This window comes from Paraburkholderia fungorum (assembly GCF_902833645.1).
In the GTDB taxonomy this organism is placed as follows: domain Bacteria; phylum Pseudomonadota; class Gammaproteobacteria; order Burkholderiales; family Burkholderiaceae; genus Paraburkholderia; species Paraburkholderia fungorum.
This window is the reverse complement of the sequence record NZ_CADFGE010000002.1, coordinates 345350-459535: the sequence shown is the minus strand read 5'-3', so window position 1 is coordinate 459535 and position 114186 is coordinate 345350. Positions and strand designations below refer to the sequence as shown.

Below are 114186 nucleotides of genomic sequence, written 5' to 3'. Positions count from 1 at the left end.
CACTCGGATCGGCAGTTTTTGAGCGGTGTGTTCAACGGCATCCTTGAGAGGCATCTTCAGGCTGCCCCTCAGAGCGCCGGCGCCGGCAGTGCGCCGAGCAGTTGCTCGACCGCGACGCCAATTGCCAGCAACCGCCGATCCTCGCCGAGCGGGCCATCCAGCTCCAGGCCGACCGGCAGGCCGGCGGCGCTCAGCCCGGCCGCCAGCGACAAGCCCGGAATCCCGGACGTGCTGGCCGGATCGGTATTGCGCAGGAACGCTTCCATCGTATCGATCGGCGCGGCGCCGTCGATCGAGACGCTCGACGAACCGTTCAGGTCGTCGATGCGCGCCGCGGTGAGGCGCGTGGTCGGGAACAGCAGCGCATCGAGACGCTCATCGGCGAAAGTCGCTGCGATGTACTGCTGCAAACGCGGCCGCCACTGCAGCAGTGCCGCGTCGTAACGGTCGCCGAGCACGTCGGCGAGTACGTCGTCGTAGATCGCGCGCACATCCGGGCTCGCAATGCGGGCCGCCAGTTCAGCCACGGTCTTGACCGGCGCATCGTTGGCGACGAGCCAGGCGCGCACGTCCTCACGTGCCTCGTGGACTGCGATCGGACCGCCGACCAGGCCGTTCAGGGTTTCCAGTTCGCTCATCGCGATAGGCACGAAGGTGACGCCCGCTGCTTCGAGACGGCGCAACGCGGCGCGTGCGACATCTTCCACCTGTTTTTCGAGCCCGTCCCAGAGCGGCGCGGGCAAACCGATGCGCAAACCATTCAAGGCAAGCACGGGCAACGGCCCGGCCCCCGTGATTACGCCGTCGAGCAGAGCGACATCGGCAACCGTGCGGGCCATCGGTCCTACCGTATCGCGCGTATGGCTGATCGGCACGACGGCATTCGGGTCGTGATAGCGCCGCTCGGCGCCACCGTTGCCGACCGATGGGCGAAACCCCACGGTGCCCGTCAACGCCGCCGGAATGCGGGTCGAGCCGCCGGTGTCGGTACCGAGACCCGCGGGCACAATGCGCGCGGCGATCGCGGCGGCCGTGCCGCCCGACGAGCCGCCGGGGATCAGGGTGGGGTTGTACGGATTGCGCACCGGCCCGGCGTGCGTGGCGAGATTCGTGCTGGTGATGCCGAACGCGAGTTCGTGCATATTGGCTTTGCCGAGCACGATCGCACCGGCATCGAGAAGCCGCTGTACCGAAGGCGCGTTCGTCTTCGGGACGAAACCCTCCAGAGCGGGCGTGCCCGCCGAGGTCTGCAGGCCGGCCGTGTTGATGTTGTCTTTCACGACGATGGGCAAACCGGCGAGCGGCAACTGCGCTTTTGCTTCGGGCGGCAATGCATCGATGCGCTGCGCGGCGGCCAGTGCACCATCGAGGTCGAGTGTGGTGAGCGCATTGAGGCTCGACAGCGATGCCGCGCGCGCGAGCAGCGTCGCTATATAGTCTGCGGCTTTGAGGCGCCCGGACTGGATCGCGGCGATTGCTTCGGTTGCGGTTAAAGCTAACTGTTGATCGACGGTCCACGTCATTGCAGGCGACTCCTTGAACTCAGGTGTCGTCTATTCTGGCACAGCCGTTTCAAAACCGACGTCAGGTGTCGCAATGAGCAATAGGCAATAAGGACTGTGCTGAAGGCCTGCGTTTGCCGCTTTGCCGGTTTGTTTAGCGGCTTATTTCCGGCTGTCGATCCACATGCGTCCCCAGCGGAACGCATAGGCGAGCGCATGTTCTTCGTCGAAGAAGTAGTCGAGCGCGTCGAACGAATAGGCCTGACCCCGGCTTGCGGTGGTTTTCTCGATAGTCAGATTAGCAGCGAACAGGCCATTAGGCAGTTGTTGCGCAGCCGGTGCGACTTCGTAGCCTTTGTAGCGGATATGTGAATTCATGGTCGTGGCAGTGAGTGTGCCCGCGTGTGTTGCCAGGGAGCCGGCAGGCGGGACGCAACCCTGTGCGTCAGGCAACCGGTGAGTCAGCGGGCAGGATCAAGCGTAGGCCGCGCCGCGCAGCGGGTGAACCAATCTTTCCTCGTAAGCAAATCAGCGACGTTCTGGAACGGTCTTCAGGAGGCTCGATCGGTCCATAGTCGCCAAGCGTAAAGACACTATCCAGCCTTGTTCGCGGATGGTCTGTTATGTGGCGCACGGTTTGGAACGGAGCGGGCGCGGCGGGTCGAGAAAATCGGCCGCCGACGGGAGTTCGGAGGATTTTTGCAGAATTCGTGGACCGCGAGGCGCGGGCCACGAGGTCACACGAGGTGCGCTTAAACCGCGTGCAGCAAACGGGCGGGTTGTGCTTCCCTGGCGGCCTGGCCGAGCGGCGCGGCCGTCGGCGTGCGATGCGCGTTGAAGGCCAGCGCGAATTGCGCGGCCTGCTGGCCGACCGTGGCGAGCTGATCGACGACCTTGGCGTCCGAACAGGTGTCGACGGTGTCGAAACGCGTTTCGAGCGTGTTGATTCCCGCGCCGAACGGCGTGGGCCAGCCACGCAACGCGTGGACGATCGAGCGCAGCGAGGTCAGCACCGAGCCGGCGGCCTGCCAGCCATACGCGGTGACGATACAGCCGACCGCGCGGCCATCCAGATACGGCCGCTCGTCGGCGCGCAGCTCCTCGAGCGTGTCCAGCGCGTTCTTGACGAGACCCGAGACGCCGCCGTGATAGCCGGGCGTCGCGATGATCAGCGCGTCCGCATGGCGCACGGCCTCGATCAGTTCGAGCTGTTCGTCGGTGCGTTGGGGGTTTTCCGGGGCGTAGTGGGGCAGGCTATGCAGGAAGGTGCCGCCGAACAGCCGGGTATTCGCGCCCGCGGCTTGTGCGCCACGCAGCGCAAAGCCGAGTGCGCGCTCGGTCGACGACGCCGCGCGTGTCGTGCCGCCGATGCCGATGACAAGTGGGCGGCGCTGATGATCGAAACTGGTCAACGAAATACTCCTTCGGTAGCGGCTCACGGGACGCTGGCGCGGGGCTGCGCGCAGACGAACCGGGGCGAACCGGACTTTGAAGCGTTATCTTAATGAGCGCGGCGAGCCGGGCGAAGCGACTTTTTGTTCTAACGATATAACCGGGCGGGGTAACTGGCGGCTCGGCGGCCTGTTTGACGAAGGCCTCGAAGGCGGCTTCGAACCCGCTCAGGGACCCGCTCAGGGACCCGCTCGGAACCCGCTGCGCCATCCTGTGCAATGCAGTTGAAGCCGCACGGGATAAGCATATGGCGAACCATTGTTTGGGGGTGCGATGACGCACGGCTATGATTGAGCCGTCTCCTCCATGACATCTCCTTGACATGGGATTTGGCCTCGCTGCGTCAGTAGCGGGGCCTTTTTTTGTCTGCAGGTTCGGTGACAGAAGCGCCGGCTGCTTCACGATAAAGCCGTTTTTCGCATGCTACGATGGTCCGCGAAGCGAATCCCCGCGAGGTCGAGCAAGCAATGGCAACCCTCTATGACATGCTCGGTGTGCCCATGCACGCCACCGGCGAAGAAATCAAACAGGCCTACCGCAAGGCCGCGATGAAATGGCATCCGGATCGCAACAGCGGCGCCGAGGAAGTTGCGCGCGCCACCTTCCAGGAAATCAAGGACGCGTACGCGATCCTCTCCGACGCCGCGCAGCGCAAGGTGTATGACACGGTCTATGCCGAGCAGATGCGCGGCTGGGAAGCGCAGCGCGCACGCCAGCAGAAGGCGCAGGCCGAGCGCGAGACGGCGGCGCGGGCCGCGGACGAAGCGGCCTATGCCGAGATGGTGTCGCTTGCCATGCGTTTCGCCGACGAGGGCCACAATCGCGACGTGCTGTTCGGTGTGCTACTGGGGCGTCGATGCGAGGCGTTGCGTGCCGCGCAGATCGCCGACAGCGTGTCGGCTTTGCAGGCGTCGCGCCGTGAGGCGCAGAGGGCGCAAGCTGCCGCCGAGGCAGCAGCAAACGCAGCGGAGGCTCCCGACGTTGCAGCTACGGCTCAGCCACAAGCCACGGATGATGCAGCCGTCAGGCGAGGCACGCCGTCTGACCCCGCCAACCACGGCACGTCCCGCAAGCGCGAAGAAAACGCCGGTGACGCCCACCCTGCCGGGGTGCTGGGCGGACTCTGGTTCCAGTTCCTGAACGGCTTGCGGTTCTGAAGAAAACAGTTATCGCGAGCGCCGCCGGATTGGCGCGCGGTTGACAGCATACTGAAAGCATTCTTGCCGTGCGACAAACCAAGTCATGGAAGTGTCACCAACGCGCAAGACTGCTGCGGCAGAATCCGACAGAGAGAAAAAGAACACAGGTACGGGGTGAGCGTGACCAGAAAATACAAGGTGCTGTTTCTCTGTCGAGAGAATTCAGCACGCAGCATCATTGCCGAAGCTTTACTGCGCGAACTGGCGGGACACCGGTTCGACGTATTCAGCGCGGGGCCAGAGCCGGCCGCGCGAGTTCACCCGACTGCGATCGCGCAATTGCGGCCGGGAATTTCGGACCTCGGCGTGCTCAGCCCGAAAAGCTGGCTGGAGTTCACCGGCGAGTGGGCGCCGCGAATGGACATCGTCATCGCCATGGACGAATGCGTCGCCGGTCACCATGCGCCGCTCTTTCCGGGTGAGCCCTCGTTGAGTCGCTGGATCTTTGCCGATCCGCTTGCCAACGGCTTGTCTGAGCCGGAGCAGGTCCGCGTATTTGAAAAGGTGTTCTGGCAAATCGTGCGGCAGGTCAGCGCATTCATCGAGTCGCCGCGGTTCGCGGCGGCGCGGGAGACTGCCGCGAACACGGAGGCGCCGGCTTGCGTGAGCGGTACGATCTGACGGCTTAGCGGTTGGTCTGGCGCGCAAGCGGGCTGCCGGCGAACGGGTCGTTTACCCAATCCACCTGTTTTCTCGGCTGCGGGGCAGGTGCCGGCGTGGCCGATAATTCGAAGTGGTCAATTGATTGACCTGCGCTAATTGCCTGTTTAAGCCATTGAGGCATTTCTCCCTGGCCATCCCAGCTATCTCCGGTTGCGCTGCGGTAACGCGCGGCGGCTTGCCTCTTCGGTTCGGCCGCCAGCACGGCGGCGAGGTCTTCTGGTTTGATACCAAACTCTTCCATGCGATGGCGGAGATACGCAATCATGCTATCTCTCTTCCTTTCGTCCATAAGATATTCGTCCTTCTAAAGCGTGTGGCGTTCTGTCAGTTGCAGATTGCAAGGGGGAGCCGCGACAGCATTGAGCCCATGTAAATGGGGTCCGCCCGCGGTAAGGTTATTGATCGAAGGAAATCCTGCTGGCAGCGTAAAAACGGTGCCTCATAAATTGCGTTACTGCCTATGCCCAGCGAGCCCGCCTATACGGCTGGCCGCGCCAATCAGTCAATATTCAAGCGCTGCGCCGCGCGGCAGGTACGGCTGGGTAAGCCTTGCGGCCGCGATGGAAAAAACGGTGATGACGATACATTGATTGCGAATCGCCTGTCTCACGCCCGCACTCCGCCTTTCGCCGGTGTTTCGCGTGGGCTGCTGATTTGTGCGTTATTCCATCATCATAACGCACTGTTCGGGTAAATCACGCGCCAGCCCGATTGATTTTGTTGTCGCATGTTGTTGATCGGGGTGCGAACAGGTCGCCGCGCCGGGTTTGAAATCCGCAGTGGCCGACCTATAACGGAACTGCAGAACCACAATCTGCGTTTCCAGCCTGGCGGCGACCGATTCCGGCAAGCCACACGTGCCGCTCGCGTACTCCGGCGCACTCCGGCACGCCCGGACCCGTCGCAGGTTTGGCAATTACTTACTCGTTTAGTTCGGTGACTCGCCGCAGCAGTCCCGCATAGGCATTCGCCCGTCCGTCAGGTCGATCTGGCGATAGGACGTTTTTTCGCGGATCAATTCTTTTTGAAGGGGATGACAGTTGCTGCGCCGGATTCGAGGAGTCTGGACATGAAACTACGTTTATTGATGGCATTGGCAAGCGCCGCTCTCTTTCTGGCACCGAATACGGCCGGTGCCTCGGGCAGCCAGCAGGATGAAATCGCGCCGAACCGGGTGTTGATGCAGAACGCAAACGAATCAGTGCAAGACACCACCGACATGTCGTTCGGTGAAACCACGTTGCCGGCCGCCCAGCCGGTGCAGAACGTCTCCTATGGCGGCGTGGCCGCGGGCACGGCTCAAGCGGGAGGCCGGCAGGGGCGGCCGTGCTCGTCCGGGTCGCTATGCAGGGTCTATTTCGGCCAGTAGTCGGGCCAGTAGTCGGCCGATAATCGCCGATAGCGCGACGGCCGTTCAGGAGGCGGTGGGAAGCAGCACACCGCCTCTGTTTCCGATTCGCGCTGCCTCGCTCCGATCGAAATACCCACACGGCCGACTGCAATTTTCCGGGGTCGTCAGCGAGCGATTTAATACGATGTTAAGGTGTGCGCTATTCAGGGTTTCACCCGCTGTCTTTCCAATTGCAATCATCGGCAGGCCAATATCGCCTGCTTTTTATTCATGATTTGCCGTTCGGGAATTGATTAGTCCGGTGCAACTGCTCTAATCCCACCGTTGTTTAGTTACCCGCAAACAATACTATGTTGATGGAAGATAATCTGCCGGCGAGCACGGCCTCGCCGGACGATGGGGCGTCGTCGTCCCTGCGCTCCTGGCTTGCTGTCGTGGCCGTTGCAATCGGTGCTTTTGCCTTCGTGACCACGGAGTTTTTACCCGTTGGGCTGCTGCCGCGCATCGCGGCGGATCTGGGCGTGATGCCCGGCACCGCCGGATTGATGGTCACGGTGCCGGGTGTCATTGCTGCCATCTCCGCGCCCGGTTTGATGCTGGTGGCCGGACGGATGGATCGCCGGCGGGTATTTCTATTGCTCACGGCCTTGCTGCTGGCGTCGAATCTGATTTCCGCATTTGCGCCGGACTTTCTATTCATGCTGGTCGGACGCGCGCTGCTCGGCGCCGCGTTGGGCGGATTCTGGACCTTGGCGACGGCAGCGTCGGCGCGTCTTGTTCGGCCGAAGGATTCGGCCAGAGCGATGGCGACGATTCTCACCGGCGTGACCTGCGCAACGGTGATCGGGGTGCCGCTCGGCACGTTCATCGCCAGCTTCGCGTCGTGGCGCGCGTCGTTCATGGCGACGGGCGGACTGGTCGCGGTCGCGCTCGTCGCCCAGTTTTTCTTCGTGCCGTCCCTGCCGTCGAATGCCGCCTTGCGACTGCACGATCTGGTGGCGCTATTGCGCCGGCCGCATCCCCGTAGAAGCATGCTGATGGTGGGGCTCGTGTTCGGCGCGCACTTTTCCTCGTACACGTACATCACGCCGTTCCTGCTGCGCAATGCAAGTTTTACGATGTCGACGATCACGTGGCTGCTGCTCGGCTTCGGCATTATCGGCTTCTTCTCGAACTTCGCCGTTTCGTCGACGGTGACGCGCAACCTGAAACTATCGGTTGGCGCGATGGTGTCCCTGCTCATGTTCGCGCTGCTGGCAATGCCGCTCCTGCAGCAATCGCAGCCGGGGGTCGCCGCGCTCGTTCTCGCGTGGGGTGTTTCGTTCGGGGCGCTGCCGCTGTGCTTCAGCATCTGGATTCAACGCGCCACGCCGGACTCGCCGGAAGCGGGCTCGGCGCTGTTTGTCAGCATCATTCAGGTTGCCATTGCGCTGGGATCGCTGATTGGCGGCGTCGTGGTCGACCACGTCGGCATCTCCGCCGACTTTCTGTTCGGCAGCACGCTGGCGCTACTGGGGCTCGCCGCGCTGGTGAGTTTTGGGCGGAGCGAACAGCCGGCCGCGGCGAAAGCGATCGCGTGTCCGGCGTGCACGGATTAGTGAACGCCCGTCGAACCCGGATCGCTCCCGTGATGACCGCTTCCGCGTCGCCCGGCGCGCAGTATCTGAAGGATCATCCGCAACGCCATGTACGAATCGAGCGAAACACAAGCGTAGTGATTGGAAAAGACGGGCAGGGCGACGCGTGATCGTCCTCGTGCGTGGCGTCTGAAGAGCGCATCTGATCGGCGCGCGTGCGATTAAAGGCCTTGCATGGGCTCGATCCGGCGTGGCTGCAAATAAGCAACTGTTTGCAGGTCCGAATCCTCAAGTTGGGCAACCGATTTGCGTAGCCAGGTCGTTCAAATCCGTCGCGATGAAGTCCCAGGCCTGCTCGGCATGCAGGTCGCTCTTTTGCGCGGGACCATGCTCGGTCGGCCGCAAGACAAACGCCGTTTTGAGGCCGCATTGGCGTGCCGCTGCCAGATCGCCATTGTGAGCGGCGACCATGCATACCTCCGAAGGCTCGAGGCCAAGGATCTCGGCTGTTTCAAGGTAGACCTGCGGCGAAGGCTTGTACGCGCGAACGACTTCCGCTCCGAGAATCGCGTCCCAAGGGAGTGCGGCGCGTTTTGCCATGTCGAGTATGAGCCTGATATTGCCGTTCGAAAGCGGCGCGATCATGAAGCGACGCTTGAGCCGCAAGAGACCCTCGACGGAATCGGGCCACGGGTCGAGGCGGTGCCAACTGTGGTTCAGGGCGTCGAGTTCATCCGCGGGAATCGAACCGACGTCGATGCCGTAGTCGGCTAACACCTTGAGCAGGTTTTCCCGGTGCAGTACGTCGAGCCGGACAAACGGCCGGCGGCCACTGCGTATCTCGCCCATTGCGGGCACATACTGACGCCGCCATGCATCCGCGAACTCATACGCGTCAATGTGTGCTGCGTGCCGCCCGAGGAAAGGGCGCAGGTCGCGCGCGACCCCGCTGCGCCAGTCGACGACTGTTCCGAATACATCAAACAGAAGCGCTTTGATTTCTGAGCTGTCGGTCACGTCGCAAACCTCGTCGCAAGTTGGGCTGAAAGCAAGTCTAACCGGAGGCTGGGATGACGCCTACGAACCGACGCCAAACATGAAGACGCCCACTCTCCGATTCGCTTTTGTTATCACCTCCTTCAATACACGGATTGTTGGCGTATCGCACCGCTCGTATATTGACTGAACGAAAGCAAACGCAGCACGAACAGCAGAAATACAACAACTGAAAGGCAAGCCTCGCAGGCATGCCGCAGGAGCACAGCAATGAACCGAATCGATCTGGAGGGGCGTGTTGTCGTCATTACCGGCGGCGCGCGCGGCATTGGCTACGCGGTGGCTCAACGAGCGCTGAAGTCGGGTGCATCGGTCGCCTTGTGGGACATCGACGCCGAGCGGCTCGCGCGCAGTCAGCAGGAACTCAGCGAACTGGGCAAGGTAACGGCCGTCACGGTCGAACTCACCCAGGAGGCATCGGTCGCTCAGGCAGTGGCGCAAACACTCGCGGCGCATGGTGCGATCGACGTGCTGATCAACTGCGCCGGCATCACCGGCGGCAACGGCACGACGTGGGAGTTGGACCCCGAGGTCTGGCGCCGCGTGATCGACGTGAATCTGATCGGCCCGTATCTCACCTGCCGCGCGGTCGTGCCGCAGATGCTCAAGCAAGGCTACGGGCGGATCGTCAATATCGCCTCGGTGGCCGGTAAAGAGGGCAACCCGAACGCCTCGCACTACAGCGCGTCCAAAGCCGGACTCATCGGTTTGACCAAATCGCTCGGCAAAGAACTGGCGACGAAGAACATCCTCGTCAATGCGGTCACGCCGGCCGCGGCCAAAACAGAGATCTTCGATTCGATGTCGCAACAGCATATCGACTACATGCTCTCGAAGATTCCAATGAACCGGTTTCTGTTGCCGGAAGAAGCGGCGTCGCTGATTCTCTGGCTCTCCTCCGAGGACTGCGCGTTCAGCACCGGTTCGGTATTCGATCTGTCCGGCGGCCGCGCCACTTACTGAGCTATCGCCGGGTGACCTGAGCGGCGGCCGTGGTAGTGCAAGAGTAAAAAACGCAGAGCGCGACCCGCATGCTCTGCGAAGGAGACGACATGAATCCGCATTCGCCCGCTTCGCTGGAGGCGATCAACAGCAAGGTAATGCGCCGGCTGTTGCCGTTTCTGTTGCTGATGTATGTGCTGGCGTTTCTCGATCGCGCCAATATCGGCTTCGCGCAGAAGGCGTTGCAGCATGATACGGGTTTGTCCAATGCGGCTTTTGCGTTCGGCGCGGGCGTGTTCTTCGTGGGCTATGCCCTGTTCGAAGTACCGAGCAATCTTCTGCTGCACCGGGTCGGCGCGCGCGCCTGGATGTGCCGGATCATGGTGACCTGGGGGCTTGTCTCGGCGGCCATGTGTCTCGCGCATACGCCGACTGCTTTCTACTCGCTGCGTTTCCTGCTGGGTGTCGCCGAAGCAGGCTTCTTCCCCGGCGTGATCTATTACCTGACACACTGGTTTCCGCAAACGGCGCGTGCGCGAGCGGTCGGCGTGTTTTATTTCGGCGCGCCGCTGGCGTTTATCTTCGGCAGTCCGTTGTCGGGCTCATTGCTCGACCTGCATGGCATGCTGGGTCTGGCCGGCTGGCAGTGGCTGTTTCTGATCGAGGGGGCATTGGCTTCCATGGTCGGCGTATGGGCGTTCTGGTATCTCGACAATCGCCCCGAAGATGCGGGTTGGCTCGACGCGCAAGAGCGCAGCACCTTGCGCGCCGCGCTCGACGACGATGCGCGCGCCGCATCCGCGCATGGGCCGCATCATATTCTCGCCGCGCTGCTGGATCGCCGGGTGTTGCTGCTCTCGGCGATCTATCTGCTGATCCAGATGAGCGTCTACGGGGTGATCTTCTATTTGCCGCAACAGGTGGCCGCTTTGCTCGGTACCACGGTCGGCTTGCGCGTGGGCCTCGTTGCCGCGTTGCCGTGGCTGTGTGCATTGGCCGTGACGTGGTACGTGCCGCGTCGTGCCGACCGTACCGGCGGGCACCGGCGCTGGGCGGTCGCGCTGCTGGTACTCGCGGGCCTCGGCATCGGTGCTTCGGGACTCGCGCATAGCCCGTTGGTCGGCCTGATCGCGCTGTGCTTCGCGGCCAGCGGCTTTATCGCGGCGCAACCGCTGTTCTGGACCTTCCCGACGCGCTACCTGACGGGCGCCGCGGCGGCGGGTGGCATCGCGCTAATCAATTCGCTCGGCGGCCTTGGCGGATTCATTGCGCCCAGCCTGCGCACCGCCGCGGAACGGACCTTTTCCTCAACCTCGGCCGGGCTGATCGTATTGGGCGTGTCGAGCCTGCTCGCGGCGCTCATGATCGGCACGCTATTGCGACGTGACGGCGTTCATTCATCCGGGTCGTTCCAGCACTTGCTGCACCGCGCCCGCTAGGCGCATTTTCGGCTGCGCGTCAGACGCACCAACAACGGAGCCCTCTTCATGGCCATGCCTACTATCCGGCACGTGCGTGCCTTCATCGTCCGCGGCGGCGGCGCGGATTATCACGATCAACCCGACGGACACTGGATCGACGATCACATTGCCACACCGATGGCGCGTTACCCCGAGTATCGTCAGAGCCGCCAGTCGTTCGGTATCAATGTGCTCGGCACGCTGGTCGTCGAGATCGAAGCGAGCGACGGCACGGTCGGTTTCGCGGTCACAACGGGCGGTGAGATCGGCGCCTTCATCGTCGAAAAACATCTCGCACGTTTTCTTGAAGGCCAGCTTGTTACCGACATCGAGAAAATGTGGGATCAGATGTATTTCTCAACGCTGTACTACGGCCGCAAAGGCGTGGTGCTGAATACGATTTCGGGTGTCGATCTCGCGTTGTGGGATCTGCTCGCGAAGGTCCGCAAGGAGCCGGTGTACCAGCTATTGGGCGGCCCCGTGCGTGACGAACTCGTGTTTTACGCCACCGGCGCGCGTCCCGATCTCGCGAAGGAGATGGGTTTCATCGGCGGGAAATTGCCGTTGCAGCATGGTCCCGCGGAAGGCGAGGAGGGTCTCCGAAAGAATCTGGAGAAACTCGCCGAGATGCGTAGCCGGGTTGGCGACGACTTCTGGCTGATGTACGACTGCTGGATGAGTCTCGACGTCCCGTATGCAACGCGCCTCGCGCAGACGGCGCATGAGTACGGTCTGAAATGGATCGAGGAGTGCCTGCCGCCGGACGACTACTGGGGTTACGCCGAACTGCGCCGCAACGTGCCGCGCGGCATGATGGTGTCGACCGGCGAGCATGAAGCGACGCGTTGGGGCTTTCGCATGCTGCTGGAAATGCAGTGCTGCGATCTGATCCAGCCGGACGTGGGCTGGTGCGGTGGCATCACCGAACTCATCAAGATTTCCGCGCTTGCCGATGCCCACAATGTGATGGTGGTGCCGCATGGTTCGTCGGTCTATAGCTATCACTTCGTCGTGACGCGGCACAACTCGCCGTTCGCCGAGTTTCTGATGATGGCGCCGAAAGCGGATGAAGTGGTGCCGATGTTTACGCCGCTGCTGCTCGATGAACCGGTGCCGGTGAATGGGCGAATGAAAGTGCCGGACACGCCGGGTTTCGGCGTGCGGCTCAATCCGGAATGCGCGCTGGTGCGGCCCTATCCACGCTGAACGCGTTGGATGCGCGAGAAAGGCGATGCCGCCTCGATTTCGATCTGCACGACATCGTACTGATTCAGCCAACAGGAGAGGAACGTGTTGCTCAAGGACAAGGTCGTGATCGTCACCGGCGGTTCGCGGGGCATTGGCCGCGCGATAGCGGTTGCATGCGCCGCCGAAGGCGCGGATGTGGCGATCAACTACTGGGGCGATAACGACGCATCGTACGGACGCCGCTCGGCCGTCGCGGAAGTGATCGGTGAAATCGAAGCACTGGGACGGCGCGTGATCGCGGTCGAAGGCAATGTCGCCGCGCGCGAAACCGGTCAGGAACTCGTGCGCCGAACGGTCGAAGCGTTTGGCCGGGTCGACGTGCTCGCGAGCAATGCCGGCATCTGCCCATTCCATGCCTTTCTCGACATACCGCCCGACATTCTGGAGTCGACGGTGGCCGTCAATCTGAACGGAGCGTTCTACGTCACGCAGGCCGCCGCGCAGCAGATGAAAACGCAGGGCACGGGCGGCGCGATCGTCTCGACCAGTTCGATCAGCGCCCTGGTGGGCGGCGGCATGCAAACGCATTACACGCCGACCAAAGCGGGCGTGCATTCGCTGATGCAGTCCTGCGCGGTAGCGTTGGGGCCGTACGGCATTCGCTGCAACTCGGTCATGCCGGGCACGATCGCAACCGATCTGAACGCGGAGGATCTCGCCGACGAAGCGAAAAAAGCCTACTTCGAGAAGCGCATTCCGCTGGGCCGCCTGGGCCGTCCCGAGGATGTCGCCGATTGCGTGGTATTTCTCGCCTCCGACCGCGCGCGCTACGTCACAGGCGCCGCGCTGCTGGTGGACGGCGGACTGTTCGTCAACTTGCAGTGAAGCGCGACAGCGACGCGACGATGCCGACTTCAGCTAACCGGCGCGGATGCGGTCCCAGGTTCGGTGATCGCAGTGCTGGAATCGTCGCGTTTCAGCTTGCGCGAGAAGCCACGCAGCAGTTCGATAAAGCGCAGTGCCGGATCGGCGAGGGCTTCCTCCTTGCGCGTGAGAATGCCGAACCCCGCGAGGCTCTTGCCGATTTCAAGGGGCAGCGCGACCAGCAGCTTGCCGCGCACATGATCGCGCACGACCGACTCGGGCAGCATGGCCACGGCGTCGTAGTTTTCGAGCAATTGCAGCGTGGCGAAAATCGACGCGCACTCGGTCAGATTGACCGGCGTCGCAAGGCCGGCGCGTGCGAGTTCCTCTTCGAACAGCACGCGTGCCGGACTGGTGACCGGTTGCGCGACCCACGGCCAGTCGATCAGCTCCCGCAAGCTAATGCGCGAGCGCTGCGCCAGCGGATGCACCGAACGGACCACCAGCAGCAAGGTCTCGCGGGCGAGCGGCTCGAAACTGAAGTCGTTGTGCTGCAGTGGACTGGTCAGGCGCCCGAGCGCCAGGTCGACTTCGCGGCGATGCAGCAATTGCACGACCTGGTCGCTGGTTTCGCCCAGAATGCGCACGTTCAGCAAGGGGCTTTCGGTTTTCAGCGCGGCGACCGCCATGGCCAGCAGGTCGGGCGCGGCGCCCATGATGGCGCCGACGGTCAACTGCCCATGTCCGCCGCGCCGTTTGACGTCGAGGTCTTCGGCAAACCGGGTCAGCTCGGCGAGTGCCCGGCGCGCGTAGGCCAGCGTGACGACACCGAGCGGCGTGGGCGTCATGCCGCGTGCGTTGCGTTCGAACAGCAGGAAGCCAAACGCTTCCTCGATGTCGCCGAGCATGCGGCTCGCGCTGGGTTGCGCGACGTTGATCGCCTCGGCGGCCTGATGGAGATTGCGCGCGTCGTCGAGCGCGACGAGCAGCGCGAGGTGCTTGAACTTGAGCCGATTGACGAGTGCGATGGCAGCTGAGTGTTGGCTCATGGTTCCGGTGCGATTCGGTTTGTGGATCGCCCAATCCCAACAACGGATTGAGATGCTATCGACGCAGGAATTATAGTCGTATCAGACGCTTCCACGCTCCTCAGGGAAAGCGCCGGATACGACGGGAGACAGGCCGCAATGGAAACAATCGCTTTCCGGATGGTGCTCAACCCCGGCATGCGGGAAGAATACGAGCGACGTCATGCGCAGATCTGGCCTGAACTGGTTGATGCATTGCACAACGCCGGCGTGCACGACTATCGGATTTTCTTCGACGCCGAATCGAACCACCTATTCGCTGTTCTGACGCGCACCACGAATCACACGATGAATGCGCTGCCGCAACTCGACGTGATGCGCAAATGGTGGGATTACATGGCCGACATCATGCACACGGCCTCCGACCATACGCCGCTTCAGCAACCGCTCGAACCGGTCTTTCATTTGAGTTCACTTAGCTGATTTTGCCTGGACCCTGGCGTGGAGGATGTTGCATGCAGGTTGTCGATTCGCATATCCATTTGTGGGACCTGAAGACGCATCGTTATCCGTGGCTGGAAAACCCGGGCGTGTCGTTCGTGGGAGACGCGCGCGCGCTGAAGCACGACTATCTGCTCGACGATCTGCTTGGCGAGGCGGGCGATATCGAGGTGTTGAAACTGGTGCACGTGGAAGCGAATCACGACCCCGCCGATCCCGTCGAGGAAACCCGCTGGCTGCAAGCCATTGCGGAGCGTCCGGGCTCGCGTGGCATGCCGAATGCGATTGTCGCCGCAGTGGATCTGTCCGCGGCGAATGCAGCGGAACGACTCGAGGCGCATGCGTCGTTCGGCAATACGCGTGGCATCAGGCAGATCCTGAACGTGCACGAGAACAAGCTGTTCGATTACGTGGGACGTCATTTCATGCGCGAGCCGCAGTGGCGTGAACATTTTGCGTTGCTGCGCCGCTACGACCTGTCGTTCGATCTGCAACTGTATCCGTCGCAGATGGAAGCGGCGGCGGAGCTGGCACGCACCCATGCCGATACGGCTTTTATCGTCAACCATGCGGGCATGTTCGTGGATCGCAGCAGTGTCGCCGGTTATCGCGCGTGGCGCGACGGCATGCGCTTGCTCGCCGGGTGCAGGAATGTCGCGGTGAAGATCAGCGGGCTTGCCATGTTCGATCATCAGTGGACGGTTGAGAGTTTGCGGCCGTATGTGCTCGAAACGATCGATACGTTCGGTGTCGAGCGCGCCATGTTCGCGTCGAATTTCCCGGTCGACCGGTTGTTCGGCTCTTACCAGGATTTGTGGCACGCGTATGCGTCGATCGTCGACGGTGCGAGCGATGCTGAAAAAGCAGCACTGTTTTACCGCAACGCGGAGCGTATCTATCGTATTTGACGTACCGGGCGCGTCCGACGCATTCCCGCAAGCAAAAAAGAAGGAGACACGTAGTGCAGCCATCCCCATCCGCTGTGCCCAGGCTCGAACTACGGCACGCGAGCAAATCGTTCGGCCGGGTCCGCGCGTTATCCGACGGCGACCTCGCACTGTGGCCGGGTGAAGTGCATGCATTGCTCGGCGAAAACGGCGCGGGCAAATCGACGCTCGTGAAGATTCTGGCGGGCGTGCATCAGCCGGATACCGGCGAGTTGCGCGTCGACGGCGTGGCGCGCCGCTTCGCGACGCCTGCCGAAGCACGCGATGCGGGTCTGGCGGTGATCTATCAGGAGCCGACGCTGTTCTTCGATCTGTCGATTGCGGAGAACATCTTCATGGGACGGCAGCCGGTCGACCGGATCGGCCGCATTCGGTACGACGCCATGCGGCGCGAAGTGGACGGCTTGCTGGCCTCGCTCGGGGTCGATCTGCGGGCGGATCAACTGGTGCGTGGCCTGTCGATTGCCGATCAGCAGGTGATCGAGATCGCGAAGGCGTTGTCGTTGAACGCGAACGTGCTGATCATGGACGAACCGACCGCCGCCTTGTCGCTGCCTGAAGTGGAGCGGCTCTTTGCCATCGTGCGCAAGCTGCGCGAACGCGATGTCGCGATTCTATTCATCACACACCGCTTGGACGAAGTGTTCACGCTGACGCAACGGGTCACGATCATGCGTGACGGCGCGAAGGTGTTCGACGGCCTGACCGCCGATCTCACCACCGAAGCCATTGTCGCGAAGATGGTGGGCCGCGATCTGGAAACGTTCTATCCGAAGGCCGAGCGCCCGCCGGGCGAAGTGCGCCTGTCCGTGCGTGGACTCACGCGCGTGGGCGTGTTCAAGGACATTTCCTTCGAGGTCCGCGCCGGCGAGATCGTCGCGCTGGCAGGGCTCGTTGGCGCGGGCCGCAGCGAGGTGGCGCGCGCGATCTTCGGCATCGATCCGCTCGACTCGGGCGAGATCTCGATCGGCGGGCAGCGGCTCGCCGCGGGCAGTCCGGCGGCGGCAGTACGCGCGGGTCTTGCGCTCGTGCCGGAGGACCGTCGCCAGCAAGGGCTGGCGCTGGAACTGAGCATCGCACGCAATGCCTCGATGACGGTGCTCGGACGTCTCGTCAAACATGGCCTGATTTCCACCCGCAGCGAAACACAGTTGGCCGATAAGTGGGGCACGCGCTTGCGTCTCAAGGCGGGCGACCCCAATGCGCCGGTCGGCACGCTTTCCGGCGGCAACCAGCAGAAGGTCGTGCTCGGCAAGTGGCTGGCCACTCATCCCAAGGTGCTTATCATCGACGAACCCACGCGCGGCATCGACGTCGGCGCCAAAGCCGAGGTGTACAGCGCGCTGGCCGAACTGGTGCGCGACGGCATGGCGGTGCTGATGATTTCGAGCGAGTTGCCGGAAGTGCTCGGCATGGCCGATCGCGTACTGGTCATGCACGAGGGCCGTATCAGCGCCGATATCGCGCGGGCCGAAGCCGACGAAGAGCGCATCATGGGCGCCGCGCTCGGTCAGCCGCTTCCTCCGTTGGGGCACGCGGCATAATGTGCCACTCTTCCACCCATCCCGCACCCGTTCAGGCGCCGGCTCCGAGGCGCAGCGGCAGCGCGCCCGGCGGTTTTATCGCGGGCCTCGCGAAGAGCCGCGAGACCACGCTGTTTGTCGTGCTGATCCTGCTGATTGTCGGGACCGGGCTCGCGAAGCCGCAGTTTCTGAACCTGCAGAATCTGCGTGACGTGCTGCTGAATGTGTCGATTATCAGCTTGCTCACAGCCGGCATGACGGTGGTGATCCTGATGCGGCATATCGATCTGTCGGTCGGCTCGACGGTCGGCATCAGCGCCTATGCGGTCGGCAGTCTGTACGTTGCCTTTCCGCAGATGCCGGTGATCGTTGCGTTGCTGGCCGGACTCGCGATCGGTCTGGTGGCGGGCAGTATCAATGCGTTGCTCGTTGCGGTGGGGCGGGTGCCCTCGCTGGTGGCGACGCTCTCCACGCTCTACATTTTTCGCGGCGCGGACTATGCATGGGTACACGGCGGCCAGATCAACGCGACCAGTTTGCCCGATGGGTTTTCCCGTCTCGCTACCGGCACCTTCTTCGGCATACCGACGCTCGCGCTGATCGCGCTCGTCGTGCTTGCCGGTCTGGCTGTTTACCTGAAACAGTTTCGCGGCGGACGGGAGCATTACGCGATCGGCTCGAACCCGGAGGCGGCGCGGCTTGCCGGCGTGAACGTCGAGCGTCGCGTAATGGCGGGTTTTCTGCTGTCGGGCGCAATTGCGGGTTTTGCGGGCGCGTTATGGCTCGCGCGCTTCGGCACCGTCGACGCAAGCACTGCGAAGGGCATCGAATTGCAGGTGGTTGCCGCCGCCGTGGTGGGCAGCGTCGCGATCACCGGCGGTGTGGGCACTATTCTCGGCGCCACGCTCGGCGCGCTCGTGCTGGGTGTGATCAGTATCGCGCTGGTCGTGCTGCACGTCTCGCCATTCTGGGAGCAGGCCATTCAGGGCGCGCTGATCGTCGCCGCGATTACCGCCGATACCTTGCTGGCCCGTTCCGTCGCCAAACGCATGATGAGGAAACGCGATCATGGCTAAACCCGATTCCGCGCTGCTCACGCGCAAACGCGAAACGCCGTTGCAATGGGAAGTGCTGCTGGTTGTCGTGCTGGCTTTGTCGCTTGCGCTCGGGCGATGGTTGTCGCCGGTGTTTCTCACTGGTGCGAATGTCAGCAATATTCTCGCCGATCTGACCGAGATCGCATTGATGGCGCTGCCCATGACGCTGATTATCGTGGCTGCTGAAATCGATCTGTCAGTGGCATCGGTGCTAGGCGCCTCCAGTGCGCTGATGGGGGTGCTGTGGCACATGGGCCTGCCGATGCCGGTGGTGATCGTGCTCGTTCTGATCGCCGGCGCGCTGGCGGGTCTACTGAACGGTCTGGTGATCGTCAGGCTCAATCTGCCCTCGCTCGCGGTCACGATCGGCACGCTGGCGCTGTTCCGTGGCCTTGCCTACGTGTTGCTCGGCGATCAGGCCGTGGCGGATTTTCCGCCGGCCTATACGGCGTTCGGCATGAATACGGTCGGCCCGACCTTCATTCCGTTGCCCTTTGCGATCGTGATTGTCGGCGCGGTGCTGTTTACCGTGCTGCTGCAGTCCACCGCGTTCGGCCGCAGCCTCTACGCAATCGGCGCGAATTCGACCGCCGCGGCTTTCTCCGGTATCGAAGTCGCGAAGATCAGGCTGCGTCTATTCGTGCTGTCCGGCGCGATGAGTGCGCTGGCTGGCGTGGTCTACACGCTGCGCTTCACCAGCGCACGCGGCGATAACGGCGAAGGTTTCGAATTGTCGGTGATCGCGGCGGTGCTGTTCGGCGGCGTGAGTATTTTCGGTGGACGCGGCTCGATGTTCGGCGTGCTGTTGTCGCTGCTGATTATCGGCGTGCTGAAAAACGCGCTGACGCTCGACGACGTGTCGAGCGAAACGCTGACGATCGTGACCGGCGTGCTGTTGCTGGCCTCCGTGCTGATTCCCAACCTGGTTGCCCGCTGGCGGGCGGCGCGTGACCGGCGTTTTATCGCGAAGTCCGCTGCATCCTCATAACGTTTTCCTGAACCGGCTCCAGAAGAAATACCGAATACCAAATACCGACAACCCGGACAGCCATTCGTCCAACAACAAAGCAGGAGACGCCTCATGTTCAATCCTCTACGTCACACCGGCAAGGCCGCGCTCTGCGTCGCTCTCGTCGCGATCAGTTGCGCGGCATCCGCTGCCGGTCTGAAAAGCGGCCTGAAGATTGCCTTCGTGCCGAAGCAGATCAACAACCCGTATGAAGTGATTGCCGACGACGGCGGCATGGCCGCGATCAAGGAATTCGGCGGCGTGGGCAAGGTAGTGGGGCCGTCGGATGCGGGCGCATCGTCGCAGGTGCAATACATCAACACGTTGATTACGCAGCGGCAGGACGCGATCGTGATCGCGGCCAACGACGCGAATGCGGTCGTGCCCTATCTGAAGAAAGCGATGTCGCAAGGCATCAAGGTCGTGACCTTCGACTCCGATACGGCGCCTGAGGGCCGTCAGCTATTCGTCAATCAGGCGAACGCGGAGGGCATCGGTCGAGGCCAGATCCAGTTGGTCGCGAAGCTGATGGGCGGCGAGGGCGAATTCGCCGTGCTGTCGGCCACGCCGAACGCGACCAATCAGAACACGTGGATCAAGTGGATGCAGGAGGAGTTGAAGAAGCCCGAATATTCGAAGATCAAGCTCGTGAAGATCGCATACGGCAACGACGACGACCAGAAGTCGTTCGTCGAAACGCAGGGCTTGCTGCAGGCGTATCCGAATCTGAAGGCGATCGTCGCGCCGACTACGGTGGGCATTGCGGCGGCGGCGCGTTATATCTCGTCGTCGTCGAGCAAAGGCAAGGTGCAGGTGACCGGGCTGGGCACGCCGAACCAGATGCGGGCGTTCGTGAAGAACGGAACGGTCAAGGCGTTCCAGTTGTGGGACCCGAATCAATTGGGTTATCTGGCGGCCTATGCGGCGGCCGCGCTGTGCTCGGGAACGATCACCGGCAAGGAAGGCGAATCGTTCGATGCCGGCAAGCTCGGCAAGCGCACAATTGGACCGCAGGGCGAAATCATTCTCGGACCGCCGACCACGTTCGATGCGAGCAATATCGATAACTTCAATTTCTGATTAGCGAGCCGGGGCGCCACCATGCCGCGCATTGGCGCCCGGTTCGTCAGACAGCGCGCGCTCCGTTTGGTACGGGATATGCAGGCCGGCCGATCGATCGAAACCGAAAGCCGCTTTGAAGCTGTACAAGCGGCTTCAGCGTGAACTTTGAGACCTATACTATGAATCGGTGATCCGGGCGTGGGCGTCGTGCGCTCGAACTGCTATCGTACTTGCGAACAAATCCCTGCCTGGAGGTGCATGATGAGCGATATGACCTGGCTTGTGGTGGCTGACGGCGGTCGCGCGCGGGTTTTCCAGACGCCAGGATTGACGCTCGCTCTGCAGGAGAAAGAAGATCTCATCAACACCGCATACACCGGCACGATGCTCACGGAAAAAGACCGTGAGAAATTCGCAAAGCGCGTTTCCGATTATCTGGAAGCCGGTCGGCTTCACCAGCTTTACAATCGGCTGAGGCTTGCCATCGAGCCCAAATTCCTCGGCATGGTCAAGGCGAATCTCAGCGAGGACACACGCCGGCTGATATTCGAGCAGGTTAGCGAGGACCTGTCGACGCTCAATGCCAGGCAAATCGAAGCACATCTCGGGCGAAAGCACTGACCGGCGAGCCGTGGCGCGCCAAGCCAGGGCATTCACACGGCGCGGCCAGGATTGCCCTGGAGCCTGCCCCGTGGGCTCTACGTGTCACTCACGCGTGTTTCCGAGCCATCGGATTCCTCGGTATTACGGAACCAGTTTTCCGCATGCGAACGCTCGGCGACCCAGGAGCGAGACTGCGGCGTGTTGAATTCGCGATCGATATACCGGCGTCCCCATTCAACCCCGTCTCTCACGGCCTCCTCCTCGGTTAGCCATTCGGGCTGAACGGTCATGGGCACAACGTCGATGACAGTCTGACCGCCCCGGCTCACACTGACACTTGCGATCCACGCGCCGAGCTTGTTACGCTCAGGGTGCACGGTAATCTCAAACTCGCCGTACGAAACAGAGCCTGTTGGCATCGTTTTCTCCTTTGCCGTGTTCATGATCGTTAGCTGTCAGCAATCCGGCATGCATGCTTCTTCTTACGGACGCCGTGGCGTCATCATGCCGCAATTCCAGGCTTGTAACACGCAGATATCGCAACTCAGCGACAGACCGGCAGACCGCGTCGACCAATAGCTGGCATCGGAAAAAGCCATGTTCACAGGGTCATGAGTTGTTCATAGACTTCCGGTACGAAAGAATGGCAGGCCCTCATATCATCCAGTAGCAGGAGGTTGTATGGCGCAAAATGAATTCTCATATCGGCGGTTTCTCATTTCCGCAACGATCGCACCACTGCAAGCCAACCGGGGCGTCGTCACGGTCGATGTCACGACCGCCGACCCGGAACGCATTGCCGATCTGGGAACAGAACGTTTTATTCATGTGGAGCGCTGGGTCGAGAGAAATGATCCTGCGTTCCTTCAGGTCGTGGTGGACGAGTGCAAAGTCGTTATCGACCATTACGCGGACAACGTCGACGATAGTTGAGTCCGCCGACTCTCGCATGAGGTGTTGCAATGCAGGAATTCGATTTCTACCTCAACCTGAAGAAGCCGACACTCGGGCTCTATGTGCGCAAGGGCGCGGGACTGCCCGACCTGGTTGACACGAGCCAATGGCAATTCGACGGCCATGTGTGGGAGAGCGAGCTCGCGCCGGACATCCTGAAGGGGCTGGAGGCCAATGGGCACGCGTTTCAGGAACTGGGTGGGTGAGTTCGTCCGACGCGCGACCCCATGCCAGCGTCGAGATAGCAATTCGATCCTTGCAAATTAGTACTATCCTAGCCTTAGGCTGGATGAAAGCGCGCTGTCGCATGACAGTCTTTCGGTGGATGCAGGCAACGACCGGTCTTGTGCGAAGCCGCATGGGGTCAGGGAGAAAACCATGCCGCAGCAGCAGGTCAATTTGAGTGACGAGTTCATTGCGCAGCAGCGTCAACGTCTCGAGGCAATGCGCCGCGAATTGTTGGGCGGAGAGGAGAAGACGACCGCTGACGAACGCACCGCTCAGGAGCAGCATGGCGACGAGGCCGAAGAGTCGGAGGACGTAGCCCAAGGCATGGCGCAGAACGAAGTCAACCAGGCGCTGCACGACGTGAACGACCAGCGCATTGGCGATATTGAACGCGCGCTGCAGAAGATCGACGAGGGTACCTATGGTCTCTCCGATGAAAGTGGTGAGCCGATACCGAAAGCCCGTCTCGAAGTCGCCCCGGAAGCGATCCTGACCGTTGAAGAGCAAGGCCGCCGCGAGGCACGGCAATGACTTCCGCCGGCGCGCGGTAGTACCGGCTCCACGCTCAATAGCGATTCATAAAGTTCAGTAAAACCCGGCGCGCAGCGCGCCATGCCGCTGCAGCGCCGCTGCACGTCCGTGAATCGGACCATCCGGGTGAAACGCGTCGGGGCGGATGCCACCCAATGCCTATCATCGGAAAAGCCAATATTCCCTTCTGCATGAGCCGCTCATAGAATCCAGATACGGATTCCGAGTTTCGTCATGCTAATCATGCTTATGAATGTGGCATGACCGATCCGTACTTTTCAGACAGTGCTCGTCGAAAACGGACGGGATAAAGAATCTCAGGACATGCGGTGTCCGATGGGCCATCGCTATCACGGTTCCTCGCTTATTGAACAAAACAAACGGACCGTGGACGGCGGCTCCGGCGTGTTCGCAATTCACATCGACGCGTTCTATAACCTTTGACATAGCCGGATGTTTTAACCGAAAAGGTGAGTCTACGATGCCAGCCCTCTGCGAAATCTGTAACGCCCGTCCCGCTGTTGCCCGAGTGACCGTTGTGCAAAACGGCGAACGGAAGACCATGTCGATTTGCGACTACGATTACCGTCAATTGATGCGGCACCAAAGCATGCTCAACCCGTTCGACTCGTTGCTCGGGGGCGGCGGCCTGTCGCGCTTCTTCGGCGGCCTGGGCAGTGGCGCCGAACACGACGACGAAGATGCCGGATTCGCCGCCGAGGTGCCGCGCGAATCAGTCGATGCCACCGATGCTTTCAGTGAGCAAACGCTCGAATTATTGCAAGGCGCCGCCGAGAAAGCGCACGAGCTTCGTCGCAACGAACTCGATACCGAGCACCTGCTGTACGTGCTGGCGGATACCGACGTGGGCACCGCGCTTCTGAAGGAGCTCAAGCTCTCGCCGCAAGACATCAAGGGCTATATCGATCAGCACGCGCAAACGGGAACGGCGGACCCCGACGCACCGGTCGACAAGATGACCGTGTCGCCGCGTTTGAAAAAGGCCTTCCAGTATGCGTTCCAGGCATCGCGCGATCTGGGGCACTCGTATGTCGGCCCGGAGCATCTGCTTATCGGTCTGGCGGCCGTGCCCGATAGTATTGCGGGCACGCTGCTGAAGAAATACGGCGTGACGCCGGAGGCCTTGCGGCAGAAGGTCGTGAAGGTCGTGGGTAAGGGCGCGGAGGACGGCCGCGTCGATACGCCCACCGGCACACCCACGCTCGACAAGTTTGGGCGCGACCTCACAGCCATGGCGCGTCAGGGTAAGCTGGACCCGGTTCTTGGCCGTGCGCAGGAAATCGAAAGCACGATCGAAGTGCTGGCACGGCGCAAGAAGAACAATCCCGTGCTGATCGGCGAGCCGGGCGTCGGCAAGACGGCTATCGTCGAAGGGCTGGCGCAGCGCATCGTCAACGGCGACGTGCCTGAAGTCCTGCGCGGCAAACGTCTCGTCGAGGTCAACATCAACTCCATGGTGGCGGGCGCGAAATACCGTGGCGAGTTCGAGGAACGCGCGAAGCAGTTGATCGACGAAGTCACGGCGAAGCAGGACGAACTGATTCTGTTCATCGACGAACTGCACACGATCGTGGGTGCCGGGCAAGGCGGTGGAGAGGGCGGCCTCGACATCGCGAATGTGCTCAAGCCCGCGCTGGCGCGTGGCGAGCTGAGTCTGATCGGCGCCACGACACTCAATGAGTATCAGAAGTACATCGAAAAGGATGCCGCGCTCGAACGGCGCTTTCAGCCGGTGCTGGTGCCGGAACCGACGGTGGAGCAAACCATCGTCATCTTGCGCGGCCTTCGCGACAAGCTTGAAGCGCATCACCAGGTAACCTTTGCTGACGATGCGTTCGTTGCCGCAGCCGAACTTTCCGATCGCTATATTACGTCGCGTTTTTTGCCGGACAAGGCCATCGACCTGATTGACCAGGCGGCGGCACGTGTGCGCATCGGCGCGACCTCGCGGCCGGCGGCGATTCAGGAACTCGAAGCCGAGATTTCCCAACTGAAGCGTGAGCAGGACTATGCGTCCTCCCGCAAGCGCTTCGATGAAGCGAAAGATTTCGAGGCACGAATCGGCGAGAAGCAGACGAAGCTCGACGAGCAAATGGAGGCGTGGCAGCGCAAGACCGGCTCGGAAACACTCGAAGTGACAGTTGCCTCGATTGCTGAAGTGGTGTCGCGTCTCACCGGCATTCCGGTCACGGAGCTCACGCAGGAAGAGCGCCAGAAGCTGCTGGACATGGAGAAGAAGCTGCGCGAGCGCGTGGTCGGCCAGGAGGACGCGGTGCTTGCCGTGAGCGACGCGGTGCGCCTTTCGCGTGCGGGACTCGGCCAGCAGAACCGGCCCATTGCGACCTTCCTGTTCCTCGGACCCACCGGTGTCGGCAAGACCGAACTGGCGAAGGCGCTGGCGGAAACGGTATTCGGCGACGAGCAGGCGGTGATTCGTATCGACATGTCCGAATACATGGAGCGTCACGCGGTTGCGCGGCTGATCGGCGCGCCTCCGGGCTATGTGGGTTACGACGAGGGCGGGCAACTGACCGAGCGCGTGCGGCGGCGCCCGTATAGCGTGATTTTGCTCGACGAGATCGAGAAGGCCCACCCGGACGTGAACAACGTGCTGCTACAGGTATTCGACGACGGGCGGCTGACCGACGGCAAGGGTCGCGTGGTGGACTTCAGCAACACGATCATCATTGCGACCAGCAATCTCGGCGCGTCGATCATCATGGGCAACCTCGAGAAACCCGAAGCGGATCGTCAGACCGAGAAAGCGATTCGCGAGGAATTGATGGACGTACTCAAAGGTCATTTCCGCCCCGAGTTCCTGAACCGGATCGACGAGATCATCGTGTTCCACGGGCTCTCGCGCGACAACATCCGTTCGATCGTGCAGATCCAGCTCGAACGCGTGGTGCGCACCGCGGCCGCGCAGGACATTACCCTCAAGATAGACGACTCGGTTGTCGATCACCTCGCCGATGCCGGCTATCGGCCGGAGTTCGGCGCGCGGGAGTTGAAGCGTCAGATTCGCCAGGAACTGGAAACGCGGCTCGCCAAGCAGATTCTCGGCGGCGCCCTGAAGTCCGGCGACACCGTCGACGTCAGTTACGACAAGGACAGCGACGAAGTGAAGTTCAACAAGAGCGAGGCACCTGCTGCTCCTGCTGAATCGAAGACGGCGGCCGGCAAGGCGGCCAACGGACGTGCGAAGAAAAAGACGTCGAAAGAGGCCAGCAGCACGGAACCCACTGCGAGCGCCGAATCGAAGGAGTGAGGTGCATATCCGGCAGGGAGGCACCGCCGCGTTATTGTCGGCGGTGTGCCGGGTTGCCGGCCTGATCGAAGGCGGGGGCGGTGTTCATGTGCGTGAACTGTGCACGCCCGCTGCGGCTCGATCTGTATCTTTCGCGGCGCCTCAACGCAACTAGACTGAATTCCATTCAAGCCTTACGCCGTGACGCGGCGTAACCCCAAGTAAAGCTGCCCGCAGATTTCCTGCGGCGGCTCATGGAGTCTCATATGACCACGCGACGCGAAGTTCCGGGAATCCGGCCGTACGACGGGCCCGCTGGAGGTTGGGGGGCGCTGCGAGCTACTGCCCAGGCTGTCCGCACACAAATGGAAAACATCGAGGCGCCGATTACGTTGATGCGGACCAATCAGCCTGACGGCTTCGATTGTCCGGGTTGCGCGTGGCCCGACAAGGAGCACAAGTCCACCTTCCAGTTTTGCGAAAACGGCGCCAAAGCGGTGACGTGGGAAGCGACCACGAAGCGGGTGACGCCGGAGTTTTTCGCCGACAACACGGTGTCGTCGCTGCTGCAACGAACGGACTTCGAACTGGAGGATCTCGGCCGTCTGACCCATCCGCTCGTCTACGACCGCGCCATGGACAAATTCCGGCCAGTCGAATGGGAGGACGCATTTGCCCGCATCGGCGAGGTTCTGCGAGGCTTGTCTTCGCCCAATGAGGCCGAGTTCTATACATCGGGCAGGGCATCGAACGAGGCCGCGTACCTTTTTCAATTGTTCGCCCGGGAGTACGGCACCAACAATTTTCCCGACTGCTCGAACATGTGCCACGAGCCGACCAGCGTCGGCTTGCCCCAGTCGATCGGGATCGGCAAGGGCACGGTGTCGCTGGACGATTTCGACACGACCGAGCTCATTCTCTCGATTGGCCACAATCCCGGAACGAATCACCCCCGCATGATGGGCACGCTCCACGAATGCTCGCGGCGTAATGTGCCGATCATCGTGTTCAATCCGCTGCGCGAACGCGCGCTGGAGCGTTTCGCCGATCCGCAGAGCGTGGTCGAGATGGCGACTTTCGGCTCGACCCGAATCGCCTCGACCTATTTCCAGCTCGACGCGGGCGGCGACGCGGCCGCCCTCAAGGGCATCATGAAGGCGTTGTTGCAGATGGACGCGGAGCAGGGCAAGACGGTCCTCGACCATGAATTCATCGCGACGCATACTCAGGGCTTCGAAGCGTTTGCCGCCGATCTGGAAGCGACGTCATGGGACGATATCGAGAAGGCGAGCGGACTCACCCGTGAAGATCTCGACGAAGTGGCGCTCGCCTATGCAAAATCCAACGCGACGATTGTCACGTATGGAATGGGGATTACCCAGCATAACAAGGGAACCGCCAATGTCCGTCTGATCGCCGACCTGTTGCTGTTGCGCGGCAACATCGGCAAACCCGGCGCCGGTATCTGTCCTTTGCGCGGACACTCGAACGTGCAGGGAAACCGCACGGTAGGTATCACGGAAAAGCCGTCCGCGAGCTTTCTCAAACAGATCGAAGACGTATTCGGTTTCACGCCGCCCGCCGCGCACGGTCACGATGCGGTCCAGGCGATGCAGGCGATGATCGACGGCACGGCCAAGGCGCTGATTTGCCTGGGCGGAAACTTCGCGGTGGCGCTACCCGACTCCGGGCAGTCCTTTCCGGCCATGGGCAAACTCGATCTGAGCGTTCACCTCGGCACCAAGCTCAACCGTTCGCACCTGCTGGTGGCGAAGGAGACGTATGTGCTGCCGGTGGTGGGCCGTACGGAGCTCGATATCCAGGCGACCGGCCGGCAGTCCATTACGGTCGAGGATTCCATGTCGATGGTTCACGCTTCGTCTGGGAAGCTGAAGCCCGCGTCCGAACATCTGCTCTCCGAGCCGGCGATCATCGCCGGGATCGCCAGCGCCACCTTACCGGACAGCAAGGTGGCGTGGTCGAACCTGGTGGCGGACTACGACCGGATCCGGGACCTGATCGAGCGAACCGTGCCGGGGTTCGAGGCATTCAATGCGCGGATCAGAGTGCCGGGAGGATTCCGCATGCCGCTTCCTCCAACCGAACGCGTGTGGCCCACGCCATCCGGCAAGGCGATGTTCTCGGTGTATGGCGGCGTGAAAGAAGATGCCGACGTTCTCGGCGCTGAAAATGTGCTGCGCCTCATCACGATCCGCAGCCACGACCAGTACAACACCACCATCTACGCGCTCGACGATCGTTACCGGGGCGTATTCGGCCGGCGTGACGTGCTGTTCATGAACGAGGACGATATGGCGGCGCGCGGAATTGAACACGGCGATCTGGTCGACATCGAAACCGTTTCGGCAAACAGACAGCTCCGCCTGAACGGGATCACGGCGATCGCGTACAACATCGCGCCGGGTTCGGTGGCGGCCTATTATCCGGAGGCGAACGTGCTGGTGCCGCTCGACTTTATCGACAAGGAGAGCGGCACGCCTTCATACAAGTCGGTTCCCGTTCATGTTGTGCGTTCGGCAGAAGCCTGACATGGATATCTTCGACGCGTTTCACCTCGCCAGGCTGCAATTTGCGTTCACGGTTTCGTTTCATATCATTTTTCCGGCGATCAGCATCGGCATGGCGAGTTTTCTCGCCGTGCTGGAGTGGCGCTGGTTGCTGACCGGTGATGCGGCCTACAAGGACATGTTTCTGTTCTGGTCGAAGATCTTCGCGGTCGGCTTTGGCATGGGAGTGGTCTCGGGTGTGGTGATGGCTTACGAGTTCGGCACCAACTGGAGTGGGTTCTCCAGCGTTGCCGGCAACGTCACTGGGCCGCTGCTGACCTATGAAGTGCTGACGGCGTTCTTTCTCGAAGCCGGTTTTCTCGGCGTCATGCTGTTCGGCTGGCAACGCGTCAGTCCCCGCTCGCACTTCTTTGCCACGCTCATGGTGGCGGTGGGCACGCTCATTTCCACCTTCTGGATTCTCGCGTCGAATAGCTTTATGCAAACGCCGCAGGGTTTCGCGATCGAGAATGGCCGGATCGTGCCCGTCGACTGGTTCAAGGTGATTTTCAACCCGTCGTTTCCGTATCGCCTCGCGCATATGACGATCGCCGCTTTCATTGTCGCGGGCTTTATCGTGGCCGCGTGCGGCGCGTGGCATCTGTTGCAGGGCCGGCGCGACAAACCGGTCACACGCAGCTTTTCGATGGCATTGTGGATTCTGCTGTTCCTGACGCCGATACAGATCGTGGTTGGCGATGCGCACGGCCTCAATACGCGCGAGTACCAGCCGGCCAAGATCGCCGCGATCGAAGGGCTGTGGGAAACCGAGAAAGGCGGCACGGCGCTCAATCTGGTCGGCCTGCCCGACATGAATGCCGAGGTGACGCGATACGCGATCCAGATCCCGCATCTGGGCAGTGTCATCCTGACGCATAGCTGGAATGGAGAAATTCGCGGCCTCAAGGAGTTTCCTCCCGAAGATCGTCCGTATTCGCCGATCGTGTTCTGGACCTTCCGGGTCATGGCGGGTCTCGGCATGCTGATGCTGTTGACCGCGCTACTGGGCCTGCTGCTCAGAGTGCGTGGCCGCCTCTATGAGACGCGCTGGTTTCAGCGTTTCGTTTTGTGCATGGGGCCTTCCGGCATCGTGGCGCTGCTGGCGGGTTGGATCACGACCGAGGTCGGCCGCCAGCCCTGGACCGTGTACGGTGTGCTGCGCACCGCGGACTCCGTGTCGCCGATCGGTTCCCAGCAGGCAGGCGTTTCCTTGCTGATCTTTGTGCTGGTGTATTTCCTGGTGTTCGGCATGGGGTTCTACTACATGATGAAGATGATGAAGCGCGGACCGGAGGAGCATCTCGAGCGCAGCAAGTCACGCCGGCATCCGGTGCTGCGTAATCGCCCGCTCGACGCACTGGAAGGGGAGTGACGCCATGCAGATCGATCTTCCTGTTGTGTGGGCCGCGATCATCGGACTCGGTGTTTTCATCTACGTGATGCTGGACGGCTTCGATCTCGGCATTGGCCTGCTGTTTCCGTTTTTCGAGGGGAAGGGCGACCGGCAGGTGATGCTCAATACCATCGCACCGGTCTGGGACGGTAACGAGACCTTTCTTGTGCTGGGCGGCGCCGGGCTATACGGGGCGTTTCCGGTGGTTTATTCGACGCTGCTGCCGGCCAACTATCTGCCGCTGATCCTGATGGTGGTGGGTCTGATCTTTCGCGGAGCGGCCTTCGAATTGCGCGCCAAGGCCGTCAGGACCCAGCACGCGTGGGACCTCGCTTTCATTGGCGGTTCCGCGCTCGCGGGGCTCTGCCAGGGCATCGTGCTGGGCTCGCTGCTGCAAGGCATCAAGATCGTCGACGGCCGCTTCGCCGGTGAACCGTTCGACTGGCTCTCGCCGTTCAGCCTGTTCTGCGGAATCGGTGTGCTGACTACGTATGCGACGCTCGGCTGCGGCTGGCTCATCCTGAAGACGGACGGCGAATTGCAGCGCAAGATGCGCGAACTGATGCGGCCGCTCGTGAGCGTTCTGCTTGGCGCGATGATGATTGTGAGTCTCTGGACCGTGATTGGATTGCCGGCAGTTGCGCATCGCTGGTTCGGCAGCGGCAATCTCGGCTGGTTCCTGCCGGTGCCGATTCTTGTGATTGCCTGCGTGTGGGGCGTGTTCCGTTCGGTGCGTCTGAAGCACGAAGCCACCCCGTTTCTGCTCACCCTCGGGCTGTGCTTTCTCGGTTACAGCGGCTTGCTCATCAGCATCTGGCCCAACATCGTGCCGCCTTCGCTGACGATCTGGGAGGCCTCGTCGAGCCACTCGAGCCAGTTGTTCGCGCTGGTCGGCACGGTGATCGTGTTGCCGGTCATTCTCGTCTACAACGTCATGCAGTACCGCGTATTCCGGGGCAAGGTGCGCGAAGGGGACGCCGGCTACCACTGAGGGTGACGGCGCAGTCAGACTATTACAAGAGCACGTTATGATTGTGAGGCCAGGGCAAAACTGGTTCCGGCTGCTGTTTATCTGGAATGGTTCTGTATTGCAGTCGATTATTCCTCAACTGGTTTTTATGGGGGCAGTCAGCAGTCTTGCCGTGCTGACGCACGGGCGCATTTTCGGCGAGAAGATCCCGCTCAATACGGCACCGTTCACGTTATTTGGCCTCGCACTGGCGATTTTTCTCGCGTTCCGCAATAACGCAAGCTATGAGCGCTTCAACGAGGCGCGCCATCTCTGGGGCAGCACGCTGATCTCAGCGCGCTCGCTGACTTCACAGATGCTGTGCTACGTGCCGCGCGGCGAGCACAACGTGCAAATGGCCCATACCCTGATTGCGGCCGTGTACGCGTTGAAGCATCAATTGCGTGGGACCGATCCGACGCCGGACCTCGTTCGACTGCTCGGACGCACGCGAGCCGAGGCACTGCAGCACACCTGCTACAAACCGACTGCGCTGCTCAACGACGTTCGTCGCAATCTGGCCGATCTGCAGGTCCGCGGATTGATCTCGGACACGAAGCTCTGGATGCTGGACGCGCAGATCGACGAGTTGGGAAAGACGGTGGGTGGTTGTGAACGGATCGCATCCACGCCGATTCCGTTCGCCTACAGCGTGCTGCTGCACCGTACCGTCTACGCCTATTGCGTGTTGCTGCCGTTCGGTCTTGTGGATTCGACGGAGTTCTTCACGCCGCTGCTCTGCGTTTTCATTTCCTATACGCTGATTGCGCTGGAAGCGATCGCCAGCGAAGTCGCCGAGCCCTTTTCGCTTGCGCCGAATGCGCTGGCGCTTGATGCGATAACCCGCAATATCGAACGCTCGGTTCTCGAACTATGCGGCTGCGAACTGCCCGCCGAGGTGCAACCGCTGCGCTCGTACCAACTGACCTAGCGGCGCTCATCGACGCGCCCGTGCTAACGGGCGCACCTCGCAACCAGCTTGCCGACGGTAATCACCGCCTGTTCGATCTCGCTCGACCAGGCGCTGCTGTAATTGAGGCGGATGAAGTTCCGATAGGTCGTCTCCGAGACCGAGAACATGTAGCCCGGGCCGATGGTGATGCCTTCATCGAGCGCGAGCTTATAAAGCCGCATGGCGTCGACCTTGGGCGGCAGTTCGATCCACAGCACATATCCGCCGGCCGGGTTGGACATGCGCGTACCTTCGGGGAAGAAACGCGCGACGGTGGCCTTCATCAGATTGGCCTGCTGCGCATACGCTTTCCGGACTCGTCGCAGGTGATGCTCGTAGCCGTCGCGCTCGAGGAATTCCGCAATCGCCATTTGCGGGATCGACGGAGAAGTCAGGGTGTTCAGAAACTTGAGTTTCTCGACCTTATCGCGATACCGGCCCGGCAGCGCCCAACCAATCCGGTACGCTGCCGTGAGGGTCTTCGAGAACGAGCCGCAGTGCAGCACCAGCCCCTTCGTGTCGAAGGATTTCAACGTGCTCGGGTGCGTGCTGTCATAGTGCAATTCGTTGTAGACACCGTTCTCGATGACCGGAATGTCCCACTTCGTGAGGCGTTGCACGAGTTCGCGCTTGCGCTCGTCGGGCATCAGAAAGCCCAGCGGATTCTGGAAGTTCGGCATGATCATGCAGGCCGCGATGGTCTGCGATTCCACAATCGCGGCCAGTGCCTCGATATCGATGCCGTGTTCCGGATGCGTCGACACTTCAATCGCTTTCATGCCCATCCGTTCGATCGCGTGGAGCATCGCGTAGAACGTCGGTGACTCGACCGCGATCACGTCGCCGGGTTTCGCGACCGCCTGGAGGCACAGGTTGATCGCCTCAGTCGCGCCGACCGTGATGACGATCTCGTTCGGATCGACCGCCATGCCGTTCTCGAGGTAACGACGCGCGATCTGGCGCATGAGTGCCGCGTTGCCGGGCGGAAGTGCATCCGTCACGCCCCAGCGGGTCTTGCCCCGGCCCGCGTCGTAAGCGTAGCGGTTGAGCTTTTCGAATGGAAACAGCGTGGCATCGGGATAGGGCGAACCGAGCGGCACGGCGTCGTCGACACCGATCGAGCGCAAGGTGGACAGCACGAGGCGGCTCACATCGACCGGCGACGAAATCGGGATCGGTTTCGACGGCCGGAGCTCGAGCGCTTTCCGCTCGCCGCTGTTGCCCCGGAAGTTGACGAAATAGCCCGACTGGGGCCTCGCCGTTAGCAAACCACGGCTTTCGAGCAGCAGATAGGCGCGGATGACGGTCGTCACGCTCAGGCGATGCTGCTGGCTGGTCTGCCGTACCGACGGCAGCCGTTCGCCATGCCCGTACACGCCTTGCCGGATCAGTTTCTCGATATCGTCTGCAAGCTTCTCGTAGAGATTCATCGGACGATTCCCTTAGCGTTTTGCCGCCGCATCCGTGCCGGTCTCCGCGCCGGCTGATGCGCGCTTGCGTGGCTGTGCCGCACGGCTGGTGCCGAGATCGTAGCAGAACTGTACTGGCCGGAGCCGGTCCGATTTGTGCACTCTGCGAGCGACTGCCCGGCCTTACTCTGTTCTCCATCGAATACGCATTGCCAGGTCCCCACGCCGGGGCCTTGCGATGCGTAAGAACGGATTCGGATGATGCGAAATCGGTACACAGGGAGAATGGGCACCATGAATCTGCTAGAAGCCATGCGGATTTACGTCAGAGTGGTTGAACGGGAGAGTATTTCCGGCGCGGCGCGAGACCTCAATATCGGTCAGCCGGCCGTGAGCGAGCGCATCGAGCGGCTCGAGAAGTATCTGGGCTGCCGGCTTCTGCTGCGTAGCGCGCGGGCTTTCAATTGCACGCCTGAAGGGCTTACGTTCTACGAGCGTAGCAAGCGGATCCTGCATGCCGTGGAGCAGGCGGTCGCCGAGGTGTCGAACGACGGCGAGGAACTCAAGGGCACGATCCGTATCGCGGCGCCGCACTGCTTTGGCGAAACGATCGTGCCGGAGGTGTTGACGCGGGTGCGTGAGACCTATCCGCAACTGGAACTGGAACTGGTTCTGAACGACAGAATCGTCGATCTGGTGACGGAGGGCGTGGACATTTCATTTCGTCTTGGGCAACTGGGCGAAGGGGCTTTCATTGCCCGCCAGTTGGGTCAGGTTGGGCGCGTGCTGGTTGCCGCGCCGGGCTATCTGGGCCAGCACGGTCCGATTGCCGAGCCGTCTGAACTGGTGAAGCATCCATTCATCCGGGTGCAGGGCATGTTCGGCACGGATCAGTTGCCGCTCAGGCACGTCGCGACGGTGGTGGAGAGCATGCCGATTCGCACTGCGATCAGGACGAGTCATTGGCGGCCCATGTATGAAATGATCCTCGCGGGTGCGGGCATCGGCGTGCTGGAAGAACCGGCGTGCGTCGAGGCGCTCGCGGACGGGCGGCTGGTTCGCATCCTGCCGGAATTCGAAGTGCTGCCATTCGATCTGAATGTACTGACGCAGGCGCAACGTCCGGTGCCGCCACGGGTGCGGACGATGGTGACGACGTTGAGAAAGTACACGTCGGAAATTCTGGAAAGAGTGCACGTCGATTGCGGCGAAGTGACAAATCGCTTTGAAGTACTTCCCGACGATGAGGTGTCCGCGATTCTGAAACCGTCGTTGCGGGCCTGAGCCCTCGACGAGCGGGTCAGCTTCTGTTTACCCGGCGAAGTCACTCCGCTGGATTATCGAGCAACTTGCCAGGTGGAAACATCCTCCGCGCGCCGATTCTAAATATCGGCTCAGGCTGTTTCCAGTTCGGCTAGCGAGTGGGTTGGATAGGCGATTCCTCAACCGATAGCAGGAATCGGGAAGAACAAGTGGCAAGTTTGACGGGAAGGACTATCTTTCATAGGCAGCGCAATTCATTCACGCAGCTCGCCCATTTAGCTTCCGGCATTCGCTGCCTGTTTGCTCGATTCCGCAAAACGCGATGAGGTTTGACGATGGTTGAAGGCAAAATCGTGCAATGCATCGGCGCCGTTATCGACGTGGAGTTTCCGCCTGGGCACATTCCAAAGATCTACGACGCGCTGGTGCTGGAAGGCTCGGACCTCACACTCGAAGTCCAGCAGCAGTTGGGCGACGGCGTGGTCCGCACCATCTGTCTGGGCTCGTCGGATGGCTTGCGCCGGGGCCTGATGGTGAAGAATACCGGTCACCCGATTTCCGTGCCGGTCGGGAGGGCAACCCTCGGCCGCATCATGGATGTACTGGGGCGTCCGATCGATGAAGCTGGGCCGATCGATAGCGAGCACACGCGTTCGATTCACCAGAAGGCGCCGGCATTCGAGGAGTTGTCGCCGTCGACGGAACTGCTCGAAACCGGCATCAAGGTTATCGACCTGATCTGCCCGTTTGCGAAGGGCGGTAAGGTTGGCCTGTTCGGTGGCGCAGGCGTGGGCAAGACCGTGAACATGATGGAACTGATCAACAACATCGCTAAAGAACACGGTGGTTACTCCGTGTTCGCCGGTGTTGGCGAGCGGACCCGTGAAGGGAACGACTTCTATCACGAGATGAAGGATTCGAACGTTCTCGACAAGGTGACGCTCGTGTACGGCCAGATGAACGAGCCGCCGGGCAACCGTCTGCGTGTCGCGCTGACCGGTCTGACGATCGCTGAATACTTTCGTGACGAAGGCCTCGACGTACTGTTCTTCGTCGACAACATCTACCGTTTCACGCTGGCAGGCACGGAAGTGTCGGCACTGCTCGGCCGTATGCCGTCGGCCGTGGGCTATCAGCCTACGCTGGCTGAAGAAATGGGTAAGCTGCAGGAGCGTATTACGTCGACCAGGACCGGTTCGATTACATCGGTTCAGGCCGTGTACGTCCCTGCGGATGACTTGACCGACCCGTCGCCGGCTACGACCTTCGGCCACCTGGACGCAACCGTCGTGTTGTCGCGTGACATCGCTTCGCTGGGTATCTATCCGGCTGTGGACCCGCTCGATTCGACCTCGCGTCAGATCGACCCGAACGTGATCGGCGAAGAGCACTACTCGATCACGCGTGGCGTGCAGCAAACGCTGCAACGGTACAAGGAACTGCGCGACATTATCGCGATTCTGGGTATGGACGAACTGGCGCCGGAAGACAAACTCGCCGTGGCGCGTGCGCGGAAGATCCAGCGTTTCCTGTCGCAGCCGTTCCATGTCGCCGAAGTATTCACGGGGACACCGGGCAAATATGTATCGCTGAAGGAAACGATTCGTGGCTTCAAGATGATCGTCGACGGCGAATGCGACAGCCTGCCGGAGCAGGCGTTCTACATGGTCGGCACGATCGACGAGGCTTTCGAAAAGGCCCGGAAAATGAAGTAGATCCGGGCCTGGGCAGGCGCTTGTTCCTGCGGCCTTATTTGGCCTGCCTCATTCGGCCTGGGTCATTCGGCCTGGGTCAGCGACACCGATGCTTCACTCGTCAGCGCGAGGAAGGTCAGCGTCTCGCGCAGATAGAGGCGCACTACCGTGTCGGTATGGCTCGAATAACCGATCGACAGTTCTTCGCCGAGGTGCAGTTCGAAATCGCCGCCGCGTGTGGAGATCACGCTGCCGCCTGCCAGCGCGGGCGCCCAGATGACGTCGCCGCTCACAATCCGCTTGATGTGTTCGATGACCGGATAGCCTTGGTCGCGCGCCTCGGCGAGTGCCGTGTAGGCGTCGGCGCCAAGCAGCACCGAATAGGGGCCGTCGACACCGGCAAGCCGCAGTTCTTCGAGCGCGTTGCTGATCGTGTTCGGATAAGCGGCAATGTCGGCCGGTAGTGCGAGCGCCGGGTTCGACGAGCCTTCGCGCAGGCCGCCGATACCCGCGGCCTTGTAGCCGTCGAAAATCGCGCGATCTTCGGCATAGGCGAGTTCTTTTGCGGCTTCCTTCGCGGGCTGCCAGTCAGCATCTTTTGCGCCGCGCAAGACGCTGTCGATCGCTTCGCGCTGCAGTTCGAACGGCACGGTCAACTCGACAAGGCTCTTGACCTCGGACAGCTTCGCCACAACGCCCGGCTGCGGCGCGGCGATCGCGATCTGGTGCCCGGTGCCGACGCCGGATAGTTCGGTTCCGCCAGGGCCCTTGACGTCAACCACTCGACGGCCGGCAACACTGCGCTTGAAGGTGCGAGCCACTTCGTCTTCGATCTGCGACCAGGCGGCATGAGAGATGGGGGCAAGCTCGCGATGCAGATTATTCATGTTGAGAGATTCCCTTGAGAGAGCCAATATTCAGCGAGCCGTCATGACGCGGCCCTGCGGATGAAGAGGAGTCGGGCGCTGGCGCGACCACGGCGGCAGTTTGCGGATCGCGATCCGCGAGCGCCTCGAGCAAGCTGGCCGACGGCACGAAGAAGAGGTTGCCCGTGACCGCGCGGCTGTAATCGAGCAGCCGGTCGTAGTTGCCCGGCGGCCGCCCGACGAACATGTTTTCCATCATCTGCTCGATCGGTTCGGGCGAACGCGCATAGCCGATGAAGTAGGTGCCGAACTCGCCCATGCCGGGGCGCCCGAACGGCATGTTGTCGCGCAGGATCTTCACTTCCTCGCCGTTCTCGGTGATCGTGGTGAGCGAGCTGTGCGAACAGGTGGGTTTGACCGCTTCGTCGAGTTCGATATCGGACAGTTTCGTGCGGCCGATAATGCGCTCCTGAGTCTCGACCGAAAGCGCGTTCCAGCCGGTCATGTCGTGCAGGTACTTCTGCACGATGACGTAGCTGCCTGCCTCGAATTCCGGATCCTCGTCGCCGATAAGCGTGAAGTCCACGGCCTCGCGACCTTCCGGATTCTCGGTACCGTCGACGAAGCCCACCATGCTGCGCAGATCGAAGTTGCGAAATCCGTGCACTTCTTCGATCACCGTGACCGCATCGCCGAGCCGTCCCGCCAGTTGCGTGGCGAGTTCGAAGCAGAGATCCATCTGATCCGCGCGGATGTGCAGCAGGATATCCCCGGGCGTGCTCACGGCGCGGCGTTCACCCGAGCCGAATTCGCGAAACGGATGCAGGGCCGCCGGGCGTGGCGCGCCGAACAGCGTGTCCCACACGTCGGAGCCGAAGCCGACCACGCACGACAGGTTGCCGGACGGGACGCGCTTGCCCACCGAGCGCACCAGGGCGGCAACGTCGCCGCACCACGCACGCACCTGTTCAGCGGGGTCCTGACCATCCTTGAGGGTCGCGACGATGAAGATCGCGCTACGGGTAATGTTATTACATACGGCTTGCGGTTCTGGGATGTCGTCTTTAGGCATCGGATTGATTATGGATAAACCGTCACGGATTCCAGGAGTGGAGCGAATGCTTTCTGTTTGCTATACACCCGGGGATGTTATACCGCCGAGGCACTTTATGGAAAGTGCGTGAAGGTCTTCAACGAGTTCGCACGCGGCCTTGAGAAGGCCGAATGACGGTTCGATAGCGTTGCGCGGGCTGAGCCAGCCGGCGTTGTGCCAATGCGGTGTCGGGCGTGATTGGGCGCCGATATGTTTCGACATTATTCTGTCGTAATTCTCTGCGTCTGTTTCGATACTTCATATTGGGTCCGACAGTCTTTTATTCTCCTGTCATACCGTTACCATCCGAACAGGCTTCGCTATTGTGGCCCAGAAGGCGACGTCAATTAATTCGCATTGCGAATGGAGGTTGAGTACGGTGAACCTGCTCGAAGCCATGCGCATCTACGTCAGGATGGTTGAACGCGGGAGTATTTCCGGCGCGGCGCGAGACCTCAATATCGGTCAGCCGGCCGCGAGCGAGCGCATCGAGCGGCTCGAGAAGTATCTGGGCTGCCGGCTTCTGCTGCGTAGCGCGCGGGCTTTCAATTGCACGCCTGAAGGGCTTACGTTCTATGAGCGCAGCAAGCGGATCCTGCATGCCGTGGAGCAGGCGGTCGCCGAGGTGTCGAACGACGGCGAGGAGCTCAGGGGCACGATCCGTATCGCGGCGCCGCACTGCTTCGGCGAAACGATCGTGCCGGAGGTATTGACGCGGGTGCGTGAGACCTATCCGCAACTGGAGCTGGAACTGGTTCTGAACGACAGGATCGTCGATCTGGTGACGGAGGGCGTGGACATTTCATTTCGTCTTGGGCAACTGGGCGAAGGGGCTTTCATTGCCCGCCAGTTGGGTCAGGTTGGGCGCGTGCTGGTTGCCGCGCCGGGCTATCTGGGGCAGCACGGTCCGATTGCCGAGCCGTCTGAACTGGTGAAGCATCCGTTCATCCGGGTGCAGGGCATGTTCGGCACGGACCAGTTGCCGCTCAGGCACGTCGCGACGGTGGTGGAAAGCGTGCCGATCCGCACTGCGATCAGGACGAGTCATTGGCGGCCCATGTATGAAATGATCCTCGCGGGTGCGGGCATCGGCGTGCTGGAAGAACCGGCGTGTGTGGAGGCGCTTGCGGACGGGCGGTTGGTCCGCATCCTGCCGGGTGTCGACCTGCCGCCATTGGAATTGAATCTCCTGAGTCAGACACAGCGCGAGGTCTCCACGCGGGTACGGCTGATTGTGACGATGCTGAACAACTGCACGCCGGACATTCTCGGCAGAGTGCGCGCGGAGGTCGATGCTCACTTCGACCGATGCCATGCATCGGAAATAAACCGATGGCACGCGCTGCGAAAATCACTATCTTTGATAGACACCGTCAGCGATACGAGGAGCTATCAAATGGCACAGCAATTGATTGTTGCAGTTTTCGACAGCGTGGACGTTGCCGAAAGAGCGGGCCGGGATTTCAGGAATTTCGAGGAAAAAGACCTTGGTTTCAAAATCGAGAGCGGCGTACTGGTTCAAAAGGACGCTACAGGTAAGCTGATTTTGCTCGACAAGCAGACCCGGCCGTTTTGGGGCACAGTGATCGGTGCGTTAACTGGCGGTCTGATCGGAATGCTCGGGGGGCCGGTCGGGTCGATCCTTGGCTTCACGATCGGAGCGAGCGGTGGATTGGCTGAGCACGCAATCAAGGACGCGTTCGATGACGACCTGGTCGCCGCGATAACCAGCAAACTGAGTTCCGGCCATGTGGCATTTATCCTCGAAGCGCAGGAAGCGTCACCGTTTGAAGTCGACAATATCGTGCTCGGTTATGGCGGCACCATTTTCCGCAAACCGCTACCCTGATCGCGAGCACCATGCAATCTTCAGGAGTAACCGGACATGACTGTACCGACCGACGAAGCCGTCACCCGTGAAGCGATTGAAGGGCTCTATCGCGCCTTCGAGCAGAAAAGCGTCCCCTTGTTACGAAAGGTGGTGACCCCGGACTGGGAATATGTTCCCGAGCCCGTCGGCGTGTCGCCAGGACCCGACCAGATGGTTCCCATATTCGCGACCCTTGCCACAGCGTTGCCGGATATGAAAATCGCTATTCTCGACGTGCTGATTCATGGGGACCGGGTAGGCGTTCGTGCGGAGGTCAGCGGCACGCAAACCGGGGAGCTACTTGGCATTGCTGCCAGTTCCAGACACATCAGTTTCGCGATTCACTCTTTCCATCAGATGCGCGGAAGTCTGATCGCGAAGACGTGGCACCTGGAGGACTGGTTGTCGGTTTTCCGGCAGCTTGGGCAGTTGCCGCCCACGCTTGGACGGTCTTGAGTTGCGGCCGGTACGGACGCGCCAGCGCCGGGAAAAGTGTCAATGCGCGTGATGGATTGCTGCCGCGACCAGAAGATGAAACGGCAGCACGAGGAGCGCGGTGCCGCCGACGCCGAGTAGCCACAATGCAACGAACCATAGCAGACCGTGGCGCGGCGTTTCAGGGGTATCGCGGCGTGTCTGTGACATGGCATGACTCCTGTCGGCATGGGCGCGAATCTGATAACGAAGCGGGCGCTTGTTCAGTTTGCTCGATTTATTCTAGGCGATCGAATGGTATAGAGCTATCTAAAACCAGACGAGCGAGGCGCGCCGAAGGATTGACCTTCGACGCGCCTCGCTCTGCTTTACCCGCGTCAATGCATCAGAACCGGTGCTGAATCCCCGCCGTCACACCCGCTTGCGTATCCGCTGCGCCGGTCAGATCGCGCGACAGGCTGACCGCGTTGCCATGCTTGGCCATGGCATAACCGCCCGCCATATACAGCACGGTTCGTTTTGACAACGCGTACTGCCCGCGCAGGGAGATCAGCGTCGGATCGGCGTCGCTCGCATCCTTGATGTCCTGATGATAGACCGCGGCAAACAGCGAGAAGAACGGCGTCACGTCGTATTGACCGCCAAGCCAGTACATATCGCTGCGCAACGTCGGCGCGGCGGTGTGGAAGGTGCGCCGATAGTTGCGATAGCCGGCCATCGCCTTCACCGCGCCGAAGTCATAACTCAAGCCCGCGTGAATGCCCTGGATGTAGTTGGTGGTGTCCGCGGGCGTCACGCTGTCGTTGGCGCCGTTCTGCCGGTCGAACGTAGCGACCACGGCGAATGGACCATTCTCGTAGCCCAGCCCGAAGTCATATTTCGAGCTCGACTTCATGCTGCCCGGCACGTTGCCGAAGCCGTACATGGCGCCGAATTTGAAACCGGAGAATGTGCCGTCATAGCGCACGGAATTGGCCGAACGCGAGAACAAGCCGTCCTTGCGGCCACCCGTCGCCGTGGATGAGGTCGCCCACGAGTAGTTCGGCGCGTAACCCATTGGGTCGAACTGCAGCATGTAGTCATAGGTGGTCGTGAAATTGCGGCCGAGCGTGATTTGCCCGAAGCGGTTTTTCAGGCCGATCGTGGCGCGGCGGTCGAAAATCGCGCCGGGGCCGTCGTCGAACTGACCGTTCGCAATGTTGATGCCGCTCTCCAACTGAAAGACCGCCTTCAGGCCGCCGCCCAGATCCTCGACGCCACGCAGGCCCCAGCGCGAAGTGTTCTTGCCGCCGGACACGAGCCGCGCGGCGCCGCCGTCCTTGCTCGCGTGATTCACATACTCGACGCCCGCGTCGACGATGCCGTACAAGGTCACGCTCGATTGCGCATGCGCCGTTGCTGCAAATCCGGCGAGGCCGGCGCAGGTCATGCCAAGGGTTGCCTTCTTCATACTCCACTTCATCAACAGTCTCCTGTGCTTGGTTTTTGTACTTCGGTTGGGGATGCGGTGCTGCCAGGTCCATCGACACTTGTTAGCTCGCCTGCGCGAACGCCCAGCAGTCGTTGGCGGGAAATTCAATCCAGTGGCGGCCGGCCGCGCGCGGCACGTGGCCGAAGGCTCGCAAGCGCAGATCGCCGCAATGGAACAGGTATTCCCAGCGGTCGCCGAGATACATCGAGGTAATCAGGTCGGCCTCGAGGCGGTTCGCGCCCGGACCATCGGCGACCTGCACACGTTCAAGGCGAATCACGGCCTGTGCGTTTTGCCCGGCGCTGAGCGCTTCGCGCGCCTGAGCCTGCAATTGCCAGCCGTCGCCGGCCAGCGTCACGCGTTCGCCGTCGACCGCAGCCACGCGCGCGTCGATGCGGTTATTGCTGCCCATGAACTCGGCGGTATAGAGCGAGCGGGGCGCGCCATACAGTTCGGCCGGCGTGCCTTCCTGTTCGATGCGTCCGTTGCGCAGCAGCAGGATGCGATCGGACATCGCCATCGCCTCCGTCTGGTCGTGCGTAACGCACAACGCGGACAAACCCAGCGAAACGATCAGTTCGCGCAACCAGGCACGCGCTTCTTCACGCAGCTTGGCGTCGAGATTCGACAGCGGTTCGTCGAGCAGAATGACGGGCGGGTTGTAGACCAGCGCGCGCGCAATCGCCACACGCTGTTGCTGGCCGCCGGAAAGCTGATACGGATAACGCGCGGCGAGATGGCCGAGGCCGAGCTGGTCGAGCGCGGACTGCACGCGTTTTTTCTGCTCAGCGGCCGATACGCGTCGCAACTTCAAGCCATAGCCGACGTTGTCCGCCACGGTGCGATGCGGCCATAGCGCATACGACTGAAACACGAGACCGAGCGAGCGTTGTTCGACCGGCAGATTGACTTTAGCGGTGCCGTCGAAGAACACCTTGCCGTCCAGTTCGATACGGCCCGAGGAGGGCTGCTCGAGTCCCGCGACCGCGCGCAGCAGGGTGGTCTTGCCGCTGCCCGATGCGCCGAGCAGGCACACCACTTCGCCGGGGTTCAGGTCGAACGACACACCCTTCAGAATCGGGTTGTCGCCATAGCTGAGAAACAGGTTGTCGACCGAGAGCTTATCCATGCAATTTCACTCCGAAGCGCAGGGCGACGCCGAGTCCGACGCCGACCATCGCGATGTTGATGACAGAAAGCGCCGCGACCTGATCGACCGCGCCGGTCGCCCACAGCGACACCAGCAGTGCGCCGATCACTTCGGTGCCGGGCGAGAGCAGATAGACCGCGGTCGAGTATTCGCGCTCGAAAATCATGAAGATCAGCAGCCATGCCGCGAGCAGGCCGAAGCGCACGAGCGGCAGCGTCACGTCGAGACTGACGCGCGCGCGGGTGCCGCCGACGCTGCGGCCCGCTTCTTCGAGTTCGGGTCCGACTTGCAGCAGCGCGCTTTGAATCAGGCGCATGCCGTACGCGAGCCACACGACCGTGTAGGCAATCCAGATGCTCCACATGGAGTTCTTCAATTCCTTCAGGCCGGGCACGAAGAGGAAGATCCACAGGAAGGCGAGACCGGCGAGCAAGCCGGGCACCGCACGCGGCAGCAGCACGAGGTAATCGAGCAGGCGCGTGGCCCAGTCGTTGCGGCGATGGCCCGCAAAGGCGACCAGCGAATAGAAACCCACAGCCAGTGCGCCGCCGATCACCCCGATGCCGAGCGTGTTGAGAATCGCGCGAACCAGGTTGTCCTGTTCGAACAGTTCGGTGAAGTTTGCGAGCGTCAGCACGTCGGCGAGATTCACGCCTTCGCCCCAGTTGGTGACGAACGCGCGCAGCGTGATGCCGGAGAGCGGGACGAACACCGTGAGCAGCAGCCACAGCGCGACGATTGCCAATGCAACCCAACGCCATGCGCCGAGCGGCAACACGGTCTGACGTCCCGCTTTACCCTTGACCGTGACAAAGCGGTTCGCGCTCTTCAGCAAGCGTCGTTGCAACAGCACCAGCGGAAAAGTGATTGCGACGATGCAGACGGCGACCGCGGCCATCAGGTGATACGAAGGTACGCCGAGCTTGTTCGTGAGCTTGTACAGGTACGTCGCCAGCACGAGATGGCCTTCGGGGTCGCCGAGCACGAGCGGCAGGCCGAACACTTCGAAGCCGAGGAAGAACACCAGCACGCCCGCGAACAGCAGCGCGGGCAGCGTCATCGGCAGGCTGACGTCGAGCGCGACGCGGAACGGCCGTGCTCCGGCGACGCGCGCCGCCTCTTCGACATCCGAGCCGAGATTGCGCAGCGCCGCCGACGAATACAGGTACACGTGGGGCACATGCGTGAGCCCGACGATGATCGTGATCGCGAGAACCGAATACACGCTCCAGGGCGCTTCGGCGGCGCCGAACAATGCCTTCCACCAGACCGAATAGAAACCGACCGGGCCGGCCGCGACCACGTAGCCGAATGCAAGCACCATCGGCGAAACGAATACGGGGGTGAGCAGCAGCGGTTCGAGCCAGCGGCGTCCAGGCAAGTCGGTGCGCACCATCAGGAACGCCAGAATGCCGCCGAGCGGGATCGAGATGAACAGCATCCCGCCCGCGATGATGAAAGAGTTCTTCAGCGCGGACCAGAAGTCGGGATCGCTGAAAATGAATTCGAAACCGGCCAGACCGAATGTGCGTTTCGCGTCGAAGAACGGCGCGTTCAGCACGCTTTGCAGCAGAATGAAGCCGAGCGGCAGCGCCACCGCGACGGTCAGCACCGCGACGACGAGCCAGCGCAGCAAGCCCGCAAATGGCTGCAGACCGCCGCGCGGCAGCGCGCCTATCGTGCCGCCGTCGGCCGCGCGTGGTGAGGCATCGCGGTGTCCGGTTGCGCTAGTGGAAAGCATGAGTGTCCCCCTGCAGCGTAAAAGCCGCATATCGACAGGTAGTCAGGAAAGGTGGGGCGCCCGCGCGTTTCGGCGCGCGCGCCGTCAGGTCAGTCGAGGCTTAACGCTTGATCGACTGTTGCCATTGCTTGAGGAATTCAAGCCGCTTGGACTGGTCGAGATACACCAGCAGGCCGGCGCCGATCGGGATCGGCTTGAGCGAGTCGCCAAGCTGCTTCGTCAGACCGGCCATCGACGTTTCACCGTCTACGTCCGCACGAATCGAGAACAGGCTCGCCTGGTTTGCGAGCAAGGTCTGACCGCGTTGCGACAGCAGATAGTCGACCCACAGCTTCGCGGCATTAGGGCTTTGCGCCTTCTTCGAAATCGTCACGAGGCGGCTCACCACCAGCGTGTAGTCCTTCGGATAGACGTAGCCGATCGACGGGTCTTTCTTCGCTTTGGTGAGCGCGTACGAACCGAGAATGTTGTAGCCGATCAGGTTTTCACCCGACGAGATACGTTCCATCATCGCGCCGGTACTCGATTGCAGCTTCGGGCCGGTTGCGCCCATGGCTTTCACGAGATCCCAGGTGACTTGCGGATTGACGCGCGCGTCCTGCGTCAGATAGTTGAAGCCGACACCGGATTTTTCGATGTCGTACGTCGTGACCTTACCCTTGAACTGATCGGGCTTGTTTTGCAGCAGCTTGATCAGATCGGCGCGCGTTTGCGGCACTTCGCCGGCCGGCAGCAGGCGCTTGTTGTAGACGATCGCGAGCGGCTCGTAGGTGGTGCCGTATGCCTGCTTCTGATACTGCGCCCATTGCGGCAACTGCTTCGCTTCGGGCGATTCGTAGCTGGCCATCAGACCGTCGTTGACGAGCTTCACCTGCAGGTCCATCGCCGAGCTCCATAGCACGTCGGCGCTGGTGCTGCTGGCCGCGTTCTCGCTGATGTAGCGGTTGTACAGCTCGGTGCTGTTCATGTCGTTGTATTCGACCTTGATGCCGTACAAGCTTTCAAAATCCTTGATGAGCGGGCGCACGAGGGCGGTGTCCGTGACCGAATACACGATCAGCTTGCCTTCCTTCTTCGCTCCGTCGACGGTGGTCTGGTAGTCGCTGGGATAACCGGCCGGAAAGGCCGCCCACGCTGAGTTTGCGGCGAATGCAACCGCTACGGCGAGATACTTCAAAGAGATTTGCACGTCTTCCTCCAGAAAACATTGTGTTTGTTTTGTGTAGGCGAATGGTAAGAGAATCATGCTTTCTGAATGCTTTCAGTTTTCGAAAGAAATGCGTCACAATGGTCGAATCCGCCTCATGGATTTCCCTGGGATTCTGTTTATGCGTGTGCTGCTCGTTGAAGACAATCCGATCCTTTCCCGCTCGCTGACCGACGCGTTGACCAGCGCGAAACTCACCGTCGATTGCATGCACGATGGCGAATCCGCCGACCATGTTTTGCGCACGCAAGACTACGCACTCGTGATTCTCGATATCGGTCTGCCCAAGCTCGGCGGCCTCGAAGTGCTACGCCGTCTGCGCGCGCGGCGCAACGCGGTGCCCGTCTTGATGCTGACCGCGCATGGTTCGGTGGAAGAGCGCGTGCGCGGCCTCGATCTCGGCGCTGACGACTACCTCGCCAAGCCCTTCGCGCTCACTGAACTGGAAGCACGTGCGCGGGCCCTGTTGCGCCGCAGTCATGGTCAGGAGCCGTTGCACGCGCAGTGCGGCACGCTGCTTTACGACAGTGTCGATCGCGGCTTCACGCTCGACGGCGAGCCGCTCGCGTTGACGCCGCGCGAACGTTCGGTACTCGAGGTGCTGATCCTGCGCAACGGCCGCGCGATCAACAAGGACACACTCTCGGAGAAAATCTTCGGGCTCGACGAATCGGTGAATGCCGATGCTATCGAAATCTACGTGCACCGTTTGCGCAAGAAGCTCGAACGCAGTTCGGTCGGCATTGTGACGTTGCGCGGGCTCGGCTATCTGCTGGAAGCGAAAGACGTATGACGCGGCCGAATCTGCGCGTTCGTGTCGCGCTCTGGTTGTTGCTGCCCCTGCTTTTGCTACTCGCTTTCGATGCATGGCTCACGTATCAACGCGCAATGAACGCGGCGCACGCGGCCTTCGATCGCACGCTGGAGTTTTCGCTGCGCTCGATCCGCGACGGCATCCGTTTGCGCGACGCCCAGATCGAAGTCGATTTGCCGTATCTGGCGCTGGAGATGTTCGAATCGAACGGCGGCGGCAATATCTACTATCAGATTCGCGAGGAGGGTGGCCGGGTGGTGACCGGCTATCCGGACTTGCCGGCAGGCACGAAGGCGTCTGGCGATCTCTACAGCGTGCAGTTTTACGACGACATGTTTCGTGGCCGCCCGCTGCGCGTTGCGATGCTGCGGCTGCCGGTCCACGACGTGCCGAGCGCGCAAACGCGCGTGGTGCTGGTGCGGGTCGGCGAAACAATCGAACAGCGCCAGGCGCTGGCACGCGAAATTCTGATCGGCTCGTTGCAACAGGAATTCCTGCTGGTGGTGCTTGCGCTAGGCATTGTGTGGCTGGGGGTTGCGCGCGGCTTGCGGCCGCTGAACCGCCTGTCGGCCAAAGTCGCCGCGCGTGCCGAGAACGATCCGACGCCGCTCGATACGGTGGGCCTGCCGAGCGAAGTCGCGCCGCTGGTCGATTCGATCAATCAGTACATTGGCCGTACGCAGTTGATGCAGTTATCGCGCAGGCGATTTTTCAACGACGCCGCGCATCAGTTGAAGACGCCGCTTGCGATCATTCAGGCCGAGTCGGAGCTTGCGCTGCGCGATATCGAAGGCGGTGAAGAAGCCTCGATCGGCAGCCGGCGGCACGGCGTGCATTTGCGGCGGCTGAATCGCGCGGTGCAGCAGGCGGTGCGCATCGTGCAGCAACTGCTGTCGCTCTCGCGGCTCGATGCGGACAGCGGATATACCGTCAAGCATGCCCCTGTGCCGCTGCACAAGGTAGCGCGCAGCGTGACGCTCGACTGGTCGCCGGTCGCGCGCGCTCGCGGCATCGATCTCGGCTTCGAACAGGACATGCGTATCGAGGTGATGGGGCAGAGCGATCTGCTGGCGGAACTGGTCGGCAATCTGATCGATAACGCAATTCGTTATTCCGGCGATGGGGCAGTGATTACCGTACGCGTTGCATGTGAAGCCGGGCAGGCGCTGCTGCAGGTGATCGACAACGGACCGGGGATTGACGTCGGCGAACGCGACGCGGTGTTTGAGCGCTTCTATCGTAGTGAGGCGACGCAAGCGGTCGAGGGTAGCGGGCTGGGCTTGTCGATCGTGCGGGAAATTGCGCGCGTGCATGGCGCGTCGATCGCGTTGAGTGAGGCGCCGGGTGGTGGTCTCGTGGTCAGCGTGCGGTTTCCGATGTTAGAGGCCGCGCTCGCGTGATGACCACGCTGTAATCACTATGCGCGGATAGCGAAGCTCCTTGCGTACGCGGTGGCGACCGTCTCGCTACCCCACACCTTGCCGTCGATGAGCCGTGGGGCATGTTCATCGCCAGGCACGGCTACGCCAACGCGCGCGGCTGCTTCGCGATACAACTGCGTCTGATTGATTCGCGCCGCGATTTCCGCGTAATCCGCGCGCGCGTCGATCATGCCCCAGCGTTCGAACTGCGTGAGAAACCAGGCGCCCTCGGCGGCGCGCGGGTAGTTCACCGCGCCGTTGTCGAAGAACCGTACCGGCAGGCCATGCGGCGCCGATGCAGCGATCTCGTTGCCTAAGCGCTCTGCGATCAACGCTTCATCGATGCCGATGAATTCGGGCCGCGCAAGCCAGTGTGCGATCTCCTCGCGATGTCCGGCGCCGTCGAGCCAGCGGCATGCTTCAAGCATCGTCTGGACGAGGGCGCGCGCGGTATTCGGATTCGCCTCGACAAAATCGTGCCGGCATGCCAGCACTTTCTCGGGATGATCGGGCCACACCTCACTCGTATAAGTGACTGTTCTGCCGACACCGTTCGCTTCCGCCATTGCGTTCCATGGTTCGCCGACGCAGAGGCCGTCGAGCTTCTCTTCGGAAAGCGCGGCGACCATTTGCGGTGGGGGAATCACCACGCTCTCAATATCGCGCAATGGATGCACGCCTTGCGACGCGAGCCAGTACGACAGCCACATTGCGTGCGTGCCGGTGGGGAAGGTCTGCGCGAACACCGGCTTGCGGCCGAGCGTCGCCAATGCTTTCGGTAAGCTGCCGTGTTCGGCCAACGCATCGGCGAGGCGCGTTGACAGCGTAATCGCCTGGCCGTTGCGATTGAGCACCATCAGCACGGCCATATCCGTTTGCGGACCGCCGAGGCCGAGCTGCACACCGTAGACGAGACCATAGAGCACGTGGGCCGCATCGAGATCGCCGCTTAGAAGCTTGTCGCGCACGGCAGCCCATGACGGCTGTCGGCACAACTCCAGCGTCAGGCCATGGGCGTGGCCGAATTCGAGCAGCTTGGCGGCGATGAGCGGCGCCGCATCGGACAGTGCGACGAAACCGAGCCGAAGATGAGTTTTCTCGAGCGGTGCGGGCACGGACGAGGAGGAGGCGGAGGCGGCAGAGTTCATGAGCGGCGCTTCATTTGAGCGATTCCGCCGACGCGATAACAGCACGCGCGACTTCGGCGAGTTTGACGCCCTGGTTCATTGCGCGTTTGCGCAGGTTGGCGTACGCAGCGTGTTCGGTGATCTTCTGTTGATCCATCAGCAGGCGTTTGGCGCGATCGATCAGCTTGCGTTCGGTGAGTTCGCTTTCGACTTGCGCGAGCCGTTCGCGTAGCTGCGACTCCTGCGCAAAGCGTGCGAGCGCCACTTCGAGAATCGGCGCGAGCCGTTCCGTGGCGAGACCTTCGACGAGATAGGCGGTGACGCCCGCGCCCACCGCGTCGCGAATCAGTTGCTGGTTCGCGTCGTGGCTGAACATCAGCACCGGGCGGGGTGCGGTGGCATTCATCACCGCGAGCTGTTCGAGCGTATCGCGCGACGGCGATTCCGTATCGATGATGATGACGTCCGGCCGTTCGCTCTGCACCACGCGGTGCAGCGCTTGCGGCGTCGCCGTGCCGGCCAGCATCTCGTAGCCAAGTCGTGCGAGTGCGTCGCGCAGATCGCCTATCGGCTTGTCGGTATCGGTAACGAGAAGAACACGCAGCATGGGGGAGGGTTTATCGACGGCTGACAATCGATAAAGCAACCTGTATGCCAGTGCCGGCCAACCACGGCGAAGCTCACGCAATCACGGGCTTATCTGCGGTGCCGGCAAAGGCGGCTGCACTTGCGCGGTGCGTCCGTGGGGTGTGCACCGAAGCGGGGCGCCATATCACGCCACACCCGCACCGCAGCACGCACTCTTCATGCCGGCGGCCAGTTTTGCGATGACGCCCGACCGGGCAAAGCAGCGAAAGCGAACGCGTGCGCTGATCAATACCACCGCGCGTAACTGCGAGGCGAGAACAGGCAACTGACTGCAATCATGGCGGCTATGCTGACGGCGAGCATGATCCATGCAGCCCCAAACCCGCCGCTCCAGCCGCGAACGATGCCGGCAAAAACGGGCGCGACGGCGGCGACGATAAACCCGACACCCTGAGTGAACGCGACCAGCTTTCCCGCGACGCGATGATCGGCCGAATGATCCATGGCGGTCACGAGCGTCAACGAGAACGTCCCGCCAAGTCCGGCGCCGGCAACGCCGACCCAGACCAATGGCGCCGCATCGGGCCATAGGATCAATCCGAGCAAGCCGACGAATTGGGCGGACAAGCCCAGAACCAGCCACGGCCGCCGGTCCCGGAATGGCGCTGCGGCCAGCGGAAGCAATAAGGCTGCTGCTGCCTGAAACATCGTCATGCTGGCAAGCAACGAGCCGCTATCCGTGACACTCACGCCACGCTGCTGGTAAAACGCGGGCAACCACGCGACGAGCGTCGTGTAGCCACCGTTGACGATGCCGAAGTAGAGGCCAAGTGTCCACGCGCGCCGTTTGCGCCACAAAAGAGGCGCCACGGGACGCGTGACAGCGGACTGTGCTGCAACCCCGGCCGAAGACCGAAGATTCAGACCCAACCAGCAGATCAGTGCGATCAGCGCAGGAATAGCCCATACCGCGAGCCCTGCATGCCACGATCCCATCGCGTTGCTCACCCATGGACTCAGGCGCGCCCCCAGTCCGCCGCCACCCATGATCGATGCCGAGAAGACGCCCATCGCCAACGGCACCCGCGTATGGAAGCGCTGCTTCATGACCGCGGGCAGCAGGGCCTGAATCGCCGCGACACCGACGCCCGCCAGCGCAGCCGTGAACAACAGGCCGGCGCCGCTTGCGGCCGTCGCCCAGCGCGCGCCGCAAGCCAGGCCGATCGCCAGCAAACCGAGCGCGACACCGCGCGTCTCGCCGACCGTACGGGTCAGCGCGCCGGCACCGAACGCGCCGATGCCCATCGCGACAACCGGCAGGCTCGTCAGCAATGACGCGCCGTAGAAGCTCAGACCGGTTGCCGCACGGATCGTCGTCATCAATGGGCTGATCGACGTCAGCAAGGGCCGCAAATTGATGCCGATCACCACGATCACGCCCAGCCACAAGGCATCACGCCACGTCAGCGCGTGGGATGCAGGGGGGGCGTCGGCACGGGCTGAAGTGGCGCTGGAGTGCGAATTCACAATGGACCTGGAGGCGAGAGGTGGACGCTGCCGGTAAGCGCAAAAAAGCTGCGCGACTTTGGCGGCATGGCTGGAACAGCGTGTCGAAGAGAACGAAAAGTTCATCCGAGACCTATTTTGGTCAACAATAGTATCATTAAATGGTTAACCATTTTTTGTGATTCCTGGTATAGGCTGCCGTGTAGCCGCGCCGTGAACACATGGCGCTGGTCGTGCGCCATCGCTACAATGCCCGGCGACATCGCTCCATTTCCGTTACTGAATTCATGGCCCCACGTTCCCGAAGTGCATCGTCTGCCGCTACAGAAACGCCTCTTCACACCGTGATCGAAGACGACCCTGTCACGATCGAAGAGCGCATTTACGCGTCGATTACGGCGGCGCTGTTGCAAGGCCGTTTGCGGCCGGGCGCGCAACTGGTCGAGCGCGATCTCGCTGCCGCGTTTGGTTGCACGCGTGGCGCGTTGCGCAAGGTGCTCGCGCGGCTGGGTTTCGAGGGCAAGCTGGTGCTCGAGGCGAATCGCGGCGCGTTTGTGCCGTCGCCGTCGGAGGAAGATATTCGGCAGGTGTATCGCGCCCGGCAGATCGTCGAGGCCGGCATAGTCGCGGCTTTGTGCGGGAGTTTGAGTGCGGCTCACAAGCGCCGCCTGCGCGCGCATGTGCGTGGCGAGGAGAAGGCGTCACGAGCGGGCGCGGTCGACGCATCCGTGAGGCTCGCGGGCCAGTTTCATGTGTTGCTGACCGAGCTCGCGGGTGGTACGGAATTGCTTGGCCTGGTAGGTCAACTGGTCGCGAAGACCGAGCTTTACAAGGCGTTGTTCGATCCGTCGAAGGGCTCGACCTGCTCGGCGGACGAGCACAGGCAGATTATTGAAGCGCTCGATGCGGGAGACCTGCATGCGGCACTCGCGGCGATGCGGGAGCATCTGTCGGAACTGGAAGAGCGGGTGGTCGAGCAGGCGCGCAAGAGCGCCGCCGGAGAGGATCTCGTTGCGGTGTTCGGGGCGTAGGAAGGCACGGAAAGCGCAGGGAAGCGCAGATAAAGAGGGCGTGACGTGTGCGGCGCCGAGGCGCGCCGCTCAGGCTCGAGTCAATGATTCAAGCCGGAGAAGGCGCGCGAAAGGCTTCGCGAACAACCAGACAACAACAGTTCACCACGCGTTGACCGGTCACGAAGCAGATCGATGAACGGTCAGCGTGCCGCCAGTTTTAACGGCGACGGAATTGCGTATTGCGTGCGCCGCCGCCACCGGTGGCGCGCTCGTCTTTGTGACGGAAATTGATCCGGCCTTTGGTCAGATCGTAAACCGACAGTTCCAGCGTCACGCGGTCGCCCGCGAGAATACGGATGTGATTCTTGCGCATGCGCCCGGATGCGTAAGCGCCAACCACGACGCCGTTGTCGAGCGTCACGCGGTAACGACTATCCGGAAGTACTTCGTCGACGATACCGTCAAGTTCAAGCAGTTCTTCTTTCGCCATGCATAACTCCTGGTCGATGGGATAAGTGGGTGTTGGCCACGCGGTCAAGCCCGGCGCAACATCTGATACGGTTGACAGCTGGCTTTCGGGCCAACTGCTGCGGCACCAGCAGATTCGCTGATAGTACCGCTCAAAGATCGGCGACGGACTGGCCGTCTACGCGGCCGTCGATCAATTGCTCGGCGTGGGCCATGCACGCAATGCGCGCCTTGCCCGTGCCGTCGAACGGAAACAGGTACTGCAGACGGAACACACGCCCGTCGGCCGCCGGATTGGCGCCAACGCGGCAGATGCGCACCGACGCGTCGTAGCCTGCGTCCGGATTGCGGCTCGTTTGACCGTCCGCCGGGCGGCGCGGATAGACGAGCGGGTGAATTTCGTAACCCTTGTACGTCTTGATAGCTGAATTCATGAAGCACGTGTCCTGTATTACGTGGCCCCCGTGTCACGCGTGTTACGCGCGGCACAACAGGCCGGGCAGCGCTGCACCTTGGGGCGCGCCGCCATGGAAAAGGGTTGGCACAGGCCCAATGGCAAGGGCATGAGCGCGGCCGCGCAAAATCGCGGATTCGATGGAGAAGAAACACGCTGATGTCGCGCAGACATCGGGCGCGTAAATGAACTACTCAGCTGCACAACTCGCGACGGCGAATGCAGGCGGCGCATTGCCGGAGTGACGGGATCGCCGACAGGCGGCGGTCGAACAGTCGGGGGTGGTGCGGAGACGCCAATTGAAACTGTGCTTGATACTGCCGGTGTTACGGATGCGGAATACAGCCATTCCAATATGATGCACTAAATGGGGCTAATTGGATAGCAAAAAGTTCCGTGCGCGGGCAAACCGCCCAACTGGCGGGGCGTTGGGCGAGAAAAGGCTGCTGCGGACGGGGCGCCGGCAGCGGACCGGCGCGCCGCGCCCGAGACGGCGCCGGGAGGATAAAGGCGGGTCTCAGCGGGTCGTTTCGGCGACGCGCTTCTGCAACTCGCGTGAAGCGGCGAGCGGAATGCGTGCGTCATCCCAGCCGGCCAGCCATTCGACTTCCTTCGACGTAAAAATCTGCCCGTGATTGCGCAGCGTGTATTGCAGGGAATCGATGATGTGGTTGCGAATGATTTCCGGCGTGCCTTCATCATCGAGCACGGCGCGAAATGCTTCGAGCGTGGCCATCTGTTGCTCCGTGAAAGGGTAGATTCTTTTATCGCACGAAAAAAAAGCGCCCGCCACGCGGACAAAAATGCTTCGGTGCGGATGCAACAACGGGAACCCGAGGAAATCGTCTGGTTGAACGCCCATCAAAGCGCTGCGCGCGATGCGGCCCCGCAATAAAACCGCGCGGCGCAGTCCCTCATGCCGTGGCGGTCGCGGTCGTCGAGTGGGGTCGTTACAATGGCGCGTTATTGCATGTTATTGCGCCTCGCTGCCGGGCAGCGTTGTGCTTGCCGCGCCTGACGGCCATAACCCCGGCGCCTTGCCTGGCTCTTCGGAGCACAAGCGGCGCCGCATCCCTCGAACACTGCGATTCATCAATGCGCAAGACAACCGTCTCTCCCGTGAAAGATCTGCTGCTGGAGCGCTACGCATCCATCGCCGACGGTATCGCGGCGCTGTTCTACCCCTGTGCCGAAGTCGTGATTCACGACCTGCGCGACCAGACGATCGCGTATCTCGTGAACAACCTGTCGAAGCTCGAAGTCGGCGGCCCGTCGGTGCTCGATGAAGTCCACTATGCGGCGCGGGGCCGGACGATCGGGCCCTACGAGAAGCTGAACTGGGACGGCCGGCGTATGCGCTGCGTCAGCAATATCCTGTTCGACGACGAAGGCAAGCCGGCCGGCATGCTGTGCGTCAACTTCAACATCGCGGTGTTCGAAGATGTACGCTCCACGCTCGATCTGTTCATCAAGGGCGGCAATCTGAGCGCCGCGCCCGCGGAGGAACTGTTCCGCGACGACTGGCAGGACCGCATCAACACGTTCCTGCACACGTGGCTGCGCGAGCGGCAAATCGGCATCAATGCGCTCACGCGCGAGCACAAGCGGGAAATCGTCGAGGCGCTGCACGCGCAAGGCGCGTTTCGCGGCCGCAGTTCCGCGAACTATGTGGCCGCCGTGCTGACCATGGGGCGCGCCACCGTCTATAAGATTCTGAAGCAGATGAAAGAGGGCGGCTGAGCGTCACTGCATGGTCGTGTCGATCCGGGTGCCCCGTTTGATGAACAAGGTGACCGGCGTTTTCTCGCAGATCTCGGCGAGGCGGTTGCGCTGGCTATCGTCGAGCGGGCCCTCTACCGAGACGGTGCGCCGAATGAATTGACCGCCGTCGCGCTCGACGTGCAATTCCGTGTCGACCTTGATCCGGCCGCCCGGCCAGGCCTTTCTCTGCATGTACATCCGCAGCGTGGCGGCCGTGCATGCCGCGAGACCCGAGAGCACGAATTCGAACGGCGCCGGGCCGCTATCCTGGCCGCCTTCTCGCGGCCCTTCATCACCGAGCAGGCTGTGTGTGCCCGCATCGACTTTGACGACATAGTTGGGCGCGTCTGCGTCCGAGATGGCGCTTGCGATCGCGAGAGTCATTTTTGTCCTCACTGTTTATCCATGGACCATCTGGCTGAAACGCCCGGCGTTGAAATACGTGCTTGCCGGCCGGAATCTCGTCGGGCAGATCCATCACGAAGAGACCCCGCACCGGATGCAGGATATCAACGCGGCGTCGCGCGTGCACCCTCGCACCTCACGCTGCTTCCAATCGACGCCTGAAATCGACGCCGTGTGACGTGCTTCATCGTGCTCCCGGATGGTCCGGCGCGATACGACAGTTCTACTGTCTGCTTGCCATCGTGAAAAATAACTGCTATTTTTTCATGAAATTATTTGGCTAATTTTTCACGGGGCAGCGCAGATGTTCCATCAGTCCGCCGAGCACGTCGCGAGCTACTACGCGCGCACTTATCCTGGCCCGATTCCGCTGCGTCCGGCTCTTGAAGGGCGCCTGGACTGCGACGTGCTGATCGTCGGCGCAGGTTTCAGCGGCTTGCACACGGCGCTACGCCTCGCGCTGGCGGGCAAGCGTGTGATCTTGCTGGAGGCGAGCCGGGTGGCGTGGGCGGCTTCCGGGCGCAATGGCGGTCAGGCGCTGCTCGGCTGGTCATGCGATATGCCGCCGCTGGAAGCGGCACTGGGGCTGGAGCGTACCCGGCGGCTATGGGACAGCATGTGCTGGGCCGCCGCAGAAATACGGGCGTTGCCGCAGCGGCATGGCTTCGATGCGGACTATCGCGCCGGCAGTCTGTGGGCGGCGGTGCTGCCGCGCCGCGTTGCGCTGCTGCAGCAGGCGCAGCGGGAGGCCGAGGAGAAATGGGGCTACGACCGGATGCGCTTCATTCCTCGCGAGGAGATGCCGGCGTGGATTGCGAGCGAGCGCTACCAGGCGGCGCTCTACGATCCCGAGGCGGGCCACCTGAACCCGCTAAAGCTGGCCCAGGGTCTGGCGGCGGCGATCGAGCAGGCCGGTGGACGTATCTTTGAGCAGAGCCGCGTGCTGGATTACGGCGAGACGCCGGGCGGGCTCGGCGGCTATGTAGCGCGCACCGACAAGGGCGCGGTGCGTGCCGACGTACTGGTCCTCGCCTGCAACGCGTATATCGACCGCCTCGACCGGCAACTGGCGAGGCGCATGTTGCCGGTCGGCACTTACCAGGTGGCCACGGCGCCGTTACAAGCGGAGGTGGCCCGTTCGCTGCTGCCGCGCAACAGTTGCGTGATCGACAACCAGTTCGTTCCCGATTACTTTCGCCTCAGTCCTGACAACCGTCTGTTATTCGGTGGCGGCTGCACGTACGCGGGCGGCATTCCCAAGGATATTGCCGCGGCCACCCGGCCTTACCTCGAACGGGCGTTCCCGCAATTGCGTGGGGTGGAGCTGGAGTTTGCCTGGGGCGGACATATCGATATCAGCATGAAACGCACACCCGATATCGGCCGGCAAGGCGAGCGCTACTGGTTGCAAGGCTATTCGGGGCACGGCGTGCTTCCCACGCTCGCCGCGGCCCGGGCCGTCGCCGACGCGATCCTCGGCGACGATGATCTGCTGGATCTGTATCGGTCCATCGAGAATCCGCCGTTTCCCGGCGGCGCGTTGCTGGCGGCGCCGCTGGAGGTCATGGGTAAGACCTGGTACCGTCTGCGCGACAGAGTCTGAGAGAGCCTGAAGAGGGGATGGAAGGTGAACAAGCAGGAAGAAATCGAAGGTCTTGCGATACTGATTCGCGACCTGCGCAAGCATAAGAAAGTGACGTTGGGCGCATTGGCGGAAAAGATCGGCCGCTCAGTGGGTTTTCTCTCGCAAATCGAGCGTGGTCTTTCGCGTCCGACCGTTGGCGATCTGACCGCCATTGGTGAAGCGCTTGGCGTGCCTACCACGTATTTCTATAACCTGAGCAAGCCGCGAGCGCTGCCTTGGGTGACCCGACCCGATGAACGCCGCACCCTCTATTACGCCGAGGGCGTGACCGACGTGCTGGTGTCGCCGAACATGTCGGCGGGCTTTTCGATGCTGGAAAGCCACCTGGCGCCCGGCGCCAGCAGCGGCGACAAACCGTTGAACGACAGCGACGAGCAAGGTGGCTTCGTCCTCGAGGGCGAGTTGACCATCTGGCTGGACGACGAGGCGCAGCCCGTAACCCTGGGTCCTAACGACGGCTTCCAGGTGCCGGCGCACGCCCGGTTCCGCTACGCCAACCTCTCCGATCAACCGACACGGGTGCTTTGGGTGTTCACCTAGCATTGCGGCGGCCCGCTCGATCAAGCATCGGAGCTGATGCGGAACAAAAATATGGATTGCTAATTACTGACATCGTCAATGAACGTGATAAGCGACCACGGTGAATTTAACATCCCATCATGGCACTGACTTGCCGGCCCCGATCCATCGCAACTTTGCACTGAATCTCAACCCTCGCGCTTGCGCGTGAGAAGGACAACACCATGACGTCCCCCAGCGCTGATCTGCTTAGCGAAGTGAGAGCCTTCCGCGCGGCCTATCCCGAGGTGCGCTACGTCGACCTCATTTGCCTCGACATCCCCGGGCACTTTTACGGCAAGCGGTACCCCGTGGAGATGCTCGAGAAGGTCGCGGGAGGCAGTCTGCTGAAACTGCCGCAGAACTGCATTCTGCTGGGTGCGCAGGGCGGCCTGTACCCGATTGGCGACTATTGCTTTAACGACGGCGACCCGGATGCGGTGCGCCGCCTGATTGCCGGCACCCTCAAACCCGTGCGATGGGAAAGTCAGCTGTTGGGCCAGATGTTGATCAGCTCGGACGGCACCGCGGCGCCCATCGTGTTCGAACCGCGCGAGGTCCTCGCGCGCGTGCTGAAACGCTTCGAGCGGCGCGGCATCCGCCCGGTCGTGGCCTTCGAACTGGAGTTTTACCTGTTCGACGCCCGGCTCGCCGACGGTCTGCCGCAGTTCCCGCGCGATCCATTCTGTGACGACAGGGACGACCAGCCGAACATGCATATCGAGCGTCTGTCGCGCTTCTCCGGGGTGCTCGATGAAATGGTCGAAGTCACACGCGAGCAGGGCGTGGAAGCTACTGTAATCACGGCTGAACTGGGACCGGGGCAGTTCGAGATCAACTTTGCCCACAACGACGATGGCCTGCGCGCCGCAGACTGGGCCGCCCTGTTCTGCCGCAGCACGCGCGGCGTGGCGATGAAACATGGCTACCGCGCCAGTTTCATGAGCAAGCCTTATTTGCAGGCGCCGGGCAGCGGCATGCACGTGCACGTGAGTCTCTACGATGAGGCCGGCAACAACCTGCTGGCGGCGGACGGCCAGCGCCCATTACGCCACGCTGTGGCCGGGTGTCTCGCGCTGTTGCCGCATTGCATGCCGGTCTTTGCCGCCAATCACAACGCGTTTCGCCGCTACGGCTGGAAGGCGAATGCCGCGAGCCGGGGCAGTTGGGGTTTTGAAGACCGCGACGCCTGTATTCGCATTCCCGAATCGGACGATCGCAACCTGCGCATCGAACATCGTGTGGCGGGCGCCGATGCGAACCCGTACCTCGTGCTGGCCGCGATACTCACCAGCATGGAGCACGGCCTTGACACCGGCCGCGAGCCCATCGCGCCGCTCAATGAAGACCGAGCGAGCGGGATCGACTTCCCGAAGGACATGCTCACCGCGGTCGCGGCAATGCAGGATCATCCGGTGGTGCGCGCGGGGATGGGCGAGGAGTTCGTCATGGTCTACTGCGAGAACAAACGGCAGGACCACCTGGATTTTATGAACGAGGTGAGCGCGCGGGAATACCGCTGGTTCCTTTGAGCGCGCATCGAGACTGTAGATCGCTTGCCGCGCGAGTCTCAACGCGTGATTTTTCACGTCCCGACACGGGTTTAAAATAACGGCCGCAACAAGACCGCGTGCTCTGTTTCGGAGGGCGCCGGGTCGTCTACATACATTCCGTCGACCGGAACAGGAGCAGTTGGATGGTGCGTTATCGGCATTACAAAGGCGGCATTTACGAACTGATTTGCGAGGCCACGCTGGAGTCCGACCCAACGGTCACGATGATCGTGTACAAAGCCAGCAATGGTACGATCTGGACGCGTCCGGCTTCGGTATTTTTCGAGCTGGTCGAAATCGACGGCGCCAAGGTTCCGCGTTTCGCGCCGATCAACTAGACGGACTTGCTCAGGCGATCGCAAGCGCGATATTTGCCAAAGAGCGTGCGCCGCCGCCAGGTCATTACAAACAGGAAATCTGAATGCGTTTATTGCTTGCCATCATTCTGCCGTGGTTTCAGTTCTTCACGATTGGCCGGCCGTTTGCCGGCATCATCTGCCTGATCTTGCAGATCACGCTGATCGGCTGGATTCCGGCCGCGATCTGGTCGGTGTATGCGTTGAGCCAGTACAACACCGACAAGAAAATCGCCCGCGCAATGGGCAACGGCCGTTGAGGCCGGCTGCGAGCTTATTCGCCGCGCGCCTGTAACTCGACCGCATCCGGCACTTCGAGCACCACGTCGGTTTCCGCAATCGCCACGCACGGCAGGACGTAGCCTTCTGCTTTTTCTTCCCGGCTGAGGCCGGGCCACTCGATCGTGTAGCGCACGCGTCCTGCCGTCATTTTGCAAATGCAGGTGCGGCACGTGCCATTACGGCACGAGCGCGGCAGGCGGAGATTCGCAAAGCCAGCGGCTTCGAGGATCGTGAGCGAATCGGGCGCTTCGAAGCTTTGGCCGAGCGGCTCGACGCGAACGAGAGGCGGACGGGTGGAGTCGGACATCGTGTGAGCGGGTGACAGATTGCGCCACACTTTACACGCTACGCGCTTGCAGCACGCTGCCGGGCGTCCATGATCCGGCGGCGCCGGGTCAATGCGTCGTGTTCCCGCGCCGCAGATACCGATACACCGTATTTCGCGCCAGTCCCAACTCGCGCGCGGCAGCCGACACATTGCCGTCCAGCCGCTCGAGCGTTTGCGCGATCAAGGTGGCCTGCCAGTCTTCCATCCGGGCGGGTGATGCATGCACGGGTGCGGCCTGTCGTTCACGCCCATCACCCCCGTTAGCATTGCCTGAGTGGGTCGAGTGTGCCTCCAACGGCTGGGCGGCGAGGTCGGCCATCGAATCCCTGCAATCCTGCAGAAAATCCTCCGGCAAATCTTCCAGTTCGATCTGCTCCGCGCCTTCGGCCATGATGCTTGCGGTGCGCAGCACGTTAGCCAGTTGCCGCAGATTGCCGGGCCAGCGGCATTGCGCAAACCGTTCCAGAACCTCATCGGATACACGCCGCGGCAAACGCTCGCCATCCGCCTGCAAGGCCAGCATGCGCTCGACGAGCACGGCCAGATCGCTGCGCTCGCTCAGCGCCGGCAGCGTGACGACGAGGCCGTTGATCCGGTAATACAGGTCTTCGCGGAAGGTGCCGGCTTCAATCATCTCGCGCAGATTGCGGTGGGTTGCGCAGACGATGCGCAGATCGACCGGAATCGCCCGCGTGCCACCGAGCGGCACGACGGTGCGCTCCTGCAGGACACGCATCAGGCGCACTTGCTGGGCGAGCGGCATATCGCCGATTTCATCGAGAAAAAGCGTGCCGCCGTCGGCCTGCACGATCTTGCCGACGCTGCCGCGTTTCTTTGCGCCAGTGAACGCACCGTCCTCATAGCCGAACAATTCTGCTTCGATCAACGTATCGGGCAAGGATGCGCAATTCAACGCAACGAACGGCGCGGAGCGCCGCGGCGAATCGTGATGGATCGCGCGGGCGAGCCATTCCTTGCCGGTGCCGGTTTTGCCGAGCACGAGAATCGGAATGTCGCGGCCACGCAGCTTGGCGACTCGTCGCAGGATGGCGGAGACGTGTGGGTCGCCGGTATCGAGCGTTTCGAGTGTCGCGGGCGGTGTGGGTGGCGTTGCTTCGCACGGACGACCCGTCGCGCGCGCGCCATTGGACGCGGACGCACGCGCCGCGTCAGGCAGGGCTTCCGCCGAAGCCACATAGCGTGGCGCGGCAAATTCACCGCGTGCGACCACCCGCACGCCGCTTGGCAAGGTCAACTCGACGCTTTCGCCGGGCGCGCGCGCGATCTGTTGCAGCAGCCGGGCGAACGCGGTACCGAACAGCGCATCGAAGCGCTGTCTTTGCAGCTCGGCGAGTGGCTGGCCGAATTGAAACAGCGCGCTGCGATTCGCGGACAGGAACACGCCGTCTGGGGCAAAGGCGGCTAGTCCTTCGTACAGCGTACCGATGAATTCGGCGCGTGCGTGAAAGTGGACACGAATCGCGTCGGCGAACTGATTGGAGAACAGGTGATTTTCGATCATCTGCGCCGACATCCGCACGAGCGCCAGCGTGTGCTTGTGGAAGCCGCGCGTGTCGCCGCTGACATCGAGCGCGCCGATGGTGCGCCCGAACGGATCGGCGATCGGCGCGCATGAACAGGTCAGGATCCGGTTCGCGTGCAGGAAATGCTCGCCGGCGTGCACGACGGTTGGCTGCCCATCGACGAGCGCGGTGCCGATCGCGTTCGTGCCGCGATCCGCTTCGGCCCATGACACGCCCGGGCACAGCGCGACGCGATTGGCTTTTTCGATGAAGTCGCTGTCGCCGAGACTGTGGAGAATCACGCCGTGATTGTCGGTAAGCAGCACCATGCTTTGCGTGTCGACAATCTGCGCGTGCAAGGTCTCCATGACGGGAAGCGCGTGCGTATAGAGCGACTGATTGCGCTCGACCAGCTCACGCAGCGCGACGCGGCGCAGCGGCTGAAAGTCCGGCGTTTCCGACGCCCGCAAGCCGACTTCGAGCGAGCGGGCGTGAGCCTGCGCGATGACATCTGGACGACCGACGGCGGCCGGCGTGGCAGGACGATGAGTCAAAGCATGTCTCCGGTTATCGGACCCGGCAGGTGCGTTGCCCGCCATTGCGTTGCGCAGTGCAGCATACGGGGTGGATGCGTGCTTGCGGCTGAACACCGATATTACAGGACGAAACGGGAGCGGAGCGAAAGCCCCCGCAGCAGGAAAAACCAGTTCACGCGATGGGGGCGGTGCCTCAAAACAGCACGTCAGGCACCAAAATCAAGCAAACAAAAAGGAAAACTTGCGCAGCGCCCGAACTCGTCTACAGTGAATCCAATCACCTCCGCGAGGCGCGAAGTACGGCGCGCTCGCAACCGCGAGGTGACGGACCCGCACTACCGGCATCCGACCAGGGGGAAAAGCGCTGCAAGTGCGACCAGACTCAACCAGCGTGCGCAGTACCGACCGATTCATGCGCAGCACCCAACCTTTCAGGTGAATCCCATGCAGATCCTCTTCCCGAACGAAACCCCTGAATATTCAGGTCGCGAACTTACCTTGGCGTTTCCGGCAATGGTCGATGGGCAAAGGGTGGAATGCATGATCACGGCCGAGGCACTGGAAGACCACTTTGGCGCCGCCTCGCCGCGTCTGGAAGACATGGTCGGCGCATTCGACGCGCACCGGGCCCGGATCGAAGCAGCGACGAGACGTCTGCTGTCGGAAACACGGGCGCAATGTCTGGTGCTGAGAAGCGGTTACGTGCGCTTCTATGAAGCGAACTGGCGCAACTGAGCGCGTGCGCCAAAGACCCGGCGCCGGCTTAAACCATTCGCCGCAGCGTCTGGTCCTTGAACACGACATAGTGTGCAATCGCCGCCAGCGCGTGTAATCCGATCACCCAATAGAACGCGTTGCCGAGCCACACATGCGCGGTCTTGAGCAATGGCTTGGCGACCGGATCCGCGCCGATCAGCGTGTAGTTGACGTTGATCCAGGCGAGCGTGACCGGATGCCCACCGGCATTGATCATCAGGATGCCGAGCAGCGGCTGCGCGAAGATAAAAGCATATAGGGCGAGATGCGCGGCGCGCGCCAGAAACGCGAGCAGCCGGTTGCCGGTGAGTTCCGTGGGTGCGCCGGCCCAAAGCCGCCACAGCAGGCGCAGAACCGCCAACGCCAGCACCAGGGTGCCGGCCCACAGGTGCACGCTGCTCCACAAAGCCCGGCTGTCCGACCCTTTTGGCCCACGAATTTCGATTGCCAGATAGGCGAGCGCGACCAGCAGAAAAATCGCCCAATGAAAGAAGATCGCGGGCGTCGTATAACGGTCCGAGGCGCGGTGGTAGGACATGCAGGGAACTCCTGTGACCAGATCGTTGGTTTTTATCAATCATCGGATGATAAAGGGTGCCAGAGCTGAACGGACGCCTTCAGGGAAACGATTATTGATCCAGACCGAACCGTGGCCAAACACCGTGGCGCTATCGCCGTGCTCTCAGCCGGGAGCGGCATGGCATCGCATTGCGCATTGAGCGCTGCCCTGCCATGCCGCGTCTTGTTTTGTTTTGTCCCGAACCGGTTCCCGGCTTGCGTGCCAGAAGCCGTCGTGTTTATTCGCTGCCGAGGTAGAAATAGCGGAACAGGAAAATCGCCGCGATGATCCACACCACCAGCTTCACTTTGCGTGCTTGCCCGGTCAGCAGTTTCAGGCCGGCATACGAGATGAAACCGAACGCGACACCATTGGCGATCGAATAGGTGAACGGCATCAGTAGCGCGGTGAGCGCGGCCGGCACGACTTCGGTGGCGTCGTCCCACGGCAAGTCGAGCATTTCGCGCAGCATCAGGCACGACACGTACAGCAGGGCCGGCGCCGTCGCGTAGCCGGGCACCACGGCCGCGAGCGGTGCGAAAAACAGCGCCGCGAGGAACAGCACGGCGACGGTGATCGCCGTCACACCGGTGCGGCCGCCGGCCTGTACGCCCGACGCGCTTTCGATATACGCGGTGGTCGACGACGTGCCCAGCATCGAGCCGGCCAGAATCGCCGTGCTGTCGGCGAGCAGGGCGCGGTTCAGCCGGAACATCTTGCCTTCCACCAGCAGTCCGGCACGATTGGCCACGCCCATCAGGGTGCCGGTCGCATCAAACAGTTCGACGAGGAAGAACACCAGGATCACGTTCAGCACGCCGGTGGAGAGCGCGCCGCGAATGTCGAGCTGGAACAGTGTCGGCGAAATGGACGGCGGCGCGGAGACGATGCCGTGGAACTGGTTGCCGCCGAAGAAAAAGCTCAACACCGTCACGCCGACAATGCCGATCAGGATCGCGCCGCGCACCCGCAGAAAGTCGAGTGTGACGATCGCGAAGAAGCCGATCACCGCGAGGATCACATGCGGGTTGTGCAGATCGCCGAGCGTGACGAGGGTGGCCGGATTGCCGACCACCACGCCCGCCGTTTTCAGCGAAATGATCGCGAGAAACAGGCCGATACCGCCGGTGATGGCAATCCGTATCGAATGTGGAATGCCGTTGACGATCACTTCGCGCACGCGAAACAGCGTGACGATCAGGAACAGGCAGCCGGAGATGAACACCGCGCCGAGCGCGGCTTGCCAGGTGAAACCCATGCCTTTCACGACCGTGTACGCGAAGTACGCGTTCAGGCCCATGCCGGGCGCGAGCGCGATGGGGTAGTTCGCGTAGAGGCCCATGATCAGCGAGGCCAGCGCGGCGACGATGCAGGTCGCGACGAAAACGGCGTCCTTCGGCATGCCGGCGTCGCCGAGAATCGCCGGGTTGACGAAGATGATGTAGGCCATCGTCAGGAAGGTTGTCAGCCCTGCGAGCACTTCAGTGCGCAGGTCCGTGCCGGCGGCGTCGAAGCCAAAGTATCGTTTTATGGAGTCCATGTGGCGGGTCTCTCGTTGTTCAAAAAGCGTTTCTTGTGGTTGATACGGGCTATGCGCAGCAGATGAGCAGGCCACGCGCATGGCGACCGCACCGTCCGACACGGGTCTGATCGCTGATGCGCCACGCAGCCAGGCCTACCGGCGGATTGTAGTCATGATTGGCGGCGCCGCCCAGATTGCGTGACGGCAGGCTGCGCTGAAGGGGCGTGATGATACCTTGTCGGCGCGCGGAGTGGCGCGGCGCGAGGTGGCAAACAGGCTTGCGGCGTTGCGGCGGGGAGGGAGGGTTTTGCGAGGCGGGCGACGGCAGAGGCATGCCTTACATACGCGCCAGGCGCGCCAGATGCGCCAGATGCGCCAGATGCGCCAGATGCGCCAGATGCGCCAGATGCGTCATCTGCGCAGCGGTAAGGAACACCGCGCCGGCATCGCCCGCAACCGTTGCAGTCGCGGGCGGCCGGCTTGCCGTTTGAAGGCTGGGGTGAGACCGGTTACTGGGTCATGCTTGCGCCTTGCCGCTGCGCGCGACGCGCGGCGACAATGCGGCCGGCGCGCTGCGCGTTGTCCGGATAGTCGATCCAGTCGAGCGGATCGTAACCGGCGGCGCGCCAGTCGGCCAGATCGGCTTTCACCTGGGCACGCGTGAGCGGCGCCGCCGGGTCGTAAGGCCGTGAAGTTTGCGCAAACGCGGTGCTCATGCCAACGGCGGCCAACAGCGCGCCGAGTCCAACTAAAGAAACGATTTTCATGATTGGCTCCTATGGAGCGGTTAAAAACGACTCCCGTATTTTAATTTTTCGTAAGCATTTCGATTAAGCCGGTTGAACGTAATGCACCGTTTCATCCGGCGCTCCAAAGCGGCCCCGATTGAGGCCGCGTGCCGCTCGTCTCAGGGAGGCGAAGGCTTGCTGAAGCGGTCCAGCACCGCGCTCAGCAGATCGATCGGCAGTGGAAAGACGATCGTCGAATTCTTGTCGGCGGCAATCGTCGTAAGGGTTTGCAGATAACGCAACTGCATGGCCTGCGGTTGCCGCGAAAGCGTCTGCGCCGCCTCCAGCAGATGCTGCGAGGCCTGCAGTTCGCCTTCCGCATGAATCACCTTGGCGCGGCGTTCGCGTTCCGCTTCGGCCTGACGCGCAATCGCGCGGATCATCGTTTCGTTGATGTCCACATGTTTGATCTCGACGATCGATACCTTGATACCCCACGCATCGGTCTGGGCATCGAGTACCTTCTGGATGTCGGCGTTCAATTGCTCGCGCGCCGCCAGCAAATCGTCGAGTTCGTGCTTGCCGAGCACCGCGCGCAGCGTAGTCTGCGATAACTGGCTGGTCGCCTCGAAATAGCGCGCGACCTGAATCACCGCCTTCTCCGGATCGACGACGCGGAAATACACCACCGCATTGACCTTCACCGACACGTTGTCACGCGTGATGACGTCTTGCGGCGGCACGTCGAACACGACGGTACGCAAATCCATCCGCACCGCCTGCTGCACGATCGGGACGATCAGCACGAGCCCCGGCCCTTTGACCTTCCAGAAGCGTCCGAGCATGAACACCACGCCGCGTTCGTACTCGCGAAAAATCCGTATCGACGATGCAATCAGTACCGCCACCAGCAGAATCAGAATGCTGCTGAAGCCAAATGTGAAACCGATCATGTGTGTTCTCCTTGTTGTTGTACTTCCGCGGGCACCACGGTCAGCGTCAGTCCGCGCCGTGCCGTGACGCGCACCGCTTGACCGACTGCGACCGGGGCCGTGCTGGACACCCGCCAGCGCTCACCTTGCACCTGCGCCCAGCCGGCCAGCGTGCCGCCCGCGGTGGCGTTGGTCGTGGCGATTCCCGCTGCATTCGCGCTTGCGCTTGCGACTGCGCTTGCGTCTGCGTTTGCGGTTACGTCTTCAGTTACGCCCCCAGGCAGCGGACCCGCGTCGAGCATGACGCCGAGGCTGCCGATCAGCCCTTCGGAGCCGGTCACCACGGGCCGGCGTCGTGCCCGCAACGCGAGCCTCGACACACCGAACACAAACGCGACGCTGAACACGAGCACCGCCGCGATCAGCGGCAGCGGAATGCCGTAGCCGGGCACGTCGGTATCGATCAGCATCAGCGCACCGATCACGAACGCGATCACCCCGCCGAAGCCGAGCGAGCCGAAGGTCGGCAGAAACGCCTCGCCGATCAGGAAGGCAATGCCGAGAAAGATCAGGCCGAGCCCGACGTAGTTGATCGGCAGCATCTGCATCGCGAACAGCCCCATCAGCAGACTGATGGCGCCGACCACGCCCGGCAGCAAAAAGCCCGGATTGGCGAACTCGAAGAACAGGCCGTACATGCCGATCATCAGCAGCATCAGCGCGACATTCGGATCGGTGATGACCGCAAGGAACTGGCTGCGCCAGTCGGCTTCGAGCGTGACGACCGGCGCGTTGGCAGTGTTCAGCCTGACGTCGCCGCGGCTCGTGCTGATCGTGCGGCCGTTCACCTGGCGTAGCAGGTCCGCAATGTCGCGCGCATTCAGATCGACCACGTGCTGCGCGAGCGCCTCGCCGGCCGACAGGCTGACGGCCTCGCGCACGGCGCGTTCGGCCCAGACGGCGTTGCGGCCGCGCAACTGGGCGAGGCCGCGGATATAGGCGGCCGCGTCGTGGACCTGTTTGCGCAACTCGGTGGATGGCGTGTCGAGGGGCAGGGCGGCACTGGCCGGCGTGGCTGCGCTGGCGGCGTTCGCCGGGCCGGCTGACGCAGCGGCGCCGGGTTCGCTTTTGGGTGCGCCGCCGCCGGGCAGACCAGGCATACCGCCGCCCGCCGGCGGTTCTGCCCCGCCGATGCCCATCTGGATCGGCGTCGCCGCGCCGAGGTTGGTGCCCGGCGCCATCGCGGCAATATGGCTGGCGTAGACGATATAGGTGCCCGCGCTCGCGGCGCGCGCGCCACTCGGGGCGATGAAGGTGGCGACAGGCACTGGCGAAGCGAGAATCGCCTTGATGATCTGCCGCATCGACGTATCCAGCCCGCCGGGGGTATCCAGTTGCAGTACGGCGAGTTGCGCGCGCTGGTCGGCGGCGCGCTGCAGGCTGCGCACAATGAAGTCGGCACTGGCCGGACTGATTGCGCCATTCACTGGAATCACGACCACGCTATCAGGCGCGATGCTGGCCTGGGCAGCCGAGGCCGGCGGTGCGTTTTCGCACAACGCGAAGCCGAGCGCCAACAGGACGCCGAACGCGGTCATGCCGCGCATCAACCGGCCCGCGACGCCGCCACGGATAAGCGCGGCGCGCGGACCAGACTGCCGGAACGGGAGACGTGGATACGTGCTCATCGCTGACGGCTGCCGCGCCATGCCGACGGGTATCGACGGCGCGGGCCGCTACCTCAGGAAGGCTGGCCTGCTCCTTACAGCTTAGTCCGATTCCGTGCGGCGCGTGAAATCCGCATGCGCCGGCCGGTAGTCGCCTGGCCGCATGCCGGTCCACTTGCGAAACGCGCGATGAAACGCGCTCGGTTCGGCAAAACCCACGGCGGTCGCGATGTCGGCAATCGTGCGTCCGCTGTCCTGCAACTCGCCGATTGCGATGTCGCGCCGCAAGTCGTCCTTGATCGACTGATACGTATAGCCTTCCTGCTTCAGATGTCGCCGCATCGTCGCTTCGGCGACATTCAGGCGCAGCGCCATCTGGTCGGCGGCGGGCCAGCTGGCCATCGGCAGTGCGCGCAGCATTTTGCGCACCCGCGCGGTAAGCGAGCCGGGATTTCGGTATTTGACGATGAAGCTGCCGGGCGCATCGCGCAGAAAGGGCTTCGCCGATTTGCTGGTCTGGATCACCGGGAGGTCGAGAAACGCCGTCGAGAGGTCGACGTACGACTCGGCCTGATCGAACGCCATGTCGTCGCAGAACATCAGACGGTACTCGTGCGCGGCAGGCGGCTCGGCGCAGCGAAAACGCGCCTCGATCAGCGGAATGCGGCGTCCGACCAGCCAGCACAACAGGCCGTAGACGAGGATGAAGTAGGTCGCGTAAGCGAACATGGCGGGCGGCTTCGCGCCTTCGCGTTCGACATAGCGCAGCCGCACGCGCTGCGCGTCCGTCTCGATCCGTGCGCCAAGGTCGTCCAGCACGAGCTGCATGAAGCCGACCGCCCGCTTGAGCGCCTGCGCGCCGTTACGTGCGCTCAACGCCATCTGCGTCATCGCGATGAAACTGCCGCTCTTCATGCGGTGCGAATCCTGACCGAAGAATTCGTCGTCCAGCGCGCGGGCGATGCCGGCCCATAACGCGCCGTACTGCGCCGCCGAAACCCGGCTTTTCGGCGACGCCAGCATGGTGGCCGCAATGCCGGCCGCTTCGGCGAGCGGCAGCGCATCGAAACCGCGCGCCCGTGCCAACGCCAGAGCCTCTTCGACCAGGCTGACGGAAATCGTGCCTCTGTCATTCTTGAAGTTCTTCATGTTTCTCGTGGCTGTCTGGCAAACGCGCTCAACATTTTCCTTGGAACGAAGCGCCGATCCCCCGAAAAGTCGGCCTGCTCCGGCCTTTCATGATACAGGCATGGCAAATGCGCTCAAACAGAATGATCGGGCTGAGCATCGAACCTGTCCAGCGGCTTGCCTACACTTGAACTGAATCGACCGCGGGACGCATTGCCCGGAGACACCCGGCGAGCCAGCCTCGCCGCCGCGACTCGATGCATATAACAGGATTGAGCCATGGATAGCTTCTATACCGAAGAGCAGCGGATGATCCGCGACGCCGCGCGCGACTTCGCCACTGAGCGCCTCGCGCCGCACGCCGCCCAATGGGATCGGGATGCGTTGCTGCCGGCAGACGTGGTCGCACAAATGGGCGAGCTGGGTTTCCTCGGCATGATCGTGCCGTCCGAGTGGGGCGGCTCCTATACCGACTACGTGGCTTACGCGCTCGCGATCGAAGAGATCGCCGCGGGCTGCGCCTCCTGCGCCACGCTGATGAGCGTGCACAACTCGGTCGGCTGCGGGCCGATCCTGAACTTCGGCACCGACGCGCAAAAGAACCGCTATCTGAAGGACCTGGCCACCGGGCGCACCATCGGCGCGTTCTGCCTGACCGAGCCGCAAGCCGGCTCCGAGGCGAACAATCTGCGCACCCGTGCCGTGCTCAGCGACGGCAAATGGGTGCTCAATGGCAACAAGCAGTTCGTGACCAACGGCTCGCGCGCCAATGTGGCGATCGTGTTTGCCGTCACCGATCCTGAGCGCGGCAAGCGCGGCCTGTCGGCCTTCATCGTGCCGACCGATACGCCGGGCTTCAACGTCGGCAAACCCGAACACAAGCTAGGGATTCGCGCCTCGGACACCTGTCCCATCTCGCTTGAGGATTGCGCGGTTCCCGAGGCCAATCTGCTCGGCGAACCGGGCGAAGGTTTGCGCATCGCGTTGTCGAATCTCGAGGGCGGCCGTATCGGTATCGCGGCGCAGGCGGTCGGCATCGCGCGTGCCGCGTTCGATGCCGCGCGCCGCTATGCGAGCGAACGTGTCCAGTTCGGCAAGGCGCTAAAGGACCACCAGACTATCGCCAGCATGCTCGCCGACATGACCACGCGCCTGAACGCCGCGCGTCTGCTCGTGCACCATGCGGCGCGGCTGCGCACGGAAGGTTTGCCGTGTTTGTCGGAGGCCTCGCAGGCCAAGCTGTTCGCGTCGGAAATCGCCGAGGATGTGTGCTCGAAGGCGATCCAGATTCATGGCGGCTATGGCTATCTCGAGGACTACGCCGTGGAACGCCACTATCGCGACGCCCGCATCACGCAGATTTACGAAGGAACCAGTGAAGTGCAGCGGATGGTCATTGCGCGCCAGGTTTAAACGCGAAGCGAACGGCGTTTGAGCGCAAAATAGTCTGGAAGCAGGGCAAAAAGCAGGGCAAAAAGCAGGGCAAAAAGCAGGACAAAAAAAGCAGAAGCTAAAAGCAGAGCGCATAGCGCGCCATCAGCATGGGATCGGACGAGGCGCCAAAGCGCTCACGCCGGCCGACAATGGAGACGACGATGACTGTAGCGAAGGGTTTTCTCGAAGCGCGTGACCTGTTATTGCGCCATCGCACCGACTACGAGCGCGCCTACCGCGAATTCGCGTGGCCGGCGCCAGGCGAGTTCAACTGGGCGCTCGACTACTTCGACGTGATCGCGCGAGACAACGACAACCCGGCGCTATGGATCGTCGACGATCTGGCCAGTGACGGCTTGCGGCTCTCCTTCGCGCAGATGTCGGAACGCTCGTCGCGCATGGCGAACTTCCTGCGCGGTCTCGGCGTGGGGCGCGGCGACCGCCTGTTGCTGATGCTGCCGAACCGCGTCGAACTGTGGGATGTGATGCTTGCGGCCATGAAGCTCGGCGCGATCGTATTGCCCGCCACGACCCAGCTTTCCGCCGACGACGTGCGCGACCGCGTGCAGATCGGCGGCGCGCAGTTCGTGGTGGTCGATAGCGCGGAGCTCGCCAAGTTCGATGCGCTCGACGTGCCGCTGACCCGCATCTCGGTCGGCACGCCGCGCGACGGCTGGATCGACATCGCCGCCGCTTATGATGCATCGCCGCAATTCACGCCGGAGGGCGTCACGCGCTCCACCGATCCATTGCTGCTGTACTTCACGTCGGGCACCACCTCCAAACCGAAGCTCGTCGAGCACACCCACCAGAGTTACCCGATCGGCCATCTGTCGACGATGTACTGGATCGGTCTGCAGCCGAACGATATCCACTGGAACATCAGCTCGCCGGGCTGGGCCAAGCACGCGTGGAGTTGCTTCTACGCGCCGTGGAATGCGCAGGCCTGCGTGTTCGTCTACAACTTTCCGCGCTTCGTGCCGAAAGATACGCTCGACGTACTGGTGCGTTTCAACGTCACCACGCTGTGCGCGCCGCCCACGGTCTGGCGCATGCTGGTGCAGGAACATCTCACCGACTATCCGGTGAAGCTGCGCGAGATCGTCGGCGCGGGCGAGCCGCTGAATCCGGAGATCATCGAGCGCGTCAGGCATGCGTGGGGAATCACGATTCGCGACGGTTTCGGCCAGACCGAAACCACCTGCCAGATCGGCAACCCGCCCGGCCAACCGGTGGTGGCGGGATCGATGGGCCGACCGCTCCCGGGCTACCGGATCGAGCTCCTCGATGCCGACGATCAGCCCGTCACCGAAGGCGAAATCTCGTTGCCGCTGGCCGAACGTCCGCTCGGTTTGATGACCGGTTATGCGAACAACGCCAACGCCACCGCGCAAGCCATGCGCAACGGTTTCTACCATACGTCCGACGTCGCGCTGCGCCGCGATGACGGTTACTACGTGTACGTCGGCCGCGCCGATGACGTCTTCAAATCGTCCGACTACCGGCTCAGCCCGTTCGAACTCGAAAGCGTGCTGATCGAACACGAGGCGATCGGCGAAGCCGCCGTGGTGCCGAGTGCCGACGCGCTGCGCCTGTCTGTGCCTAAAGCGTTCGTCACCGTGCGGCAGGGCTATGAAGCCGGCCCCGAACTCGCGCGCGCGGTGTTCGCGTTCTCACGCGAAAAGCTTGCGCCGTACAAGCGGATTCGCCGTTTGCAATTCAGCGAGCTACCGAAAACCATCTCCGGCAAGATCCGCCGCGTCGAATTGCGGCGCCGCGAAATGGAGCGCGAAACCGAGCCCGCGCGCCTGCCCGGCGAGTACTGGGAAGAGGACTTCCCGGATCTGCGTTGATTCGTTGTTTCCAGTCACCGGTTGGCCCTCATAGGGCCGTCCATGGTCACCGATACGGCCACCGATATGGCCACTGCACAGGAGTTCCAGCATGAACACAATTGCTTCGAACCAGGTCCCCACCGTCAAGCTGCTGATCAACGGCGAGTTCGTCGAATCCAAAACCACCGAGTGGCGTGACATCGTCAATCCGGCCACCCAGGAGGTCCTCGCACGCGTGCCGTTCGCTACCGCGAATGAAGTGAACGAGGCGATCCAGTCGGCGCACACTGCGTTCAAGACGTGGAAGGACACGCCGGTCGGCGCGCGCATGCGCATCATGCTGAAGTTCCAGGCGCTGATTCGCGAGCATTCGCCGCGTATCGCGAAGACCTTGAGCGCCGAGCAGGGCAAGACGATTCCCGACGCGGAAGGCGATATTTTCCGCGGGCTTGAAGTGGTCGAGCACGCCTGCTCGATCGGCACCTTGCAGCAGGGCGAATTCGCCGAGAACGTCGCAGGCGGCGTGGACACCTACACGTTGCGCCAGCCGATCGGTGTATGCGCCGGCATCACGCCGTTCAATTTCCCCGCGATGATCCCGTTGTGGATGTTCCCAATGGCGATCGTCTGCGGCAATACATTCGTGCTGAAGCCTTCCGAGCAGGATCCGTTGTCGACGATGCAACTGGTCGAACTGGCGCTTGAAGCCGGCGTGCCGAAGGGCGTGCTGAATGTGGTGCACGGCGGCAAGGACGTCGTCGACGCGCTCTGCACGCACGATCTGGTGAAAGCGATTTCCTTCGTCGGTTCGACGGCGGTGGGCACGCATGTTTATCGCCTTGGCAGCGAACACGGCAAGCGCGTGCAATCGATGATGGGCGCGAAGAACCACGCGGTGGTGCTGCCCGATGCAAATCGCGAGCAGACCTTGAACGCGCTGGCGGGCGCCGGGTTTGGCGCGGCGGGGCAGCGCTGCATGGCGACCTCGGTGGTCGTGCTGGTCGGCGCGGCGCAGCAATGGCTGCCCGATCTCGTCGCCAAGGCGAAGACGCTGAAGGTCAACGCGGGTAGCGAGCCGAATACCGACATCGGCCCGGTGGTTTCGCGCACCGCGAAGCAGCGCATTCTCGGCTTGATCGAACAGGGCGTGAAAGAGGGCGCGACGCTCGCGCTCGACGGCCGCGACGTGAAGGTGCCCGGCTATGAGCAAGGCAACTTTATCGGCCCGACCGTCTTCACCGACGTCACCACCGACATGGAGATCTACCGCCAGGAAATTTTCGGCCCGGTGCTGGTGGTGCTGAATGCCGCGACGCTCGACGACGCGATCGCGCTCGTCAACCGCAATCCGTTCGGCAACGGCGTGGGTCTCTTCACGCAAAGCGGCGCGGCGGCGCGCAAATTCCAGAGCGAGATCGATATCGGCCAGGTCGGTATCAACATTCCGATTCCGGTGCCGGTGCCGTTCTTCAGCTTTACCGGCTCGCGCGGCTCGAAACTCGGCGACCTCGGGCCGTACGGCAAACAGGTCGTGCAGTTCTACACGCAGACCAAAACCGTCACCGCGCGCTGGTTCGACGACGACACCGTCAACGACGGCGTCAACACGACCATCAGTTTGCGCTGAGCCATTCAGTCCAGTGGAGACAACACCATGAAAATAGGCTTTATCGGGCTCGGCAACATGGGCGCGCCGATGGCGCTCAACCTGCTCAAGGCGGGCCACACGGTCAAGGTATTCGACCTCAATGCGCAAGCGGTGCAGGCGCTCGTCGAGGCGGGCGCCAATGCGGCCGCTTCGCCGAAAGCGGCGGTGACCGACGTCGAATCCGTGATCACGATGCTGCCCGCGGCCGCGCACGTGCGCAGCGTACTGACCGCGGACGACGGCGTGCTCGCGGGAATCGCGAAAGGCGTACCGATCATCGATTCGAGCACCATCGACCCGGCCAGCGTGAAGGCGTTTGCCGAACTGGCCGCGCAACACGGCAACACCTTCGTCGATGCGCCCGTTTCGGGCGGCACCGGCGGCGCGGCGGCCGGCACGCTGACCTTCATGGTGGGCGGCAGCGCGAGCGCGTATGAGCAGGTCAAGCCGGTGTTGTCGGCGATGGGCAAGAACATCGTGCATTGCGGCGACACCGGTACCGGCCAGGTCGCGAAGATCTGCAACAACCTCGTGCTCGGCATCACCATGGCCGGCGTGGCCGAGGCGATGGCGCTGGGCGAGGCGCTCGGCATCGACACGAAAGTGCTGGGCGGCATCATCAATACCTCGACGGGCCGCTGCTGGAGTTCGGACACGTATAACCCGATGCCCGGCGTGATCGAAACCGCGCCGTCCACGCGCGGTTATACCGGCGGCTTCGGCACCGATCTGATGCTCAAGGACCTGGGGCTTGCCACCGACGCCGCGAAATTCGCGCGTCAACCGGTCTATCTCGGCGCGTTGGCGCAACAGCTTTATCAGACGATGAGCACGAAGGGCGCGGGACGGCTGGACTTTTCCGCGGTGATCAAGCTCTACCGCGACGACAGCAAAGACGGCAAGGGCAGGGACGCGTCATGATCGAACTCGACTATGCCCACGACGGCGCCGTCGCGCTGCTGACGCTCAAGCGGCCACCCGCGAACGCATTCACGCCGGATGGCTTGCTGATGTTGCAGCAGACCATCGAACGTCTGAACGGCGAAGCGCGCGTGCGGGCCATCGTGATAAGCGGTGACGGTCCCAAGTTCTTCAGCGCGGGCGCCGATCTGAACACGTTCGCCGACGGCAATCGCGAGGTCGCACGCACAGCGGCGACGCGCTTCGGCACGGCGTTCGAAACCTTGCAGAACGCGCGGCCGGTGGTGATCGCGGCGATCAACGGTTATGCGATGGGCGGCGGGCTCGAATGCGCGCTGGCCTGCGATATCCGCATCGCCGAGCAACACGCGGTGATGGCGCTGCCTGAAACGGCGGTGGGCCTGCTGCCCTGCGGCTGCGGCACGCAGACGTTGCCCTGGCTGGTCGGCGAAGGCTGGGCCAAGCGGATGATCCTGACCGGCGAACGGGTGGATGCGGAGACCGCCTTGCGTATCGGCCTCGTCGAAGAAGTGGTGGACAAGGGCGCTGCACGCGAGGCCGCGCTGAGCATGGCCGCGCGTGTCGCGACCTTGAGCCCGCAGGCGGTCGGCTTCAGCAAGACGCTGATTCATCAGGGCCGCAACGGCGTGCCGCGCGCGGCGGCGCTCGCGGTGGAGCGGGAACGCTTTGTCGATCTGTTCGACGGCGCCGATCAGCGTGAAGGCGTCAATGCATTTCTCGAGAAACGCGCGCCACGCTGGCAGGTGACGCAGGTTGAGCACGCAGGGCAGCTCCAACCGGGTGCCAACGTCGAACAGGAGCCCCGTCGATGAGCGCTTTGCAGAGCGTCACAGCCGATACGAGCGCGGAAGCGGAGCGCGAGATTCTGTTTCGCGTGGTCAACCGTGTGGCGATCATTACGCTGAACCGGCCTGCCGCGCTCAATGCGCTGTCGCATGCAATGGTGCGCGAGCTTGCCGTACTGGTCGAACATTGCCGTACCGACGACGGCATCGTTGCCCTCGTGCTGAAAGGCGCGGGCGCCAAAGGTTTTTGCGCGGGCGGCGACGTGCGCGAGGTGCACCGGCTCGCGAAGAATGGCGATAGCCGCTGGCTGGCGTTTTTCGTCGACGAATACCGGCTCGACTATGCGCTGCACCGGTTTCCGAAGCCGGTGGTCGCCTTGCTCGACGGTATTTCGATGGGCGGCGGCATGGGGCTCGGTCAGGGGGCGCGGCTGCGCATTGTCACGGAGCGCAGCAAGGTCGCGATGCCGGAAACGCGCATCGGCTTCCTGCCCGACGTTGGCGCGACGCGGTTTCTGAGCGTGATGCCGGCGGAAGTCGAACTTTACGTCGGGCTCACCGGTGCGACCTTGTCCGGCGCCGATGCGCTGCGCCTGCAACTCGCGGATCTGTGCGTGCCGGCCGATTGGCTTGCGACTTTCGAAGAGCGCCTGCAGCGCATGCCGCACGCGGGGGATCTGATGGGTGCGTTGCGCGGCGTGTTCGAGCCGCCTTGCAATATCATTCCCCACGCCGCATTGGGGCCGTTTACCCAATTGATCCTGAGACACTTCGACCGGCGTTCGAGCGTCGAGCGGATTGTCGCGACGTTGCGCCACGATCTGGAGCGCGAGCCGCCGCGCGAGGTGAGGCAGTGGCTGCAGTCTACCTACGACGCGCTGGCCGGGCATTCGCCCACGATGCTGTATGTCACGCGCGAGGCATTGCTGCGCGGCCGGCAGATGAGCCTCGCGGAGTGCTTCCGGATGGAACTGGGCATCGTCAAGCGGGTGATCGAGGAAGGCGATTTCTGCGAAGGCGTGCGGGCCCACTTGATCGACAAGGATCGCAAGAGCCGCTGGGCGCCCGCGACACTCGCGGAAGTGAGGCCGGAACGGGTCAGGCATTTTCTGGCTTCGCCGTGGAAGCGGGAGAGCCATCCGTTGGCCGCCTTGGGAGCGGACGAGGGCTGAAGTCCAACGCCTGCGGTAACCAGCACCCGCCACGCTTGCCACGCAGCATGCGGCGAAGGCGGGCGCTTTTTGCTGCTTGCGTGCTGCACCTGGTGCAAGTGCACCAGTAAGCCTGGTGCATTGACCATTGGCGCCGCGGCGCGTTTTGGGCGATTCTGGCGTCTGGACAGGCTCTCGCGTGCTTCCCGCACGTCCACAATAATGACTGCAACACCCTCCGCCGCGCCCGCTCCACCGCTGTCGACCGACGCTTTGGACGACACCCCGCCGCCAGCCGACGACAAGGTACTGCGCACCCAGACCGACCGTCGCCAGTTGCAGCAGATCATTACGGGGTTGACCGAGGGCGTGATCCTCGTCGAACCGGACCAGACCATCGTCTGGGCCAATCAGGCCGCGCTGCAGATGCACGGCATCACCGAAGTCGCCCAACTGGGCGCGGACGTCACCGAATACCGCGAGCGCTTCCGGCTGCGTTACCGCAACAATCACCCGCTGCCGGAAGGCGGCTACCCGATCGAACGGGTGGTGGCGGGCGAGTGTTTCAGCGACGTGGTGGTCGAGGTTTTCCCCGCGCATGACGATGAAGTGAACTGGGTGCACCGCGTGCGCAGCCTCGTGCTGACCAATGCCCGCGGCGAGCCCGACTGCCTTGCGCTGATCCTGCACGATGCAAGCGAATGGGCGAGCGCCGAGAAGCGTTTCGAGAAGACCTTCAACGCCAACCCCGCGCCGGCGGTTATCTGCCGCCTCAGCGATCAGCGCTACATCAAGGTCAATCAGGGCTTTCTGGAGATGACCGGCTATGTGCGCGAAGACGTCATAGGCCGCTCCGTGTACGAACTCGATGTGTTCGAAGGCGCGGAGAAGCGCGAACTGGCAATCGAACGGCTCAGCGAAGGCGCGACGATTCCGCAGATGGAGGCGCTGCTGCGCCTGCCGGAAGGCGGCAACAAGTTCGTGGTGGTGGCGGGACAGCCGATCGACATCGGCGAAGAAGCGTGCATGTTGTTCACGTTCATGGATCTCGAGCCGCGCAAACGCGCCGAGAGCGCGCTGCGGCAGAGCGAGGAACGCTTTGCCAAGTCGTTCCGGATGACGCCGGTGCCTACCGCGCTGTTCGTCGCCGGCGACTATATGACGCTCGATATCAACGATGCCTTTACCGCGACCACCGGCTTTTCCTCCGAAGAACTGCTGGGCAAGCCGCTGGACCGGAGCGGACTGTGGAACGGCGACGCCTGCGAGCGGATCAGCGCGGCGTTGCAGGAGTCGGGCAGCCTGCGCAACGTCGAATTCCAGGTGAGCAATCACGCGGGCGACGTGCTTAACTGCCTCGTGTCGGCTGAAGCGGTCAGCATTCACGGCAAGGATTGCGTGCTGATGACCTTGCTCGACATCACGGAGCGCAAGCGTTCCGAAATGGAGCTGGTCACGGCGATTGAAACCGTCATGCAGGACGCTTCCTGGTTCAGCCAGACGCTGATCGAAAAACTGGTCAACGTGCGGCGCGCGAACGCGCCCGACGCCGGCGGCCATCTCGCCGACCTGACCGCGCGTGAACGGGATGTGTTCTCCTGTTTGTGCGCGGGTCTCGCGGACAAGGAAATCGCCAGAGAACTGGGGCTCGCGCCGAACACGGTACGCAACCATGTCGCCACGATCTATGCGAAGCTGGATGTACATAGCCGGGGCGAGGCGATCGTGTGGGCGCAAAGCCGTGGCCACTTCGGGCTCGCGCCTGGCAAAGCCGCCAAAGCGCCGCGCCGTAAGGGTTCGAAGACGGCTTAGGCGGATTTCCATTGCGCTTCACTCGCAGGCGAGGTGGCCGGGAACGAAGCGTGCTACACAGATGCGTCCGGGCCGCTGCGGGATGCGGCGGCGCAGATCGGCTCGCGGGTTCAGGCGCGCGGGCATGCGGTTCAAATGCACCAGGCGATCAGGTGCATTCGCGCCTGTCGGCAGATGCGGTGAAGCTGGACAATGAGTTCCTGCGTCGAGTGTTCGTGGGCAAGCGCTCAGGCTTTTCTGACGCGACGTGCTCGACGTCTTTGGTGCACAACCTAACCTTTCAAGGAAATCGTCATGGATAAGAATCGTGTCGAAGGTGCGGCGAAACAGGTCAAGGGCTCCGTCAAGGAAGCGATTGGCAAAGTCACCGGCAACCGGACGACCCAGGCCGAGGGCGCGGCCGAAAAACTGGCCGGCAAGGTGCAGTCGAAAGTCGGCGAAGCTGCGGACGCGGTCCGTGACCGCGTGAAGAAGTAATCCGGCAACAACCGTAAAGCGCCCGCTGCGGCGGGCGACTGCTTGCTCACTCTGTTCAAGGAGAACGATGATGAATTCAAATCAGATCGAAGGAACCGTGAAAGATGCGGCAGGCAAGGTGCAGGACGCGGTCGGCGGTCTGACCGGCGACGTCGACCTGCAGGCCGAGGGCAAGGTCCGCCAGCTCGCCGGTAAGGCTCAGGCGAAGTATGGCGACAGCGTCGAGCAGGTCGCCGAGACCGCTCGCAACAATCCGCTCGGTGCGTTGTTGATTGCGCTCGGCGTCGGATTTCTGCTGGGCAAGCTGATGTAAGCCGGATCACGGCGCTTTGCGACGCGTGGTGCATGGCGTCGCGAAGCGCGCGTCTTTAGCCTTGGCGGGCGCCTGGTTGTCCGATGTTCCCGGCGGCTTTCAGGCGCCGGGTTCGCCGTCTGTTCGAGGAAAGTTAATGCTGGGATTCGACGTCTGCACAGCCAGGAAAGTCTGGACTGCGTTTCTGATTGCGCTGCTGCTGTTCATTATCTATACCGCGTCGTCCACATTGTTAGTGGTCGTATTCGCGGTTTTTTTCAGCTATCTGATCTACCCGATGGTCGATTTCGTCGACCGCTTCCGGCCGCGCCCCGTGCCGCGGGTTGCCTCGATTGCGCTGGTGTTCGTGGTGGTGGTCGCGGTGATCGCGGTGGCAGGTTCGCTATTCGGTGTGCAACTGCAGGATCAGGCCACCCGTCTGTTCGCGCAACTGCCCGAACTGATGAAATCCGACGTGCCTAACCGTCTTCCGTTGCCGCATTTTCTCGAGCCGCTGCGCGAGCGAATTGTGGATTTCGTGCGCGGGCAGATCGAGACCGGTTCCGACAAGGCCGTGCCGATGGCGCGCAGTGTCGGTCTCGGCGTGATGCATGCAGCGAGCAATCTGATTTACCTCGTGCTGATTCCTATTCTGAGCTTTCTGCTCATCAAGGAAGGCCCGCAGATGCGTGATGCGTTTCTTGATCTGCTGACGGACCGGCATCGCGTGCTGTGGGGCGAGATCGTCACGGATCTGAATGTGCTCCTGTCGAAGTATGTACGGGCTTTGTTGTTCCTGTCGCTCGCGACGTTGATCTGTTACGGGGTGGTTTTTTCGTTGCTGGGTGTGCCGTATGCGTTTTTGCTGGCCGTTAGCGCAGGCTTGCTGGAGTTTGTGCCGTTCGCCGGGCCGCTGGCGGCGGTGGCCATTACGCTGGTGGTGGCCGTTTTCAGCGGGTATGCGCATTTGCTTTGGCTGGTGATTTTTATTGCGCTGTACAGACTGTTTCAGGACTATGTGCTCAATCCCTATCTGATGAGTGAAGGGGTGGAGGTGAGTCCGTTTCTTGTCATTGTCGGGTTGCTGGCGGGGGATCAACTGGGTGGTGTGGCGGGGATTTTCCTCGCCGTGCCGGTGATTGCCATGTTGAAGATCGTTATTGGCAGGGCGAGGGTTTTTTATACGTCTTCCGCGAAGGGAGAGGCCGCGCGGCGGGCTTTGGTGGGTGAGCCGGATTAGCAGTTTTTTCTGTGTTCTCGGCCATTTCACCCCGATAACAAGGCCTTCATTCTTCCGGCTGCACCGCGTGCGCCGACGCGGTGCTCCGGGATGGACGCCGGCTTACCTGTTGTCTCGGATTCTCTAGCCTTCGCCGACTGCGTTGCTTCCCAATGGCGTGGTTGGCGGCAATGAGCTTTGTGCCCCGTGCACTCGCGATATCCAGAATATCGCGACCAGCGCGACGGCGACCGCTGCCCAGCCGACCGTTCCGTACCCCACGATCTGCCCGGTCGGTGAACTGCTTAGCATCAGACCGCCGATCCATGCCCCGCATCCCGTGCCCAGAGCCTGTAGCGCGCTATTGGCGCTTAGAAAGGCGCCTCGGCGGCTTGACTCGGGGACGGTGGTCAGGAGTGCCTGCATCGGTACCATGCGTGCGGACATCAGCACCATGAAAAACGGGAAGAACATGACCAGGACATAGAACGGCAGATCCGGCAGATGCGTGACGAACAGGACGGGTAGAAACGAAAGTAGCGCTGCTATCCGGAATACGCGGCGTGTGCCGAACCGGTCAGCAAGTTTGCCCACGCGGCGCGAAGTGAAGAATGTTGCTGCGCCGCCCGCCATGTACAGCCAGGACAACTGCGCCGGCGCCACCCCATGGTTGGCAACCAGTACCGGTGAGATAAAAGGGATCACCAGCATGTGCGAGACCATCATCATGAAGGTCAGCGCAAACGCATTCATATGCCGCGGGTTGCTCAAGATCCGCCACAAGTCAGGCAGCACCTCGCCAAGCGCCGGCTGGCGGCGACTCAGGTGCTCGGTAAGCGAAGGCACCAGTTGCGAGCCCGCTACCCAGACGAGCAGCGACAGCACTACCAGTAAATAGAAGGGCGCGGCCCAGTTGAAATGCGCGCCTAACATCACGCCCGCCGGCACCCCGGCAATTGCGGCCAATGAAAAGGCCGTCATGATCGTGCCGGTTGCGGCGCCGCGGCGCTGCACCGGAATCACGTCGCCGACAATCGCCATGATCACCGAACCCAGCACGCCACCCGTAATGCCGGCAAATGCGCGGGCAGCAAGCAGGAGAGGGAAGCTGGTGGCCAACGCACACGCCAGGTTCGATAGCGCGAAGAGCGCATAGACGGTCAGCAACAGCCGGCGCCGGTCGAAGCGGTCGATATAGGTCGCCGCGAATAGGCCCGAAAGCCCCGAACACCACGAATACGCCGACACGGCCGTTGCAAACGCAGCGGGTGTGATGCTGAATGCGTGCATGATCTGCGGGCCGAGCGGCATCATCACCATAAAGTCCATGATGATGGTGAACTGCGTCAGCGCAAGCAGCCACAGTAAGCGGCGCTCGTGCTTAGTGCTAATGGAGTACATCGGTCAATTCCTTCTTGTTGTTCGGGGCACGCCGCTTGTCGTGCGATCCAGTTTCGTGCGGCCCCGCAGTTGACCCGGCTTACATGGCTCACATGGCTCACATGGCTCACATCGCTCACCCGGTTTGACCGACGTACGCCATCCGCTGCACGCACGCTGTGGATCGTCAATCGTCGAGCGATTCGTGTACCGCTTCGGCGCCCTGTTTCCAGTAGCTGGCCGCGCGAATCCGCGACTTGTCGATGCCGCGCTCGGTGCACAGGTGGTAGCGCACCGCACGCATCGTTGCGGATTCGCCCGCGGCCCATACGTAGCCTTCGCCGTCTTCGGGCAAATAGATCTCACGTACTGCCTGCAGCAAGGCCTCGCCGCGATAGGCCGATTCGCTGCGGTGGCGCCAGACCATATGCAGTTCGGCTTGCGTCGTGAATTCGATCTGGGCTGATGCATCGGCCACTTCGATTACCGCCGCGACGCGGGCGCCGGCCGGCAGTTCTTCGAGCCGGCGGGCAATGGCGGGCAACGCGGTATCGTCGCCGATCAGCAGATGCCAGTCGAACCCGGTCGGAATCACCAGCGAGCCGCGCGGGCCGCCGATGCCGAGATACTGGCCCGCTTTGGCTTGCGCCGCCCATGTTGCCGCCGGACCGGCCACGTGCATGGCGAACTCGATATCCAGTTCGCGTGCCTCGGCGTCGAAGCGGCGCGGCGTGAAATCCCGGGCGATCGGCCGCGGCTGGCCGGTGGGAAACACCGGACCGTCGGGGCCGGCTTCCGGCAGCACGGGTTTGTCGGCACCGGGTTCGGGAAAGAACACTTTGATGTGATCGTCGAACGAAGCGGAGACGAAGTCGTGCAGATCCTCGCCCGTAAACGTGACGCGAATCAGATGCGGATTCAGCGCGTGGACTTTTTTGACCTGCAACAGACGGAACTTCAGCGGATGCCGTACGCGATGGACGGCCAGATCGGCGCGGTTGTCATTTGTCAGCATAAGGGTGTCATTCCTCGTGGTTAGATTGGCGCGCGAAGGTGCGCATGGGCGCCTTCGCGCGCGAGTGGCAGATCGCGTAGTCTCAAACGGTCGGTTCGCCGCTGGTTGCGTCGTTGCCAGGATTGCCGTCACCTTCACCTTCGATTTCGTTGACCGCGCGCATCAGAATTGCAGCGATGCGGCGTTGCTCGTCGGCCGGCACGTTGTCGCGGCGCAGGAGCGCATGCTTCAACGCGCGGCGTGCCTGGCTCAGTTCCGGCAACCAGCCGCCTTCGCTGATGTCGGCCGGCTCCTCGCCGGCGAACGCGCGGCGCACGGAATCCATCTTGCGGGCGATATGCGCCAGTTTGGCGAGCATCAACTCGACGCGGTCGCGATTGGCGGTCAGATATTCGCGGCCCGTTGCCGATAGTTCGTAGCGCTTACGGTTGCCCTCGAGTTGCACGGTGACGTAGCCGAGTTCTTCCAGATAGGTGAGCGCCGGGTAGACCATGCCGGGGCTCGGGCTATAGAAACCGTTCGAGCGCGTTTCGAGCGCTTTGATCAACTCGTAGCCGTGGCTAGGCTGGGCGTCGATCATCGAGAGCAGCAGCAATTGGAGATCTTCGGAGCTGAATTTGCGGCCGCGCGGAAAACCGTCGCCGTCGCCACCGAAGCCTCCGGGGCCGCCGCCGAAGCGTCCGCCGCGGCCGCCCCCACGATGCTCGTGACCCCGGCCGATCGCGTGCCACATTGCGTGAAACGAGAAGCGGTCGTAGCCGTGGCGGCCGACGTATGGGGTGCCGAGATCGCCGCGGTCGCGGCGCTCGTTGCGCTCGCCATGGTGTCCATGACGACCGTGGCCGTGTGCGTCGCCGTGGAACTCATGCCAGTCGCCGCGGCTGCCGTGACGGCGTTCGAAACTTTCTTCATATCGCTCGCTGCCGCGCTCGCCGGCTCGCTCGTAGCGGCGGGCGAAGGCGTGCCAAAGCTCATGCAGCGACGGGCGGTCATGTCCGGCGAAGAAGCCGTCGTCCGCGCCGCGCGAACGGGAAAAACGAGGGTGATGACGCATCTTGGGTACTCCGGTTATGTCTTAAGATGTGTCGTAAGATATATATCTAAAGATAGTTTGTCAAACTTATTTTCTGACGGCGCCGGCAGGGGGACGAATGGAACGGGAGTGATAGGGAGCGTCTCGCGGTACCGTATATCGGCGGATTGAGTGCGGGCGGTGCGGGGCGGTGCGATTGTCGCGCTGCTTTACTTCAGCATGGCATTCGGCAAAGTCACCGTTACCACGCTCAACGCTTGCGGCAGCTTCATATCGCTCAGATTAATGAACGAGCAACGAAGCGTGAAAATTGCTGAATGTAAGAGCGCTGACAAACCGTAAGTGCGCAGACGGACGGGTGCAATTCAAACGCCCCCGGTCTTGTCCAAGTAAGGTGGACCTGCTGCCGAGGCGCGCTTATCGCGACGAGACGAATAGAGCACGTCATGCATGGACCACTCTTTGCGAGGGAGGCATCGTGCAAAAGAAAATCGTCATTCGAATCGTCGCGGGAGGCATCGGCCTGATGGCGCTGTCCGGCGTTGCATTCGCTCAATCGCTGGCGTATACGAATCAGCCTGTGGACGTTTATGCGGGTCCGTCCGGGGACTATCCGGTGGTGGCGCAAGTGCCGCCGAGCGCGCAGCTCACCGTGTACGGTTGCGTCTCCGATTACAGCTGGTGCGACGTCGAAGCGCCCGGACTGCGTGGTTGGGTCTACGGCGGATATCTCGACTATCCGTACCAGGGGAGCGAGGTGCCGATCATGGCTTACGGCGTGCAGATCGGACTGCCGGTCGTGGCGTTCTCGTTCGGAACTTACTGGGATCATTACTATCGCGGCCAGCCCTGGTATCACGACCGGGACCGCTGGGTGAATCACCCGCCGCCGATGCGGGGCGCTCCTCCGCCGCATGGTGGTCCGCCGGCGGCGGGCGGTCCGGCTATGAATCCGCGGCCGGTCATGCACGGCGCCCCGCCGCCGCAACCCCAGCCCCAGCCGGGGTACGCGCATGGGCCGACGCCGCCGCAGCCGGGGTACTCGCATGGGCCTGCGCAGCAGCCCGGACACATGATGGGCGCTCCCCAGGGACAGGCTCCCATGCACCCGGGCGGTCCATCCGGTGAGCGCGGCGGCGAGGCGCGCGGCGGCAATGAAGACCGCAATCATCCACCGGATAACCATTAGCGATTGCATTTAGCTGACGTATGGGCGAGGGGGAGGTCTTGCGGCCGAGGCCAGTCGCCAACCCGCAAATTCCGGACTGTGCGTGCCCTTTACATCAATCCATCGGTGGAAGGGTCACCCGGCGCCAAAGAAAACAATCAACCTCGCTCACGACGAATTGTTTATTCGGCGGCATCAGAAAATCGACCGCCCCGTATAAGTCGTCAACCATTCCAGCGCCAGCACGCCCGCGAGCGAATTCCCATTGCTGTCGAGTCCGGGCGACCACACACATACGGCCATCTCACCCGGCAGCACCGCGACAATTCCGCCGCCCACGCCGCTTTTCGCCGGCAAGCCGACCCGGTAGACGAAATCGCCCGCCGCGTCATAGGTGCCGCAGGTGAGCATCAGCGCGGAGAGCCGTTTGGCGGAACTGGTGTCGAGGATCCGCTCGCCGGTGGCGGGTACCACCCCATGGTTGGTCAGGAACAGCGCCGCCTTCGCCAACTCCACGCAGCTCATCGAAATCGCGCATTGCCGGCAATAAGCATCGACCACCACCTCAGGCGGCATCTCCATGTTGCCGAAGCTCGCCATGAAATGCGCCATCGCACGGTTGCGGTGCGCGTGCTGCAACTCCGATAGCGCGACGCGCGAATCGTAGTCGATGCTGGTTTCGCCTGTCAGCCGTCGCATGAATTCGACCAGCGCGGTTTCGGCCTGCACGAAACGGCGGCACAACACATCGGTGACGACCAACGCTCCGGCATTGATGAACGGATTGCGCGGCTTGCCGTGTTCGGCTTCGAGTTGGACCAGCGAATTGAAGGCGTTGCCGGACGGCTCGCGCCCGACGCGTTGCCAAAGTTCGTCGCCAAGCAGCCGGAATGCGAGCGTGCAGGCGAATAGTTTGGAAATGCTCTGAATGGAAAAGCGCGTGTCGGCGGCGCCGGTGCGGAATACGTCACCCGATGCCGTGACGATCGCCATGCCGAAACTCCCGGCAGGGACGTTCGCGAGTTCGGGAATGTAATCGGCGACCTTGCCGGCGCCCAGATACGGCTGAAGATCGCGATGAATCTGTTCGAGGATGGATGCGTAGTTCATTGGGGCTCGGACCGTTGAAGCCGCGATTCTACTGGCATCCTGCTGCGAATTGGTGATGCGGCGGGGCGCCGCCGTGCCTGCTCGCGCGGCAGCGCCGTCGCCCGGAATCAGTGCGCGCCCGCCGCACCCGGACCGCCGCCACCCTTGGCCGGCTTTGTAATCCAGATCAGCGGAATGATCAGAATGAAAATGATCGCCGACACATAGAAGATGTCGTTCAGGCCCATCATCGCGGCCTGGGTGTTCACCGTGAAATCGAACAGCGCATGCGCCGATTGCGGATTCAGTTGCAGCAGCGACTGGGTCGAATCGATCTGCTGGTTGAACAGCGGGTTGTTGACGCTGGCCTGCTCGGTGAGCCGGGCATGATGCAGCACCGTACGGTTATTCCACTCGTTGCCGGCGATCGACGTGCCCACCGCGCCGCAGAACACGCGTGCGAAATTCGACAGCCCGGCGGCGGCTGGAATCCTGTTTGGCGGCTGTCCGGAAAGAATAATCGCCGTCAGCGGCACGAAGAACAGCGCCATCGGAATGCCTTGCAGCAGCGTGGGCAGTACGAGGTGCCACGTGTCGATTTCGATCACATACTTCGAGCGCATGTAAAACACAATCGCGAAGCCGACAAACGCGAGCGTCGCGATGATACGTGCGTCCGAACGCGGCAGCACGCGGCCCATGATCGGCGCGAGAATCACCGCAAATACGCCGAGCGGCGCGGTGACGAGGCCGGCATCCACGGAGCGGTAGTTCAGATACTCCTGCATCCATTGCGGCAGCAACACCAGGTTGCCGAAGAACACGCCGTACGCCACTGAAATCGCGATCGTGCCGCCGAGAAAATTGCGCTGCGTGAACAGCCGCAAATCGACGATCGGGTTCTCCTCGGTCAGCTCCCATACGAGGAAAAACGCGAAACTGATCAACGCGGTGATGCCTAGAATCAGGATTACCGGCGACGAAAACCAGTCGAGATCCTTGCCCTTGTCGAGCATGATCTGCAGCGACGCGACCCATGTCACCAGCAGGCCCAGCCCGACCACGTCGATGGGCGGCTTGCGGGTTGGCGATTCGCGGGTGCGATAGATTATCCACGTGACGCCGGCCGCGAAAATGCCGACCGGTATATTGATGTAGAAAATCCACGACCAGCTATAGCTATCCGTGATCCAGCCGCCGAGCGCGGGACCCGCAATCGGGCCGACGGTGGCCGTCATGGCCCACAGCGCGAGCGCGGTCGACGATTTCTCCTTCGGATACGAACCGAGCAGAATCGCTTGCGAAAGCGGGATCAGCGGGCCGGCCACCGCTCCCTGGAACACCCGCGCGATCAGCAGGATCGGCAGCGTGGGCGCAATGCCGCATAACCACGAAGCCAGCACGAACATCAGAATCGCGCCGACGAACAACTTGATCTGGCCGATGCGTTGCGTGAGCCAGCCGGTCAACGGAATCGAGACGGCATTGGCGGCGGCGAACACCGTGATAACCCAGGTGCCTTCGTCGACCGATACGCCGAGGTTGCCCGAAATGGTTGGAATCGCCACATTGGCAATCGACGTGTCGAGCACGTTCATGAAGGTGGCGAGCGCGACGGCGATGGTCGCCAGAACCAGTTTGCCGCCTTGTAGCGGCGGCGGTGGTGCCGGCGGCGCGGCGGCAGGCGCGGAAGAGGGCTGGCTCAAAACGATTCTCCGGATTGCGGTGCAACGGATGTCTGATACGGCGTGATGCTCTGCCCAGGCAGTGAGCCGGGCGGCTGCGCGAATGCCCACAAAAGCATACCTGCATTCACGTTCCGGCGTAGTCGAAGCGCGCAGATCGGACGGCAGGAAGCGTTCCGGCAGCGTATGCTCCCGGCTGAGGCGCCGCGCAGGACGGCACCTTGCCAGCCTGGCTGGCCGCGCGTGCGTGCATGCGTGCGTGCGGAAACACGGAAATACGGACACGAACCGGAAGTACAGCGAGTACGAAGAGAGGATTTGACTATGGCCTGGGAGCAATTCGAACACGGCTGGCGGCGCGCGCCGTCGACCACGCACGCGAGAGCGCTGGTGGTGCTGTTGCACGGCGTGGGCAGCAATGCGCGCGATCTGATGCCGCTTGCGGACATCTGGAGCGAGAGCCTGCCGGACGTGGCGTTCGCCTCGCTCGACGGCACCGAGGCCTTTGACGGCGGCTTCGGCGGACGCCAATGGTTCAGCCTGCGCGACGTCAACGAAGGCAATCGCGAAACCCGTGTCGCTGCCGCCTATCCGGCCTTGCGGCGCGTACTCGAGGCGGAACTGGCGTACTGGCAGCTTCCTTTCGATCGCCTTGCGCTGGTCGGTTTCTCGCAGGGTTCGATCATGGCGATGCATCACGTCGCGACGAGCGCGGAAGGCGCGGCCGCCGTGGTCGCGTACTCGGGGCGGCTCGCCTCGGTGATCGTCGCGCAGAACCGCACGCCGCTCACGCTCGTGCACGGCGAGGAAGACGAAGTGATCCCGGTCCAGGAGCTGGAATACGCCGCGGACGCATTCAACAGCGCCGGTTACGCGGTCGACGCCTACGCGTTGCCGGGCATTGGTCACACGATAAACGCGGACGGTGTCGAGCTCGGCAAGCAGGCGCTGGAGCATGCGTTGGGTGCTTTGCCGCGCGGTTGACTCGCCCGGAATTGAAAAGTGGCCCTAAAGATTCTGATTTGCTTGCCGTTAACTGCTCATTGGTATGAAAATCACCCCCGCCGCGCGGATCGCGCAACGCCCAACTGGGCGTGCCAAGCGGTTCGGGTAACCGGGGGCGCATTTTCAGACTGCCCAGCAAGGGCGGATAACGACACATCAGAGCCTTCCTATGGCCAGACCGACGCCGCATTACCCGATTTTCGATCGACTGTTCCGTCATTCCGTGACGGTGGACCTCGGCACGGCCAATACCCTTATCTATACCGACAACGGCGGCATCGTGCTGAACGAGCCGTCCGTCGTGGCGTTCCAGAAAGAGTCCGGCGCCGGCCAGAAACGTGTGGCGGCCGTGGGCACCGAAGCGCGCCAGTTACTTGGCCGCGCTCCGGGCAACGTCGAAGCCGTGCGGCCGATGCGGCACGGCGTGATCGCCAATTTCTCCGCGGCCGAACAGATGATCCGGCAATTCGTCGACATGGCGCGCCCGCGGCCGCTGTTCAGCCGGCGCGCGGCCTTCACCCTGTGCGTGCCGGCGGGGGCAACCCAGGTCGAGCGCCGCGCGATCAAGGAAGCGGCGGTGGCAGCTGGCGCGTGGAAGGTCAGTCTGATCGGCGAATCGCTGGCGTCGGCGGTTGGCGCGGGCCTGCCGGTGTCGGAGGCGGTTGGCTCGATGGTGGTCGACATCGGCGGCGGCACGACCGAAGTCGGCGTGATCTCGCTCGGCGGCCTCGCCTATAGCGGCTCGGTTCGCGTGGGTGGCGACAGTTTCGACATGGCGATCGTCAGTTACGTGCGCAGCCTGTACGGCGTGCTGCTCGGCGAGCAAACCGCTGAACACGTCAAGAAGGGCATCGGTTCGGCCGTACGCGACGTGCCGCTCGAGCATATGAACGCAACCGGGCGCAGCGTCGACGACGGCTTGCCGCGTACGGTTCAGGTGAGCAACCACGATATCGCCGATGCAATCGAGGGGCCGTTGCGTCAGGTGATCGGCGCGGTGAAACGTGCGCTTGAAACGGCGCCGGCCGAACTGGTGACCGATATCGCCCATAGTGGCATCGTCCTGACCGGCGGCGGTGCGCTGCTCGGCAATCTGGCCCGCCGCCTGACCAACGATCTCGGACTCGAGGTCCGCGTCGCCGATGAACCGCTCACTTGCGCGGTGCGAGGCGCGGGCGCGGCAGCGGCTGCCGGTTTGCTGGATGACAACGCCTACGAGTGAATCGACTCGACGTGATTCGACGTGATTCGACGTGATTCGGCGTGATTCGCCCCCCGCGCGCCGAACGAGCTTCAGCGGATATTCAACGGCTGTGTGACAATACGCGTCGTATCCCAATTTTAGGGATGCGACTCCGCTTTCTTCTTCGAATCCATTTCTAGCCGTCGCCGCTGACAGGTTCAGCCGTCGCCGCGCTGTCCGTGAACCCACCTGTGAATCAGTCCGTTTCCGCTTCGTCCTCTGCCTCTCCGTCCTTTATCGAACTGCATAGTGGCCTGCGCATGCCCTATGTGGAAGCCGGGAAAGGTGAGCTGCTGCTGTTCGTGCATGGCTCGCTATGCGATTACCGCTATTGGCAACCTCAACTGGCGGGTTTGTCGAAGCAGTATCGCTGCGTCTCGGTGAGCCTCACGCATTACTGGCCGGTGACGGATACCGAGCCCGACCAGCCGTTCAGCTGGAGCGAACATGCGGACGATGTGGCTGAGTTCATCGATCGTTTCGGCGCCGGGCCGGCGCACGTGGTGGGTCACTCGCGCGGCGGCTGCGTGGCATTCCATTTCGCGCGGCGTCATCCGCAATACGTGCGCACGTTGACGCTGGCCGACCCGGGCGGCCCGTTGCAGATCGCCGGCCGCCCGCCCGCGACTTTGCCGGAAACCGTCAATGCATTGCGTGCGAAAGCCGCACAACTGATCGAAACAGGGGAGGTGGAAGCGGGCTTGCAGCTGTTTGTCGATTCGGTGAGCCGGCCCGGGTTCTGGGCCATGAGCACGCCAGGCTTTCGCCGGATGGCGACCGACAACGCCCACACGCTCGCGCGTCAATTCCGCGACCCGTTGCCCGCTTACGTACCCGAGCAGGCCGCCGAGGTGCGCTGCCCGGTGCTATTGATCGACGGCGAGAAGAGTCCCGACATGTTTCGCCGCACGGCGACCGCACTGCAAACCTGGCTGCCGGATTCGCGCCGCGAAACGGTGCGTGGCGCTTCGCACGGAATGAATCTCGCGCATCCGGCAGCATTCAATCGCTACGTCGACGAGTTCATTCGCTCAGTGGACGTTTGATCAGCGCGCGATGAGCGCGTCGTGCACTCGCCCGCGTATCGGGGGCGGTGCGCTTTCAATCGATCGCCTGGTGCGGTTCAGGCCTTGCGATGCGCGTCTTTATCGAGTGCACGTTCCGCGGCTTCGCCGACGAGACCGTGGTAATAGAGGTGCACGCCGATCGCGAGTGAGTCGTTGCGAATCTCGTGGAAGGCTTTCCATGCCTTGACCGGATCTTTGAACAGCAGATAGTGCGCTTCATGCGCGATCAGATCCGCGACTTCATGCAGCCCATGGCCATGCAGGACATTCACCAATGCGTCGAGGCTGCGATGGGTGCGCGCGTCGGTGCGCGGGTAAAGCATATGCAATACCGCCACGTCTTGCGCTTTTAGTGCTGCCGACAAAGCCACGACGATGTCCTGATGATTCAGTGCGGTGACCACGTTGTCTTCGTTGTGGACGTGATCCGGAAACAGCATTTCGAGAGAGGCGTTCATCTGGTCCTTCCTGTTCTTCTGGCTGATTAAAAAGGCCCGCCGTAGGACGGCGGGCCAAAGACAGCGACGTGTTTGCAGGGGAAGCAAAACACGATTTCAGTATCGCAGAGCGACGGGGCTTGCGCAGCTTGACTGCCGCAAAACATTGTTGCAGTAAGCGCGCTAACCTCATTTGGCTGGCAACGGTGCCGAGCGGTTGCAGCATTTTCTCAGGCCGTGTACTCGCCGGTTATTTGCGCATGTTTCCGGCGATGGTGCTTATTTTCTGTGCAATGAATGTTGCGCCAGTCGAGATGGATTGTTGCGGTCAATCGTCGCAATCTAAGCTCTTTCGGACCGTAGAATGCGAAGCGGAGCCTGAGCATGCCAAGCGGTGATCCGACGATCGGGCATGCCGGCACGTGTGCGATGTGAAAGTAAAAGGAACGTGTAGATGAACTCGAAGACACACGCAACGCTGAGCTTTTCCGACAGCGATCAGACGATTGATTTGCCTGTCTACCAGGGCACGCTCGGGCCGGATGTCATCGACATCCGCAAGCTGTACGCTCAGACTGGCAAGTTCACGTACGACCCGGGCTTCATGTCCACGGCGGCGTGCAACTCCGAAATTACGTATATCGACGGTGACAAAGGCGAGCTGCTGTATCGCGGTTATCCGATCGACAATCTGGCGCAGAACGCCGACTTCCTTGAAACGTGCTATCTGCTGCTGAAGGGCGAATTGCCGAATGCGCAGCAGAAGGAGGAGTTCGTCACCACGGTTACGCAGCACACGATGGTGCATGAGCAGATGCATTTCTTCTTTCGTGGATTTCGCCGTGACGCGCACCCGATGGCGATTCTGGTGGCGGCGGTTGGCGCATTGTCGGCGTTCTATCACGACTCGCTGGACATCAACAATCCGCAGCATCGTGACGTATCGGCGATTCGCATGATCGCGAAGCTGCCGACGCTGGTGGCGATGGCGTATAAGTACACCGTGGGTCAGCCTTTCGTTTATCCGCAGAATGACCTGTCGTACAGCGCGAATTTCATGCGGATGATGTTTGCGAATCCGGCGGAGGAGTACCAGGTGAATGACGTGCTGGTGCGCGCGTTGGACCGCATTCTGATTCTGCACGCGGACCACGAGCAGAATGCGTCAACGTCGACGGTACGGCTGGCGGGTTCTTCGGGTGCCAATCCGTTTGCCTGTATCGCGGCGGGCATTGCTTGCTTGTGGGGTCCGGCGCATGGTGGCGCGAATGAAGCCGCGCTGAATATGCTGGAGGAGATTGGCTCGGTCGACAATATTCCTGAGTTCATTGCGAAGGTGAAGGATAAGAACTCGGGTGTGAAGCTGATGGGCTTTGGTCATCGTGTCTACAAGAATTACGATCCGCGCGCGAAGCTGATGCGTGAGACCTGTCACGAGGTGCTTGAAGAGTTGGGGTTGCATGATGACCCGCTGTTCAAGCTTGCTATGGCGCTTGAGAAGATCGCGCTTGAGGATGAATACTTCGTGTCGCGGAAGTTGTATCCGAATGTGGATTTCTATTCGGGTATCGTGCAGCGGGCGCTTGGGATTCCTACTGCGATGTTTACGTGTATCTTTGCGATGGCTCGGACTGTTGGGTGGATTGCGCAGTGGAATGAGATGATTGCCGATCCGGAGCAGAAGATTGGGCGGCCGCGGCAGTTGTTCGTGGGGGAGACTCAGCGCGAGGCTCGGGCGCTCGATAAGAGGTAGGCCGCCTGGTCGGCGGGGTTGTTGGTGATCTGGGGTTTTGGCTTTTTCCTTGCAGGGTGCGTGGGCTGGTCTGTTGTTGGGGTTTTGGTGCTTTGGCCTTTTGGCCTTTCCTTGCTTTGTTAGTGGTGTATTAGCGTTGCCCCTGTGCGGGGCGGCACCTACTTTTCTTTGCCTGCCGCAAAGAAAAGTAGGCAAAAGAAAGCGGCTTTACACCGCCAGCTCATAAGCGGGTCCCCCGCGCAGCCGCGGTAGTGGTCCATCTGGAATCTGTCGCCTCGCACATTCCGCTTTAGTGACAAGGGCGTCATACCTCCGGCGGCGCTGCGCGCGCCGATACCCACTTCATAAAACCGCTCGCCGGGTTTTTGCTTCCCTCATTTACCCCGTTTCCTCATTACCCCGTTTCCTGACTCGGCGTTGCATGGCTGCCACCGAGTTGCGTTTCATTCTCCCGGTTGTCCTCGTTCCCCGATTCGCTGTTGCGTCGCTGATCCGGGATGTCGTTTTGCTCTCGCGTTTGCCTCCGTTCCATGACTTGCCGTTGCTTCGCTGCTGCAGCTATAACCGCGGCAGCGATCGCGATCGCACGGCGAAAAGCGTCGCACAGACATCTTCTATGAAGTAGGGGGCGCCAATCATGGCGGGAGCGCTTCGCCGAGGCGAAGCCAATGGCCCCCGCTGCGCGAAACGAAGCCCCCGGGTTTCGCTGGCAGACCCGTCCGCGACGCACGCAGTGCGGAGTGGGAGCTGATGAGTCCTTTGTCAACGGCGTGGAGTGTGCGAGGGCACGGATTCCAGATGCACCACTACCGCAGCTGCGCGGGGGACCCGCTTATGAGCTAGCGGTTTGAGCCGCTTTCTTTTGCCTACTTTTCTTTGCGGCAGGCAAAGAAAAGTAGGTGCCGCCCCGCACAGGGGCAACGCTAATAGACCACTAACAAATCAAGGAAAGGCCAAAGCCCCAAAAAAATACCATCTCAGCAGCGAACCCACCGAGCAGACCCGCCTCCGGCGAGGGAAAAACAAAAAACCAAAAACCGAAACTCTCGTGTGATAAGTTCGTCTGACGCGTGCAGACCTTCTACAATCGGAAGCAGCCGCGCAGCCGCGCACCCACCCCCAGACCCGCGAAAGCGACCCCCACACCGACTACGATCACCACAGGAGTGCCCTTGATGCAGCAGCCAGAAGCCCTCGGCGGCCTATCCCACTCGGGTGGAATCGACCACCACGAACCCGAGCCGGACGGCGCATTCATCCCGACGGAAAACCTCAACGTCGCGAGCGCTACCCAGCACGTGCTGAAGTCCGGCGACACCTTCATCGTCAATGACCCCCTCGGCGATATCACCGGCCATGACGACGGCCTGTTCGTCAACGACACCCGCGTTTTGTCCTCATTGCGCCTCACCTTCGGCGGCCGCGCGCCCTCATTGCTGTCAGGCAGTGTCAGCAGCGACAACACCTCGTTCACCGCGCATCTGACCAATCGCCCGCTGCCGCCGCTCGGCGGCGACAGCACACCGGAAGGCGTGATCCACGTCGAACGCGTACGCGTGCTCTCGGGCACCGTGCTCAACGAAGCCATCGAACTCACCAACTACGGCACGAGCGATGCAGTCGTGCCGCTGTCGATCTCCTTTGCCAGCGATTTCCGCGACATGTTCGAAGTGCGCGGCCTCAAGCGCGACAAACAGGGTCGTGTCGAACCTGCACGTGTCGAGAACCGCGAGGTGCTGCTCGGTTATATCGGTCTCGATGACGTGGCGCGCAATGTGCAGATCGCCTTCTCGCCGGAACCGGACAAGCTCTTCGCCGATCGCGCGGATTACACCGTCAAGCTGCCCGCGCAAGCGTGCGTGTCGATCTATCTGTCCGTCTCGGTGCAGGTCGTCCCGCAAGCGGACAAGCCGGCCGCGGAAGTCGCACAACCCACGCACGCAGTGAGTGAAGCCCATCTGTCGCAGATCGACGCGGAGCGCCCGCGGGTCGGGCGCGCTGCCGTGCGCGCCGCACTGGTCGACGCCCACCTGGTGATGCGGGAACGGCGTCGCGTCACCGCGCGTGTGCGTTCGAGCAATCCGCTCTTTAACGCGTGGATCGACCGTTCGCTGGCCGACCTGGGCCTGCTGACCACCGATCTCGCCACGGGGCCGTACCCCTACGCCGGTATCCCGTGGTTCTCGACGCCGTTCGGACGGGATGCGGTCATCACGTCACTGCAGACTCTGTGGCTGCAACCGACGCTGGCGGCGGGCGTACTGCGTTTTCTTGCCGAACATCAGGCCCGCGAGAATTCGCCGTTTCGCGATGCCGCGCCCGGCAAGATCATGCACGAGATGCGCAAGGGCGAAATGGCCGCCACCGGCGAAGTGCCATTCGCGCTGTACTACGGCGGCGTCGACACGACCCCGCTATTTATCGTGTTGGCCGGCGCCTATGCAGCCCGCACGAACGACCTCGCGCTGATCGACGAATTGTGGCCGGCGTTGGAGCGCGCGGCGCAATGGGTCGCGGGCGTGTGCGACAAGAATCGCTATGGTCTGCTGGACTATCAGCGCGAGTCCGACGGCGGCCTCGCCAATCAAGGCTGGAAAGACAGCCACGATTCAGTCTTCCACGCCGACGGCCGCTTCCCCGACGGTCCTATAGCGCTCGTCGAAGTGCAGGCCTATGCGAGTGCCGCCTTCGACACGATGGCTCACTTTTCGAAGCTGCGCGGCCAGCACGATCAGGCAAAGCAATACAGCGAGCGCGCGAGGAAAATCCGTCAGTGCGTCGAAGAAAAGTACTGGATGGAAGAGTCCGGCTTCTACGGCATCGCGCTCGACGGCCACGGCGAGCTGTGCCGCGTCATGGCGTCGAATGCGGGCCACCTGCTGGCCTTCGGTCTGCCTTCGCGCGAGCGCGGCGAAGCGGTGGTGCGCGAGCTCGACTCCACGCTGTTCCACACCGGCTGGGGCGTGCGTACGCTGGCCGCGAGCCAGGCGCGCTTCAATCCGATGGCCTACCACAACGGCTCGGTCTGGCCGCACGACAATGCGCTCTGCGCGCGGGGCCTGTCACGCTACGGCGGCAAGGCGGCGGCCGTGCGGCTGCTGCAGGCGCTCTTCCAGGCCGCGGTCAATTTCGACATGCGCCTGCCCGAGCTGTTCTGCGGTTTCCCGCGGCGGCGCGGCGAGCCGCCCACCGCCTATCCGGTTGCCTGTCTGCCGCAGGCGTGGGCGGCGGGTTCGCCGTTCATGATGCTCGAAGCCTGTCTGGGCATCACGATCGACGCGGAGCGGCGTGAAGTCATCATCGAACAGCCCATGCTGCCTGAGGGTATCGATTGGCTCGAAGTCGGCGACCTGAAAGTCGGCGATTCGTCGGTATCGATCACGTTCCGGCGGATCGGTGACAAGGTGGTCGCGTCGGCGGCCGAGCAGGGTGACGTGCGGGTAGTGGCGCTTCTGTAGATACGCGCCTTCGCGAGGAGGCGCACGCTGGATCTTCGCTGAATCCGCTGTTGGCTGCGATGCCCCGGGTGGTAACATTTGTTGTCATCTTTATCGGCCGGTTGCCCGGACCATCGCATGCCAGACAGTTTTGACCAGCTCGCCGCCCTGATCAGGGCGCGATTCTCCGAACTGAGTCCGCAGTTCCAGATGGGCGCGGCGTTCCTGCTCGACCATCCTGACGAAGTCGCGGTCTCGTCGATGCGCAAAGTAGCCGAGCGGGCGCAGGTGCAACCGGCCTCGCTGGTGCGCCTGTCGCAACAGCTGGGTTTTCCCGGCTGGAACGAATTGCGCAACCTGTTCGTCGCGCGCGTGCGTACGCGGCCCGAGCCGCTTACCAGCCGGGCGCGTTCGCTCGTCAAATCGAAAGATGCGCTGGCTAACGACCTGTTGGTCGCGCAACAACACAATCTCGAAGTCACCGCGGCGCATAACAGTCGCGTGATCGTGGAAGCTGCACGTCTGCTGCGGCGCGCGCCGCACGTGCATGTCGCCGGTTTTCGCTCCTGTTATGCCGTGGCGTTCGGGCTGGTCTACGGCTACCGGTTGTTTCGCCCCTCCGTGTCGCTGCTCAACGGCGAAGCCGGCACGCTGGAGATGCAACTGCGTACGGTGGCGCGCGACAGCGCTACCATCGTTATCAGTTTCGCGCCGTATTCCGTCGAGGCTGCGCGTGTCGCCGAGGCCGCGCTGGAAAAGGGCAGCAAGCTGATCGCAATCACGGACAGCGCGGTCTCGCCGATCGCGTTGAACGCCGACAAGGTGCTGATTTTTTCGCACGAAAGCCCGTCGTTCTTTCCTTCGCTGGTGGCAGCCACGGCGATTTCCGAATCGCTGGTCGCGCATCTGCTCGCGCTGGAAGGGGCGGGGGCCGTCGAACAACTCGGCATTGCAGAACAATCGCTGCATGACAAAGGCGCATACGTGCCTTGATGTCCTTCTTCTTTGTCGTTTGAACCAGGTGCAGGTCCGCGCGGTTTGAAGCAGGCCCGCTCCGCTTGTTTCGCCGACATGCAGTTTGACAACAAATGTTGTTTGGAAGTATAAATACGTACCGATTGTTGATTAGGTGCGAACCGTGGCGTCCAGGCAGGATTTGAGTCTTTTTCAGGTGAGCGGTGAGCCGTATGACATCGGCTTCCGGCTGGGTGAACTCGCGAGGCCGGTGTTCGCCGCATACATGGAGCAAAGCGTTGCGTGGCGGGCGGTTCGGCGCTGGCGCGGCGAGCCGTTCGTGCAGCAACTACGTGCCGCGGCTCACGCACATTTTCCGGTGCTGCTGGCCGAGCTCGACGGCATGGCGGCGGGGCTGGGCTGGTCGGCGGAAGATATCTTTTTGTGGAATTGCCGCGGCGAGTTGATTCACAACGCACCGGACGGTTGCACGACGTTAGCCGCAGTCGAAGGCAATGCGCGTTTCATCGCGCACAACGAAGACGGCGATCCGTTTCTGCGTGAGCGTTGCGCGCTGGTCGAGGTTCAACCTGCCGGCAAGCCCGGCTTTGTCAGTTTCTACTACCCGGGATCGTTGCCGGGCCACACCTTCGCGGCCAACCGCGCGGGCCTCGTACAGGCTATCAACAACCTGCGTATTCGCCTGCCTGCGGCCGGCGTGCCGCGAATGATTCTCGCGCGCGCGGTGCTCGATGCGGCCTCGCTCGACGAAGCATTGTCCATTCTGCGCGGCACGCCGGCCGCGAGCGGTTTTCATCACACGCTCGGCTGTGCGGGCGACGAGCGTCTTCTGAGCGTCGAAGTCAGCGCGCAGCGCTGTTCCATGCAGACGGTGTCCGCGATCGCCGGTCATGCGAATCATCTGATTCATGCTGGCTGCGAAGCCGAGGCGCAAATCGTCACCGATTCTTCACGCGACCGGCAGGCTCGCGTCGAGCATCTGCTGAGCACATACGCCGGTCCAATCAATCCCGCCGCGTTGCTGAATATGTTGCAGGATCGCGCCCCTGAGGGCTTGCCGATCTACCGCGACGACCCCTTCGATCCCGACGACGAAAACACGCTCGCCACAGCGCTTTTCGACATCGGCAGCGACCGTGTTTCGATGACGGTTTATCGACAAGGCCAATGCGCGTTCGAGGCCGTCGTAGCCTCCTTGCAGCCCGCGCCGCTGCGCGCCTGAGCCGCCGTCGCCCATAGAAAGGAACAGGAAAACCATGTCTACCGTATTCCATCGCTCGCCGAAGCAGTCACTGCCGGTCGCGATCGCCGGCGACGGCATTGAAATTATCGATTCCACCGGCAAGCGCTACATCGATGCTTCAGGCGGCGCAGCCGTCTCGTGCCTCGGCCATAGCAATCAACGCGTGATCGACGCGATCAGGCGCCAGGCGCAGCAATTGCCGTACGCGCACACGTCGTTCTTCACGACCCAGGCCGCGGAGGAACTCGCAGAGCGCCTGGTGGCGAGCGCGCCGCAAGGGCTCGAACACGTGTATTTCGTGTCGGGCGGCTCGGAGGCGATCGAGGCGGCGCTGAAACTGGCGCGGCAGTACTTCGTCGAGAAGGGCGAATTGCAGCGCCGTCATTTCATCGCGCGTCGGCAGAGCTATCACGGCAACACGTTGGGGGCGCTCGCGATCGGCGGCAATGCGTGGCGGCGCGAGCCGTTTCTGCCGATCCTGATCGAAGCGCATCACGTAAGCCCGTGTTACGCCTATCGCGAGCAGCGCGCCGACGAAACCGAAGAGCAGTTCGCGCAGCGTCTCGCGGATGAACTCGAACAGAAGATTCTGGAGCTCGGCGCGGACACGGTGGCCGCATTCGTCGCCGAAACGGTGGTGGGTGCGACGGCCGGCGCGGTGCCGCCGGTGCGCGAGTATTTCCGCAAGATCCGCGCCGTGTGCGATCGCTACGGCGTGCTGCTGATTCTCGACGAAATCATGTCGGGCATGGGCCGCACAGGCTACCTGTACGCGTGCGAGGAAGACGGCGTCGCGCCGGACCTGCTGACGATTGCCAAGGGGCTCGGCGCCGGCTATCAGCCGATCGGCGCGACGCTGGTCAGCGAGCGCATTTACCAGACGATTGTCGGCGGCTCGGGCTTCTTTCAGCACGGGCATACGTATATCGGCCACGCCACTGCCTGCGCCGCGGCGCTCGAAGTGCAGCGCGTGATCGCTGACGACCGGCTGCTGCCGAACGTACAGGCGCGCGGCGAGCAGTTGCGTGGCCGCTTGCGCGAACACTACGCGCAGCATCCGCATATCGGCGACGTGCGCGGGCGGGGCCTGTTTGTCGGCGTTGAACTGGTACGCGAGCGCGCCACCAAGGCGCCGTTCGACGCATCGCTGAAACTGCATGCGGCGATCCGGCGCGAGGCGTTCGCGCGTGGCTTGATGGTGTATCCGATGGGCGGCACGGTCAACGGCAAGATCGGCGATCATGTGCTGCTGGCGCCGCCGTTTATCTGCACGGCGCGCGACATCGACGAGATCGTCAACCGTCTCACCGATGCGATCGAAGGCGCACTGGCCGCCATCTGACGCCCTTTCTATTTCTGCGAGATTTGCCATGACCGAGCGCTTGCCGCACTTCGAACTGTCCGATGCCACGCCCGAACAGAAGGCCGTACTTGACGAAATATTGTCCGGTCCGCGCGGCAACCTGAACGGGCCGTTTCTGGGCTGGATTCATAGTCCGGAGCTGGCGCAGCAGGCGCAACGGCTCGGCGCGTTCTGCCGCTATCGCACCGGCTTGCCGTTGCGCCTGTCGGAGCTGGCGATTCTGGTGACCGCGGCACGCTGGCAGGCGCAGGCCGAGTGGTACATCCACTATCCGATCGCGCTGGAAGCGGGCGTAGCCGAAGCCGATGCCGAGGCGATCCGCCTGGGGCATCGCCCGTCCTTCGCTCACGCCGATGACGCCTTGATTCACGATTTCGCGAGTGAACTCTACGATACCAAACGCGTGTCCGATGCGACCTATGCAAAGGCGGTCGAGCGCTTTGGCCATCAGGTGGTGATCAATCTTGTCGGACTGCTTGGCTACTATGCCCTGGTGGCGATGACGCTGAACGTGTTCGACATGCGCGCCGTGGGGCAGGAGAGCTTGCCCTTCGCCGAATAGCGGCGGCGGGGGTGGCGGGGGCGCAGGTTTCGCCGCCGGGTTTTGCTCCGCGCGTTTTCGAACCGTAAGCCGTTGCCGTCACGACACTGGCACACGGAAGCGCCTATCATGAAGTCCGGTCCACGCCCGCGCCCCTCGCGCCGCGCGGCACGCCCTCGAGGGAAATCCTTGCGGGCGACTCGCGACCGATGCCGATACCACGAAAATCCGGGCTGGACCGTTGCGGGCGGCATCACGTAGGGTTGAGGAGCGGCACGAAGCAGGGCACAAACAGGAGAGAGCGATGAAGCGCAAGGCATCAGCAGTCTGGCAAGGTGGCCTGCAGGACGGCAAAGGCTCGATTTCTACCGACAGCGGCGTCCTCAAGGAAACGCAGTACTCGTTTTCCACACGCTTCGCGGACGGCATCGGCACGAATCCGGAAGAGCTGATTGCGGCCGCGCATGCGGGTTGCTTCTCGATGGCGTTGTCGGCGGAACTGGGCAAGGCCGGCATCACGCCCGAGCGTATCGGCACCACGGCAACCGTCACGCTCGACAAGGACGGCGGCGGTTTTACGATTACCGCGGTGCATCTCGATGTGGCCGTGAAAATCCCGGGTGGCGACAAAGCCGCATTCGAAAAGGCCACTGCGGACGCCAAAGCGGGCTGCCCGGTGTCCAAGGTGCTGAACGCCACCATCACGATGGACGCGAAGCTCGAAACCTGAGCACGCGATTTGTGCGCGGCAGATCCGTGCAGCGCCGGCTGGCAGGGGACACCTTGCCGCCGGCAGCCGCGTTCCGTGCATCTCACTCATTTGTAATCTAACGAACATGACGACGTTCCGGCCGCGCGCGAGTGCGAGAGGCCGGTCGACGTCTTCGATGGGATCGTCAATGACAACACAAACCGAAAAAGCACGGCAATTCCAGTCCTATCACGCAGCCGGCGAAGCCTTCATCATCCCGAATCCGTGGGATATCGGCACCGCGCGGCTGCTCGCGCTGGCGGGTTTCAAGGCGCTCGCCACCAGTAGCGCAGGCTATGCATTCTCGCGCGGCCGGCCCGACAACGCGGTGGGCCGCGCGCAGATGATGGCGCATCTCACCGACATCGCAGCAGCGACCGACTTGCCGGTCAGCGCCGACCTGGAAAATGGTTTCGGCGATGCCCCGGAAGATTGCGCCGAAACGATCATGCAGGCCGCGGCGGCGGGCGTGGTCGGCGGTTCGATCGAAGATGCGACCGGTCACGCGGATGAGCCGATCTATGGGTTCGCAGCCGCGGTGGAGCGCGTGCGTGCGGCGGTTGTTGCGGCGCGCAGCTTGCCGTTTCCATTCACGCTGACGGCGCGCGCCGAGAACTATCTGGTGGGCCGGCCCGATCTGGACGATACGATCCGGCGTTTGCGGGCCTATGAGGAGGCCGGCGCGGACGTGCTTTACGCACCTGGCCTCAAGACGCGGGAAGAGATCGCCGCGGTGGTCGACGCACTCGAACGTCCGGTCAATGTGCTGATGGGGCTGCAGGGCGTGCTGCTCAGTTTCGACGATCTGCGTTCGCTGGGCGTGCGGCGTGTCAGCGTCGGCGGTTCGCTGGCGCGCGCGGCGTTGGGCGCGTTTCTCCGCGCGGCGCATGAAATGCGCGATCACGGCACCTTCAACTACACGAAGGAGGCCGCGAGCGGTAACGAGATCAACCAGCTCTTCACGGCCGCCGAACAGAAGTGGGGTAAGCAGACCGGCGAGTGAGGGTAGATGGCGACAGGCGCGCGCGAATTTTTGCCGGACCGTCCCGCTATCCAAACTTGCCTTGCTTTCTTGAACGATTAGTCATAATATCCGCTTCATGAAGCAATCTGGCAACTGGAAGCAATCCGTAAAAAAAGGCGGCGAAGCCCCCCGCGGGCGGCCGCGCGAGTTCGACACGGATACTGTTCTGGCGAGCGCGAGCCAGGTGTTCTGGCATCACGGCTACCATGCCACCTCGATTGACGACCTCTGCAAGGCCACCGGCTTGCTGCGCGGCAGCCTGTACGGCGTCTTCGGCGACAAGCACGGCATCATGCTCGCCGCGCTCGATCATTACGCGGAAGGCTCGGTCGCGCGGCTGGCCGAGCGGCTCAATGCACCAGTGCCGCCGGACGAGGCATTGCGTAACGCCTTGCTGCATTACGCCCGGGTTGCCTGCGCGCTGACTGGCGAGCGCAGTTGCTTCATCACCAATACCACACTGGAGATGCCGCGCGACGACGAGACCTTGCGTATGCGCGTCGCCGCCATTCAGCGGCGCATGGCAACCTTGCTGGCGGCGGCGGTGATTCGCGGGCAGGCGAGCGGCGCCTTCAATTCCACGCTCGACGAAAAAGCCGTTGGCGATTTCCTGCTGTGCGTGATGCAAGGGCTGCGTGTGCTGGGGCGAGTCGCCCATACGGAAGATGCGCTGGTTGGAATCGTGGACGTCGCCATGCGTGCGCTCGTCTAATTTTTTTGCCTAATTCTTGAACGAACAGTCATGAATAGAGATCCTATCAAGCCCGCTCCGGCGGCACTCGCGGGGGCGGAGGGTGGGACCGTTGCCGTCTGTCCTGGTGCCGGCGCGGTTGCCGCTCGCGCGGCCGCCGTCTCCGGGAAGGTGGCGGCCGGCTTCGAGCGTCCGGGCCTGGCGCTCGCCGTGCTGTTCGTCGGTGCCTTCCTCGCGCCGCTCGACTATTTCATCGTCAACCTGGCGCTGCCGTCGATTCACACCGGCCTGAACGCGACCGACGCGCAACTGCAACTCGTCGTGTCCGCCTACGCGTCGGCTTATGCCGTGCTGCTGATCACCGGCGGACGGCTCGGCGACCTGTTTGGACGGCGTCGCATGTTCATGACGGGGATGGCGGCATTCGTGGTCGCTTCGGCACTGTGCGGTTTTGCTACCAGCGGTCATATGCTGGTGATCTCGCGGATCGTGCAGGGCATCGCGGCCGCGGTCATGGCGCCGCAAGTGCTCGCGACCATCCGCGCGGTCGTGCCGCTGCATCGGCAGACCAAGGTGATGAGCCTCTATGGTTTCGTCTTCGGGCTGTCGTCGATCGTCGGCCAGTTGGGCGGCGGCGCGCTGATTACCTATCATCCGTTCGGGCTCGACTGGCGCATCATCTTTCTCATCAATATTCCGATCGGCATCGTGGCCTTCATCGGCACCTGGAAGTTCGTGCCGGAAAATCAGCCGGCCACGCAGACCGGCATCGACCTGAAGGGCGTCGCGTTGCTCTCGATGGTGCTGCTGCTGGTTATCTATCCGATGACGCACGGCCGCGAAGCCGGCTGGCCGGCATGGACCTTCGTGATGTTCGCGCTTGCCGTGCCCGTGTTCGCGCTCTTCGTGGCGACCGAGCGGAGCGTCGAACGCGGCGGCGGCCATCCGTTGGTGGATTTGCAATTGTTCCGCAACCCGGCCTTCGCGCTGGGTCTCGTGCTCGCATTTCTGTTCTATTGCAACAGCGCGTTTTTCCTGACCTACGGAATCTTCCTGCAAACCGGCCTGCACTGGTCGCCGCTGGCCTCGGGCATGGCCATCATGCCGTTCGCGATCGGCTTCGTGATTGGGCCGCTGACGTCGCCAGCGGTGGTCAAGCGGATCGGCGGCCATGTGCTGGCGCTCGGTTTCTCGATGATGACGGTCGGTTTCACGGTTACCGGCTGGTCCGCGACGCATGCCGCCACCCCGGATCTGCTGTTCTATTGCGGGTTGGTATGCGCGGGCGTCGGTCACGGCCTGCTGCTGCCGTCGATCATGCGCATCGTGCTGCAGGAAGTCGTTCCGGAGAAGGCGGGACTCGCCTCGGGCGTAGTGTCGTCGACCTTGCAGATCGGCTCGGCGTTCGGCACGGCGGCCATCAGCGGTGCGTTTTTCGGTGTGATCGGCGGCCGCGAGACACCCGCTGCCTACGCGCACGCGTTCCAGTACAGCCTCGCGATCAACGCGTGTCTGATGTTCGTGTGTATCGGATTGAGCGTGCTGCTGGTACGGCATCAGCAACTCGCATTGCGTCGGAACGCCGCCCAGCCGGTTTGAAAATAACCGGCCGGGAATCGTTTTCAACTGAAGCCGCCGCCGACTTTTATGCCCTCGCTCGAACCGGTTCGTGGTGTGAGATTTACCGGCTAGTTTTTTGTTCACTGGTAATTCTGCTTTTAAGCTGATTGGAATAAACCCGGAGCGGCTTGTCAGGCATGCATTAAATATGACAAATGCAACCCGCATTTTCTACTTGAGATTCGGGTTTTCCAGAGTAATTTTTGCATGTGGATGGCATTGCTCGGACGGCCTGCTGGCTTGATCTGCCGGGTTTTCGCGCGTCTTGCCTTAGCTGCCGGTATGGAAAACCCATTCCAGCGCCTATGAAAACGGTATCAATAAAAAGCGCTTGCCGCGATTAATTCGGATTGTTAATCTTGGCGAGCTCTTTGGGGTTTTCCTTCGGCAGTTCGATGTTGCAAAGCACCAGGCCATAACTATTTCCGCGCAACGGGTTCCGTAGGGATTGAATATGCTGACCGCTATCATTGATGCATTTGAAACACCGCCAGCCGCCCCTTTCAGTGTCGGTGACGTCGTCACGTTAAAAGAAGGCGGTCCGCGCATGACCGTGACCTACGCAGGGCCGGTGGCGCTCAATCCTGGCGACTGGCTGATTTGCGAGTGGTTCGACGAACAGGGCGAACTGCGCCGCGAGATGTTCGCGCACGAGAGCGTGCGGGCTGAACCGCGCTCGATTCCGGCCGGCTCGGTGACGTGGGGCAAGATCGGCCGGGCGGCTTGAGAGAAGCAGCCAGAGGCACGTACTAGCACTAGCCCCGCGAGCCGGCTTATCCGTCGATCAGTTTCAACCCCGCCACTGACAACACGATCAGCGTCATGCAAATCACCCGGGGTGCCGAAACCGGGTCGTTGAACAGCACCACGCCAAGCACCGTGATGCCAAGCGATCCGATCCCTGTCCATACCACGTAAGCCGTACCGGCCGGCAGGTGTTTCATCGCCAGCGTCAGTAAGAATACGCTGCCGAGCGCGGCCGCAACGCCGCCGATGCTCGGCCACAAACGTGTCCATCCATTTGCATATTTCAATGCCAGCGCCATCAGGATTTCGACCGCGCTTGCGGCGAGCAGAATAAGCCATGCCATCATGAGTCCCATCGGTAAGTGGTTAATGAGCGGCCAGCTTAGAGCTATAGTGATGCGCTCACCATTACTTACCCACTGGTAACCATGGCATTCCCCGAGTCCGCCAGCGCGTCCCTCACATCGGCCGAACAAGCCTATCGCGGCGACGTTTTCGACGCGGCCTGTTCGTCGCGCCTTGCGCTCGAACTGATCGCGGGAAAATGGACACTGCTCATCATGCCGGCGCTGCTGCCCGGTCCGATGCGCAATAACGCGTTGCTGCGCAAGATCGGCGGCATCTCGCAGAAGGTGCTGACGCAGACGCTCAAGGAACTCGAGCGCAACGGTCTGGTGATCCGCGAGGAGCAGCCGGGCGCAGTGGCGCACGTGGAGTATCGGCTCAGCGAGCTGGGGCGAACGCTCAGTGACGCACTGGTGGCGCTCGATGACTGGGCCGAGAACAACGCGGCCGAACTCGACGCTGCCCGTGAACGCTATGACGCGCGGCAGCAGACACGCCGCTAACTGGCCGGCTGCGATTGCTGCGCACGCTTGCGCTTTGAACTACGGCTGTTTGTTTTCCGGGCGCTCACGCGCCGCGGCGCGCCTTTGCACACGCACCAGAAGCGCCGAGGAAAACGCCCGCATCCGCACGATCTTGCGCGTCTCTATCACTTCACCGGCCACGTTCTTCGGCGGGTTGGGCTGCATCGCCCAGTAGAGTGCGAGTAGCCAGCCGAACCCGGTCCAGCCGAGGCACGCATTGAAGAGCGCCAGCGTCAGCAGGTCATGACGTTTGCGCCGGTCGGCGAGAATGCTCGGCAGAAAATACAGCGCCAGCGCGAGCACCGCGGCGATGGCCTGAACCACGACGTTGCCACCCATAGCCTGGCTCCTCAGGACGCGATGTATCCCCGATTGTCGCGCGATTGTCCTGTTTGCGCAGGGCCGCCGCGAAACATGCAGGTAGGCCGAGGGGTTCAGTGCATCGCGCATCAGGACTATCATGGATGCTTCGACAGAACAGATCCGCCACGGACCACTCCACCATGATCTCCGACGATACGACCCAGCAGACTCAGCGCATCAACCAGGACACGCTACGCGAATTCGTAGACCGCAAATGGAACGACGAGATCGTGCCCGCGCTCACCGACTACATCGCCGTGCCGGCCAAGAGTCCGGCGTTCGATCCCGAATGGGTCAAGCACGGCTATCTCGAGCGCGTCATCACCGACGCGGCGCAATGGGCCGAGCAGCAACCCGTGCGCGGCCTGAAACTTGACGTGGTCCGCTTGCCGGGCCGCACGCCGGTGATCTTTTTCGAAACGGCCGCGACCCGCTCGGGCAGCGACGAAACCATCGTACTGTACGGCCACCTCGACAAGCAGCCTGAATTCGACGGCTGGCGCAACGACCTCGGTCCATGGACGCCGAAGCTCGAAGACGGCAAGCTCTACGGCCGCGGTGGCGCCGACGACGGCTACGCGATCTACGCGAGCCTCACGGCGCTGGCGGCGCTCGACGCGCAGGGCATCGAGCGTCCGCGCTGTGTCGGTCTGATCGAGACCTGCGAGGAATCCGGCAGCTACGATCTGCTGCCGTACGTCGACGCGCTGCGCGAACGGCTCGGCAAGGTCGGTCTGGTGGTGTGCCTCGACTCGGGCGCGGGCAATTACGATCAGCTGTGGCTCACTACGTCGCTGCGCGGACTGGTGGCGGGCGACCTCGAAGTTCAGGTGCTCGACGAAGGAATTCACTCGGGCGGCTACGGCGGCATTGCGCCGTCGAGCTTCCGCATCATGCGGCAACTGTTCGACCGTCTCGAAGACTCCGCCAACGGCACCTTGCTGCCGAAGGGTTTTCACGTTCAGATCCCGGCAGACCGGCTGCGCGAAGCGGAAGCGACCGCCCGGATTCTCGGCGACGACGTCTGGAAGAAGCTGCCGTGGGCCTGTGGCCAGGACGGCCGGCAGGTGCTGCCCACCACCACCGATCCGCAGGAAGCCTTGCTCAACTCGACGTGGCGTCCTTCGCTGTCCGTGACCGGTGCGGCCGGTTTGCCCGCGCTCGCCGATGCGGGCAACGTGCTGCGTCCGCGCACGGCATTCAAACTCTCGCTGCGCCTGCCGCCGATGATCGAAGCGGAAAAGGCCGTCGCCGAACTGAAGGCGCTGCTCGAATTCGATCCGCCGTACAACGCCAAGGTCACTTTCAAACCGGACGCCGGCGCGGCGAGCGGCTGGAGCGCACCCGAACTCGCGCCGTGGCTCGCTAGCGCGCTTAACGAGGCGTCACGCGAACACTACGGCGCGGACGTCGCCTATATGGGGCAGGGCGGCACGATTCCGTTGATGAACGTGTTGAAGTCGGGCTTTCCGAAGTCGCAGTTCATGGTGTGCGGCGTGCTCGGGCCGAAGTCGAACGCGCACGGGCCCAACGAGTTTCTGCATGTGTCCTACGGCAAGAAGCTGACGGCGGCCGTGGCGCAGGTGATCGCGGCTGCGCCTTAACCAGGACTTCGCTTTCCCTTTTCTTGCAATAGCGTTGCAGGCAAATCGGCGGGCGCCATGAGGCGCCCGCATTTTATTATGCGAATTGAATAGTCCGTCTGTTAGGCCACAAATCAGAAAGCAAATATCCGCAAACACTATTTTCGATTGTATTACCTAATCGAAAGCCATTTCTTTTTCTTTCAAATCCGGCACGAAATCCAGACACCGTTCGTTCGCTAATTTATCGTGACCGGCTGCCCAATCCACGCCTAATTTCGCCCATCTTCGGTGCGCAAGCGTTTGCGTCCGTCGATCCTCTTTTCCGCTATTTTGCCTTCCCGCAGAGCCCCGTCCGGCGGCGCTCCGGGAACCTGTTGCATTCATCTGTTGGTTACCCCGCTCCCATCCGATTCCGGTCTGCTTTAGGCTCGCATTGCAATGCCAATGTTTAACCTTAAAAGGATCATTCAAAATGAATCTACATAATCACCACGCCTGCCGTCCGTTCCTCGAGGCCGGCAATTTGTCGCAAATCTCGGCTTACTATGAAGAAGGCCGTAACATCATGTGGATGATGCTGCGGGCACAACCGCGTCCCTGTTTCAATCTCGAACTGGTCCATGACATTCTGGGTCTCGCGCAGGCAGCACGAGAATCCGGCCTGCCGATCGATTTCTGGGTAACGGGTTCGCTGATTCCGACCATGTTCAATGTCGGCGGCGACCTCGATTTCTTTGCCGACTCGATCCGCTCGGGCAAGCGTCAGTCGCTGCTGTCGTACGCGCGAGCCTGTGTCGATTGTGTGCATGCGGCGGCACGCGGCTTCGACACCGGAGCGATTTCGATCGCCATGGTGGAGGGCACGGCACTGGGTGGGGGCTTCGAGGCGGCGCTCGCGCACCATTTCGTGCTGGCGCAGAACGATGCGCGCATGGGTTTTCCGGAGATCGCATTCAATCTGTTCCCGGGCATGGGCGGTTATTCGCTGGTCGCGCGCAAGGTGGGCATGCGTCTGGCCGAGGAATTGATCGGCGTGGGCGAATCGCATACGGCGGAATGGCACTTCAGCAAGGGGCTGGTCGACCATCTGTTCGAGCCGGGCGACGCTTATATGGCGACGCGTACGTTCATTGACACGCTCAAGCCGAAGATGAACGGAATCCGCGCGATGCTGCGGGCGCGTCAGCGCGTCTTGCAACTCTCGCGCGCCGAACTGATGGAAATTACCGAGGACTGGGTGAATGCCGCCTTCATGATCGAAGAGAAGGACTTGGCCTTCATGGAGCGGCTGGTGATGCTGCAAAATCGCCGTACTTCAAATTTGCGCCAGACAGCTTCCAGTGCGGCCAATTTCGCCTGAATCGATCCGGCTCTCGACGACGGCGAACCGCAGCGGGCGCGGGCCGCCAATACTCCACGGGGACTTCTTTCGGGGCGGGGCACTTCCTGTGGGCCACCGGTTGCGCGGAAGCTCAGGCAATCAGCCTGAGCTTCTGCCTATCCTGCAACCAGCGCTCGAACTCCGCGGCCGGCATGGCCTGACCATACAGAAAGCCCTGCACGTAGTCGACGCCCAGCCCCTTCATGAACACCTCTTCGGCCTCGGTTTCGATGCCTTCGGCGACCACCTTGAAATTCAGTTCCTGCGCGACCGCCACCATCGAGCGCACCAGGGCCTGCGCCTTGGTGTCGGCATTGATCGAGCGGACGAAACTGCGGTCGAGCTTGATGACGTCGAGCGGAATGCGGCCCAGTTGCGAGAGCGACGAGTAGCCTGTGCCGAAATCGTCCAGGTGAACCTGCGCGCCGAGTTGGCGGAACTGCGTGATCAGATCGATCGCCGCCGCCTCGTCCTCGATCAGGCAGCTCTCGGTGAGCTCCAGATCGATCAGGCAGGGATCGAGATTCGCGCATTGCAGCGCTTCACTGAAATGGCGCACCACGGCGGTATCGACCAGTTGCCGTGCCGACACGTTGATCGCGATGCGCAGGTTATAGCCGTCGGCCTTCCACTTGGCGGCTTGCCGCGCGGCTGTTTCCATGACCCAGCGGCCGAGCACGCCGATGAGGCCGGATTCCTCCGCATAGCGGATGAACTCCGCCGGCATGATCTGCCCGCGCTCGGGCGAGTTCCAGCGCACCAGCGCCTCCGCGCCTTGCACCACGCCGGTGGCGAGCGAGAGCTTGGGTTGATAGTGCAGGGTTAACTGGCCTTCTTCGAGGCCGCGCCGCAAGTTGGTATCGAGCCACATGTACTCCGCCACCTTGCGGTTCATGTCGGGCGAGAACACGCGATAGGTGCGCTTGCCTTCGTCTTTGGCGACGTACATTGCCGTGTCCGCGGAACGGATCAGCGATTCGAGGTTGTCGCCGTGCTCCGGATATAGCGCGATGCCGATCGAGCAGCCGGTGTAGACCTCGACGAGCCCCAGGCTAAACGGCGTGCGCAGGCGTTCGAGAATGCGTTGCGCGGTTGCTTCGAGATCGTGGGCGGTGCACCTGGTGGCGAGCACGATGAACTCGTCGCCGCCGAGGCGCGCGAGCGCGTCGCCTTCGTTCAGGCAGGCGTGGATCGCCGAGGATACGTCGCAGATCAACCGGTCGCCGAAAACGTGGCCGTAGTGGTCGTTGACCTTCTTGAAGTTGTCGAGATCGAGGAACAGCACGCCGACCGATTCGCCTGGCGCCGCATCTTCTATCGCAGTCCGGATCTTGTCCTGGATCGCATTGCGATTGGCGAGGCCGGTGAGCGAATCGGTGTTCGCCAGTTCAGTGAGCCGGTCCTGCGCGAGCCGTTCTTCGGTGATGTCGGTGCCCGAGCAGATCAGAAACTGTTCGTCGACACCGCTGCCGCTGTGAACGAACTTGTTGCGAAACAGAAAGAGCCGTTCGCCGCGCAGGGTTTTCACGCGCCGCTCGACTTCGTACGAGACGCCGCGATTGAAGAAGCCCGCGATGTTCTGGCTCGATGCCGCGCCAGATTCAGTGCTCATGAACAACGCCCACACATTGCGCCCAACAATGTCTTCTTCCTTGACGCCGGTGAGCTCCTCGGCAAGGCGGTTAAAGCGCTGTATACGGCCGTGTTGGTCGACGATGACCACAACCGAATTGACTTCGGAGACGACCTGTTCGGCGAACGACAGACCATGGACCAGATCGCGTGCGACGGACTCCGTATCGTCGTAGGCCGAAGCGGTGCCTGCCCAGGTATTGCTGGCGAGTTTTTTTCCGACGAGGTGCAGGCGCAGCGGCTCGCCGAACAGCCGCACGTCGAGAACGAGGTGCGAAGTGATGCCGGTGAGGCAGCGGATTTGCGAGGCCTGCTGGGGATTCAGCGGAATTGCGACGTTAGCCGGCACGTCGCCGCTGACCGGCGTGAGTTCCAATGCGTTGCTGTCGTTCGACAAACGCCAGCAAGGGCTGCTTGTGCCGAACTGCGCAAAAAGCACCTGATCGTGTTGGTCGTCGTTCATGAGATCCCTGGGCGGTGTGCCGATGGGCCCCACCATGAAGGTGGATTGGCGGCAAACAGTCTCATCATACTTAAAGACTTGCCTCATTGTAGCGAAGCAACTGATATTCGGGCCCATAAAACATTAACGATCCGAATGGGCTTTGTCTTTAAACTTTTGTTGCGCCACATATGCGTGCGAAGCTCGCGAAAACGCATAGAAATTGTTTCAGAATCGAATCAAAATCGCTTTAGAATCGCCGCGCCAGCAGGCTTCGTGCGTGCTCCCGTTCGGCGGGAATCGTTTCCACGTCAGGGGCAAACCAGAATGCCCCCGCAATTAGTGTCGCGATAACAACACCATCGCGATACAGAATCCGATTTCCGGCGACAGCAGGCACCCGTTCGCCGACCAGTAAAGTGCCCGCGAGATTTAAAGGATCGGTTGCGGCAACGCACACAAATGCACCGTCGTTCGCATGTCGCCGAACTTCCCGCAACAATGGAATCGCTTCCGGTAATGCGAACTGTTCGCCGGCGAGCCCATTGATAAATCGGCCGCCGCGAACCACGCCGCGCGCTTCGAGCCGCTGTAAAACACGCAACAGATCGCGCCACGGCGGCAACCACTCGGCCTCGCGTTCGAGCAAACGCCAGAACACTACGCCATAGCGGCGCAGCAGCGTCATCGCGATGTGTTCGAGTGTCTCGGGCGCGAACTGCTGGCGACGCGCGGGCGAAGTTTCCGGCGCGGCGGCAACGGTTTGCCGATTGACGAGCGCCCAGCGTCCCGCGTCGTCCATTCCTCCGATGAATGCACCCGACCTGACACGGCGGCTGCTCGAATACGTACTGCGTTTGGCGGCAGGTTTGAGTAGCGCGCGCAAGCCAGCGAAACTATCGGAATTCACGAGGCCTGCTGCGACCAGTTCGCCCAATGCGTTCTCCAGTTCCATCCGCAAGCCGCTTACTTCAGTGAGCAATTCGTCGAAGAACATCGCGCCGTGCTGCGCTAACGTGTCATAAACGAGCTGCGCCCGCGCCGATAGCTCCGGCTGCTTTGACGGATCGATCAGCGCGCTCCAGACACGCACCTGAGCGCGCGGCAGCAACACGATCGGCGTGCTGCGCACCGGCCCCGCCGCGCCGCGTGCCCGTTCGGTCAGACGGGTCCAGACGATCTTGCCGGCCCGGCATAGTTCGTCCAGCGAAGTATTTGCGTACGCCTTCACGCGTGCCGGCAGAATGTCTTCTTCCCATGCGCCCGCAGCCGCCTGAAAACCCTCCATCTGTTCAA

At 62.3% G+C, this 114186-nt stretch carries 106 protein-coding genes and 1 pseudogene (2 of these 107 only partly in view); 66 read left to right on the top strand and 41 right to left on the bottom strand.

The features are described from left to right. The 4 genes from HWX91_RS08760 to HWX91_RS08745 form a co-directional block, all read right to left on the bottom strand. Positions 1 to 54, bottom strand: the 5' end (the start) of a protein-coding gene (locus tag HWX91_RS08760; protein ID WP_042274017.1) for a CDP-diacylglycerol diphosphatase. The gene continues 783 nt to the left of window position 1, outside the view; the window shows 54 of its 837 coding nt (coding positions 1-54); the start codon lies at positions 52 to 54; the stop codon falls past the left edge of the window. Positions 55 to 68: 14 nt separating this feature from the next. Continuing rightward, positions 69 to 1523, bottom strand: a complete 1455-nt coding sequence (gene iaaH, locus HWX91_RS08755; protein ID WP_028194753.1) for an indoleacetamide hydrolase — start codon at positions 1521 to 1523, stop codon at positions 69 to 71. 141 nt (positions 1524 to 1664) lie between these two features. Continuing rightward, the gene (locus tag HWX91_RS08750) at positions 1665 to 1880 is read right to left on the bottom strand and encodes a hypothetical protein (RefSeq protein ID WP_028194752.1); all 216 of its coding nucleotides are present in this window, start codon (positions 1878 to 1880) and stop codon (positions 1665 to 1667) included. 374 nt (positions 1881 to 2254) lie between these two features. Continuing rightward, positions 2255 to 2914: an NADPH-dependent FMN reductase gene (locus HWX91_RS08745; protein WP_028194751.1), complete on the bottom strand. Its 660-nt coding sequence runs from the start codon at positions 2912 to 2914 to the stop codon at positions 2255 to 2257. Between the two features lie 507 nt (positions 2915 to 3421). On the opposite strand from HWX91_RS08745, the gene HWX91_RS08740 reads away from it, so the two are divergent. Both HWX91_RS08740 and HWX91_RS08735 read left to right on the top strand, forming a co-directional pair. Beyond that, a complete protein-coding gene (locus tag HWX91_RS08740; protein WP_028194750.1) occupies positions 3422 to 4111 on the top strand; it encodes a J domain-containing protein in 690 nt (229 codons plus the stop codon). Between the two features lie 162 nt (positions 4112 to 4273). Next, positions 4274 to 4774, top strand: a complete 501-nt coding sequence (locus HWX91_RS08735; protein WP_028194749.1) for an arsenate reductase/protein-tyrosine-phosphatase family protein — start codon at positions 4274 to 4276, stop codon at positions 4772 to 4774. Positions 4775 to 4778: 4 nt separating this feature from the next. Here the strand turns inward: HWX91_RS08735 and HWX91_RS08730 are convergent, their stop codons facing one another. After that, positions 4779 to 5105 (bottom strand): H-NS histone family protein, encoded by a 327-nt coding sequence (locus HWX91_RS08730; RefSeq protein ID WP_028194748.1) that lies wholly within the window; start codon positions 5103 to 5105, stop codon positions 4779 to 4781. Positions 5106 to 5885: 780 nt separating this feature from the next. Between HWX91_RS08730 and HWX91_RS08725 the strand changes: the two genes are divergently transcribed. Together HWX91_RS08725 and HWX91_RS08720 are read left to right on the top strand one after the other, a co-directional pair. Further along, on the top strand, positions 5886 to 6185 hold the full coding sequence (locus HWX91_RS08725; protein ID WP_028194747.1) for a hypothetical protein: 300 nt from the start codon (positions 5886 to 5888) through the stop codon (positions 6183 to 6185). 332 nt (positions 6186 to 6517) lie between these two features. Then, the gene (locus HWX91_RS08720) at positions 6518 to 7765 is read left to right on the top strand and encodes an MFS transporter (protein WP_028194746.1); all 1248 of its coding nucleotides are present in this window, start codon (positions 6518 to 6520) and stop codon (positions 7763 to 7765) included. Positions 7766 to 8032: 267 nt separating this feature from the next. Here the strand turns inward: HWX91_RS08720 and HWX91_RS08715 are convergent, their stop codons facing one another. Then, positions 8033 to 8761, bottom strand: a complete 729-nt coding sequence (locus tag HWX91_RS08715) for a haloacid dehalogenase type II (protein ID WP_028194745.1) — start codon at positions 8759 to 8761, stop codon at positions 8033 to 8035. Between the two features lie 249 nt (positions 8762 to 9010). Between HWX91_RS08715 and HWX91_RS08710 the strand changes: the two genes are divergently transcribed. The 4 genes from HWX91_RS08710 to HWX91_RS08695 all read left to right on the top strand — a co-directional run bounded on the left by HWX91_RS08710 (position 9011) and on the right by HWX91_RS08695 (position 13275). Further along, positions 9011 to 9763: an SDR family NAD(P)-dependent oxidoreductase gene (locus HWX91_RS08710; protein ID WP_028194744.1), complete on the top strand. Its 753-nt coding sequence runs from the start codon at positions 9011 to 9013 to the stop codon at positions 9761 to 9763. Positions 9764 to 9852: 89 nt separating this feature from the next. Further along, complete coding sequence (locus HWX91_RS08705; protein ID WP_028194743.1) at positions 9853 to 11181, top strand: MFS transporter; 1329 nt, start codon at positions 9853 to 9855, stop codon at positions 11179 to 11181. Positions 11182 to 11229: 48 nt separating this feature from the next. Then, entirely contained in the window at positions 11230 to 12408 is a 1179-nt protein-coding gene (gene rhmD, locus HWX91_RS08700) for an L-rhamnonate dehydratase (protein WP_028194742.1), read from the top strand. Positions 12409 to 12492: 84 nt separating this feature from the next. Further along, the gene (locus HWX91_RS08695; protein ID WP_028194741.1) at positions 12493 to 13275 is read left to right on the top strand and encodes an L-rhamnose 1-dehydrogenase Lra1; all 783 of its coding nucleotides are present in this window, start codon (positions 12493 to 12495) and stop codon (positions 13273 to 13275) included. 29 nt (positions 13276 to 13304) lie between these two features. Here HWX91_RS08695 and HWX91_RS08690 read toward each other — a convergent pair whose 3' ends face one another. Continuing rightward, positions 13305 to 14303 carry a LysR family transcriptional regulator gene (locus tag HWX91_RS08690; RefSeq protein WP_028194740.1) on the bottom strand — a complete coding sequence of 333 codons (999 nt, stop codon included), beginning with the start codon at positions 14301 to 14303 and terminating at the stop codon, positions 13305 to 13307. Between the two features lie 138 nt (positions 14304 to 14441). On the opposite strand from HWX91_RS08690, the gene rhaM reads away from it, so the two are divergent. From rhaM to HWX91_RS08655, 7 genes are all read left to right on the top strand, one after another. Continuing rightward, positions 14442 to 14765 (top strand): L-rhamnose mutarotase, encoded by a 324-nt coding sequence (rhaM, locus tag HWX91_RS08685; RefSeq protein WP_028194739.1) that lies wholly within the window; start codon positions 14442 to 14444, stop codon positions 14763 to 14765. A gap of 32 nt (positions 14766 to 14797) precedes the next feature. After that, positions 14798 to 15691 carry an amidohydrolase family protein gene (locus tag HWX91_RS08680; protein WP_028194738.1) on the top strand — a complete coding sequence of 298 codons (894 nt, stop codon included), beginning with the start codon at positions 14798 to 14800 and terminating at the stop codon, positions 15689 to 15691. 53 nt (positions 15692 to 15744) lie between these two features. Beyond that, entirely contained in the window at positions 15745 to 17274 is a 1530-nt protein-coding gene (locus tag HWX91_RS08675) for a sugar ABC transporter ATP-binding protein (protein ID WP_028194737.1), read from the top strand. Beyond that, positions 17274 to 18329 (top strand): ABC transporter permease, encoded by a 1056-nt coding sequence (locus tag HWX91_RS08670; protein WP_081832941.1) that lies wholly within the window; start codon positions 17274 to 17276, stop codon positions 18327 to 18329. The genes HWX91_RS08675 and HWX91_RS08670 overlap by 1 nt, the downstream gene beginning before the upstream one ends. Beyond that, the gene (locus HWX91_RS08665; protein WP_028194735.1) at positions 18322 to 19338 is read left to right on the top strand and encodes an ABC transporter permease; all 1017 of its coding nucleotides are present in this window, start codon (positions 18322 to 18324) and stop codon (positions 19336 to 19338) included. Before HWX91_RS08670 ends, HWX91_RS08665 begins: the two co-directional genes overlap by 8 nt. A 93-nt stretch (positions 19339 to 19431) precedes the next feature. Then, positions 19432 to 20439 (top strand): rhamnose ABC transporter substrate-binding protein, encoded by a 1008-nt coding sequence (gene rhaS, locus HWX91_RS08660; protein WP_028194734.1) that lies wholly within the window; start codon positions 19432 to 19434, stop codon positions 20437 to 20439. Between the two features lie 240 nt (positions 20440 to 20679). Then, the gene (locus tag HWX91_RS08655; protein WP_235430056.1) at positions 20680 to 21042 is read left to right on the top strand and encodes a host attachment protein; all 363 of its coding nucleotides are present in this window, start codon (positions 20680 to 20682) and stop codon (positions 21040 to 21042) included. 77 nt (positions 21043 to 21119) lie between these two features. On the opposite strand, the gene HWX91_RS08650 is transcribed toward HWX91_RS08655, so the two are convergent. Next, positions 21120 to 21443, bottom strand: a complete 324-nt coding sequence (locus HWX91_RS08650) for a DUF6566 family protein (RefSeq protein ID WP_028194732.1) — start codon at positions 21441 to 21443, stop codon at positions 21120 to 21122. A gap of 262 nt (positions 21444 to 21705) precedes the next feature. Here HWX91_RS08650 and HWX91_RS08645 point away from each other — a divergent pair, with 262 nt between their 5' ends. From HWX91_RS08645 to HWX91_RS08610, 8 genes are all read left to right on the top strand, one after another. After that, positions 21706 to 21957 carry a hypothetical protein gene (locus tag HWX91_RS08645; RefSeq protein ID WP_028194731.1) on the top strand — a complete coding sequence of 84 codons (252 nt, stop codon included), beginning with the start codon at positions 21706 to 21708 and terminating at the stop codon, positions 21955 to 21957. A 29-nt stretch (positions 21958 to 21986) separates the two neighbouring features. Further along, positions 21987 to 22184 carry a hypothetical protein gene (locus HWX91_RS08640; protein WP_028194730.1) on the top strand — a complete coding sequence of 66 codons (198 nt, stop codon included), beginning with the start codon at positions 21987 to 21989 and terminating at the stop codon, positions 22182 to 22184. A 172-nt stretch (positions 22185 to 22356) separates the two neighbouring features. Next, positions 22357 to 22737, top strand: a complete 381-nt coding sequence (locus HWX91_RS08635) for a TraR/DksA family transcriptional regulator (protein WP_028194729.1) — start codon at positions 22357 to 22359, stop codon at positions 22735 to 22737. 481 nt (positions 22738 to 23218) lie between these two features. After that, a complete protein-coding gene (locus HWX91_RS08630) occupies positions 23219 to 26026 on the top strand; it encodes an ATP-dependent Clp protease ATP-binding subunit (protein WP_028194728.1) in 2808 nt (935 codons plus the stop codon). Between the two features lie 245 nt (positions 26027 to 26271). Next, positions 26272 to 28554 carry an FdhF/YdeP family oxidoreductase gene (locus tag HWX91_RS08625; protein ID WP_028194727.1) on the top strand — a complete coding sequence of 761 codons (2283 nt, stop codon included), beginning with the start codon at positions 26272 to 26274 and terminating at the stop codon, positions 28552 to 28554. Position 28555: 1 nt separating this feature from the next. Beyond that, a complete protein-coding gene (locus HWX91_RS08620; protein WP_028194726.1) occupies positions 28556 to 29944 on the top strand; it encodes a cytochrome ubiquinol oxidase subunit I in 1389 nt (462 codons plus the stop codon). Between the two features lie 4 nt (positions 29945 to 29948). Further along, on the top strand, positions 29949 to 30956 hold the full coding sequence (cydB, locus tag HWX91_RS08615; protein ID WP_028194725.1) for a cytochrome d ubiquinol oxidase subunit II: 1008 nt from the start codon (positions 29949 to 29951) through the stop codon (positions 30954 to 30956). A gap of 37 nt (positions 30957 to 30993) precedes the next feature. Then, positions 30994 to 31905 (top strand): bestrophin family protein, encoded by a 912-nt coding sequence (locus tag HWX91_RS08610; protein WP_028194724.1) that lies wholly within the window; start codon positions 30994 to 30996, stop codon positions 31903 to 31905. Positions 31906 to 31928: 23 nt separating this feature from the next. Here HWX91_RS08610 and HWX91_RS08605 read toward each other — a convergent pair whose 3' ends face one another. Beyond that, positions 31929 to 33356 carry an aminotransferase-like domain-containing protein gene (locus tag HWX91_RS08605; RefSeq protein ID WP_028194723.1) on the bottom strand — a complete coding sequence of 476 codons (1428 nt, stop codon included), beginning with the start codon at positions 33354 to 33356 and terminating at the stop codon, positions 31929 to 31931. Positions 33357 to 33629: 273 nt separating this feature from the next. Here HWX91_RS08605 and HWX91_RS08600 point away from each other — a divergent pair, with 273 nt between their 5' ends. Further along, complete coding sequence (locus tag HWX91_RS08600; protein WP_028194722.1) at positions 33630 to 34619, top strand: LysR family transcriptional regulator; 990 nt, start codon at positions 33630 to 33632, stop codon at positions 34617 to 34619. A gap of 314 nt (positions 34620 to 34933) precedes the next feature. Further along, positions 34934 to 36313: a F0F1 ATP synthase subunit beta gene (gene atpD / locus HWX91_RS08595; protein WP_028194721.1), complete on the top strand. Its 1380-nt coding sequence runs from the start codon at positions 34934 to 34936 to the stop codon at positions 36311 to 36313. Between the two features lie 62 nt (positions 36314 to 36375). On the opposite strand, the gene HWX91_RS08590 is transcribed toward atpD, so the two are convergent. Both HWX91_RS08590 and HWX91_RS08585 read right to left on the bottom strand, forming a co-directional pair. After that, positions 36376 to 37179, bottom strand: coding sequence for a family 1 encapsulin nanocompartment shell protein (locus tag HWX91_RS08590; RefSeq protein ID WP_028194720.1), 804 nt, complete (start codon positions 37177 to 37179; stop codon positions 36376 to 36378). Further along, positions 37172 to 38230: a Dyp-type peroxidase gene (locus HWX91_RS08585; RefSeq protein ID WP_028194719.1), complete on the bottom strand. Its 1059-nt coding sequence runs from the start codon at positions 38228 to 38230 to the stop codon at positions 37172 to 37174. Before HWX91_RS08585 ends, HWX91_RS08590 begins: the two co-directional genes overlap by 8 nt. A gap of 400 nt (positions 38231 to 38630) precedes the next feature. Here HWX91_RS08585 and HWX91_RS40635 point away from each other — a divergent pair. Beyond that, positions 38631 to 39521, top strand: a pseudogene (locus HWX91_RS40635) (LysR family transcriptional regulator); the annotation flags it as partial. A gap of 615 nt (positions 39522 to 40136) precedes the next feature. Beyond that, complete coding sequence (locus HWX91_RS08570; RefSeq protein WP_028194718.1) at positions 40137 to 40577, top strand: ester cyclase; 441 nt, start codon at positions 40137 to 40139, stop codon at positions 40575 to 40577. Positions 40578 to 40616: 39 nt separating this feature from the next. On the opposite strand, the gene HWX91_RS08565 is transcribed toward HWX91_RS08570, so the two are convergent. The 5 genes from HWX91_RS08565 to HWX91_RS08545 form a co-directional block, all read right to left on the bottom strand. Then, complete coding sequence (locus HWX91_RS08565; protein WP_167346809.1) at positions 40617 to 40766, bottom strand: hypothetical protein; 150 nt, start codon at positions 40764 to 40766, stop codon at positions 40617 to 40619. A 175-nt stretch (positions 40767 to 40941) separates the two neighbouring features. Further along, positions 40942 to 42018, bottom strand: coding sequence for a porin (locus tag HWX91_RS08560; RefSeq protein WP_028194717.1), 1077 nt, complete (start codon positions 42016 to 42018; stop codon positions 40942 to 40944). Positions 42019 to 42088: 70 nt separating this feature from the next. Continuing rightward, complete coding sequence (locus HWX91_RS08555) at positions 42089 to 43156, bottom strand: ABC transporter ATP-binding protein (RefSeq protein ID WP_028194716.1); 1068 nt, start codon at positions 43154 to 43156, stop codon at positions 42089 to 42091. Then, complete coding sequence (locus HWX91_RS08550; RefSeq protein WP_025496326.1) at positions 43149 to 44918, bottom strand: ABC transporter permease; 1770 nt, start codon at positions 44916 to 44918, stop codon at positions 43149 to 43151. The genes HWX91_RS08555 and HWX91_RS08550 overlap by 8 nt, the downstream gene beginning before the upstream one ends. Before the next feature lie 100 nt (positions 44919 to 45018). Next, positions 45019 to 46107: an ABC transporter substrate-binding protein gene (locus HWX91_RS08545; protein ID WP_025496325.1), complete on the bottom strand. Its 1089-nt coding sequence runs from the start codon at positions 46105 to 46107 to the stop codon at positions 45019 to 45021. Positions 46108 to 46246: 139 nt separating this feature from the next. Here HWX91_RS08545 and HWX91_RS08540 point away from each other — a divergent pair, with 139 nt between their 5' ends. Continuing rightward, a complete protein-coding gene (locus HWX91_RS08540; RefSeq protein ID WP_042274031.1) occupies positions 46247 to 46918 on the top strand; it encodes a response regulator in 672 nt (223 codons plus the stop codon). Next, positions 46915 to 48339 carry a sensor histidine kinase gene (locus tag HWX91_RS08535; RefSeq protein ID WP_028194714.1) on the top strand — a complete coding sequence of 475 codons (1425 nt, stop codon included), beginning with the start codon at positions 46915 to 46917 and terminating at the stop codon, positions 48337 to 48339. The genes HWX91_RS08540 and HWX91_RS08535 overlap by 4 nt, the downstream gene beginning before the upstream one ends. A 17-nt stretch (positions 48340 to 48356) precedes the next feature. On the opposite strand, the gene HWX91_RS08530 is transcribed toward HWX91_RS08535, so the two are convergent. The 3 genes from HWX91_RS08530 to HWX91_RS08520 all read right to left on the bottom strand — a co-directional run bounded on the left by HWX91_RS08530 (position 48357) and on the right by HWX91_RS08520 (position 51602). Beyond that, the gene (locus tag HWX91_RS08530) at positions 48357 to 49508 is read right to left on the bottom strand and encodes a CmpA/NrtA family ABC transporter substrate-binding protein (protein ID WP_028194713.1); all 1152 of its coding nucleotides are present in this window, start codon (positions 49506 to 49508) and stop codon (positions 48357 to 48359) included. A 10-nt stretch (positions 49509 to 49518) separates the two neighbouring features. Next, positions 49519 to 50094 (bottom strand): ANTAR domain-containing response regulator, encoded by a 576-nt coding sequence (locus tag HWX91_RS08525; protein WP_028194712.1) that lies wholly within the window; start codon positions 50092 to 50094, stop codon positions 49519 to 49521. Positions 50095 to 50360: 266 nt separating this feature from the next. After that, a complete protein-coding gene (locus HWX91_RS08520) occupies positions 50361 to 51602 on the bottom strand; it encodes a cyanate transporter (protein ID WP_028194711.1) in 1242 nt (413 codons plus the stop codon). A gap of 266 nt (positions 51603 to 51868) precedes the next feature. Between HWX91_RS08520 and HWX91_RS08515 the strand changes: the two genes are divergently transcribed. Beyond that, a complete protein-coding gene (locus HWX91_RS08515; protein ID WP_028194710.1) occupies positions 51869 to 52612 on the top strand; it encodes a GntR family transcriptional regulator in 744 nt (247 codons plus the stop codon). Positions 52613 to 52811: 199 nt separating this feature from the next. Here the strand turns inward: HWX91_RS08515 and infA are convergent, their stop codons facing one another. The 3 genes from infA to HWX91_RS08500 all read right to left on the bottom strand — a co-directional run bounded on the left by infA (position 52812) and on the right by HWX91_RS08500 (position 54252). Next, entirely contained in the window at positions 52812 to 53084 is a 273-nt protein-coding gene (infA, locus tag HWX91_RS08510) for a translation initiation factor IF-1 (RefSeq protein WP_012427521.1), read from the bottom strand. A 130-nt stretch (positions 53085 to 53214) separates the two neighbouring features. Next, positions 53215 to 53496: a hypothetical protein gene (locus HWX91_RS08505; protein ID WP_028194709.1), complete on the bottom strand. Its 282-nt coding sequence runs from the start codon at positions 53494 to 53496 to the stop codon at positions 53215 to 53217. A gap of 537 nt (positions 53497 to 54033) precedes the next feature. After that, on the bottom strand, positions 54034 to 54252 hold the full coding sequence (locus tag HWX91_RS08500) for a hypothetical protein (RefSeq protein WP_028194708.1): 219 nt from the start codon (positions 54250 to 54252) through the stop codon (positions 54034 to 54036). A 359-nt stretch (positions 54253 to 54611) separates the two neighbouring features. Here HWX91_RS08500 and HWX91_RS08495 point away from each other — a divergent pair, with 359 nt between their 5' ends. Continuing rightward, positions 54612 to 55256: a helix-turn-helix transcriptional regulator gene (locus tag HWX91_RS08495; protein ID WP_028194707.1), complete on the top strand. Its 645-nt coding sequence runs from the start codon at positions 54612 to 54614 to the stop codon at positions 55254 to 55256. Positions 55257 to 55259: 3 nt separating this feature from the next. Here the strand turns inward: HWX91_RS08495 and HWX91_RS08490 are convergent, their stop codons facing one another. Beyond that, positions 55260 to 55661: an OsmC family protein gene (locus HWX91_RS08490; RefSeq protein WP_028194706.1), complete on the bottom strand. Its 402-nt coding sequence runs from the start codon at positions 55659 to 55661 to the stop codon at positions 55260 to 55262. On the opposite strand from HWX91_RS08490, the gene HWX91_RS08485 reads away from it, so the two are divergent. From HWX91_RS08485 to HWX91_RS08460, 6 genes are all read left to right on the top strand, one after another. Further along, a complete protein-coding gene (locus tag HWX91_RS08485) occupies positions 55636 to 55860 on the top strand; it encodes a hypothetical protein (protein WP_102857548.1) in 225 nt (74 codons plus the stop codon). The two genes, HWX91_RS08490 and HWX91_RS08485, sit on opposite strands and share 26 nt — an antisense overlap. A gap of 126 nt (positions 55861 to 55986) precedes the next feature. Continuing rightward, positions 55987 to 57285, top strand: a complete 1299-nt coding sequence (locus tag HWX91_RS08480; protein ID WP_028194705.1) for an NAD(P)/FAD-dependent oxidoreductase — start codon at positions 55987 to 55989, stop codon at positions 57283 to 57285. A gap of 24 nt (positions 57286 to 57309) precedes the next feature. Then, a complete protein-coding gene (locus HWX91_RS08475; protein WP_028194704.1) occupies positions 57310 to 57867 on the top strand; it encodes a helix-turn-helix domain-containing protein in 558 nt (185 codons plus the stop codon). 203 nt (positions 57868 to 58070) lie between these two features. Next, positions 58071 to 59417 carry a glutamine synthetase family protein gene (locus tag HWX91_RS08470; RefSeq protein WP_028194703.1) on the top strand — a complete coding sequence of 449 codons (1347 nt, stop codon included), beginning with the start codon at positions 58071 to 58073 and terminating at the stop codon, positions 59415 to 59417. Positions 59418 to 59581: 164 nt separating this feature from the next. Then, complete coding sequence (locus tag HWX91_RS08465) at positions 59582 to 59776, top strand: DUF1653 domain-containing protein (protein ID WP_028194702.1); 195 nt, start codon at positions 59582 to 59584, stop codon at positions 59774 to 59776. 83 nt (positions 59777 to 59859) lie between these two features. Further along, on the top strand, positions 59860 to 60054 hold the full coding sequence (locus HWX91_RS08460; RefSeq protein WP_028194701.1) for a YqaE/Pmp3 family membrane protein: 195 nt from the start codon (positions 59860 to 59862) through the stop codon (positions 60052 to 60054). Positions 60055 to 60068: 14 nt separating this feature from the next. Here HWX91_RS08460 and HWX91_RS08455 read toward each other — a convergent pair whose 3' ends face one another. Continuing rightward, entirely contained in the window at positions 60069 to 60383 is a 315-nt protein-coding gene (locus HWX91_RS08455; protein WP_028194700.1) for a 2Fe-2S iron-sulfur cluster-binding protein, read from the bottom strand. 88 nt (positions 60384 to 60471) lie between these two features. Then, positions 60472 to 62481 carry a sigma-54-dependent Fis family transcriptional regulator gene (locus tag HWX91_RS08450; protein ID WP_028194699.1) on the bottom strand — a complete coding sequence of 670 codons (2010 nt, stop codon included), beginning with the start codon at positions 62479 to 62481 and terminating at the stop codon, positions 60472 to 60474. A gap of 426 nt (positions 62482 to 62907) precedes the next feature. On the opposite strand from HWX91_RS08450, the gene HWX91_RS08445 reads away from it, so the two are divergent. Continuing rightward, positions 62908 to 63198 carry a DUF1488 family protein gene (locus tag HWX91_RS08445; protein WP_028194698.1) on the top strand — a complete coding sequence of 97 codons (291 nt, stop codon included), beginning with the start codon at positions 62908 to 62910 and terminating at the stop codon, positions 63196 to 63198. 28 nt (positions 63199 to 63226) lie between these two features. Here HWX91_RS08445 and HWX91_RS08440 read toward each other — a convergent pair whose 3' ends face one another. The 6 genes from HWX91_RS08440 to HWX91_RS08415 form a co-directional block, all read right to left on the bottom strand. Then, the gene (locus HWX91_RS08440) at positions 63227 to 63757 is read right to left on the bottom strand and encodes a cytochrome b (protein WP_028194697.1); all 531 of its coding nucleotides are present in this window, start codon (positions 63755 to 63757) and stop codon (positions 63227 to 63229) included. Between the two features lie 259 nt (positions 63758 to 64016). Further along, positions 64017 to 65318, bottom strand: a complete 1302-nt coding sequence (locus HWX91_RS08435) for an NCS2 family permease (protein ID WP_028194696.1) — start codon at positions 65316 to 65318, stop codon at positions 64017 to 64019. A 491-nt stretch (positions 65319 to 65809) separates the two neighbouring features. Then, entirely contained in the window at positions 65810 to 66067 is a 258-nt protein-coding gene (locus HWX91_RS08430) for a DUF4148 domain-containing protein (RefSeq protein ID WP_028194695.1), read from the bottom strand. 140 nt (positions 66068 to 66207) lie between these two features. After that, positions 66208 to 66981, bottom strand: a complete 774-nt coding sequence (locus HWX91_RS08425; protein ID WP_028194694.1) for a slipin family protein — start codon at positions 66979 to 66981, stop codon at positions 66208 to 66210. Beyond that, the gene (locus HWX91_RS08420) at positions 66978 to 68648 is read right to left on the bottom strand and encodes an NfeD family protein (protein ID WP_028194693.1); all 1671 of its coding nucleotides are present in this window, start codon (positions 68646 to 68648) and stop codon (positions 66978 to 66980) included. The genes HWX91_RS08425 and HWX91_RS08420 overlap by 4 nt, the downstream gene beginning before the upstream one ends. Positions 68649 to 68729: 81 nt before the next feature. Further along, the gene (locus tag HWX91_RS08415) at positions 68730 to 69776 is read right to left on the bottom strand and encodes an AraC family transcriptional regulator (protein ID WP_028194692.1); all 1047 of its coding nucleotides are present in this window, start codon (positions 69774 to 69776) and stop codon (positions 68730 to 68732) included. A gap of 258 nt (positions 69777 to 70034) precedes the next feature. Between HWX91_RS08415 and HWX91_RS08410 the strand changes: the two genes are divergently transcribed. The 10 genes from HWX91_RS08410 to HWX91_RS08365 all read left to right on the top strand — a co-directional run bounded on the left by HWX91_RS08410 (position 70035) and on the right by HWX91_RS08365 (position 81371). Continuing rightward, entirely contained in the window at positions 70035 to 71168 is a 1134-nt protein-coding gene (locus HWX91_RS08410; RefSeq protein WP_028194691.1) for an acyl-CoA dehydrogenase family protein, read from the top strand. A gap of 182 nt (positions 71169 to 71350) precedes the next feature. Then, positions 71351 to 73042 (top strand): AMP-binding protein, encoded by a 1692-nt coding sequence (locus HWX91_RS08405; RefSeq protein WP_028194690.1) that lies wholly within the window; start codon positions 71351 to 71353, stop codon positions 73040 to 73042. Positions 73043 to 73133: 91 nt separating this feature from the next. Next, positions 73134 to 74651 (top strand): CoA-acylating methylmalonate-semialdehyde dehydrogenase, encoded by a 1518-nt coding sequence (locus HWX91_RS08400; RefSeq protein WP_028194689.1) that lies wholly within the window; start codon positions 73134 to 73136, stop codon positions 74649 to 74651. A 27-nt stretch (positions 74652 to 74678) separates the two neighbouring features. After that, positions 74679 to 75593 (top strand): 3-hydroxyisobutyrate dehydrogenase, encoded by a 915-nt coding sequence (gene mmsB, locus HWX91_RS08395; RefSeq protein WP_028194688.1) that lies wholly within the window; start codon positions 74679 to 74681, stop codon positions 75591 to 75593. Beyond that, entirely contained in the window at positions 75590 to 76426 is an 837-nt protein-coding gene (locus HWX91_RS08390) for an enoyl-CoA hydratase (protein WP_042274005.1), read from the top strand. Before mmsB ends, HWX91_RS08390 begins: the two co-directional genes overlap by 4 nt. After that, positions 76423 to 77571 carry an enoyl-CoA hydratase/isomerase family protein gene (locus tag HWX91_RS08385; RefSeq protein ID WP_028194687.1) on the top strand — a complete coding sequence of 383 codons (1149 nt, stop codon included), beginning with the start codon at positions 76423 to 76425 and terminating at the stop codon, positions 77569 to 77571. The genes HWX91_RS08390 and HWX91_RS08385 overlap by 4 nt, the downstream gene beginning before the upstream one ends. A gap of 201 nt (positions 77572 to 77772) precedes the next feature. After that, entirely contained in the window at positions 77773 to 79362 is a 1590-nt protein-coding gene (locus HWX91_RS08380; RefSeq protein WP_081832938.1) for a helix-turn-helix transcriptional regulator, read from the top strand. A gap of 294 nt (positions 79363 to 79656) precedes the next feature. Next, complete coding sequence (locus HWX91_RS08375) at positions 79657 to 79839, top strand: CsbD family protein (protein ID WP_028194685.1); 183 nt, start codon at positions 79657 to 79659, stop codon at positions 79837 to 79839. Positions 79840 to 79906: 67 nt separating this feature from the next. After that, positions 79907 to 80152: a CsbD family protein gene (locus tag HWX91_RS08370; RefSeq protein WP_235430058.1), complete on the top strand. Its 246-nt coding sequence runs from the start codon at positions 79907 to 79909 to the stop codon at positions 80150 to 80152. 136 nt (positions 80153 to 80288) lie between these two features. Continuing rightward, positions 80289 to 81371: an AI-2E family transporter gene (locus HWX91_RS08365; RefSeq protein ID WP_028194683.1), complete on the top strand. Its 1083-nt coding sequence runs from the start codon at positions 80289 to 80291 to the stop codon at positions 81369 to 81371. A 123-nt stretch (positions 81372 to 81494) separates the two neighbouring features. Here HWX91_RS08365 and HWX91_RS08360 read toward each other — a convergent pair whose 3' ends face one another. The 3 genes from HWX91_RS08360 to HWX91_RS08350 all read right to left on the bottom strand — a co-directional run bounded on the left by HWX91_RS08360 (position 81495) and on the right by HWX91_RS08350 (position 84799). Next, complete coding sequence (locus tag HWX91_RS08360; protein ID WP_028194682.1) at positions 81495 to 82751, bottom strand: MFS transporter; 1257 nt, start codon at positions 82749 to 82751, stop codon at positions 81495 to 81497. Positions 82752 to 82917: 166 nt separating this feature from the next. Next, a complete protein-coding gene (locus HWX91_RS08355; RefSeq protein ID WP_028194681.1) occupies positions 82918 to 83745 on the bottom strand; it encodes a siderophore-interacting protein in 828 nt (275 codons plus the stop codon). A gap of 82 nt (positions 83746 to 83827) precedes the next feature. Further along, on the bottom strand, positions 83828 to 84799 hold the full coding sequence (locus HWX91_RS08350; RefSeq protein ID WP_028194680.1) for a PadR family transcriptional regulator: 972 nt from the start codon (positions 84797 to 84799) through the stop codon (positions 83828 to 83830). Between the two features lie 457 nt (positions 84800 to 85256). Between HWX91_RS08350 and HWX91_RS08345 the strand changes: the two genes are divergently transcribed. Continuing rightward, a complete protein-coding gene (locus HWX91_RS08345; RefSeq protein ID WP_028194679.1) occupies positions 85257 to 85967 on the top strand; it encodes an SH3 domain-containing protein in 711 nt (236 codons plus the stop codon). Between the two features lie 174 nt (positions 85968 to 86141). Here the strand turns inward: HWX91_RS08345 and HWX91_RS08340 are convergent, their stop codons facing one another. Together HWX91_RS08340 and HWX91_RS08335 are read right to left on the bottom strand one after the other, a co-directional pair. Further along, complete coding sequence (locus HWX91_RS08340) at positions 86142 to 87056, bottom strand: glutaminase (protein ID WP_028194678.1); 915 nt, start codon at positions 87054 to 87056, stop codon at positions 86142 to 86144. Between the two features lie 107 nt (positions 87057 to 87163). Next, entirely contained in the window at positions 87164 to 88741 is a 1578-nt protein-coding gene (locus HWX91_RS08335) for a DHA2 family efflux MFS transporter permease subunit (protein WP_028194677.1), read from the bottom strand. A 303-nt stretch (positions 88742 to 89044) separates the two neighbouring features. Between HWX91_RS08335 and HWX91_RS08330 the strand changes: the two genes are divergently transcribed. The 3 genes from HWX91_RS08330 to HWX91_RS08320 all read left to right on the top strand — a co-directional run bounded on the left by HWX91_RS08330 (position 89045) and on the right by HWX91_RS08320 (position 92014). After that, a complete protein-coding gene (locus HWX91_RS08330) occupies positions 89045 to 89704 on the top strand; it encodes an alpha/beta hydrolase (RefSeq protein WP_028194676.1) in 660 nt (219 codons plus the stop codon). Positions 89705 to 89894: 190 nt separating this feature from the next. Continuing rightward, the gene (gene mreB / locus HWX91_RS08325) at positions 89895 to 90947 is read left to right on the top strand and encodes a rod shape-determining protein (protein WP_028194675.1); all 1053 of its coding nucleotides are present in this window, start codon (positions 89895 to 89897) and stop codon (positions 90945 to 90947) included. A 212-nt stretch (positions 90948 to 91159) separates the two neighbouring features. After that, on the top strand, positions 91160 to 92014 hold the full coding sequence (locus tag HWX91_RS08320; RefSeq protein WP_370577239.1) for an alpha/beta fold hydrolase: 855 nt from the start codon (positions 91160 to 91162) through the stop codon (positions 92012 to 92014). Positions 92015 to 92091: 77 nt separating this feature from the next. On the opposite strand, the gene HWX91_RS08315 is transcribed toward HWX91_RS08320, so the two are convergent. Further along, positions 92092 to 92493, bottom strand: coding sequence for a hypothetical protein (locus tag HWX91_RS08315; RefSeq protein WP_028194673.1), 402 nt, complete (start codon positions 92491 to 92493; stop codon positions 92092 to 92094). 433 nt (positions 92494 to 92926) lie between these two features. Between HWX91_RS08315 and gltA the strand changes: the two genes are divergently transcribed. The 11 genes from gltA to HWX91_RS08260 all read left to right on the top strand — a co-directional run bounded on the left by gltA (position 92927) and on the right by HWX91_RS08260 (position 106597). Then, positions 92927 to 94225 (top strand): citrate synthase, encoded by a 1299-nt coding sequence (gene gltA, locus HWX91_RS08310; protein WP_028194672.1) that lies wholly within the window; start codon positions 92927 to 92929, stop codon positions 94223 to 94225. A 1175-nt stretch (positions 94226 to 95400) separates the two neighbouring features. Then, positions 95401 to 97683, top strand: a complete 2283-nt coding sequence (locus HWX91_RS08305) for an amylo-alpha-1,6-glucosidase (protein ID WP_028194670.1) — start codon at positions 95401 to 95403, stop codon at positions 97681 to 97683. A 117-nt stretch (positions 97684 to 97800) separates the two neighbouring features. After that, positions 97801 to 98655, top strand: a complete 855-nt coding sequence (locus tag HWX91_RS08300) for a MurR/RpiR family transcriptional regulator (RefSeq protein WP_028194669.1) — start codon at positions 97801 to 97803, stop codon at positions 98653 to 98655. 145 nt (positions 98656 to 98800) lie between these two features. Continuing rightward, entirely contained in the window at positions 98801 to 99859 is a 1059-nt protein-coding gene (locus HWX91_RS08295; RefSeq protein WP_174459531.1) for a C45 family autoproteolytic acyltransferase/hydrolase, read from the top strand. A 34-nt stretch (positions 99860 to 99893) separates the two neighbouring features. Then, positions 99894 to 101222, top strand: coding sequence for an aspartate aminotransferase family protein (locus HWX91_RS08290; RefSeq protein WP_028194667.1), 1329 nt, complete (start codon positions 99894 to 99896; stop codon positions 101220 to 101222). Between the two features lie 28 nt (positions 101223 to 101250). Beyond that, positions 101251 to 101805, top strand: coding sequence for a carboxymuconolactone decarboxylase family protein (locus tag HWX91_RS08285; RefSeq protein ID WP_028194666.1), 555 nt, complete (start codon positions 101251 to 101253; stop codon positions 101803 to 101805). Positions 101806 to 102088: 283 nt separating this feature from the next. Further along, a complete protein-coding gene (locus HWX91_RS08280) occupies positions 102089 to 102514 on the top strand; it encodes an OsmC family protein (protein WP_028194665.1) in 426 nt (141 codons plus the stop codon). 169 nt (positions 102515 to 102683) lie between these two features. Continuing rightward, complete coding sequence (locus HWX91_RS08275) at positions 102684 to 103538, top strand: isocitrate lyase/PEP mutase family protein (protein WP_028194664.1); 855 nt, start codon at positions 102684 to 102686, stop codon at positions 103536 to 103538. A gap of 97 nt (positions 103539 to 103635) precedes the next feature. Next, positions 103636 to 104271, top strand: coding sequence for a TetR/AcrR family transcriptional regulator (locus tag HWX91_RS08270; RefSeq protein WP_028194663.1), 636 nt, complete (start codon positions 103636 to 103638; stop codon positions 104269 to 104271). Positions 104272 to 104301: 30 nt separating this feature from the next. Further along, entirely contained in the window at positions 104302 to 105849 is a 1548-nt protein-coding gene (locus HWX91_RS08265; RefSeq protein WP_028194662.1) for an MFS transporter, read from the top strand. A 475-nt stretch (positions 105850 to 106324) separates the two neighbouring features. Then, positions 106325 to 106597, top strand: coding sequence for a YodC family protein (locus HWX91_RS08260; protein WP_028194661.1), 273 nt, complete (start codon positions 106325 to 106327; stop codon positions 106595 to 106597). A gap of 46 nt (positions 106598 to 106643) precedes the next feature. Here HWX91_RS08260 and HWX91_RS08255 read toward each other — a convergent pair whose 3' ends face one another. Further along, complete coding sequence (locus HWX91_RS08255) at positions 106644 to 106961, bottom strand: DMT family transporter (protein ID WP_028194660.1); 318 nt, start codon at positions 106959 to 106961, stop codon at positions 106644 to 106646. Positions 106962 to 107045: 84 nt separating this feature from the next. On the opposite strand from HWX91_RS08255, the gene HWX91_RS08250 reads away from it, so the two are divergent. Beyond that, the gene (locus HWX91_RS08250) at positions 107046 to 107465 is read left to right on the top strand and encodes a winged helix-turn-helix transcriptional regulator (protein WP_028194659.1); all 420 of its coding nucleotides are present in this window, start codon (positions 107046 to 107048) and stop codon (positions 107463 to 107465) included. A gap of 39 nt (positions 107466 to 107504) precedes the next feature. On the opposite strand, the gene HWX91_RS08245 is transcribed toward HWX91_RS08250, so the two are convergent. Continuing rightward, the gene (locus HWX91_RS08245; protein ID WP_028194658.1) at positions 107505 to 107825 is read right to left on the bottom strand and encodes a superinfection immunity protein; all 321 of its coding nucleotides are present in this window, start codon (positions 107823 to 107825) and stop codon (positions 107505 to 107507) included. Between the two features lie 164 nt (positions 107826 to 107989). Between HWX91_RS08245 and HWX91_RS08240 the strand changes: the two genes are divergently transcribed. After that, the gene (locus tag HWX91_RS08240) at positions 107990 to 109453 is read left to right on the top strand and encodes a M20 family metallopeptidase (RefSeq protein WP_028194657.1); all 1464 of its coding nucleotides are present in this window, start codon (positions 107990 to 107992) and stop codon (positions 109451 to 109453) included. 454 nt (positions 109454 to 109907) lie between these two features. Continuing rightward, positions 109908 to 110795 carry a crotonase/enoyl-CoA hydratase family protein gene (locus HWX91_RS08235; RefSeq protein WP_028194656.1) on the top strand — a complete coding sequence of 296 codons (888 nt, stop codon included), beginning with the start codon at positions 109908 to 109910 and terminating at the stop codon, positions 110793 to 110795. A gap of 112 nt (positions 110796 to 110907) precedes the next feature. On the opposite strand, the gene pdeR is transcribed toward HWX91_RS08235, so the two are convergent. Together pdeR and HWX91_RS08225 are read right to left on the bottom strand one after the other, a co-directional pair. Then, positions 110908 to 112911 (bottom strand): cyclic di-GMP phosphodiesterase, encoded by a 2004-nt coding sequence (pdeR, locus tag HWX91_RS08230; RefSeq protein ID WP_028194655.1) that lies wholly within the window; start codon positions 112909 to 112911, stop codon positions 110908 to 110910. Positions 112912 to 113140: 229 nt separating this feature from the next. Further along, positions 113141 to 114186 carry the end of a DEAD/DEAH box helicase gene (locus HWX91_RS08225; protein WP_081832937.1) on the bottom strand. 3445 nt of this gene lie beyond the right edge of the window, so 1046 of the gene's 4491 nt are visible here — the last part of the coding sequence; its start codon lies beyond the right edge, outside the window; its stop codon occupies positions 113141 to 113143.

What these genes read in the sequence shown, in the direction of transcription:
- iaaH (WP_028194753.1), bottom strand. Translation starts at nt 1,523, where the DNA reads ATGACGTGGACCGTCGATCAACAGTTAGCTTTAACCGCAACCGAAGCA.
- HWX91_RS08750 (WP_028194752.1), bottom strand. Translation starts at nt 1,880, where the DNA reads ATGAATTCACATATCCGCTACAAAGGCTACGAAGTCGCACCGGCTGCG.
- HWX91_RS08740 (WP_028194750.1), top strand. Translation starts at nt 3,422, where the DNA reads ATGGCAACCCTCTATGACATGCTCGGTGTGCCCATGCACGCCACCGGC.
- HWX91_RS08730 (WP_028194748.1), bottom strand. Translation starts at nt 5,105, where the DNA reads ATGGACGAAAGGAAGAGAGATAGCATGATTGCGTATCTCCGCCATCGC.
- HWX91_RS08725 (WP_028194747.1), top strand. Translation starts at nt 5,886, where the DNA reads ATGAAACTACGTTTATTGATGGCATTGGCAAGCGCCGCTCTCTTTCTG.
- HWX91_RS08720 (WP_028194746.1), top strand. Translation starts at nt 6,518, where the DNA reads ATGTTGATGGAAGATAATCTGCCGGCGAGCACGGCCTCGCCGGACGAT.
- HWX91_RS08710 (WP_028194744.1), top strand. Translation starts at nt 9,011, where the DNA reads ATGAACCGAATCGATCTGGAGGGGCGTGTTGTCGTCATTACCGGCGGC.
- HWX91_RS08705 (WP_028194743.1), top strand. Translation starts at nt 9,853, where the DNA reads ATGAATCCGCATTCGCCCGCTTCGCTGGAGGCGATCAACAGCAAGGTA.
- rhmD (WP_028194742.1), top strand. Translation starts at nt 11,230, where the DNA reads ATGGCCATGCCTACTATCCGGCACGTGCGTGCCTTCATCGTCCGCGGC.
- HWX91_RS08690 (WP_028194740.1), bottom strand. Translation starts at nt 14,303, where the DNA reads ATGAGCCAACACTCAGCTGCCATCGCACTCGTCAATCGGCTCAAGTTC.
- rhaM (WP_028194739.1), top strand. Translation starts at nt 14,442, where the DNA reads ATGGAAACAATCGCTTTCCGGATGGTGCTCAACCCCGGCATGCGGGAA.
- HWX91_RS08680 (WP_028194738.1), top strand. Translation starts at nt 14,798, where the DNA reads ATGCAGGTTGTCGATTCGCATATCCATTTGTGGGACCTGAAGACGCAT.
- HWX91_RS08670 (WP_081832941.1), top strand. Translation starts at nt 17,274, where the DNA reads ATGTGCCACTCTTCCACCCATCCCGCACCCGTTCAGGCGCCGGCTCCG.
- HWX91_RS08665 (WP_028194735.1), top strand. Translation starts at nt 18,322, where the DNA reads ATGGCTAAACCCGATTCCGCGCTGCTCACGCGCAAACGCGAAACGCCG.
- rhaS (WP_028194734.1), top strand. Translation starts at nt 19,432, where the DNA reads ATGTTCAATCCTCTACGTCACACCGGCAAGGCCGCGCTCTGCGTCGCT.
- HWX91_RS08655 (WP_235430056.1), top strand. Translation starts at nt 20,680, where the DNA reads ATGATGAGCGATATGACCTGGCTTGTGGTGGCTGACGGCGGTCGCGCG.
- HWX91_RS08650 (WP_028194732.1), bottom strand. Translation starts at nt 21,443, where the DNA reads ATGCCAACAGGCTCTGTTTCGTACGGCGAGTTTGAGATTACCGTGCAC.
- HWX91_RS08645 (WP_028194731.1), top strand. Translation starts at nt 21,706, where the DNA reads ATGGCGCAAAATGAATTCTCATATCGGCGGTTTCTCATTTCCGCAACG.
- HWX91_RS08640 (WP_028194730.1), top strand. Translation starts at nt 21,987, where the DNA reads ATGCAGGAATTCGATTTCTACCTCAACCTGAAGAAGCCGACACTCGGG.
- HWX91_RS08635 (WP_028194729.1), top strand. Translation starts at nt 22,357, where the DNA reads ATGCCGCAGCAGCAGGTCAATTTGAGTGACGAGTTCATTGCGCAGCAG.
- HWX91_RS08630 (WP_028194728.1), top strand. Translation starts at nt 23,219, where the DNA reads ATGCCAGCCCTCTGCGAAATCTGTAACGCCCGTCCCGCTGTTGCCCGA.
- HWX91_RS08625 (WP_028194727.1), top strand. Translation starts at nt 26,272, where the DNA reads ATGACCACGCGACGCGAAGTTCCGGGAATCCGGCCGTACGACGGGCCC.
- HWX91_RS08620 (WP_028194726.1), top strand. Translation starts at nt 28,556, where the DNA reads ATGGATATCTTCGACGCGTTTCACCTCGCCAGGCTGCAATTTGCGTTC.
- cydB (WP_028194725.1), top strand. Translation starts at nt 29,949, where the DNA reads ATGCAGATCGATCTTCCTGTTGTGTGGGCCGCGATCATCGGACTCGGT.
- HWX91_RS08610 (WP_028194724.1), top strand. Translation starts at nt 30,994, where the DNA reads ATGATTGTGAGGCCAGGGCAAAACTGGTTCCGGCTGCTGTTTATCTGG.
- HWX91_RS08605 (WP_028194723.1), bottom strand. Translation starts at nt 33,356, where the DNA reads ATGAATCTCTACGAGAAGCTTGCAGACGATATCGAGAAACTGATCCGG.
- HWX91_RS08600 (WP_028194722.1), top strand. Translation starts at nt 33,630, where the DNA reads ATGAATCTGCTAGAAGCCATGCGGATTTACGTCAGAGTGGTTGAACGG.
- atpD (WP_028194721.1), top strand. Translation starts at nt 34,934, where the DNA reads ATGGTTGAAGGCAAAATCGTGCAATGCATCGGCGCCGTTATCGACGTG.
- HWX91_RS08590 (WP_028194720.1), bottom strand. Translation starts at nt 37,179, where the DNA reads ATGAATAATCTGCATCGCGAGCTTGCCCCCATCTCTCATGCCGCCTGG.
- HWX91_RS08585 (WP_028194719.1), bottom strand. Translation starts at nt 38,230, where the DNA reads ATGCCTAAAGACGACATCCCAGAACCGCAAGCCGTATGTAATAACATT.
- HWX91_RS08570 (WP_028194718.1), top strand. Translation starts at nt 40,137, where the DNA reads ATGACTGTACCGACCGACGAAGCCGTCACCCGTGAAGCGATTGAAGGG.
- HWX91_RS08565 (WP_167346809.1), bottom strand. Translation starts at nt 40,766, where the DNA reads ATGTCACAGACACGCCGCGATACCCCTGAAACGCCGCGCCACGGTCTG.
- HWX91_RS08560 (WP_028194717.1), bottom strand. Translation starts at nt 42,018, where the DNA reads ATGAAGTGGAGTATGAAGAAGGCAACCCTTGGCATGACCTGCGCCGGC.
- HWX91_RS08555 (WP_028194716.1), bottom strand. Translation starts at nt 43,156, where the DNA reads ATGGATAAGCTCTCGGTCGACAACCTGTTTCTCAGCTATGGCGACAAC.
- HWX91_RS08550 (WP_025496326.1), bottom strand. Translation starts at nt 44,918, where the DNA reads ATGCTTTCCACTAGCGCAACCGGACACCGCGATGCCTCACCACGCGCG.
- HWX91_RS08540 (WP_042274031.1), top strand. Translation starts at nt 46,247, where the DNA reads ATGCGTGTGCTGCTCGTTGAAGACAATCCGATCCTTTCCCGCTCGCTG.
- HWX91_RS08535 (WP_028194714.1), top strand. Translation starts at nt 46,915, where the DNA reads ATGACGCGGCCGAATCTGCGCGTTCGTGTCGCGCTCTGGTTGTTGCTG.
- HWX91_RS08530 (WP_028194713.1), bottom strand. Translation starts at nt 49,508, where the DNA reads ATGAACTCTGCCGCCTCCGCCTCCTCCTCGTCCGTGCCCGCACCGCTC.
- HWX91_RS08525 (WP_028194712.1), bottom strand. Translation starts at nt 50,094, where the DNA reads ATGCTGCGTGTTCTTCTCGTTACCGATACCGACAAGCCGATAGGCGAT.
- HWX91_RS08515 (WP_028194710.1), top strand. Translation starts at nt 51,869, where the DNA reads ATGGCCCCACGTTCCCGAAGTGCATCGTCTGCCGCTACAGAAACGCCT.
- infA (WP_012427521.1), bottom strand. Translation starts at nt 53,084, where the DNA reads ATGGCGAAAGAAGAACTGCTTGAACTTGACGGTATCGTCGACGAAGTA.
- HWX91_RS08505 (WP_028194709.1), bottom strand. Translation starts at nt 53,496, where the DNA reads ATGAATTCAGCTATCAAGACGTACAAGGGTTACGAAATTCACCCGCTC.
- HWX91_RS08500 (WP_028194708.1), bottom strand. Translation starts at nt 54,252, where the DNA reads ATGGCCACGCTCGAAGCATTTCGCGCCGTGCTCGATGATGAAGGCACG.
- HWX91_RS08495 (WP_028194707.1), top strand. Translation starts at nt 54,612, where the DNA reads ATGCGCAAGACAACCGTCTCTCCCGTGAAAGATCTGCTGCTGGAGCGC.
- HWX91_RS08485 (WP_102857548.1), top strand. Translation starts at nt 55,636, where the DNA reads ATGGCGCTTGCGATCGCGAGAGTCATTTTTGTCCTCACTGTTTATCCA.
- HWX91_RS08490 (WP_028194706.1), bottom strand. Translation starts at nt 55,661, where the DNA reads ATGACTCTCGCGATCGCAAGCGCCATCTCGGACGCAGACGCGCCCAAC.
- HWX91_RS08480 (WP_028194705.1), top strand. Translation starts at nt 55,987, where the DNA reads ATGTTCCATCAGTCCGCCGAGCACGTCGCGAGCTACTACGCGCGCACT.
- HWX91_RS08470 (WP_028194703.1), top strand. Translation starts at nt 58,071, where the DNA reads ATGACGTCCCCCAGCGCTGATCTGCTTAGCGAAGTGAGAGCCTTCCGC.
- HWX91_RS08465 (WP_028194702.1), top strand. Translation starts at nt 59,582, where the DNA reads ATGGTGCGTTATCGGCATTACAAAGGCGGCATTTACGAACTGATTTGC.
- HWX91_RS08460 (WP_028194701.1), top strand. Translation starts at nt 59,860, where the DNA reads ATGCGTTTATTGCTTGCCATCATTCTGCCGTGGTTTCAGTTCTTCACG.
- HWX91_RS08455 (WP_028194700.1), bottom strand. Translation starts at nt 60,383, where the DNA reads ATGTCCGACTCCACCCGTCCGCCTCTCGTTCGCGTCGAGCCGCTCGGC.
- HWX91_RS08445 (WP_028194698.1), top strand. Translation starts at nt 62,908, where the DNA reads ATGCAGATCCTCTTCCCGAACGAAACCCCTGAATATTCAGGTCGCGAA.
- HWX91_RS08440 (WP_028194697.1), bottom strand. Translation starts at nt 63,757, where the DNA reads ATGTCCTACCACCGCGCCTCGGACCGTTATACGACGCCCGCGATCTTC.
- HWX91_RS08435 (WP_028194696.1), bottom strand. Translation starts at nt 65,318, where the DNA reads ATGGACTCCATAAAACGATACTTTGGCTTCGACGCCGCCGGCACGGAC.
- HWX91_RS08430 (WP_028194695.1), bottom strand. Translation starts at nt 66,067, where the DNA reads ATGAAAATCGTTTCTTTAGTTGGACTCGGCGCGCTGTTGGCCGCCGTT.
- HWX91_RS08425 (WP_028194694.1), bottom strand. Translation starts at nt 66,981, where the DNA reads ATGATCGGTTTCACATTTGGCTTCAGCAGCATTCTGATTCTGCTGGTG.
- HWX91_RS08420 (WP_028194693.1), bottom strand. Translation starts at nt 68,648, where the DNA reads ATGAGCACGTATCCACGTCTCCCGTTCCGGCAGTCTGGTCCGCGCGCC.
- HWX91_RS08415 (WP_028194692.1), bottom strand. Translation starts at nt 69,776, where the DNA reads ATGAAGAACTTCAAGAATGACAGAGGCACGATTTCCGTCAGCCTGGTC.
- HWX91_RS08410 (WP_028194691.1), top strand. Translation starts at nt 70,035, where the DNA reads ATGGATAGCTTCTATACCGAAGAGCAGCGGATGATCCGCGACGCCGCG.
- HWX91_RS08405 (WP_028194690.1), top strand. Translation starts at nt 71,351, where the DNA reads ATGACTGTAGCGAAGGGTTTTCTCGAAGCGCGTGACCTGTTATTGCGC.
- HWX91_RS08400 (WP_028194689.1), top strand. Translation starts at nt 73,134, where the DNA reads ATGAACACAATTGCTTCGAACCAGGTCCCCACCGTCAAGCTGCTGATC.
- mmsB (WP_028194688.1), top strand. Translation starts at nt 74,679, where the DNA reads ATGAAAATAGGCTTTATCGGGCTCGGCAACATGGGCGCGCCGATGGCG.
- HWX91_RS08390 (WP_042274005.1), top strand. Translation starts at nt 75,590, where the DNA reads ATGATCGAACTCGACTATGCCCACGACGGCGCCGTCGCGCTGCTGACG.
- HWX91_RS08385 (WP_028194687.1), top strand. Translation starts at nt 76,423, where the DNA reads ATGAGCGCTTTGCAGAGCGTCACAGCCGATACGAGCGCGGAAGCGGAG.
- HWX91_RS08380 (WP_081832938.1), top strand. Translation starts at nt 77,773, where the DNA reads ATGACTGCAACACCCTCCGCCGCGCCCGCTCCACCGCTGTCGACCGAC.
- HWX91_RS08375 (WP_028194685.1), top strand. Translation starts at nt 79,657, where the DNA reads ATGGATAAGAATCGTGTCGAAGGTGCGGCGAAACAGGTCAAGGGCTCC.
- HWX91_RS08370 (WP_235430058.1), top strand. Translation starts at nt 79,907, where the DNA reads ATGATGAATTCAAATCAGATCGAAGGAACCGTGAAAGATGCGGCAGGC.
- HWX91_RS08365 (WP_028194683.1), top strand. Translation starts at nt 80,289, where the DNA reads ATGCTGGGATTCGACGTCTGCACAGCCAGGAAAGTCTGGACTGCGTTT.
- HWX91_RS08360 (WP_028194682.1), bottom strand. Translation starts at nt 82,751, where the DNA reads ATGTACTCCATTAGCACTAAGCACGAGCGCCGCTTACTGTGGCTGCTT.
- HWX91_RS08355 (WP_028194681.1), bottom strand. Translation starts at nt 83,745, where the DNA reads ATGCTGACAAATGACAACCGCGCCGATCTGGCCGTCCATCGCGTACGG.
- HWX91_RS08350 (WP_028194680.1), bottom strand. Translation starts at nt 84,799, where the DNA reads ATGCGTCATCACCCTCGTTTTTCCCGTTCGCGCGGCGCGGACGACGGC.
- HWX91_RS08340 (WP_028194678.1), bottom strand. Translation starts at nt 87,056, where the DNA reads ATGAACTACGCATCCATCCTCGAACAGATTCATCGCGATCTTCAGCCG.
- HWX91_RS08330 (WP_028194676.1), top strand. Translation starts at nt 89,045, where the DNA reads ATGGCCTGGGAGCAATTCGAACACGGCTGGCGGCGCGCGCCGTCGACC.
- mreB (WP_028194675.1), top strand. Translation starts at nt 89,895, where the DNA reads ATGGCCAGACCGACGCCGCATTACCCGATTTTCGATCGACTGTTCCGT.
- HWX91_RS08315 (WP_028194673.1), bottom strand. Translation starts at nt 92,493, where the DNA reads ATGAACGCCTCTCTCGAAATGCTGTTTCCGGATCACGTCCACAACGAA.
- gltA (WP_028194672.1), top strand. Translation starts at nt 92,927, where the DNA reads ATGAACTCGAAGACACACGCAACGCTGAGCTTTTCCGACAGCGATCAG.
- HWX91_RS08305 (WP_028194670.1), top strand. Translation starts at nt 95,401, where the DNA reads ATGCAGCAGCCAGAAGCCCTCGGCGGCCTATCCCACTCGGGTGGAATC.
- HWX91_RS08300 (WP_028194669.1), top strand. Translation starts at nt 97,801, where the DNA reads ATGCCAGACAGTTTTGACCAGCTCGCCGCCCTGATCAGGGCGCGATTC.
- HWX91_RS08290 (WP_028194667.1), top strand. Translation starts at nt 99,894, where the DNA reads ATGTCTACCGTATTCCATCGCTCGCCGAAGCAGTCACTGCCGGTCGCG.
- HWX91_RS08285 (WP_028194666.1), top strand. Translation starts at nt 101,251, where the DNA reads ATGACCGAGCGCTTGCCGCACTTCGAACTGTCCGATGCCACGCCCGAA.
- HWX91_RS08280 (WP_028194665.1), top strand. Translation starts at nt 102,089, where the DNA reads ATGAAGCGCAAGGCATCAGCAGTCTGGCAAGGTGGCCTGCAGGACGGC.
- HWX91_RS08275 (WP_028194664.1), top strand. Translation starts at nt 102,684, where the DNA reads ATGACAACACAAACCGAAAAAGCACGGCAATTCCAGTCCTATCACGCA.
- HWX91_RS08270 (WP_028194663.1), top strand. Translation starts at nt 103,636, where the DNA reads ATGAAGCAATCTGGCAACTGGAAGCAATCCGTAAAAAAAGGCGGCGAA.
- HWX91_RS08265 (WP_028194662.1), top strand. Translation starts at nt 104,302, where the DNA reads ATGAATAGAGATCCTATCAAGCCCGCTCCGGCGGCACTCGCGGGGGCG.
- HWX91_RS08260 (WP_028194661.1), top strand. Translation starts at nt 106,325, where the DNA reads ATGCTGACCGCTATCATTGATGCATTTGAAACACCGCCAGCCGCCCCT.
- HWX91_RS08255 (WP_028194660.1), bottom strand. Translation starts at nt 106,961, where the DNA reads ATGGCATGGCTTATTCTGCTCGCCGCAAGCGCGGTCGAAATCCTGATG.
- HWX91_RS08250 (WP_028194659.1), top strand. Translation starts at nt 107,046, where the DNA reads ATGGCATTCCCCGAGTCCGCCAGCGCGTCCCTCACATCGGCCGAACAA.
- HWX91_RS08245 (WP_028194658.1), bottom strand. Translation starts at nt 107,825, where the DNA reads ATGGGTGGCAACGTCGTGGTTCAGGCCATCGCCGCGGTGCTCGCGCTG.
- HWX91_RS08240 (WP_028194657.1), top strand. Translation starts at nt 107,990, where the DNA reads ATGATCTCCGACGATACGACCCAGCAGACTCAGCGCATCAACCAGGAC.
- HWX91_RS08235 (WP_028194656.1), top strand. Translation starts at nt 109,908, where the DNA reads ATGAATCTACATAATCACCACGCCTGCCGTCCGTTCCTCGAGGCCGGC.
- pdeR (WP_028194655.1), bottom strand. Translation starts at nt 112,911, where the DNA reads ATGAACGACGACCAACACGATCAGGTGCTTTTTGCGCAGTTCGGCACA.